Origin of the sequence: Pseudobutyrivibrio sp. ACV-2 (assembly GCF_900107545.1) — a bacterium.
In the GTDB taxonomy this organism is placed as follows: domain Bacteria; phylum Bacillota; class Clostridia; order Lachnospirales; family Lachnospiraceae; genus Pseudobutyrivibrio.
The window spans coordinates 1-115,343 of the sequence record NZ_FNQZ01000003.1 but is presented as its reverse complement, the minus strand read 5'-3'; the positions used below and the strand labels follow the sequence as shown (position 1 = coordinate 115,343).

At 39.7% G+C, this 115,343-nt stretch carries 110 protein-coding genes, 7 tRNA genes and 1 pseudogene (1 of these 118 running past the window's edge); 19 read left to right on the top strand and 99 right to left on the bottom strand.

Features of this window, described 5'->3' with window-relative positions:
• The 22 genes from BLV53_RS05195 to BLV53_RS05090 all read right to left on the bottom strand — a co-directional run.
• Positions 1-102 carry the beginning of a helix-turn-helix domain-containing protein gene (locus BLV53_RS05195; protein WP_090298079.1) on the bottom strand. Its footprint begins 531 nt before the window's first position, so 102 of the gene's 633 nt are visible here — the first part of the coding sequence; the start codon lies at positions 100-102; its stop codon lies off the left edge, out of view.
• A gap of 1 nt (position 103) precedes the next feature.
• A complete protein-coding gene (locus BLV53_RS05190; protein WP_090298076.1) occupies positions 104-760 on the bottom strand; it encodes a DUF3990 domain-containing protein in 657 nt (218 codons plus the stop codon).
• 83 nt (positions 761-843) lie between these two features.
• The gene (locus tag BLV53_RS05185) at positions 844-2,208 is read right to left on the bottom strand and encodes an MATE family efflux transporter (RefSeq protein ID WP_090298073.1); all 1,365 of its coding nucleotides are present in this window, start codon (positions 2,206-2,208) and stop codon (positions 844-846) included.
• A gap of 12 nt (positions 2,209-2,220) precedes the next feature.
• Positions 2,221-3,480, bottom strand: coding sequence for a radical SAM protein (locus BLV53_RS05180; RefSeq protein WP_207646220.1), 1,260 nt, complete (start codon positions 3,478-3,480; stop codon positions 2,221-2,223).
• Between the two features lie 14 nt (positions 3,481-3,494).
• A complete protein-coding gene (locus BLV53_RS05175) occupies positions 3,495-4,265 on the bottom strand; it encodes an ABC transporter ATP-binding protein (protein WP_090298070.1) in 771 nt (256 codons plus the stop codon).
• 12 nt (positions 4,266-4,277) lie between these two features.
• A complete protein-coding gene (locus BLV53_RS05170) occupies positions 4,278-5,060 on the bottom strand; it encodes an ABC transporter permease (protein WP_090298067.1) in 783 nt (260 codons plus the stop codon).
• 8 nt (positions 5,061-5,068) lie between these two features.
• A complete protein-coding gene (locus BLV53_RS05165; protein ID WP_090298065.1) occupies positions 5,069-6,073 on the bottom strand; it encodes an ABC transporter substrate-binding protein in 1,005 nt (334 codons plus the stop codon).
• Positions 6,074-6,221: 148 nt separating this feature from the next.
• Positions 6,222-6,920 (bottom strand): 5'-methylthioadenosine/S-adenosylhomocysteine nucleosidase, encoded by a 699-nt coding sequence (locus BLV53_RS05160; RefSeq protein WP_170830759.1) that lies wholly within the window; start codon positions 6,918-6,920, stop codon positions 6,222-6,224.
• A gap of 36 nt (positions 6,921-6,956) precedes the next feature.
• On the bottom strand, positions 6,957-8,399 hold the full coding sequence (locus BLV53_RS05155; RefSeq protein ID WP_090298059.1) for a nitrogenase component 1: 1,443 nt from the start codon (positions 8,397-8,399) through the stop codon (positions 6,957-6,959).
• Entirely contained in the window at positions 8,400-9,794 is a 1,395-nt protein-coding gene (locus BLV53_RS05150) for a nitrogenase component 1 (RefSeq protein WP_090298056.1), read from the bottom strand.
• A 17-nt stretch (positions 9,795-9,811) separates the two neighbouring features.
• On the bottom strand, positions 9,812-10,687 hold the full coding sequence (locus tag BLV53_RS05145) for a nucleotide-binding protein (protein WP_090298052.1): 876 nt from the start codon (positions 10,685-10,687) through the stop codon (positions 9,812-9,814).
• A gap of 14 nt (positions 10,688-10,701) precedes the next feature.
• A complete protein-coding gene (gene metK / locus BLV53_RS05140; RefSeq protein WP_090298048.1) occupies positions 10,702-11,946 on the bottom strand; it encodes a methionine adenosyltransferase in 1,245 nt (414 codons plus the stop codon).
• A gap of 169 nt (positions 11,947-12,115) precedes the next feature.
• Positions 12,116-12,259 carry a YezD family protein gene (locus BLV53_RS05135; protein ID WP_090298045.1) on the bottom strand — a complete coding sequence of 48 codons (144 nt, stop codon included), beginning with the start codon at positions 12,257-12,259 and terminating at the stop codon, positions 12,116-12,118.
• A 21-nt stretch (positions 12,260-12,280) separates the two neighbouring features.
• Positions 12,281-12,351 (bottom strand) — tRNA-OTHER (locus BLV53_RS05130).
• Between the two features lie 421 nt (positions 12,352-12,772).
• Entirely contained in the window at positions 12,773-13,723 is a 951-nt protein-coding gene (locus BLV53_RS05125) for an L-lactate dehydrogenase (protein ID WP_090298042.1), read from the bottom strand.
• A 127-nt stretch (positions 13,724-13,850) separates the two neighbouring features.
• The gene (locus BLV53_RS05120) at positions 13,851-15,020 is read right to left on the bottom strand and encodes a PP-loop family protein (protein WP_090298040.1); all 1,170 of its coding nucleotides are present in this window, start codon (positions 15,018-15,020) and stop codon (positions 13,851-13,853) included.
• Positions 15,021-15,827 (bottom strand): ATP-dependent sacrificial sulfur transferase LarE, encoded by an 807-nt coding sequence (larE, locus tag BLV53_RS05115; protein ID WP_090298037.1) that lies wholly within the window; start codon positions 15,825-15,827, stop codon positions 15,021-15,023. It lies immediately after the preceding gene.
• Between the two features lie 141 nt (positions 15,828-15,968).
• On the bottom strand, positions 15,969-16,358 hold the full coding sequence (locus BLV53_RS05110; protein WP_090298034.1) for a TFIIB-type zinc ribbon-containing protein: 390 nt from the start codon (positions 16,356-16,358) through the stop codon (positions 15,969-15,971).
• A 112-nt stretch (positions 16,359-16,470) separates the two neighbouring features.
• Positions 16,471-17,625, bottom strand: coding sequence for an acyltransferase family protein (locus BLV53_RS05105; RefSeq protein WP_090298030.1), 1,155 nt, complete (start codon positions 17,623-17,625; stop codon positions 16,471-16,473).
• 293 nt (positions 17,626-17,918) lie between these two features.
• Positions 17,919-19,577 carry a HAMP domain-containing sensor histidine kinase gene (locus BLV53_RS05100; RefSeq protein WP_090298027.1) on the bottom strand — a complete coding sequence of 553 codons (1,659 nt, stop codon included), beginning with the start codon at positions 19,575-19,577 and terminating at the stop codon, positions 17,919-17,921.
• A 15-nt stretch (positions 19,578-19,592) separates the two neighbouring features.
• Positions 19,593-20,267 carry a response regulator transcription factor gene (locus BLV53_RS05095; RefSeq protein WP_090298024.1) on the bottom strand — a complete coding sequence of 225 codons (675 nt, stop codon included), beginning with the start codon at positions 20,265-20,267 and terminating at the stop codon, positions 19,593-19,595.
• 85 nt (positions 20,268-20,352) lie between these two features.
• On the bottom strand, positions 20,353-20,703 hold the full coding sequence (locus tag BLV53_RS05090; protein WP_090298019.1) for a hypothetical protein: 351 nt from the start codon (positions 20,701-20,703) through the stop codon (positions 20,353-20,355).
• A 254-nt stretch (positions 20,704-20,957) separates the two neighbouring features.
• On the opposite strand from BLV53_RS05090, the gene BLV53_RS05085 reads away from it, so the two are divergent.
• Together BLV53_RS05085 and BLV53_RS05080 are read left to right on the top strand one after the other, a co-directional pair.
• Positions 20,958-21,338 carry a response regulator gene (locus tag BLV53_RS05085; RefSeq protein ID WP_090298016.1) on the top strand — a complete coding sequence of 127 codons (381 nt, stop codon included), beginning with the start codon at positions 20,958-20,960 and terminating at the stop codon, positions 21,336-21,338.
• A 3-nt stretch (positions 21,339-21,341) separates the two neighbouring features.
• The gene (locus BLV53_RS05080; protein WP_090298013.1) at positions 21,342-22,223 is read left to right on the top strand and encodes a chemotaxis protein CheX; all 882 of its coding nucleotides are present in this window, start codon (positions 21,342-21,344) and stop codon (positions 22,221-22,223) included.
• A 175-nt stretch (positions 22,224-22,398) separates the two neighbouring features.
• Here the strand turns inward: BLV53_RS05080 and xylB are convergent, their stop codons facing one another.
• Positions 22,399-23,856, bottom strand: a complete 1,458-nt coding sequence (gene xylB, locus BLV53_RS05075; RefSeq protein WP_090298009.1) for a xylulokinase — start codon at positions 23,854-23,856, stop codon at positions 22,399-22,401.
• 141 nt (positions 23,857-23,997) lie between these two features.
• Positions 23,998-25,482 (bottom strand): L-fucose/L-arabinose isomerase family protein, encoded by a 1,485-nt coding sequence (locus BLV53_RS05070; protein ID WP_090298006.1) that lies wholly within the window; start codon positions 25,480-25,482, stop codon positions 23,998-24,000.
• 257 nt (positions 25,483-25,739) lie between these two features.
• Between BLV53_RS05070 and BLV53_RS05065 the strand changes: the two genes are divergently transcribed.
• From BLV53_RS05065 to BLV53_RS05045, 5 genes are all read left to right on the top strand, one after another.
• Positions 25,740-26,681: an ABC transporter ATP-binding protein gene (locus BLV53_RS05065; protein WP_090298003.1), complete on the top strand. Its 942-nt coding sequence runs from the start codon at positions 25,740-25,742 to the stop codon at positions 26,679-26,681.
• On the top strand, positions 26,681-27,826 hold the full coding sequence (locus BLV53_RS05060) for an ABC transporter permease (protein ID WP_090297999.1): 1,146 nt from the start codon (positions 26,681-26,683) through the stop codon (positions 27,824-27,826). Before BLV53_RS05065 ends, BLV53_RS05060 begins: the two co-directional genes overlap by 1 nt.
• Entirely contained in the window at positions 27,813-28,976 is a 1,164-nt protein-coding gene (locus tag BLV53_RS05055) for an ABC transporter permease (protein WP_090297997.1), read from the top strand. The genes BLV53_RS05060 and BLV53_RS05055 overlap by 14 nt, the downstream gene beginning before the upstream one ends.
• Complete coding sequence (locus BLV53_RS05050; RefSeq protein ID WP_090297990.1) at positions 28,966-29,964, top strand: sensor histidine kinase; 999 nt, start codon at positions 28,966-28,968, stop codon at positions 29,962-29,964. The genes BLV53_RS05055 and BLV53_RS05050 overlap by 11 nt, the downstream gene beginning before the upstream one ends.
• A 118-nt stretch (positions 29,965-30,082) precedes the next feature.
• Positions 30,083-30,727 carry a response regulator gene (locus BLV53_RS05045; RefSeq protein WP_090297987.1) on the top strand — a complete coding sequence of 215 codons (645 nt, stop codon included), beginning with the start codon at positions 30,083-30,085 and terminating at the stop codon, positions 30,725-30,727.
• Here the strand turns inward: BLV53_RS05045 and BLV53_RS05040 are convergent, their stop codons facing one another.
• From BLV53_RS05040 to BLV53_RS05025, 4 genes are all read right to left on the bottom strand, one after another.
• Complete coding sequence (locus BLV53_RS05040) at positions 30,728-31,564, bottom strand: AraC family transcriptional regulator (protein WP_090297984.1); 837 nt, start codon at positions 31,562-31,564, stop codon at positions 30,728-30,730.
• Between the two features lie 28 nt (positions 31,565-31,592).
• Positions 31,593-32,339, bottom strand: coding sequence for a GNAT family N-acetyltransferase (locus BLV53_RS05035; RefSeq protein ID WP_090297981.1), 747 nt, complete (start codon positions 32,337-32,339; stop codon positions 31,593-31,595).
• A 2-nt stretch (positions 32,340-32,341) separates the two neighbouring features.
• Positions 32,342-33,046 (bottom strand): zinc metallopeptidase, encoded by a 705-nt coding sequence (locus tag BLV53_RS05030; RefSeq protein ID WP_090297978.1) that lies wholly within the window; start codon positions 33,044-33,046, stop codon positions 32,342-32,344.
• Between the two features lie 136 nt (positions 33,047-33,182).
• Positions 33,183-34,448, bottom strand: coding sequence for a DUF6273 domain-containing protein (locus BLV53_RS05025; RefSeq protein ID WP_090297974.1), 1,266 nt, complete (start codon positions 34,446-34,448; stop codon positions 33,183-33,185).
• Positions 34,449-34,651: 203 nt separating this feature from the next.
• Between BLV53_RS05025 and BLV53_RS05020 the strand changes: the two genes are divergently transcribed.
• Entirely contained in the window at positions 34,652-35,356 is a 705-nt protein-coding gene (locus BLV53_RS05020) for a hypothetical protein (RefSeq protein ID WP_242879035.1), read from the top strand.
• 192 nt (positions 35,357-35,548) lie between these two features.
• On the opposite strand, the gene BLV53_RS05015 is transcribed toward BLV53_RS05020, so the two are convergent.
• The 5 genes from BLV53_RS05015 to BLV53_RS04995 all read right to left on the bottom strand — a co-directional run bounded on the left by BLV53_RS05015 (position 35,549) and on the right by BLV53_RS04995 (position 39,917).
• Positions 35,549-36,046, bottom strand: a complete 498-nt coding sequence (locus tag BLV53_RS05015; protein WP_090297971.1) for a shikimate kinase — start codon at positions 36,044-36,046, stop codon at positions 35,549-35,551.
• Positions 36,043-36,936, bottom strand: a complete 894-nt coding sequence (locus tag BLV53_RS05010) for a hypothetical protein (protein ID WP_090297966.1) — start codon at positions 36,934-36,936, stop codon at positions 36,043-36,045. The genes BLV53_RS05015 and BLV53_RS05010 overlap by 4 nt, the downstream gene beginning before the upstream one ends.
• Entirely contained in the window at positions 36,937-37,929 is a 993-nt protein-coding gene (locus BLV53_RS05005) for a tRNA dihydrouridine synthase (RefSeq protein WP_090297963.1), read from the bottom strand.
• Between the two features lie 193 nt (positions 37,930-38,122).
• On the bottom strand, positions 38,123-38,359 hold the full coding sequence (locus BLV53_RS05000) for a hypothetical protein (protein WP_090297960.1): 237 nt from the start codon (positions 38,357-38,359) through the stop codon (positions 38,123-38,125).
• A 127-nt stretch (positions 38,360-38,486) separates the two neighbouring features.
• Positions 38,487-39,917: a 6-phospho-beta-glucosidase gene (locus tag BLV53_RS04995; protein WP_090298388.1), complete on the bottom strand. Its 1,431-nt coding sequence runs from the start codon at positions 39,915-39,917 to the stop codon at positions 38,487-38,489.
• A 158-nt stretch (positions 39,918-40,075) separates the two neighbouring features.
• Here BLV53_RS04995 and BLV53_RS04990 point away from each other — a divergent pair, with 158 nt between their 5' ends.
• Positions 40,076-40,927 (top strand): AraC family transcriptional regulator, encoded by an 852-nt coding sequence (locus BLV53_RS04990; RefSeq protein WP_090297957.1) that lies wholly within the window; start codon positions 40,076-40,078, stop codon positions 40,925-40,927.
• On the opposite strand, the gene BLV53_RS04985 is transcribed toward BLV53_RS04990, so the two are convergent.
• From BLV53_RS04985 to pyrB, 28 genes are all read right to left on the bottom strand, one after another.
• Positions 40,857-41,840: a metalloregulator ArsR/SmtB family transcription factor gene (locus tag BLV53_RS04985; protein ID WP_090297954.1), complete on the bottom strand. Its 984-nt coding sequence runs from the start codon at positions 41,838-41,840 to the stop codon at positions 40,857-40,859. The two genes, BLV53_RS04990 and BLV53_RS04985, sit on opposite strands and share 71 nt — an antisense overlap.
• An 11-nt stretch (positions 41,841-41,851) precedes the next feature.
• Positions 41,852-42,661, bottom strand: coding sequence for an ABC transporter permease (locus BLV53_RS04980; protein ID WP_090297952.1), 810 nt, complete (start codon positions 42,659-42,661; stop codon positions 41,852-41,854).
• A complete protein-coding gene (locus BLV53_RS04975) occupies positions 42,658-43,647 on the bottom strand; it encodes an ABC transporter ATP-binding protein (protein WP_090297950.1) in 990 nt (329 codons plus the stop codon). Before BLV53_RS04975 ends, BLV53_RS04980 begins: the two co-directional genes overlap by 4 nt.
• A gap of 6 nt (positions 43,648-43,653) precedes the next feature.
• Positions 43,654-44,466, bottom strand: coding sequence for an ABC transporter permease (locus BLV53_RS04970; protein WP_090297947.1), 813 nt, complete (start codon positions 44,464-44,466; stop codon positions 43,654-43,656).
• Positions 44,467-44,644: 178 nt separating this feature from the next.
• Positions 44,645-46,903: a DNA helicase RecQ gene (recQ, locus tag BLV53_RS04965; protein ID WP_090298385.1), complete on the bottom strand. Its 2,259-nt coding sequence runs from the start codon at positions 46,901-46,903 to the stop codon at positions 44,645-44,647.
• A 185-nt stretch (positions 46,904-47,088) separates the two neighbouring features.
• On the bottom strand, positions 47,089-47,400 hold the full coding sequence (locus BLV53_RS04960; RefSeq protein ID WP_090297943.1) for a glutaredoxin-related protein: 312 nt from the start codon (positions 47,398-47,400) through the stop codon (positions 47,089-47,091).
• Between the two features lie 126 nt (positions 47,401-47,526).
• Positions 47,527-47,829 carry a type II toxin-antitoxin system RelE/ParE family toxin gene (locus tag BLV53_RS04955; protein ID WP_090297940.1) on the bottom strand — a complete coding sequence of 101 codons (303 nt, stop codon included), beginning with the start codon at positions 47,827-47,829 and terminating at the stop codon, positions 47,527-47,529.
• Positions 47,822-48,085, bottom strand: coding sequence for a type II toxin-antitoxin system prevent-host-death family antitoxin (locus BLV53_RS04950; protein WP_090297937.1), 264 nt, complete (start codon positions 48,083-48,085; stop codon positions 47,822-47,824). Before BLV53_RS04950 ends, BLV53_RS04955 begins: the two co-directional genes overlap by 8 nt.
• 172 nt (positions 48,086-48,257) lie before the next feature.
• Positions 48,258-48,330: transfer RNA gene (locus BLV53_RS04945), tRNA-Lys, on the bottom strand.
• Between the two features lie 49 nt (positions 48,331-48,379).
• Positions 48,380-48,451 (bottom strand) — tRNA-Gln (locus BLV53_RS04940).
• Between the two features lie 45 nt (positions 48,452-48,496).
• A tRNA-His gene (locus BLV53_RS04935) sits at positions 48,497-48,570 on the bottom strand.
• Positions 48,571-48,598: 28 nt separating this feature from the next.
• Positions 48,599-48,672: transfer RNA gene (locus BLV53_RS04930), tRNA-Arg, on the bottom strand.
• 22 nt (positions 48,673-48,694) lie between these two features.
• Positions 48,695-48,765: transfer RNA gene (locus BLV53_RS04925), tRNA-Gly, on the bottom strand.
• Between the two features lie 16 nt (positions 48,766-48,781).
• A tRNA-Pro gene (locus tag BLV53_RS04920) sits at positions 48,782-48,856 on the bottom strand.
• Between the two features lie 161 nt (positions 48,857-49,017).
• Positions 49,018-49,374, bottom strand: coding sequence for an ArsR/SmtB family transcription factor (locus BLV53_RS04915; protein WP_090297935.1), 357 nt, complete (start codon positions 49,372-49,374; stop codon positions 49,018-49,020).
• 11 nt (positions 49,375-49,385) lie between these two features.
• On the bottom strand, positions 49,386-51,257 hold the full coding sequence (locus tag BLV53_RS04910; protein WP_090297932.1) for a heavy metal translocating P-type ATPase: 1,872 nt from the start codon (positions 51,255-51,257) through the stop codon (positions 49,386-49,388).
• Positions 51,258-51,303: 46 nt separating this feature from the next.
• Positions 51,304-51,522, bottom strand: a complete 219-nt coding sequence (locus BLV53_RS04905) for a cation transporter (protein WP_090297928.1) — start codon at positions 51,520-51,522, stop codon at positions 51,304-51,306.
• A 121-nt stretch (positions 51,523-51,643) separates the two neighbouring features.
• Positions 51,644-52,336 carry a GDSL-type esterase/lipase family protein gene (locus BLV53_RS04900; RefSeq protein WP_170830758.1) on the bottom strand — a complete coding sequence of 231 codons (693 nt, stop codon included), beginning with the start codon at positions 52,334-52,336 and terminating at the stop codon, positions 51,644-51,646.
• A 55-nt stretch (positions 52,337-52,391) separates the two neighbouring features.
• Complete coding sequence (locus tag BLV53_RS04895) at positions 52,392-53,057, bottom strand: thiamine diphosphokinase (RefSeq protein ID WP_090297922.1); 666 nt, start codon at positions 53,055-53,057, stop codon at positions 52,392-52,394.
• Positions 53,054-53,707 carry a ribulose-phosphate 3-epimerase gene (gene rpe / locus BLV53_RS04890; protein WP_090297919.1) on the bottom strand — a complete coding sequence of 218 codons (654 nt, stop codon included), beginning with the start codon at positions 53,705-53,707 and terminating at the stop codon, positions 53,054-53,056. The genes BLV53_RS04895 and rpe overlap by 4 nt, the downstream gene beginning before the upstream one ends.
• 9 nt (positions 53,708-53,716) lie before the next feature.
• On the bottom strand, positions 53,717-54,604 hold the full coding sequence (gene rsgA / locus BLV53_RS04885) for a ribosome small subunit-dependent GTPase A (RefSeq protein WP_090297916.1): 888 nt from the start codon (positions 54,602-54,604) through the stop codon (positions 53,717-53,719).
• A gap of 2 nt (positions 54,605-54,606) precedes the next feature.
• A complete protein-coding gene (gene pknB / locus BLV53_RS04880) occupies positions 54,607-56,475 on the bottom strand; it encodes a Stk1 family PASTA domain-containing Ser/Thr kinase (protein WP_090297913.1) in 1,869 nt (622 codons plus the stop codon).
• Between the two features lie 40 nt (positions 56,476-56,515).
• Positions 56,516-57,235: a Stp1/IreP family PP2C-type Ser/Thr phosphatase gene (locus tag BLV53_RS04875; RefSeq protein ID WP_090297910.1), complete on the bottom strand. Its 720-nt coding sequence runs from the start codon at positions 57,233-57,235 to the stop codon at positions 56,516-56,518.
• Between the two features lie 12 nt (positions 57,236-57,247).
• Positions 57,248-58,309: a dual-specificity RNA methyltransferase RlmN gene (gene rlmN, locus BLV53_RS04870; protein WP_090297907.1), complete on the bottom strand. Its 1,062-nt coding sequence runs from the start codon at positions 58,307-58,309 to the stop codon at positions 57,248-57,250.
• The gene (gene rsmB, locus BLV53_RS04865) at positions 58,288-59,559 is read right to left on the bottom strand and encodes a 16S rRNA (cytosine(967)-C(5))-methyltransferase RsmB (RefSeq protein WP_090297904.1); all 1,272 of its coding nucleotides are present in this window, start codon (positions 59,557-59,559) and stop codon (positions 58,288-58,290) included. Before rsmB ends, rlmN begins: the two co-directional genes overlap by 22 nt.
• Before the next feature lie 22 nt (positions 59,560-59,581).
• Complete coding sequence (fmt, locus tag BLV53_RS04860) at positions 59,582-60,517, bottom strand: methionyl-tRNA formyltransferase (protein ID WP_090297901.1); 936 nt, start codon at positions 60,515-60,517, stop codon at positions 59,582-59,584.
• 100 nt (positions 60,518-60,617) lie between these two features.
• Positions 60,618-61,055 carry an aspartate carbamoyltransferase regulatory subunit gene (locus tag BLV53_RS04855; RefSeq protein ID WP_090297898.1) on the bottom strand — a complete coding sequence of 146 codons (438 nt, stop codon included), beginning with the start codon at positions 61,053-61,055 and terminating at the stop codon, positions 60,618-60,620.
• 12 nt (positions 61,056-61,067) lie between these two features.
• A complete protein-coding gene (pyrB, locus tag BLV53_RS04850; RefSeq protein WP_090297895.1) occupies positions 61,068-61,982 on the bottom strand; it encodes an aspartate carbamoyltransferase in 915 nt (304 codons plus the stop codon).
• Between the two features lie 96 nt (positions 61,983-62,078).
• Between pyrB and priA the strand changes: the two genes are divergently transcribed.
• Entirely contained in the window at positions 62,079-64,310 is a 2,232-nt protein-coding gene (gene priA, locus BLV53_RS04845) for a replication restart helicase PriA (RefSeq protein WP_090297892.1), read from the top strand.
• Between the two features lie 32 nt (positions 64,311-64,342).
• Complete coding sequence (gene def, locus BLV53_RS04840) at positions 64,343-64,843, top strand: peptide deformylase (protein WP_090297889.1); 501 nt, start codon at positions 64,343-64,345, stop codon at positions 64,841-64,843.
• 73 nt (positions 64,844-64,916) lie between these two features.
• Here the strand turns inward: def and BLV53_RS04835 are convergent, their stop codons facing one another.
• From BLV53_RS04835 to araA, 25 genes are all read right to left on the bottom strand, one after another.
• Positions 64,917-66,557 carry a GH25 family lysozyme gene (locus BLV53_RS04835; RefSeq protein WP_090297886.1) on the bottom strand — a complete coding sequence of 547 codons (1,641 nt, stop codon included), beginning with the start codon at positions 66,555-66,557 and terminating at the stop codon, positions 64,917-64,919.
• 131 nt (positions 66,558-66,688) lie between these two features.
• Complete coding sequence (locus tag BLV53_RS04830; RefSeq protein WP_090297883.1) at positions 66,689-66,889, bottom strand: DUF6472 family protein; 201 nt, start codon at positions 66,887-66,889, stop codon at positions 66,689-66,691.
• Positions 66,877-67,053, bottom strand: coding sequence for a hypothetical protein (locus BLV53_RS16980; protein ID WP_170830757.1), 177 nt, complete (start codon positions 67,051-67,053; stop codon positions 66,877-66,879). Before BLV53_RS16980 ends, BLV53_RS04830 begins: the two co-directional genes overlap by 13 nt.
• A 1-nt stretch (position 67,054) precedes the next feature.
• On the bottom strand, positions 67,055-67,549 hold the full coding sequence (locus tag BLV53_RS04825) for a COG2426 family protein (RefSeq protein WP_334292407.1): 495 nt from the start codon (positions 67,547-67,549) through the stop codon (positions 67,055-67,057).
• A 28-nt stretch (positions 67,550-67,577) separates the two neighbouring features.
• Complete coding sequence (locus BLV53_RS04820; RefSeq protein WP_090297880.1) at positions 67,578-68,642, bottom strand: pyridoxal phosphate-dependent aminotransferase; 1,065 nt, start codon at positions 68,640-68,642, stop codon at positions 67,578-67,580.
• Between the two features lie 38 nt (positions 68,643-68,680).
• A complete protein-coding gene (locus BLV53_RS04815) occupies positions 68,681-70,480 on the bottom strand; it encodes a L,D-transpeptidase family protein (protein ID WP_090297878.1) in 1,800 nt (599 codons plus the stop codon).
• Between the two features lie 100 nt (positions 70,481-70,580).
• Complete coding sequence (gene hslO / locus BLV53_RS04810; RefSeq protein WP_090297875.1) at positions 70,581-71,450, bottom strand: Hsp33 family molecular chaperone HslO; 870 nt, start codon at positions 71,448-71,450, stop codon at positions 70,581-70,583.
• A complete protein-coding gene (locus BLV53_RS04805; protein WP_090297872.1) occupies positions 71,450-72,193 on the bottom strand; it encodes a class I SAM-dependent DNA methyltransferase in 744 nt (247 codons plus the stop codon). Before BLV53_RS04805 ends, hslO begins: the two co-directional genes overlap by 1 nt.
• 6 nt (positions 72,194-72,199) lie before the next feature.
• The gene (locus BLV53_RS04800) at positions 72,200-73,243 is read right to left on the bottom strand and encodes a DUF6709 family protein (RefSeq protein ID WP_090297869.1); all 1,044 of its coding nucleotides are present in this window, start codon (positions 73,241-73,243) and stop codon (positions 72,200-72,202) included.
• Positions 73,244-73,275: 32 nt separating this feature from the next.
• Positions 73,276-74,220, bottom strand: coding sequence for an alpha/beta fold hydrolase (locus BLV53_RS04795; protein WP_090297867.1), 945 nt, complete (start codon positions 74,218-74,220; stop codon positions 73,276-73,278).
• Positions 74,221-74,392: 172 nt separating this feature from the next.
• The gene (atpC, locus tag BLV53_RS04790; protein WP_090297864.1) at positions 74,393-74,815 is read right to left on the bottom strand and encodes an ATP synthase F1 subunit epsilon; all 423 of its coding nucleotides are present in this window, start codon (positions 74,813-74,815) and stop codon (positions 74,393-74,395) included.
• Between the two features lie 3 nt (positions 74,816-74,818).
• Positions 74,819-76,216 (bottom strand): F0F1 ATP synthase subunit beta, encoded by a 1,398-nt coding sequence (gene atpD, locus BLV53_RS04785; RefSeq protein WP_090297861.1) that lies wholly within the window; start codon positions 76,214-76,216, stop codon positions 74,819-74,821.
• A 2-nt stretch (positions 76,217-76,218) separates the two neighbouring features.
• The gene (gene atpG / locus BLV53_RS04780) at positions 76,219-77,244 is read right to left on the bottom strand and encodes an ATP synthase F1 subunit gamma (RefSeq protein ID WP_090297858.1); all 1,026 of its coding nucleotides are present in this window, start codon (positions 77,242-77,244) and stop codon (positions 76,219-76,221) included.
• Positions 77,245-77,247: 3 nt separating this feature from the next.
• Complete coding sequence (gene atpA / locus BLV53_RS04775) at positions 77,248-79,266, bottom strand: F0F1 ATP synthase subunit alpha (RefSeq protein ID WP_090297856.1); 2,019 nt, start codon at positions 79,264-79,266, stop codon at positions 77,248-77,250.
• A 2-nt stretch (positions 79,267-79,268) separates the two neighbouring features.
• Complete coding sequence (locus tag BLV53_RS04770) at positions 79,269-79,751, bottom strand: ATP synthase F0 subunit B (RefSeq protein ID WP_090297853.1); 483 nt, start codon at positions 79,749-79,751, stop codon at positions 79,269-79,271.
• A 41-nt stretch (positions 79,752-79,792) separates the two neighbouring features.
• Entirely contained in the window at positions 79,793-80,014 is a 222-nt protein-coding gene (gene atpE, locus BLV53_RS04765; RefSeq protein WP_090297850.1) for an ATP synthase F0 subunit C, read from the bottom strand.
• 165 nt (positions 80,015-80,179) lie between these two features.
• On the bottom strand, positions 80,180-80,866 hold the full coding sequence (locus BLV53_RS04760; RefSeq protein WP_090297847.1) for a F0F1 ATP synthase subunit A: 687 nt from the start codon (positions 80,864-80,866) through the stop codon (positions 80,180-80,182).
• Positions 80,867-81,122: 256 nt separating this feature from the next.
• Positions 81,123-82,421, bottom strand: coding sequence for an amidohydrolase family protein (locus BLV53_RS04755; protein WP_090297844.1), 1,299 nt, complete (start codon positions 82,419-82,421; stop codon positions 81,123-81,125).
• A gap of 219 nt (positions 82,422-82,640) precedes the next feature.
• The gene (locus tag BLV53_RS04750) at positions 82,641-82,907 is read right to left on the bottom strand and encodes a dihydroxyacetone kinase (protein WP_044937250.1); all 267 of its coding nucleotides are present in this window, start codon (positions 82,905-82,907) and stop codon (positions 82,641-82,643) included.
• Between the two features lie 82 nt (positions 82,908-82,989).
• Positions 82,990-85,101, bottom strand: a complete 2,112-nt coding sequence (locus BLV53_RS04745; protein WP_090297840.1) for an amylo-alpha-1,6-glucosidase — start codon at positions 85,099-85,101, stop codon at positions 82,990-82,992.
• Between the two features lie 75 nt (positions 85,102-85,176).
• Positions 85,177-85,719, bottom strand: coding sequence for a glutathione peroxidase (locus tag BLV53_RS04740; protein ID WP_090297837.1), 543 nt, complete (start codon positions 85,717-85,719; stop codon positions 85,177-85,179).
• A gap of 259 nt (positions 85,720-85,978) precedes the next feature.
• Positions 85,979-86,674, bottom strand: coding sequence for an L-ribulose-5-phosphate 4-epimerase (locus BLV53_RS04735; protein WP_090297832.1), 696 nt, complete (start codon positions 86,672-86,674; stop codon positions 85,979-85,981).
• Positions 86,675-86,832: 158 nt separating this feature from the next.
• On the bottom strand, positions 86,833-88,428 hold the full coding sequence (locus BLV53_RS04730; protein WP_090297829.1) for a xylulokinase: 1,596 nt from the start codon (positions 88,426-88,428) through the stop codon (positions 86,833-86,835).
• Between the two features lie 340 nt (positions 88,429-88,768).
• Positions 88,769-89,425: a fructose-6-phosphate aldolase gene (gene fsa, locus BLV53_RS04725; protein WP_090297825.1), complete on the bottom strand. Its 657-nt coding sequence runs from the start codon at positions 89,423-89,425 to the stop codon at positions 88,769-88,771.
• 244 nt (positions 89,426-89,669) lie between these two features.
• On the bottom strand, positions 89,670-91,169 hold the full coding sequence (araA, locus tag BLV53_RS04720; protein ID WP_090297822.1) for an L-arabinose isomerase: 1,500 nt from the start codon (positions 91,167-91,169) through the stop codon (positions 89,670-89,672).
• Positions 91,170-91,375: 206 nt separating this feature from the next.
• Here araA and BLV53_RS04715 point away from each other — a divergent pair, with 206 nt between their 5' ends.
• Positions 91,376-92,443 carry a GntR family transcriptional regulator gene (locus BLV53_RS04715; protein ID WP_090297819.1) on the top strand — a complete coding sequence of 356 codons (1,068 nt, stop codon included), beginning with the start codon at positions 91,376-91,378 and terminating at the stop codon, positions 92,441-92,443.
• A gap of 49 nt (positions 92,444-92,492) precedes the next feature.
• Here the strand turns inward: BLV53_RS04715 and recJ are convergent, their stop codons facing one another.
• The 5 genes from recJ to pta form a co-directional block, all read right to left on the bottom strand.
• Complete coding sequence (recJ, locus tag BLV53_RS04710; RefSeq protein WP_090297816.1) at positions 92,493-94,256, bottom strand: single-stranded-DNA-specific exonuclease RecJ; 1,764 nt, start codon at positions 94,254-94,256, stop codon at positions 92,493-92,495.
• A gap of 52 nt (positions 94,257-94,308) precedes the next feature.
• Complete coding sequence (locus tag BLV53_RS04705) at positions 94,309-96,636, bottom strand: ABC transporter permease (protein ID WP_090297813.1); 2,328 nt, start codon at positions 96,634-96,636, stop codon at positions 94,309-94,311.
• A 9-nt stretch (positions 96,637-96,645) separates the two neighbouring features.
• Positions 96,646-98,097, bottom strand: coding sequence for an efflux RND transporter periplasmic adaptor subunit (locus BLV53_RS04700; RefSeq protein WP_090297810.1), 1,452 nt, complete (start codon positions 98,095-98,097; stop codon positions 96,646-96,648).
• Positions 98,098-98,111: 14 nt separating this feature from the next.
• Positions 98,112-98,816, bottom strand: coding sequence for an ABC transporter ATP-binding protein (locus tag BLV53_RS04695; RefSeq protein WP_090297807.1), 705 nt, complete (start codon positions 98,814-98,816; stop codon positions 98,112-98,114).
• A 222-nt stretch (positions 98,817-99,038) separates the two neighbouring features.
• Complete coding sequence (gene pta, locus BLV53_RS04690) at positions 99,039-100,022, bottom strand: phosphate acetyltransferase (protein WP_090297804.1); 984 nt, start codon at positions 100,020-100,022, stop codon at positions 99,039-99,041.
• 279 nt (positions 100,023-100,301) lie between these two features.
• Between pta and BLV53_RS04680 the strand changes: the two genes are divergently transcribed.
• Complete coding sequence (locus BLV53_RS04680) at positions 100,302-100,478, top strand: DUF4250 domain-containing protein (RefSeq protein ID WP_090297798.1); 177 nt, start codon at positions 100,302-100,304, stop codon at positions 100,476-100,478.
• Positions 100,479-100,480: 2 nt separating this feature from the next.
• Positions 100,481-101,647, top strand: coding sequence for a CapA family protein (locus tag BLV53_RS04675; RefSeq protein WP_090297794.1), 1,167 nt, complete (start codon positions 100,481-100,483; stop codon positions 101,645-101,647).
• A 99-nt stretch (positions 101,648-101,746) separates the two neighbouring features.
• Here BLV53_RS04675 and BLV53_RS04670 read toward each other — a convergent pair whose 3' ends face one another.
• Positions 101,747-101,953, bottom strand: coding sequence for a hypothetical protein (locus tag BLV53_RS04670; protein WP_090297791.1), 207 nt, complete (start codon positions 101,951-101,953; stop codon positions 101,747-101,749).
• A gap of 312 nt (positions 101,954-102,265) precedes the next feature.
• Between BLV53_RS04670 and BLV53_RS04665 the strand changes: the two genes are divergently transcribed.
• Entirely contained in the window at positions 102,266-102,604 is a 339-nt protein-coding gene (locus BLV53_RS04665) for an AAA family ATPase (protein ID WP_207646218.1), read from the top strand.
• A gap of 74 nt (positions 102,605-102,678) precedes the next feature.
• Positions 102,679-104,433: an AAA family ATPase gene (locus BLV53_RS04660; protein ID WP_090297785.1), complete on the top strand. Its 1,755-nt coding sequence runs from the start codon at positions 102,679-102,681 to the stop codon at positions 104,431-104,433.
• Between the two features lie 113 nt (positions 104,434-104,546).
• Here the strand turns inward: BLV53_RS04660 and BLV53_RS17810 are convergent, their stop codons facing one another.
• From BLV53_RS17810 to BLV53_RS04650, 3 genes and pseudogenes are all read right to left on the bottom strand, one after another.
• Positions 104,547-104,882 carry a flagellin gene (locus BLV53_RS17810; protein WP_242879036.1) on the bottom strand — a complete coding sequence of 112 codons (336 nt, stop codon included), beginning with the start codon at positions 104,880-104,882 and terminating at the stop codon, positions 104,547-104,549.
• 978 nt (positions 104,883-105,860) lie between these two features.
• Positions 105,861-106,571 (bottom strand): annotated as a pseudogene (locus tag BLV53_RS17805) (flagellin N-terminal helical domain-containing protein); the annotation flags it as partial.
• A 213-nt stretch (positions 106,572-106,784) separates the two neighbouring features.
• Complete coding sequence (locus BLV53_RS04650; RefSeq protein ID WP_090297779.1) at positions 106,785-107,066, bottom strand: carbon storage regulator; 282 nt, start codon at positions 107,064-107,066, stop codon at positions 106,785-106,787.
• Positions 107,067-107,177: 111 nt separating this feature from the next.
• On the opposite strand from BLV53_RS04650, the gene BLV53_RS04645 reads away from it, so the two are divergent.
• From BLV53_RS04645 to BLV53_RS17800, 3 genes are all read left to right on the top strand, one after another.
• Positions 107,178-107,780, top strand: coding sequence for a tyrosine-type recombinase/integrase (locus BLV53_RS04645; protein ID WP_090297776.1), 603 nt, complete (start codon positions 107,178-107,180; stop codon positions 107,778-107,780).
• Positions 107,781-107,975: 195 nt separating this feature from the next.
• Positions 107,976-108,266 carry a carbon storage regulator gene (locus BLV53_RS04640; protein WP_170830756.1) on the top strand — a complete coding sequence of 97 codons (291 nt, stop codon included), beginning with the start codon at positions 107,976-107,978 and terminating at the stop codon, positions 108,264-108,266.
• A gap of 194 nt (positions 108,267-108,460) precedes the next feature.
• Positions 108,461-110,410: a flagellin N-terminal helical domain-containing protein gene (locus BLV53_RS17800; protein ID WP_278335376.1), complete on the top strand. Its 1,950-nt coding sequence runs from the start codon at positions 108,461-108,463 to the stop codon at positions 110,408-110,410.
• A gap of 195 nt (positions 110,411-110,605) precedes the next feature.
• Here the strand turns inward: BLV53_RS17800 and BLV53_RS04625 are convergent, their stop codons facing one another.
• The 4 genes from BLV53_RS04625 to BLV53_RS04610 all read right to left on the bottom strand — a co-directional run bounded on the left by BLV53_RS04625 (position 110,606) and on the right by BLV53_RS04610 (position 115,237).
• Positions 110,606-111,454, bottom strand: a complete 849-nt coding sequence (locus BLV53_RS04625) for a hypothetical protein (RefSeq protein WP_090297770.1) — start codon at positions 111,452-111,454, stop codon at positions 110,606-110,608.
• A 225-nt stretch (positions 111,455-111,679) separates the two neighbouring features.
• The gene (locus tag BLV53_RS04620) at positions 111,680-112,309 is read right to left on the bottom strand and encodes a histidine phosphatase family protein (protein ID WP_090297767.1); all 630 of its coding nucleotides are present in this window, start codon (positions 112,307-112,309) and stop codon (positions 111,680-111,682) included.
• A gap of 22 nt (positions 112,310-112,331) precedes the next feature.
• Entirely contained in the window at positions 112,332-113,294 is a 963-nt protein-coding gene (locus tag BLV53_RS04615) for an acyltransferase family protein (RefSeq protein ID WP_090297764.1), read from the bottom strand.
• Positions 113,295-113,740: 446 nt separating this feature from the next.
• The gene (locus tag BLV53_RS04610; protein ID WP_090297761.1) at positions 113,741-115,237 is read right to left on the bottom strand and encodes an ISLre2 family transposase; all 1,497 of its coding nucleotides are present in this window, start codon (positions 115,235-115,237) and stop codon (positions 113,741-113,743) included.
• Positions 115,238-115,343 lie beyond the last annotated feature (106 nt).

The window sequence follows — 115,343 nt, the reverse complement described above, 5'->3', positions numbered from 1 at the left end:
GTAATCCAGTTGAAACTTATATACGCTTGCTGCTGTATCAAAAGCATCTGCAAGATTTTCCATAGCATCTGATAGATAGATTTTATTGTAGGGATGTGCCATCTTACATCTCCTCCTGTCTTATCAAATCCAAAATATATACCCCATCTCTATCCATAGCATTAGTGATTATTTCATAATCCGCTCTAGCTTTAGTATCTCTTTGATTCTTTTTTGAATAATACTCGGTATTATCCACTGGCAATGCCTCAATAAAATCCAATTTTGTGAAAGCATTTTTACTTTTGATAAAATACTGAGTCCCTAAATCACCAAGATACATTGCCTTTTCAAGCTGAGCTACGCTTATAGAATTTGATATGAATGCCCTGGCAAATGAAAAATAAGAATCATCAGCCCTATATCCCAACACCACATCATAATCATCTAGAGATATATGATAATGCCGCTTCAGATATTCCATTCCTTCAATGGCAACAGGAGCTTTAGCATTTAAAACTCTATGCTCCAATAGAACTGTAAGCCAATACAAAATACTATAATCATCACTATTAAGATCTAGTACTTTTAGGCCTTTTATATCTAGTTCATAGACGTTTACAAAACCATCTCTTCCTTCATCTACTGCCCATTCCTTTGCAAGTTCAATATATCTGGTGCAATAGAACCCTTTGCCATAGTCGTTATAAGCTTTTCCTAAATTAAATTTAGGCTCAGAGACAATTTTATCTGAGCCATGATATAGAGTAATCTTATTCATTTTTTCTCCTATACTTCTCTGGAAGTATAATCATTATAACTCCTTGGAAGTATAGATTCAATCATTTCCATTCAAACTCATTTTTAGCTCCTTCCTTTAAATATTTTAATTTTTAAAATTGGGTCTCTGGCATTTTGAAACAGCCTAACATATCGCAGGTATCCGATTGCCAACCCAACTGCCCAGCCTATTGGCCAGGCATATGGTATATATCTCAAGCCTAAAAAAAATGCCAACACGTATCCAAATGTAACTCTACAGAATAGATTTAAAGTAAAACTTTCCATAAATCCTTTGACATCAGCAGCGCCTCTGATTACTCCGTTATACACCTGCAATACCCCTTGGATGATTTGAAATAGGCATGTAATTCGTATGTATCTAAGTCCAAAACTAATTGCTTCAATATTGTTTTTATTAGAAATGAACAAAGCGATAATTTTCTCACCAAATCCATATACCAAAACAAGAATAAATATTGAAAAACAGATATCTAATAATATCGCAGCAGAAATCCCCTCCGTTACTCTATCCTTTTTATTGGCGCCTAGATTTTGTGCTGTAAATGTAGTAACTGCATTTCCTATATCCATAACCGGCATAGATACCAGCCCAAAAATCTTTGTTGCTGCAATATAGCCCGCCATAACATTTACCCCATAATGATTTATCAGGGATTGCATCAAAGTAACCCCAATAGCAATTACACTTCTTTGCAGTACGGCAGGAAAACTTTCTCTAATTATTTTGTTTTGTTGTGCTATATCATATTTGTAATCTTCTCTTACTTTAATCTGCCTTAGCAGCTTTGTAATCATTATCGTTCCCCAGGCAAAACAAATAACCTCTGAAATCACAGTAGCAACTGCCGCTCCAAGAATTCCTAGATTTAAATATTTAACTAGGATAATATCCAAAAATACATTTATAAAAGTTGAAACTATAAGAGAATAAAAAGTGGTCCTAGAGTCTCCCAAAGCCTGCGAAATGGCTATGATAATGTTAAATAAAAATAGAAAAATCAACCCACAAAAATAGATACGTAAATAAATATTTGCTTCTTCTATCAGCTCTGCCGGCGTATTTGTTACAGTTAATATCCAGTTGGTAAATATAAGGCCTAATATCGTAAATACGATACCCAGTAAAAACGCTAGGATTACACCAGTTTTTATTCCCTTTTTTACTTGAACGATATCCTTTTTTCCAAATGAAGTTGCAATAACAACATTAGTTCCCATATTTAGACCAACTGCAATATTTATCAGCAGAACAACTGAATTGCTTGCACTGCCAACAGCGGCCATTGCATTGACACCGGCATATCTGCCAACTATATAAATATCTGCCAAATTATATAGCTGCTGGAGCATATTTCCAGCAGCTATATACAGTGAAAACTTGAATAATACTCTATACGTATCTCCCTTTGTCATATCAGTTATCATATTAAGCCCTCACTATACAGCAACAGCCTCCTGAATAAACTCTTCAGCTGTAATGATACGGTTTGTTCCTGTTACAATTTCACTTGTTGGAATGCCCTCGTATAATCGGAACAAATCGTGAGCTACAGAATCACTACCGGCTGTTGCATCTGCAAACTGTTGCCAGGTAAGACCATTATTTCTATAAAGGGCAACTGCCTTCTCGAAAACATCCCAGTGCCACTCTGCATTTGGCGTTCTGTGTCCCTCTAAAGCTGAACCGCAGTTTGGATTCCACTGACTAGGCAGTGCCACAACTCCATGCTCAACCAAAAACTGTAAACCCTCTAATGTATCCTGCTTTGGCTCGATACCTGAAACCATAGTAGAGCGTACATTGAATTTACCAAAAACATCGACCTCATATAAAAGAGCTTTAATCCAGTTTTCTCTTCCACCACAGTACTCTGTCTTTCCTGGGCAGATGACGTCAAACATTTTAGGATTCCATATTTCAATGTTGCTGGCGATTGTTTTAAAACCTGCCTGCTTGTAGTTCTCAAATACGGAAAAGTCAGTTGTTGCTCCAACACAGGCTGTTCCATTAAAGTCCTGTAAGCCTGTAGCTTCCTGGATAGCTTCTGCAACATCGATATAGTATTCAACTTCACGACGTTCCGGAATAAATCCACCACTGACCGTCATCTTGTTAAAGCCTTCCTTGTAGCCTTCGGCAATAGTCTCTCCAATCTGTTTAGGAGTCTTCCATGAAACCTGATCTCGCTCGCCATAGAGTGACTTTGTAGCATTGATATTGCAGAATAAGCAATCCAATCCCTTATCCTTTAAAAAGCATTCATTACTATATGAGACAAACATATGGCCATAACCGTAATCTACCGCTACAGTTTTCATAAGTGTTCCATCAGATGTTTTCTTATCATAGTATTTTGCTCTTTTGGCAAAGCTTACATTATCTAGAACAATGTTTCCCTGATACTCAACAAAAAATCTTCCATCCTCATACTTAAGTGTATATGGACTGCTTTTGTCCCATACAACCCGTATCTGATAGCCACCTTTAGGTGTTATAAAGCAGACTGGGAAATTGTACGAAACATGGGCATGTCTATCAGAAGAAAATAATACATTGACCTGTTCCTTATACTTGGTACCAAGCTCCAGATTTTTGAAAATATCTGGTGGAAAATTAATACCATAAACCTGTAGCTCATTTTTTAACTGAATTTCTGCCAGTAATTCTTTGTCTATTTCAACATTTCTTTCTGCCATTTTATTCTCCTTTTCTAAATTACGTACTCTGCTAATTCCTCTGTTTCTTCAAAAAACTCTGAATAAACTTTTCTTCGTATATAAGCGAAGTCCGTACCTGTTCTATTTCTCTTGCGAGGCAGTTCAACAGGAATCACCTTCTTTACTACACCAGGTTTGCTTGACATGACTACTACTCGATTTCCCATATAAATCGCCTCGTCTATATCATGGGTTACTATGATTAATGTTGTTTTCTTTTTCTCCCAGATTTTCAGGACCTCATTCTGGAGATTTATTTTTGTAAATGCATCAAGTGCTCCAAAGGGTTCATCCAAAAGCAACGCCTTTGGCTCGTTTATAAGTGAACGGGCTATATTTACACGCTGCTGCATACCTCCTGATAGCTGATGGGGTAAAGCTTTCTCAAAACCTGTCAAGCCAACAAGGTCAATGTAATACTTTACCTTTTTCTTTTTCTCTTCCTTTGTTAATTTATCTGTAATACCAAATTCAATATTTTTCTCAACCGTACTCCATGGAAACAGCCTAGGTTCCTGAAAGACAACTCCTATATCTTTCTTTGTTGAACCGTCAACAGTTTTACCATCAATTACGACTTCTCCACCTGTGGCAAAATCGAGTCCAGAAATTATTCTTAGTAGTGTACTTTTGCCACATCCACTGCCGCCTACAATACTAATAATCTCACCATCAGCAATAGATAAATCCACGTCCTTAAGTACTTCAATATTTGAATTTTTTATAGGAAACACTTTTTTTACATTCTTTATTTCTATACCCATAATGTCCTCCTATCATTTAGCATTTGGCACCCAATAAATTGCTTTTTTCTGCAAATTGATTACCAAAAGTTCAATTATCAATCCAAAGATACCCATTGAAAAAACGCCAATAAACAATGTTGCCGGTTGAGCCATCTCGCGACCATATGAAATCAGATAGCCTATACCTGATGAAGCCGCAATCATCTCAGCTGCAACCACACAAGTCCAAGAGCTTGATACGCCTAAACGAAGTCCTGTAAAAATGTATGGCGCTGCAGAGGGAAAAATAATCCTGAACAACACTTCTCTTTTTGATTTGTCAAAAATGGTTCCTACTTCTAACAGCTTTGGATCTGTAGTGGAAAGTCCTGCAATGGTATTTATCAATATTGGCCAAAAGCTTCCAAGTGTTATAACAGCTACCTTTGATGTCTCACCAATTCCCAATGAAAGAATGAATAAAGGAATCAATGCAATTGCAGGTATTGGTCTTAACATTCCAATGAGAGCCACTGTGGACTTTTTTGCTCCGGCAAATAATCCTATGATTGTTCCAGTTGTAATCCCAAGTAGACTACCAATAAAAAATCCTTTAAATACTCTTCCAAAGCTGGAAAGCACATGGTTTAAATACTTTCCACTCAAAATCATTTCCTTCCAGCTTGAAAATAACCTTTGCGGTGTGGGAAATATTGAATTATTTAAAGCACCGGAGTTAGTGCCTATTGCCCATAAAACTACGAGTATTGCAGGTATCCATATTGCTAGTAGAAAAGAACCACTATATTCCTTAAATTTAGAATCTTCCTTCATACTCTCTCCTAACGTAAGCCTGCCTTCTCTAGAAATTCAAAACTAATATAATCGTTAACATCAAAGTCATTTTCAATGAGTCCATACTGAGCTGATTGTGCTTCGCCATCTACTAACGCCTTAATATCTGATTCTGTAAAGTTAACTCTCTGATCAGCTAATTCAAGATTGGTTATTGTAGTCTGCTTATCTGTACCATCTGCCTCATAGACAATATCAGCTGCTTCTTCCGGATTCTCTTCTGCCCATTTAGCGGCCTTATCCCATGCTCTTAAAAGCTTTGCCAACTCCTCAGCATGCTCTTTGCCATAGGCAGTTCTTGCAACACTAATACTTACATAGTCTTTGTAGCCCTCTGCATCTGTAACAATATGAACACCATTTTCTTTTGTAGCTACACTTCTAAAATGAGGCTCGTAAACAACCGCTGCATCAATATCCCCTGCTATAATACTTGTCTCAGCATCTACAACACCTAAGTTGATTACCTCTACATCACTATCTGTAAGACCTACTGAATCCAAATAGATATAAAGTAATGGCTGAGCATTTGAGCCAACTGGAACAGAAACCTTCTTGCCTTTTAAATCCGCAAGTGTTTTAATTCCTGAATCTTCTCTTGCAATTAAACCATGACGTTTATTTGAGGCAGATGTAGTAGAAATAATTTGAATATCAAGCCCGTTTGAAATACCTGAAAATGCAGGTTGATCCCCCATAAAACCTACGTCCAAATCCTCCGATGTAAGAGCCTCGATAATTGGTGGACCATAACTGAATACCTGTGCTTCCACCTTTAAGTCCTCTTCATCATAAAAACCCTTAGCTTTTGCCACATTATTTAAAATATCACCCGGCTGTGCACCTAAACGTACAACATTGTCTCCAGCATCACCTTCGATTTTCGCACCGGACTCAATCACATCTTCCCCATTTTTATTCGCAGTTTCTCCGCATCCCACCATTGAAAGTGCTAAAACTGCTGCCAACATAATCATTATTCTCTTCTTCATAAATTAATCCTCCTGTTTTTTAGAAAATATAAACCCGTAATTATTTGCGACACTGGCTTATCCCCCCACAGGACAATTTCAGATAATTTTTCATATATTTTTCCCTATAAAAAAACTAGAGGCCGTTTATATGCCTCTAGTTTTCTAGTCAGTCATTTTCCAAATAATCAATTATCAATTTTGCTGGCGTCCTTAGTATTGTCTCTCTCAAACTCTTTTCTGACGCCTTTACGTTTTCCTTTTTGCTTAGTAACCCTATAGTTTTCTTATTTGCCATATCAGAAAAACTTCTGATACCAACAAAATCAATTTTTTTAGCAGTTGCAACCTGAGCTACAGCTGCTGTCTCCATATCAAATGCTATAGGATTAAACTCTTTTTTGATAGCTCTCCTTTTTCGTCTTTCATATAAAACGAAATCACCCGTTGCTATTCGTCCAGCTCTGTAAGTTATATTGTTTGCTTTAGCCACCTCTAAAATACCCTCTAAGATATAATCAGGTGTTGATTCTATAACCGGGCTATTTTCAGGTAATAGAGTCTTCATATCAACCTGGACATAATCTGTCCCAATTGCAACAGCACCCCTATCCAAATCATCTGCCAGACCACCTGCCACACCAACATTTACAATCAATTCAGGCTGAACATCATTGATTGCATCAGCGGTCTGAAAAGCTGCATTTACCTTTCCTACCCCCAGTACTCTTACATGCAGGTGAATATCTTTATCAGCATTTATAAATTCCCCTTCATTTTGCTTTTGCCACTGAGGCTTATCTTTTAAATATTCATCGATGTAATCTGTCTCCTGTGGCAATGCGCTAACAACTAATACATTTTTCATTTTCATCCCTTTTTCTAATCACGCTACGTCTATTCGTTAACCATTGCTAACACTAAACTCTTGCTTTCTAATGTATAATCCTTTGTTGCTTCTCACCCTGCTATAGCTATCTTCTTTTTCATACCACTGATTATTACCAGTTTCGTTTTTTAATTCTTTAACCAGTCTATCTCTCTTAGCATTTTCGAACTCTCTATTTACTGTGAAGTAATCTTCTATGATAGTTACAAGTCCTCTAACTCCCACAGTGGTCTTTCCAATGATAAGCTTATCTACAATAGGGTATGATATCTCAACCAAAGGCTTATCTAATTTTGAAGCCACCCTAGTTTCAAGGGCACTGGCAAAAATCACTTCTGGCTTGCTTCCTCGAATGATATCATTGATTTCTTTTTGATCAACAGATTTATATACGTTATTACTGATATGCTTTAGCAGCTCGTCATTTTGGGTCTCATGCTCCTCATCCTTTTTCAGAGCATCTGTAAGAACAGCAGCATTAATCTCAACGCCTAGCTTCTCTGTTAAAAATCCACCTATTCTTATTACCTGTTCCTCATCTCCTACAATGACAGCTTTCTTTGAAAGACCATTTTCAATAATCTCATCTCTCACTCTTCTTAAGAGATTTTTTTCATAGATTTCTTCCCTTTGGATGAATGATAAAAGCTTGTCCTCATCTAGCTGAATTACATCCTTTATAGATGCAACCAATTCCTTAATTCCTTCAACTCCTATAGGCAATGATGGTCTGATTACTCTTGGGATTCCATATTTTTCCTCTAAAAGCTTTGCTGGCTGCTCGCCCCATCTTGAAAATACAATAGATAAAGCTGCATTTTTAGCATTTGATAAATCTTCATAGCTTCCTGTGGCACCAACGATTACATTTGCTTGCAGGCCAACACCTTCGAGAATTCTTGAAATCTCATCGAGATTTCCCTGCCAGTAAGGATCCTTACCGGGAATAATTCCAAATATATTTACAAGCTTTGAATTCTTTTGAGATTCGGATTTTTTAACATTATCAATGGACTTAAGTATGTCTGTTAAAACATGCTCGTAACCGTAATGAGTGCCACCATTAAATCCAGCAATCAATGTATCTACAACTGGCTCTCCCTGTTCCACAATCTCTCTGGTCATGGCATCTACATCATCACCTACCATTGCAGATTCACAGCTGTTTAAGATTACATACAAATCTCCATTAACAACCTTTATAGTATTTTTTATCTGCTCTCTAAGTCTTGATGCACCGCCGAAGATTACATGTCGCTCCTGTGCTGCTGTTCCTGGAACTGAAAAGCCTGAATATTTTGCTGTTCCTGAAGATGCGCCTCCATTTGCAAGATAATTAATTACCCCACAGCCTGCATTTGCATGCACAACTGGAACCACTCCATTTATCTCCTGAACTGTCTGTAAAGCTCCGTGGAGTGCACATCCATTTCGAGGATTTCTTATTACATTTGACATTTAACTTACCTCCTGCTTTACATACCAGTTTCCACTTCTCCGTTTCCAGCTGGCCTTATAAATACTTTCTTCAACATCTGCCTTTTCAACAAATCTTAGAGCTTTTACAATAGCATCATGTAAAACCAAAACTCCTTTGAAACCATAGGTTTCTATTTTATTTGTTGATACTACAGCTGCACCTTCATCAATAGCAAATGAACCGCCTGTATATTCAGTGATATAAAGATCTGTCTCGCTCTTTGAAATAGCGTTTGCTTTTTCAAAATACTGTCCGTTTCCAATTACAACTGTGGTTCCCTTAGAAAGAAAATCAAGTTTACCAATCTGCTTCCTGTTCTCTAAATCAATAAATGGTGAACCTATACCTACAATAGTTCCTCCAAGATACTGAAGGAATCTGGCATATGCAGGTATTCTGCTAAATGAAGCATCTACAAATACCTTTTTATCAGCTAACAAATCCTTTGTAAGGCTCTTTGTAAGTTCCTCTTCTATTTCATCAACATATTTAATAGCCTTATCTTCAATATTTAAAAAGGTTGCCAATTTAAGCAGAAATTTTTTAGTACCTCTAAATCCGATTGGAGCCTCGCTGGCAATGTATGGAACATTAAATACCTCTTCAAGTTCCTTTGCCAAATACTCACCTTCCTCTGGATTTAATACTACTGTAGCTCTCGCCCTTGATGCAGCCTTTATATCTTCTATGGAAGAAAATCTTGGAATAACCTGATAGTTGATATTTAAAGCCTCAAAGCTTTCAGTGACAGCCTCAATGTCCTCTATGCTTTCGGAAAAGGAAATAATATTGATAAAGTCTTCTTTTTCCTCTATAAATTTATCTACCACATATTTTAAAAGGCTATGAGTCACTATATCGTATCCTGTTACAGGTGTTTTTGTCTTAAATCCATCTGTATAGATGCTAATGATTGGAACACCAACCTCATCCTCAAGCTCTAAAATAACTGAATTGATATCGTCATTATTGATGGCAACTACCGGTGTACCGATGATAAAGATAGCCTTTGGATGCTGCTCTTCATTTGCTCGCAGAACAGCTTCTCTAAGCTTATCATCACCACCTAAAATAGTGTCTCTTTCTACAAGATTCGTACTGTACCAGTTATAATTCTCCCCTGCATTTATAAGTCCAATATTTCCACACCCCACAGAACCATTGACTATAATAGCCGCATCCTCAATCTTGGATAACACCTCAAAAGCATTTATAGTCTCATCGATGTGAATCTGGGAAAAAGTCCTGACTCTTTGTTTGATTTCTGCTCCTGATGTCTCATCGATAAGGCCTTCCAAAGTACCATGAAAATGACTGAGGGCACTTAGTCTTTTTTCTCTTGTGAGGGCTTTTCTTTCATCTAAAAAACTCATACTAAATCCTCCACGACTTAAATGGCTTCAGCAACGCCGACTACTCCATTTTCAATATCGTATATACGGTCTCCCCAGCTTCTAGCCCAATCTCTTAAATCTGCTGAACCAAGTGGATTTGGAACTACAAGGTTTTCATTTTCTGCAATATATTTAGCAAGATTTCTATAAATATCAGCCTGAGCACTGTTTGGCTTAGCCTCGATAACTGTCTTTCCGTAAAGCTCTGACTGCTGCACATCGATAGAACGATTTACATAGCCTGCAATGCTTGTGCCTGTCTTTGCTACAAAATCCTCTACGATTTCTCTGTGATAACCAGGCTTCATGCTGTTTGCAATAACACCACCAAGCTTTGCACCACCTGTAGGTGCATATTTGTTGATAGCCTTGAACAGGTTGTTTGCTGCATATAAAGCCATGAAATCAGATGATGAAACTACGTATGCTCTATCTGTAATGCCATCTCTGATTGGAACAGCAAAACCACCGCACACAACGTCGCCAAGTACATCATAAAGTACGTAATCTGGCTTGAACTCTTCGAAAAGATTAAGCTCCTGAAGAAGATTTACAGCTGCATTAATACCACGACCTGCACAGCCTACACCTGGAACTGGACCACCGGATTCGATGCAAAGCACTCCGCCAAAGCCCTTTACTGAAATATCATCCAAGTGAATCTTGTTACCTTCGCGAAGGCTATCAAGAACTGTTGGAAGGTAGTTATTTCCACGAAGTGTATTTGTTGAATCACTCTTTGGATCACATCCAATCTGGATTACTCTGTAGCCAGCCTCTGCAAGGGCTGCACTGATATTTGATGTTGTTGTTGATTTCCCAATTCCGCCTTTACCATATATTGCTATATGTTTTCCAATTTTCTCTGCCATTGTTCTACCCTTCCTTATACTGTCACTGTTTCTTTAGCCTCAGAAATAAACTGAACAGCTAAATCAACTCTAATCTCATCTAAAAAATTTTTTATCTCATCCACCTTATCTAAATGCTCCCAAGGAAGGTCAATGTCTGTCCTGCCGAAGTGTCCATAAGCAGCAGTCTGCTTGTAGATTGGCCTACGTAAATCCAAGGCATCAATGATTGCTGCTGGTCTGAGGTCAAATACTTTTTCAATAATCTGAACAATCTTTTCATCATCTATCACTCCTGTACCAAATGTGTCCACTGCTATTGATACTGGCTTTGCTACGCCAATTGCGTATGCAAGCTCTACTTCAAGTCTCTTTGCTACACCTGCAGCTACAAGGTTCTTTGCTACCCAGCGAGCTGCGTAGGCTGCAGAACGGTCAACCTTTGTTGGATCCTTTCCTGAGAAAGCACCGCCGCCGTGACGACCTGTTCCACCATAGGTATCCACGATGATCTTACGTCCTGTCAGTCCTGCGTCGCCCTGAGGTCCTCCGATAACAAATCTGCCTGTTGGATTTACATAGTAGATTGTATCTTCGTCAAGGAGTTCTGCTGGAATTACCGGCTTGATAACATGCTCGATAATATCAGCTCTTATCTGTTCAAGAGTTACATCCTCTGAATGCTGTGTTGAAATGACAATGGTATGTACTCTTTTTACAGTCTTTCCATCTTCTTCGAATTCCACTGTAACCTGTGATTTTCCATCTGGTCTTAGGTATGGAAGTGTTCCATTCTTTCGAACTTCTGTAAGTCTTCTAGTAAGACGATGAGCAAATGAAATAGCTGGTGGTAAATATTCTTCTGTTTCATCTGTTGCGTATCCAAAGATAATTCCCTGATCACCTGCGCCTGTTCCAAAGTCCTCTGTCGCTCCTTCCTGTTTTGATTCAAATGCTTTATCAACACCAAGTGCTATATCTGCTGACTGCTCATCGATTGATGTAAGCACTGCGATTGAGTCTGCATTGTAGCCGTCTACGTTGTTTACATAACCGATTTCTCTGATTGTTTCCTTTGCTATTTTTGCAATGTCTACATATGCCTTTGTTGTGATTTCTCCAACTACAAGTGCAAGACCGGTTGCTACTGTTGTCTCAGCAGCTACTCTTGAATATGGATCCTGAGCAAGTAGCTCATCAAGGATTGCATCAGAGATTTGATCTGCAATTTTGTCTGGATGTCCTTCTGTTACTGATTCTGATGTGAATAACTTTCCCATATCTTTTTTCTCCTTTTCATTTTCTATATTTTTAAGTGGGGTTATTTTTTTGTGGCCCTTGCTGTTTTAGAAACAAGAGCCTATATAAAAAGAGGTCCAAGACCACAGCAAATGAAACTGTAATCTTGAACCTCTAGTTGTCTAGTCAGTTCATGACTCTTTTTTATTTTTAAACTCTTATTTTTTCACTTTTATCTATTTGGACTATTTTGCCATCCTGAATTATGATGTTTACCGATCCATATTTTATGGTCTCAATAAACTCTTTTATTTTTTCTAACTCATAGTTTGTTACCTTTTTTTCCTGTGCCATTTTTTTCTCCTTTTACTGTACTGGTGCTAGTTGGATTCGAACCAACAACTTCAGCTATGCCTAGCCTATGCCATTCCAGCGGCTATAGCACCTTAACAACTACTTGTGTCTAAAGGTATTTCCTATAAATCAAAAGGACTTAAGCGCCTAGGCCAAAGCCGTAGTCTTAAGTCCTTTTTCTACATAATTCACTTAAGTCTAATCATAGCTTAGGCTTGTATTTATTTTTACTATTACACATGAAGGTACAACAATTAGAAGTCTGACAGCAGACCTTACACATACAGGTATTCATTGTTGCTGAAATAATTGTTGCTTTCATAAATGTGTTCCTTTCTTTTAACTATCTAACTACTAGGTTGATTGGAATTATATATGACGATTATCCTCACGTCAATACATCTGGTTAGTGAATAAAATAAGAGCCAACTATAAATCAAATTTATAGCTGGCTCTGAATGTTTTATTATAGGGTTACTAGATTCTAGACTGAAGCTCTAATAAACGCCGCTTCTATAATACTTCCGAAAGAACTTCCTTAAGTGTGTTTGCTGATGCCTGAAGTGCAACCTTTTCCTCATCATCAAGTCTGATAGGAACTAAGCCCTCAACACCATTTCTACCAACGATGGCTGGCATGCTAAGTGCTACACCATCAATTCCACTTTCAGTATCATGCTGTATACTTGAAATAGGAAGGATGGATTTTTCATCACGGATAATTGCTTCGCAAATTCTTCTAACACTCATTGCAATGCCGTAATATGTTGCACCCTTCTTTTCAATGATTTCATAAGCACTGTTTTTAACATCATCTGCGATGCGCTTCATAGATTTCTCATGCTCGAAATGACCTCTCATCTCACAGAAATCGTTGATTGGAATACCTGAAACATTGGCACTAGACCAGGCAGCTATCTCACTGTCACCGTGCTCTCCGATGATAAATGCATGTACCGAACGGCTATCTACATCTAAGTGCTCGCCAAGAAGGTACTTAAATCTTGCTGTATCCAAAACAGTACCAGAACCGAAAACTCTGTTTTCTGGGAAACCACTGAGCTTTGCAGCTACTGATGTAAGAATATCTACTGGGTTTGCAACGATAAGAAGGATACCTTCCTTGTTGTATTTTGTAATTTCTGGAATGATTGAATTAAAGATGGCTACGTTTTTCTTTACCAAATCAAGTCTTGTCTCACCTGGCTTTTGACCTGCTCCTGCAGTAACAACTACAACTGCTGCATCTTCAGCATCCTTGTAATCTCCAGCATAAATAGTCATAGGCTTTGCAAATGGAAGACCATGACTGATATCAAGCGCCTCACCCTCTGCCTTGTCCTTATTCACATCTATAAGAACCATCTCGGAGAATAATCCACTTTCCATAAGGGCAAATGCTGACGCCGAGCCAACAAATCCACAACCTACAACTGCTACTTTTCTTTCATTTAATTTACTCATGAATTTACCTCCTGTGATATATTTTTTATATCTCTTCGTTTGTTAGTTTACACTAACTATTATACAAAAAAAACTTTCCTCCACAATATGATAGGAGGAAAGTTCTTGCACAATCTTGTATACACATCTACATTTCATCGTAAGTGTCCAGGAAATGATGTCTCACACCATCCTGTTTGTAGGCGATAACTGTAGCGAGGTTTACATTTTCAACACTCTTGAAAATATTTGACTCAACATATGGATTGACCTTTTTAAGCTGAGCAATGAGGTTTCTGGTCTCAAGACGCTTTGAAGCACTGGTGCCATCTACAGAGCAGCTGTCACAGGTTTCTGTGAAATGACATGCACACTGTAAAAAGTGAAGGCCATTATATCTTTGCCATGCAATTATGTCATCCTGACGAACCAGATAAAGTGGTCTTATAAGCTCCATGCCTTCGAAATTGGTTGAGTGAAGCTTTGGCATCATGGTCTGTACCTGTGCTCCGTAAAGCATACCCATAAGGATAGTTTCTATTACATCATCATAGTGGTGACCTAAGGCTATCTTGTTGCAGCCAAGCTCCTTGGCCTTTGAGTAAAGATGGCCACGGCGCATTCTGGCACATAGATAGCATGGATTTTTATCTACAGTATCTACTGCATCAAAAATATCACTTTCATAAATAGTGATTGGTATGCCCATAAGCTTTGCATTGCTTTCAATAAGCTCCCTGTTGACCTTGCTGTAGCCTGGGTCCATAACAAGGAATGTCAGGTCAAAATTAACCTTGCGATGACGTTGAATTTCCTGGAAAAGCTTGGCCATGAGCATGGAGTCCTTGCCACCTGAAATACATACACAGATGTGATCCCCTTCTTTTATAAGCTCATATTCCTTACATGCTTTTGCAAATGGTGAAAACAGCACCTTGTGGAATTTCTTTCTGATGCTTTTTTCTATCTCTGCAGTCTGCTCGCTAAGCTCTTCTGTGCTTTCGGATTTCTGAGCCTCCATTAAAGCTGACAGATAGCTGTTATATCCACCCTTTAGGCTGACAGCATCAAAGCCATTTTCGGAAAGGATTTCTGCATCCTCAAGAGATATCTGACCTCTGGTACAATAAAGTACGATTTTTTTATCCTTGTTAAGACGAGCGACCACGCCCTCTAAATCGGTTTCAAAAAACTCCTGTGTAATGCTGATGGCACCTGGAATCATTCCGTATTTCAGGCTGCCTTCATTTCTGACATCTACAAGTGTGTAGCTTTCTTCTGCCAATTCTGTTAATTCTTTATAACTTATTTCTTTCATTTAAATTCCTTTGAGTGTTTCATTCATGCTACCTGTTCTGTAGCCCTTTAAATCAAGAGACACATAGTCAAAGCCATAGCTCTTGAAATTATCGTATATACGAAGTCTAAGCTCTTCGTCAAGCATTCTGCTAAAATCCTGCGGTTGCAGCTCAATTCTGGCCACATTGTCCCCATGGATTCTCACTCTAAATTGGCTGAAGCCTAAATCCAAAAGGAGCTGTTCCGCCTTGTCCACCATACCAAGCTTTTTCTCGTTAATGGTCTCACCATATGGGAAACGACTTGCAAGACACGCAAAGGATTGCTTTTTAGCAGTAGGAAGTCCAAGCTTTTCTGAGTAGTCTCTGATTTCCTGCTTTGTAAAGCCTATCTCTCTAAGTGGGCTTTTGGCACCAAGCTCTGCTACGGCCTGAAGACCAGGACGGTAATCTCCATTGTCATCAAGATTAGAGCCTTCTGCCACGTGGGCTATGCCCTGCTCCTTTGCAATATCAAATAGCTTTTCAAATAGCTCCCTTTTGCACAGATAGCATCTGTTTGGAGGATTCTGAGAAAAGCCTTCGATTTTTAGCTCCTCTGATTCTACTACAAAATGTCTAACTCCGATAGTCTTGCAATAATCTATTGCCTCATTTAATTCTCTCTTTGGGAATGAGCATGAGGAAGCTGTAACCGCAATAGCCTTATCTCCCAAGGCCTCATGAGCCGCATATAAAAGGAATGTGGAATCTACTCCACTTGAAAACGCAACTGCTACACTTCCTAAATTTTTGAAATAATCTATAAGTTGTTCATATTTGTCCATATTAATCACCTATCTAATCCTATTAACCTATCTATAGACTAGGTCATATTTTACTTACTCATACCTTGGTTTGTCAATAGAATTGTACAAAACCAAAAAGGAAGCCGGATTCCTATCCGACTTCCAAATATTCATAAAATATCAGCTTGTAAACTGGAAAACTATAAAAGCAACTATGGCAAAGGCAAACATACCTATAAACATGTATTTCATCATACCCATAAAGGCCGCATCCATTTTCTTTTGGTGCTCTCTTTCAGCTGCTCTTGCTTCACGCCTTTCCTGTCTACTTTGCTTCATTTGATCACCCACAAAGCTTAAAACATCCTTTAGGGCACCTTTTGTATCAATAGTTACATTGTCGGCATGCTCTATTTTAGCGTGCTGCACATTGTAGTTATTCACTGCCTTTTCTATGATAAATTCCGTGCCGCAAAATGGGCATTTTGCAATATCATTTGCAGTATCTACTTCTACTGTTCCCCCACACTGAGTGCAAAGTGCGGGTACCAGTTTTGCGTTATTTTCCATAAGCTCCCCTCCGCCTATAAATATTTGGGATAGTTACCATTATAGTAGTTACTGTGTAAAATTTGTAGCCTTGAAAACAAAAAAGACCCGAAGGTCTTTTTCATTTTGATAATTATATAGCGTTTTCTATAGCAACTGAATTTCTAATTGGTTGTAGCTCACTTGTAGAGATTTGCTTTGTTTTATGACTGTCAATGTACCAATTTCGTTTAGCCTGATGCAGGATAAATGCAAGCACTAACGAGGTAACAAAGCAAAATGACAGAGCATATAAATTTCCAAGTCTTGAGTCTGTTGACCAATTATTTACATTGGCAAACAAGAATATTACTACCTGATGAATTAAATAAGCTTCAAATGTTATATTTCCAAGCTTCACCAGATTCTTTTTTGCAAAAAGCGTTGAAACATTTCCATATCCAAGCATAAATACGATTAAAACAAAACAGTTAAGTATGATTGGAAGAACAAACAATACTGGGTTAGCTGGGCCCTGATAAGTAATTGTTGCAACACTCATTGCAACTACAGCCAACTCTATTCCAGTGAACAATCTTTTATTAAGCCTGATTGATGGATATCTTTCTCTGATTAGAATAACTATGTTGCCAATAGCCATTCCTGTTACATAAACACCGCCAATAATAAATGGATGAGCTGTAATACCATTTGATTCATCCAGGTGGAAAACTGTAGTTGCTATGACAGCTGCCATCAATGAATACACAATTCCAAGAACTGCAATCAATACGAACTTTCTAATGGCTTTATCCTTTTTCATTATTTTTCTTGAGAATCCGCTGAAAGGAATATTTAGCAAAGACAACCATATTAATGATGCAACATACCAGCTTGCAGCATTGTAAATATATGGTTTTAACAACAATGTCTGACACATAAGCATTGTAGCTATAAACTCAATTCCCTTTATAAATAATTCACGATAACTGTGATTGGCTACCATAAAAGATGGTACTGTGTAAATAACTGCCAAAAGATTTGTTATAAAATATAGGGGGTAAAATTTAATTAACTTCTGTTTGAAGTAATTAAAAATATTTGAAGCGGTTGGCTCTATATCCTCTTTCTGATATAAGGAGTATGATGCCATAACGCCACTCAACAATAAAAAGAAAAACAATCCGAACAATCCACTTAACTGATTACTTGGGTAACCGGGAATCCAAAAAGATGCATGATACACAAACAGCAAAAGAAATGCAACAAACCTTAAAAACTGAATTTGGTTAACTCGATTTAACTTCATTTTTTCCTCACTCTTTCTATTATTCAAAACGTTACATTATATAACTCCTCCCCATCTGAAATCTGTTAGATTTTATAATCTTTTACACAGTTTGTAAACATTTATTTTTTTATTATCAGCATAAATTTAATTTGACAAAATCCAATTAAGCCATAAAATATAAGACTTACGCCCCATATATTTCTAATTGTATTTTTACAGATACAAAAATTACCAAAATTGCTTTAATGTAAAAAAAGCCTGCCAATCACTTTTACTGTAATTGACAAGCTCTACTTTTACTTGAGATTTAATTATTCTTCCTCTGAGAATGGATTAATCAAAATCTCAAACCAGAATGTAGCTCCCTGGCCCTGTACAGAAGAAACTCCGTAGCGGGCACCATGTAACTCTAATACACTTTTTACGATGGAAAGTCCAAGACCTGTTCCCTGTAGTGCCCGTTTATGAGCCGTTTTATCCTTGTAATAGCGATCCCATACGTAAGGAATATCCTCCTGTTTTACACCATCACCTGTGTCCTTGACCTCTATGCGCAGTGTATTGCCATTTACCTTTTGAACTACAGTAACTTTTTTATCCTCGCCAGTATAGTTGATAGCATTGTTTACCAGATTATATAGCACCTGATACATCTTCTGCTCATCCGCAAGGACGTTTACCTCACAATCATAAATAAAGTCAATGGTATAACCCTCAACCTCTCGGAGCTTGTTGTAGCGTTCAAGGACATGGCGGATGCTTTCAGTAATGTTGTATTCCTCGGTCTGGATTGAAATAGTACCAGCCTTAAGCTTTGAAATATCAAGCATATCGTTGACAAGACCGCTTAGTCTTTCTGTCTCATCTATGATAACCTGCACATTTTCAGGAGTATTTTCACCTGGTATATCACGCATTACCTCGGCGTAGCCCTTTATCATAGTAAGAGGTGTGCGTAGATCATGGGATACATTTGCAATAAGCTCCTTTTGGAAACTGTCAGCTTTGCCAAGCTCGGATGCGGCATAATTTAGAGTTTTGGAAAGCTCAGCTACCTCCATATAATCCTTGGAATTAAACTTTACACTGTAATCTCCTGCTGCCAGCTTTTTTGCTTCATCATTAATGCTGATGATTGATTTTGACAGACTTTTTGATAGGGCTACTGCAAGGATAAAAGCTATTACAATTATAATGATAGAAATTATTCCAAGCTGAACCTTAAGGGTTGATACTGTGGCATCTACTGGAGTAAGAACAGAATTAATCATGATGACTTTTTCTGCTCCGCTTACATTGACAATACGAATGTAAATAACGGATTCTGCCAGCTCATTACCAATATTTTGACGGAATAGTTCTTCCTTTTGTTCTGGTGGTATGGTATATGCTATTTTCCCTGGTTTTTCCTCAAGATTTTCTTCAGCCTCTGGCTCTGATTCTGTTGTCTCAGTAGAGCTTGATGTGTCTTCTGAGGCGCTGGCATCATCAGGTGCCGGAGCGCCCTCCGAGTCTGCCCCTGTGGCATCAGCAGACTCATTGCCCGGTGGCTGACTGACTGGGGAATGCTTTCTTTGAAGCTGGCTGCCCTTGAATTCAACTACTGCCTCACCATCATTTTCCAAAGCCTGATTATAAAAGCTGGAAAATAAAAACTGTGGAAGGGAAGACATCTGAGAGTTTGAAATATATTCAGCATTGTAAATAGGTTGCCCCTCGCTATCGGTAATAAAAATTCCCAAGTTACAATTGGCTGCGATTTTTTCTATATCATCTGATGGGTCATCTTCTGTTTCAAGAAGAATTTCTACCTTGTCGAGAACCTGTTCGGTTTCCTGTCGTTTAATTATTTTGTAGAAGTCATTCAAATAGACGATTTGAAAAAACCATAGTACTCCTAAAAGTACTATGGTAAAAATCAAGAATATTGAAAATGTCTTCCACTTTATACTGATAAAGCTGCTTTTCAAAAGAACACCTCCGGCTTATGCTTCAAATCTGTAACCCACTCCACGAAGAGTAATGAGAAGCTTTCTGTATTCGCCGAGGCTGTTTCTCAAAAGCTTGATGTGGGTATCCAGAGTTCTGTCGTCACCATAATAATCATAGCCCCAGACTTCTGTGATGAGCTTTTCACGCTCAAGGGCTATATTTTTATTGCGCACTAAATAGAATAAAAGCTCATACTCCTTTGGTGACATATCGATTCGCTTGCCATCTATGGAAACTGTTCTAGCTGTGAAATTAATCTCTAAGCCTTCATATCTAAAGATATCTGCATCACCTGTGGATTCTGGCTTTGTGCGGCTGGTGACTACCTTGACACGCATCATAAGCTCCTTTGGTGAAAATGGCTTTACAACGTAGTCATCAACACCTGCTTCAAATCCATGAATCCTGTCATACTCCTCGCCCCTGGCTGAAAGCATAATAACAGGAATATCCTTTATCTTTTTTATCTCGCTGCAGGCTGAAAAACCATCAAGCTCTGGCATCATTACATCCATGATAATAACGTCATAGTCGCTGTCTGCCTTGACCTTTTCGATGGCATCCATTCCATCACAGGCCTCAGAAACTGAGTAGCCCTCGAATTCTCCATACTTGCGAATTATAGATCTGATTTTCTCCTCGTCATCCACAACTAAAATCTTTTTCATTAATTAATAACCTCCGAATTGTCTCATTTAGACATTGTTATTTTCACTCATTAATGTGAAGTTTAGGTGATATCTAAAGAAATAATTAATGAATATATGTCTTTTTTGCTTTATGAATGAAAAACGAAAAGATGCCCCATACTACAACAAATGCGATTAAGAATGCGATATTTATTCCTTTAGGGAAATCAAAAACGTGTATGTCATTTACAAGTCCCTGAATTCCAAAAATAACGCAAAATCCTCCGAAAATGCTGCATTTAGGCATAAGATATTTTGAAAGTCCACTTATATCATTGCATCTTGCAAGCTCCTCTTTTGTAATCATCATCGGGTCAACCTCACCGCTCTTGTAGCTTTTGATGCCGGTAAACACAAGGTAGGCCCCTAGTACGCCAATGATTGCATCGAAAATTGCAAAAAAATTCATATCCATTATTATTCCCTCCAAAACTTTGATTAACAGAATAATTATAGCCAAATATAGACTTTATTTCTAGCCGCGATTCAATGGATATAAGTAAAATTCCTCACATTTTAAAATTGATTGAATATTACATACCATTTATGTTATTTTGATGTTATTTCAGATAAATCCATTTGAAAGTTGTATATTGATAATGTATTATTATGATATAAATGACGTAAATATCGATTCCACTTACAAAGTTGGCAGGAGGATTTGACAGTATGGACATTACTAACAAGAAGATTCTAGTGTGTGATGATTCAGTGCTTGCTAGAAAGCAATTGTTGGATGCAGTAAAAGAGATTGCCGAAGGCGGAACCTTTATAGAAGGCAAAAACGGTATTGATGCTGTGGAGTTATATAAATCTGAAAAACCAGATTTAGTTTTTTTGGATATTGTTATGCCTGAAAAAGATGGAACAACTGCCCTTGCTGAAATCAAAGAGTTTGATTCTGAGGCTGTTATTATAATTGTTTCATCTGTTGGTACACAGGATCAATTAAAAAAGGCCATTCAGCTTGGCGCAAAAGATTTTATTCAAAAGCCATTTGAAAAAAATCAAATCAGAGAGATTATTGAACTTCGACTTGGAGGAAAGTAATATATGTATACTCAGTTCCTAGGCAACTATCTGCTACAGAAAGGGCTTGTCACACAAGAACAGCTCTTTGCTGCTATGGCACGCTTGTCTCAATCCCATATCAAGCTCGGTACTATCGCCATCCATGAAGGCCTGATGACAGCCAATGAAGTGGATGAATGCCTTTATGTACAGACCAGAGAAGATAAAAGATTTGGCGAAATTGCTATTGAGCGTGGCTATTTAGAGGCTTCTCAAGTTGATGAGCTTCTTTCAAAACAAACACCAGAATTTCTATTACTGGGACAAAATCTTGTAGATGATGGTGTGTTTACCTATGAAGAGCTGGAGCGAGTTATGTTTGATTACAGAAACGAAGCCGAGCTCTATGATTTAAGTCTAGATGTTGAGAATGAGGAAACAATAGAGGCTATCATTTCTAAGTTCTTTCTTATGGCAGAAATGCCTAGAAATGATATGAACGTTATGTACCTTCAGCTCATGTTCAACAGCTTAATCAGGTTTATAGGTGAGGATTTTTCCCCTCTAACACCTATGGTTATTGATGAATTTCCAATCACATTTGGAGTATCACAAAGTATAAGTAGTGACAGAGAATTTCTTACTCATATAGATTGTGACAGAGAAACAGCTATAGCTTTTGCTTCCAGATATGCAAAAGAAGATTTTAATGAGTTTAATGAATATATAGTGGCAGCCCTGGAGGATTTCTTGAATCTTCACAACGGACTGTTTATGGTAAATGTTTCAAACCTGGCTACAAAGGATTTAAGTTTGAGCCCTCCAGAAATTACTGAAGATGGTATTTTGTGCGGTTCTAACAAGTGTGTGGACTTTCCGGTGGCTTATCCGTTTGGAACAGTGCATTTGATTGTTTGTTTTTAATTAAAAAAAGCTAAATAAAATGAGGTGCCGATAGGTACGACACCTCATCCGCCCTTCGCCAGGGTGGCAGATAACGCTAAAGCATTATCTCTTCCCTTCGCCAGGGTGGCAGATAACGCTAAAGCATTATCTCTTCCCTTCGGGCACCTTCCCCTCAAGGGGAAGGCTTTTTTATTTAGAATAATTCTTTTACTGTTGGGTAAAGCTTTTTGAATTCCTGATATCTTTCTTCGTATTTACGAATTAATTCTGGGTCTGGCTCTACTGTAGTCTTTACCTTTACAAGCTTGTCACAAGCTTCTTCAACTGATGCATACTCTCCGCAACCAACTGCTGCAAGAATAGCTCCACCAAGTCCTGGACCTTCCTCGTTTTCAAGAATATCAAGCTTAAGGTTCATAACTGAAGCAATAATCTGCTGCCATAATGGCGACTTAGCACCACCACCGCAAATCTTTGAACGCTCGATTTTAATTCCCTGTGAACGTGCAACCTCAAGTGAATCACGAAGTCCAAATGCAACACCTTCAAGAACAGCCTGAGTCATATCTTCACGAGTTGTGTCCATTGACATGCCAATGAACATAGCGCGAGCATCTGGGTTGTTGTGTGGGCTACGCTCCCCCATAAGATATGGAAGATAGAATACACGGTTCTCGCCAAGGTTCTTGATGCCGGCCTGCTCTGCTGGATAATCCTTTGTCTTGAGGATTTCATCCATCCACCATTTATTACATGATGCAGCTGAAAGCATACAGCCCATAAGATGATAGCCACCATCTGCATGATCAAATGAGTGAAGCGCATTTGCAGGATCCACTGTAAAGTTTTTGCTAGAGATGAAGATTGTACCTGAAGTACCGATAGAAAGGTTACACTTGCCCTCTCCTACTGTACCTGTACCAACAGCTGCTGCAGCATTGTCGCCAGCACCTGCGATAATCTTAACATCATTTGTAAATCCAAGCTCTGAAGCAACTTCAGGCTTGATATTGCCTACTACCTCATAGCTTTCATAAAGCTTTGGAAGCTGAGCCTCTGAAACGTGGCAGATGTCCATCATTTCCTTGCTCCAGCAACGGTTCTTAACATCTAATAAAAGCATACCGCTGGCATCAGAATAATCTGTACAGAAGCTTCCAGAAAGCTTGTAAGCGATGTAATCCTTTGGAAGCATAATCTTTGCAACCTTGGCCCAAAGCTCTGGCTCATTCTCCTGCATCCAAAGAATCTTTGGAGCTGTGAAACCAGCGAAGGCAATGTTTGCTGTGTAGTCAGAAAGCTTGTCCTTTCCGATTACTGTATTTAAATACTCTGTCTCTTTTCCTGTACGACCATCGTTCCAAAGAATAGCTGGACGAATAACGTTGTCATCAGCATCAAGTGTGACAAGACCGTGCATTTGACCACCGAAGGAAATGCCGGCAACCAAAGTCTTGTCAACCTCTGATGTAAGTTCCTTAATTCCTGCCACAACCTGTGTCCACCAATCCTCTGGCTTCTGCTCAGACCAGCCTGGATGTGGGAAGCTTAAGTCATATTCTTTTGAAACGATTTTCTTGATGTCGCCGTTACCTTCCATAAGTAGAAGCTTAACGGCTGATGTACCAAGATCTACACCTATATAATACATAATACATTCTCCTTTATAAAAAAGCCTTCCCCCTAAGGGGGAAGGGGGACCGCGCTAGCGGTGGATGAGGGGCGCCTATAGTTACAATGCCCTCATCAGTCAGCTGCGCTGACAGCTTCCCCCAGAGGGGGAAGCCTTATATTATCTCCATGGATTCTCTGTAGGGTATCTTACGCCTGCTGGCTGGTTGTATCCGATTTCGTCAACATCAACTCCGATGTACTTAAATACTTCGAAGAGTGCCTTTCCGTAGTGACCGAATGCAACAGCTCCGTGATGTGGGAAGCCCTTCTCGATTAACCAGTGACGATAGAAGCGTCCCATCTCAGGGATTGCAAATACACCGATTGAACCGAATGACTTTGTACGAACATCAAGAACCTCACCCTGTGCAATGTAAGCACGAAGCTTGTTGTCAGCTGTAGACTGGAGTCTGTAGAATGTAATCTCACCTGGAGCGATATCACCTTCAAGTGTTCCGTTTGTAACCTCTACAGGAAGTGCTCTAGCCATGATCTTCTGGTTTCTCATCTCGCAGAATGCAAGCTTTCTAGAGCATGTATTTCCGCAGTGGAATCCCATGAATGTATCCTCAAGTGTGTAATCTGTCTTACCCTTGATTTCCTCGTTGTACATATCCTTTGGTACTGAGTTGTTGATGTCGAGAAGTGTTACAACATCCTCTGATACAACTGTACCGATGAACTCTGAAAGACATCCGTAGATATCAACCTCGCAAGATACAGGGATTCCTTCACCTGTAAGACGAGAGTTTACATAGCAAGGAACGAAACCAAACTGTGTCTGGAATGCAGGCCAGCACTTGCCAGCGATTGCTACGTATTTACGATATCCCTTGTGATCACGAACCCAATCCTTAAGTGTAAGCTCATACTGGGCAAGCTTCTCAAGAACCTCTGGCTTCTTATTTCCAGCGCCAAGTTCCTTTTCCATATCTGCAACAACTTCTGGAATACGGCTGTCACCAGCGTGCTTGTTGAATGCTTCGAAAAGATCAAGCTCTGAGTTCTCCTCGATTTCAACACCAAGGTTGTAAAGCTGCTTGATTGGTGCATTACAAGCAAGGAAGTTCATTGGACGTGGGCCAAAGCTGATAATCTTAAGATCTGAAAGTGCGATTACGGCACGAGCTACCCCCTCGAAATCATGAATCATATCAGCACAATCCTCAGCATCACCTACTGGATACTCTGGGATATAAGCCTTTACATTGCGAAGCTGAAGGTTGTAAGATGCATTAAGCATACCGCAGTAAGCATCTCCTCTACCATCTAATAAGCTGTTACCTGACTCCTCTGCTGCTGCACAGAACATCTTAGGTCCGTCAAAGTGCTTTGCAAGAAGTGTTTCAGAGATTTCTGGACCAAAGTTTCCAAGGTATACACAAAGTGCGTTACATCCAGCCTTCTTGATATCCTCAAGAGCCTGAACCATATGGATTTCGCTCTCTACAATACAAACTGGGCACTCATAAATGTGCTCTGAACCATATTTTTTAGTATAGGCCTCAATAAGTGCCTTTCTTCTATTTACTGATAAGCTTTCTGGAAAGCAGTCACGAGAAACTGCTACTACACCAATTTTTACATTTGGCATGTTTGTCATTTTAATTACCCTCCTTAAAATACCGGCTCCCTTTACTTTTGATAAAGCCTCTAACCGTTTCGTTCGATGATACAATCATAGCAAATCATTCAAAAACTAGACTTTTAAATCTTTACTATGTGATGTCAGATTTTTGACATATGGTATGTGACATTTGTCATGCCATCATATGACTCAATTCACTGTAATGTGACAAATGCATTATGTATTATAATGGCAGATACAAACAAAACAGCTCGCGAAAAAGGAGAAGTAAAATGGGAAATAACGTAGTAGCAATTGATAACTTAGTTAAGCGATATGGTGAGAAGGTTGCAGTAGATCACTTTTCATTGAATATAGAAGACGGAGAAATCTTAGGACTCCTTGGACCAAACGGTTCTGGTAAGACAACAACAATTAATTGTCTTCTTTCTCTTCTTCAGTACGACAAGGGAGACATCAAAATCTTCAATAAGAATATGGCACCAGATGCTTACGATATCAAATCACAGATTGGTGTGGTAATGCAAAACGTAGCAGTCATCGAAACCTTAAATGTATATGAAAATGTTGATTTCTTCTGTGGTCTCTATATCAAAGATAAGAAGTTAAGAAAACAATATGTTGAGGAAGCCTTAGAGTTCACAGGACTTACAGAATACAAAAAGTACAAGCCAAAGAAGCTTTCCGGTGGTCTCCTTAGAAGACTTAACATCGCCTGTGGGATTGCTCACAAGCCAAAACTTATCATCTTCGACGAGCCAACAGTTGCAGTTGATCCTCAGAGCCGAAATGCAATCCTTGAAGGCATCAAGAAGATGAACAGGGACGGCGCAACAATCATCTACACCTCACACTATATGGAAGAGGTTGAGGAGCTTTGCTCAAGAGTAATCATTATGGACCACGGTAAGAACCTTGCCAACGGAACAACAAATGAACTTAAGTCATCCCTTATGAACCGTGAGACAATCCGAGTAAATCTTCCTAATAAATCTGATGAGATTATCAGCGGATTAAAGGAAATCAATCACGTTTATAAGATTAAGGAGGATGGAGATGATCTTATTATTAAATGCGATGGTGGAGATCATAATCTGGTACATGTCCTCAGTTATCTGACAGATAACAACATTCCTTTTGGTCACGTATCAACAGAACTTCCTACATTAAATGATGTATTCCTTGAAATCACAGGAAAGGAGCTCAGAGACTAATGTTCGGACGAATTTTTGTATATAAATTTAAGGAGATAATCCGAAACCGCTATATGGTTGGCTGGAACTTCCTGTTTCCAATCGTACTTGCCACAGTCTTCTATTTGGGATTTGGAAATATGATTAAGGATGACCCGGACAGCTTCCACACCATAGAAGTAGGATACGTAAATACGAATCAGGCGGAATCAAACTTCGAGACGGTTCTTGATGAACTTACAGAAGAAACAGATGGAAATGAAGCTATCCTCTCCCTTCGTAAATACGGTTCAAAGCAGGAAGCTATGGATGCCATGAATTCAGATGAAATATTTGGATTCTACATGGAGGATGGTGAAGAAATCGAAACTATCGTTCCTACCAATGGCTACAACGCCACCGTCATGAACCAGATTGTACGAGAATACGAGAACAAAAAGAATGTGATTGATACGATAGCAAAGGATCATCCAGAGAACATACAGTCAGCCCTGGATATGGTGACAGAAAATCTTGCAATAATAAAGGAACATGATTTTGGAAATAACACATCACCTTATGTGCAGTACTTCTTCGCATTAATTGCAATGTCATCACTTTTCAGTTCATGGATTAGCACAACAATCCTTGAAGGCATCTGTGCAAATATGACTGAGCAGGGAAAACGCTTTGAGTGCTCACCAACAAGCAAGTTGATGGCCATCGTGGCTGGTATCTGCGCAGCAATGATAATGCAGGCAGTCTCAAATGCAGTAGTTGTTATCTATGTACAAAAAATATTAAAGATAAGCTTTGGTGCTCCACTTGTAAACATAATCGCCATAACAACATTGGGAAGTGCTCTTGGTGTATCCTGTGGTGTCCTTATGGGTTCCCTCATAAAGAATTCAAGACTATTAATGGTTGTTCCACTTTGCTTCACAATGACCTGTTCATTCTTCAGTGGCCTTATGTGGCACCAGATTAGACAGCTTATCGAAAGCAAAGCACCTATTCTTAACAGAATTAATCCAGCAGCCCTTTTAGTCGACTGCCTCTACACAAGAGCCACCTACGGCAAAACAGCAATGTACTACCAGGATATAACAATTATGAGCATCATGATTGTAGTCAGCCTTTTCATAAGCGCAATCCTTTTAAGGAGGAGAAAATATGTCAGTCTTTAATGCAATACTAAAATCATTAAAAGCAAATATCACAACAATCATTGTATATTTAACTATCTTTACAGTATTCGGAAATATGCAGGCTAAGGCAACCACAAGCACTCAGGAAAGCGCCTTTGAAGAAGTCACAGTGAAGGTAGCAGTTACTGATAATGATAATTCAAACCTCAGCCAGGCACTGGTTGATTATCTTACAGAAACTCAGGAAGTTGTTGCCCCTGGAACCGATGATCCACAGGTAATGAATGACAATGTGCGTTTCGCAATTTACGATTATGCACTTATTATTCCAGAGGGATTTGAGGAACAGATTAAGTCAGGTGATGTGGAAGACGCTCTTACCTACATCGCCCCTGGAACTACCGCTTCACAGTTCTTACTTACAGAGAAGCTTAATGACTATTTACAGGATGTTGTGGTATATTTAAATAGTGGTTACAGCGAGAATGAGGCTATTTCTCTCACTCACGACCAGATGGTAAAGCTTAGCAATACACAGGCTACAGTCGTTGATAAATCAGAAGAAAATCATCGTTCTTACTACTCAGGAATGTATACCTTCAACGGCTACACACTTATGATGTTACTTTGTGTATGCTGCGCATGCACTCTTACATTCATGAAGAACAGAGATGTAAACAATCGTATTTCCGTTAGTGGAATGCATTTCTTCACCAGAAACGCTGCTTCAATCGCAGCAGTAATCTTCATCGGCTTTGCTATCACTACTGTGGCAATCATAGTAATCAGCCTGATGGGTCTTGAATACGAAAATACGAAATTCATCTTCTACGCAATAGACACCTACACTCTCATGTTTGTAGGACTTGGAATGGCATATTTCATTTGTTCAATCACAGTAAACGAGAGCCTTATAAACATGGTTGCAAATATGTTTGTACTCTCCATGAGTTTCCTCTGCGGAGTATTTGTAGACACCCAGTATTTATCAGCTTCAATTGTAAAGGCAGCACATTTTTTGCCACTCTACTGGTACACCACAGCAATCAAATTTATAAACGATACTCCAATCAACAACATCTGGAGCCGTCAGTTCGCTAGTTACTTATTAATAGAAGTGCTCTTTGCAATGGTATTCTTCGCAGCAGGTCTTATCATCACAAAGAAAAAGGAGCAATATGCTATATGATATAGTCATCCGCTCTCTGGCAGCGGTAGGATTAGGATTAATAATTAATTCAAATGGCATTACAACCACCTCGGTTGTAATGTCTATTTGTGTTTTTTTGCTTCTTGAAATAAGCCTTCTGTTTAATCAAAAAACAGTCTATCTCACTCTGACAGGAATTCCATTTGTTATAACCTTTGTATATATGGTGGCGGTTATAGATGCCAGTCTTCCACTTGTTTTTTCAATCTTTGTCCTGGGAGGATTCACTTTTATATCTACTATTCTTTGGACAAGAATGATGGAATTGCAGGCACAGCTGCACCGCACCCGTGATGACAGCTTTGAATTGGAATCCATTCTAAAGGATAAAAATAAACGTCTTCTCTCTGAACAGGACCAGCAGGTTCACCTTGCCACCCTTGCAGAGCGAAACAGAATTGCCAGAGAGATTCACGACAATGTTGGGCATTTACTATCCAGAGCCATTTTACTCCTTGGTGCCATAACCACAGTTAATAAGGATGAGAAGCTTGCTCCACAGCTTGATATGCTGGCTAATACCCTTGATGAATCCATGGCAAAGATGCGAGCATCAGTCCACGATTTGCACGATGACTCAATTGATTTGAAAAAGAATTTCGATGAAATAATAAGCGAGCTTAGCGCATTTACCGTAAATACAGATTTAGATTTGGATGAAGCACTTCCAACAAATATCAAACTATCACTGATTGGTATTTTAAAGGAGGCTGTTACAAATATAATAAAGCATTCCAATGGAGATACTGTTTCAGTGATTTTCCACCAGAATAACAGTTTCTGCACCCTGTCCATTACAGACAACGGAACTCTCTCTGATGAAGCAAAGACAAGGATATCCACAGAGGGCTACGATGGCATTGGACTTACCAACATCAAGAGCCGCGCCAGGAACCTGGGTGGGGATGCATATGTATATATTAACGATGGTTTCACAGTTTTTTCCAGACTGCCATTAAATAATTAAGCCTTCCCCTTTGAAGGGGAAGGGGGACCGCTTTAGCGGTGAAGAGATAATGCTTTAGCATTATCTACCTCCCCGGCGAGGGGGAAGCTGTCAGCTTTAGCTAACTGATGAGGTGTATATGAAAAAAATATTACTAGTCGATGACGACGAACTTATCACAATGTCCCTTGAGATGATTATCTCAGCGGACGGAGAATTTGAAATAGTAGGAAAGGGATGCAGCGGCCGTGAGGCGGTGTCTCTTTTTGATGAGCTGAATCCAGACCTTCTGCTTATGGATATCCGTATGGCAGACATGAATGGTCTTGAGGCTGCTGAGGAAATCCTAAGCAAACACAAGGATGCCACTATCCTCTTTCTCACCACCTTTTCTGATGACGAATATATTGTAAAAGCCTTGAAGCTAGGCGTGAAGGGATATCTCTTAAAGCAGGATTACAAGTCCCTTCCTGCTGCACTTCATGCCGCTCTGGATGGTCAAAGTGTATTTGGAGGAGCTGTCATAGATAAGCTTCCAAGCCTTATGTCTTCAGGTCAGGAAACTGATGATTTTGATTATCGTAAATACGATATTACAGAAAAAGAATTTGAGGTCATCCAGCTGGTAGCTGAGGGCTTTTCAAATAAAGAAATCTCCCAGAAGCTCTTCCTTTCTGAAGGCACAGTGCGCAACTACCTGTCCACCATCCTAGAAAAGCTTAATCTGAGAGATCGAACCCAGCTTGCTATATTCTATCTCAAGAAATCAGGAGACGTCCATTAATTAGGCGTCTCCTGATTTCTTTCTGTATTCGCTAGGCAATACCCCGTACTTTTCCCTGAAGGCGTTTGAGAATGCCTTGGAATTAGGGAAGCCGTTGCCAAGGGCGATGTCTACTATCTGTCCTCCTGTTTCTTCAAGCTCTCTGACCGCATGCTCTAGTCTGATGCCAAGTAGATAATCCTTGAAATTGATTCCGGCATGCTTCTGGAACATTCTGGACAGGTATGAAGGAGAATAATTGAACTGGTCTGCCATCATCTCTAAAGAAAGAGGCTCAGCATAATGATCCTTCATATATCGGGTGATACTTGAAAGCTTCTTTAATTGTTTATTGCTCTTTAAAATATCCTCATTAACGTTAAACTTTCTGTATTTTGTAACCAAAAGATGAAGTAGCTCGTAGTAGAGGCTAAGCACCTGAAGCTTGTTTGCTTCCTCTCCGTTTGTGTAAATCAGATACATTTCTGTGAGAAGCACAAAAACTCTGTGGTCACTTTCTCTGTCAGCATGTGAGAACCAGATGAACTGATCATCTGTAAAATATTCTGCAAAGGTGTCCTGTGGAATCTGCAATACTACTGTTTTGTTAGGATTTGGCGCAACAATGCTGTGAACCTCGTTACTGTTTACAATAACAAATTCGCCGTTGCTAAGTGGGAATTTTTTGTCATGCAAAGTGAATTCCAGCTTGCCATCCCAAACTGCAAATATCTCTATTGAACGATGCCAGTGCTTGTCCCTTATATAATTTCCATTGGCTCCTTCAAATGAAAACAGCTTGAAAGGAAGCCCCGCATCTGTAATAACTACCTCGTGTTGATAATCTTTTAAATCCATTATTTTCCCCTATTTCATACCCTGGTCTCTATAGGCCAAGGCGATATCTGCAATCCCCATCATCCTGAAAGCAGATAAATTCAAAACCCAATTTTTCTAATAATCTTCTGCTGGCTTTATTGTCAGGATCACATCTTGCTATAAGGCTATTGAGGTCGTATTCCTCTCTGGCTAGCCTGACAATCTCTGAGCAAACCTCATATCCCAGTCCCTGTCCCCATCTATCTGATGCGATACAAAAACCAAGCTCTGCCTGGTTTTCTCCAAGACATGTATCTCTGACTTCGATACCAGCTCTTCCTATCAAATCTTTTGATATTTTATCATAAACAAGCCACATTCCAAACCCATAAAGTTTATATATATACTGGATATAGTTTAGTTCATACTGCTTTTCTTCCTCATATTCGAAAAGCGGTTCCATATATTTTGTCATGCCAGATTTTGAATAAAGCTGAAACAAATCATCCAAATCAGGCATGGAAAATTCCCTGATAAATGTTCTATCAGTTTCTGAAATATCCCATGGAATATCCATGCAGCGTCTATAGATATTTTCAAATACCTCGTCATCTACATCATCTACATCAATAAGAATATGATTGCATTTCAGATTGTGGATATCATCATGCTCAAAGGCTGCTACTGGTTGATTTCTGTTGTTGCACACATCAATAACAGCCTGACTATCAGTGAGGACCAAGGTCCCCTCTGGATAATCAGGCTGTAAATTTTCAGGTTGAACTATTGTAATTATATTATTTAAATAATTCACTATTAATCCCTTCTGCTTCTACCGTTTACAAGAAGAACCAATCTTAATAGCTGAAGAATTGTAGAGAACAATGCTGCCACGTATGTAAGAGCTGCTGCCTTTAAAACCTTGGTAGCTCCTTTGTGCTCATCTCCTTCAAGGATGTTGTCCTGGTCAAGAATCCTCAAAGCTCTAGCACTGGCATCAAACTCTACTGGAAGTGTAATCAGCTGGAATGCCACAACAAAAGTGAAAAGGAAAACGCCAAGCTGTGCAAGTGGTGTGTAACCGATTAGAAGACCAATCAAAATAACAGGCCAGGAAATCCATGAACCAATATTTGCAAGTGGCACTGATGCTGCACGAAGCTTAAGTGGAGCGTAGCCCTCCTGGTGCTGAATAGCATGTCCGCACTCGTGAGCTGCTACACCTATTGCTGCTACACTGGTCTGTCCATAGGTAGCATCTGAAAGACGAAGCACCTTTTCATTTGGTGAATAGTGGTCTGTCAGATTGCCTCTGATGCGCTCAATTCGCACATCATAAATGCCTGCTGCATGAAGAATCTGCTCTGCCACCTGATTTGCTGTATAGCCTCTGTAGTTTCTGATTTTGCTGTATTTATTGAAGGTACCACGCACATTAAGTGATGCAAGTCCACTGATAAGCGCACCAATCAGCACAAGAATTATTGTTGGGTCGTAACCAAAACCATATCCGTAATACATATCTGCCTCCTTAAACCTTTAATCTAAGATATAGTATAATTCTCTTGGCTGTTATTTACTAATAAAATTTTATTAAAAATATCTAAAGAGGGCTTCCCTTAATTTAGGGAAGCCCTTGGCAAATTTTAATGGGTTATTATTTTACATCCACTCTGCAGGACATGGTATAAACCTTTCCATTTGATTTTTTCATTTTGGCTGTAACAACTCCTGTACCCGTTCCTGTGGCAGTTATTTTGCCACTGGAATCTACATTCAGTACACTCGCATCTGATGATTTATAGGTGATTGTGTAATCCTTTTCTGTACTATTCAGGTAATCAAGGTCAATTGCAACCTGAGCCGTAGTTCCCGCAGACATTGAATACTGGGAATCATCTGGGAGAGTTATATTGCCAGTATTTGTACCATTATTAGCATATTTTTTTTCACTGGAGGCAGGAGCTTTTTCTGTCTTAGTTTCTTTCGCGGGTGTCTTGGTGCTGGCTGCTGTAGTTGCCTTGTCAGCATTGGTACTGGCATTTGTGTTTTTTGTTGAATTAGTGTTGTTGGCACCAGCTTTAGTGGCATCGTTTTTAGTGGCATCTGCTGTTTTACCATCAGTTATTTTCGCATCAGTTGAGTCATCAACTACCTCTGGCTCTCCTAACTGTACATACATGGCGGGTCTTATGCCATCGCCCATATAATAATAATTTTTATATAATAGTTTGTCATTATCATTGCAAAACAGTCCAAAAGCTGGATCATCAAATGAATTGGTTCTGAGCGGCCAGATGCCTCTGGTCTCAAATTTTATTTTATCCTTGTACTCAGTGTACTCATCCGAAGACAGGAAAAAAATATAATCAGACGTTGTAGTCTGTGTGTTATAAACATTCATATTGAGAGACTGTTTTGTCTTATTATTTTTAATATAATCACCATCTAAAGACGTATCATGGTAAAAATTCATAAGACTCTTTTGAGCATCAGCTTCACTAAGAGTTGTCTTTTGTATCTTTGCTCTTTCTTCATCATTAAAGCTATTTACATAAAAGATTTCGTTGCACCAGCCACGCCAATAGTTTTCTGACCATCTCACATAACCTGGAGATTTTTTGTTGTCAACATATGACATATTTACTGCCGTTCTATAGGCAGTTACTGAAGTAGTACTCAAGGTTTTTCTGGAAACTACAAACGCAATTTTTGTAGTATCGTCGTATTTTAAAATAGTCCAGTTAAGTATATTTCCATCCAGGTTACCAAAAGCAATATCGTCCCCCTCTGCATAAGTGGCATTTCCTGATTTTTTCTTGGCAGCCTCAGCTTCAAGCGGAGAAAAAACAAGACCTGATAATATTATAAAACCTAAACTAAGAGCTGTTATCTTTTTCAATGATTTTAATATTTTTTTCATAGCTACCCCTCAATTATAAATTATAAATTAAAAATGTGCGCACTAATCCCGTTATCTACACTCCAAAATCTATTTCGGCTACTTTTATTTAAAAGTTTATAGTCACTTTATAATCAATCACATTTATTCAATTTTGGTCATTGTTAATTTAGATTTCACTTGCTATACTGAGATAAGTTTTTTCATTTTTTAAGGAGTTTTACATGACTAAAAAAGATATGTTAAAAATGTTGCACGATGAAGAACCTATCTTGCGTGCAGAAATCACCGCTCTTTATTCTGTTTTGGACCACAAGCTTGGTCTCCATGGTGCCGACGTACCTATCACTTTTGGTATGGATGAAAAGGCACTTGGTTCTTATATGCCTCCTTCTTACGATAACGAGGAGCAGTTCCAGTTTTCACTTTTCTTCATTGGATTTTGTTTGAATGAGCAGCTTTCAAAGACTGATCGCGTAAATCTTTACAAGCACGAATATGCTCATTATATGACCCGTCACATTGTCATCCCTGAGCAGTATAACTGGCAGCCAGGTGTTCATGGCAGTGCATGGAAATATTGTTGTTCACTTATCGGTGCTATTCCTTCAGACTTTTATGTGGAAGGCCAAAGCCTGAAAAAGGTCGACTATGACTCTGTGCTCACCCGCCCAAATGTGGATCACAAGCAGGTTCAGATGCTTGATACTTATCGCACACAGCGTATGTACAAGAATATGGAAAATGCAAAGGTTCGCTATGAGGTTGGAGATACAGTGACTCATCCTAAGTTTGGAGAGGGAACTGTTAAAGAAGTTGAAAAGCAGCCTTCGTCTGTGAGACTTCATATCCTGTTTGGGGATGAGGTGAAGGTGATTGACCAGAAGTGGCTGGTTAAGACTGGATATCAGAGGGCTGGAGATAGGTAGTGGCTAGCCACTAGGATGTTGGCTCGCCAGTTACGCTATATTTTAGGTTTTGGCTCGCCTGTTACGCAAACAAGGATGATATCACTACGCTCGACTAGGAATGTCTCGCTTAAGTGATATCATCCTTGTTTACTACAGGCTATTTTTTCCTTTTTTAATAGCGTAACTGGCTATCTTCAAGCTGAGATTAGGCTATCTCAGGCTTTTGAGTACGGATGTGAGGGTCTCCTCTAGGTTTAAGCCTTGTTCGTCTACGATTAGGTCGGCATATTTTTCGTAGAGAGGGATGCGTTCCTCGTAGAGAGATTTGAGGGTTTGTCCATCCTTTAGGACTACGCCGCGGCCTTTTAGGGAGCCTAGGCGTGAGTCTAGAGTTTCGTAGTCAAGCTTTAGGTACACTACTGTGCCTATCTCCTTTAGATGTTCCATAGCCTCGGCGCCGTATATTACGCTGCCGCCTGTTGCTATTACTGTTTTATCTGTGTTAATGCTTGCATTTACATCATTTTCTATTTTTAAAAAACCATCTACTCCATCCTCTGCAATAATTTCCTTAAGTAAACGGTTTTCTCTTTTTTGAATAAGCAAATCTGCATCTACAAATTCAAATCCAAGCTCCTTTGCAAGGACAACTCCAAGTGTGCTTTTGCCAACGCCTGGCATTCCAATCAGTACTACATTGTTTTTCATAAATCCATTACCTCAATTTCGTCTTGTCTACGTGGTCTTTCTTGTCTTTCGACTCTGTCATGTGACTCTCGTCTACTATGCCTTTGTCTATTATCCTCTCGCTCTATTCTATTTGTCCTTTTGGTTTTGACACAAGTCTTACCCTGCACAATTTTGTAGGCCACAAAATGTGTGATAAACATAGCCACAATTATGAACAGATGAGTGAAGAAAATATTGGTGATAACACCATTATGCTTTAACAGATACTCTGTTGAATAGCCATACAGACACATTATTCCAAGAAAGGTAAGTGCCATAATCATAATTGGAATATTTGCAATTGCTCTTTTAATGCAATGTAAAAAGTCCTTGAAGCTTGCGTCAAAATAAACGAATCGACCTATCATCAAAGTGAGGAAATAAGCTATGAACATATCATAATTATCATCCTCATAGATGAACTTGATGTATGCAAAAATGATAATCATGTAAAGCATTCCGGTAAGTCTGATGGATGCCATGGCATCTTCATCCAGATGCTTTACTCTGAGAACCACATGATCCAAAAATGAATTAACAAGGATTGATATGACCATAAATACCAGAAGTAAATAGTCCTTGTAATCATCCCAAAAGGTTTTAAATGCTCCTTCTGTAACAAATCGGTTGATCAAATAGTAGGCAGCCATGAAGCCAATGATTGAGCCGCCTGAAAATATCAGTTCATAAAACCTTTCTGACAGGTAGTAAAATTCATGCTCCAGCTTCTTATCGGTTTTATTGGTTCCTTTTGCGTAAAGATAAAATACAAAAAATACTATTCCCATTAGAACCATTGCCAAGGCCAAAAATATTATAAAATCCGGCATATGGAAATAGTGCTCCAAATAATAACTTGTTGTGTACACTTATAGTCCTCCTGATGTTAATAATATATTTGCATAATCCTTGTACTCCATGAGCTTATTCGATTTCCTGAGCTTTTTGATTTGTTTTTCCTGATTCGGGAAATTCTTTTGCCAATAAACCCAGAATTCCTTCATTCTGTGTAATACTGGCTTTTCCCCTGACAGCACTGAAATATACTGCTCTAAAAGACTGTTATGAAAATCCTTAAATTTTGCCATATCTATTTTATCAGGCAATGTGCCATTGTTGTACCAAATGGCAAGCTCAGGATTAGAAATCAAGCCGCGTCCAAGCATTACCGCATTTACGATATCATACTTTTCTTCAATACTCAAAATATCTGCTGTAGTATTTAACTCTCCATTGAATACTAAATTAGCCTTTGCATGACTGATGGCATAATCGAAAAATTCCATACGAAGGGGTTCTTTATAAAAATCGGTCTGGATTCTAGGATGAATGGTCAGCTCGTGAACTGGATATTTATTATAAATATCTAATATTTCATAGAATTCCTCAGGCTCAACCTTTCCAAGCCTTGTTTTGATAGATATGGCAGGTGTCTTAGCATTTTTCCTGCTGCATGCCTCATCTAAACCGCTATAGATAGAGTATAAAAATTTATCTAGTTCTTCTGGATAATAAAGAAGACCTGAGCCCTTTTTCTTTGCCACTACTGTTCCACTTGGACATCCTAGATTTAGATTAATTTCACCAAATCCAAGGGATGCTATTTCAGCTGCCGCCCATAATAAATGCTCTGGATTATTGGTCAAAAGCTGAGGCACAGTAAGACTTACATCATTTTTTTCAGAATCAATATCTTTGAACTCTCTGGTGGTAAATTTAAAGGTAGAATTAGGAGAAATGAAAGGTGTATAAACCTTTCCAACACCACCATAATATTTTAAAAATGTATTTCGATATATTGAATCTGTAACACCTTCTAAAGGTGCAAGATATAGGTTTAATCTATTATTGCTTTTATCCATTTTTTTCCTTTGCTACATAGTTTTAATTACTTGTAAAAGATTGTACCACTTTTAATGTATCTAACATTAACAAAAAAGAAGCAATCCTAGCTTCAGAATTGCTTCTTATCAACATATCACTCTTGCTGACTAAAAATGTATAGTCAACAGGAATCTATATAATTATTCCCCTCTTTACTATTTCATAAAAATTTTATACAGCTATCACATATTCTGCCATATAAAAAATATCCTTTGTCTCTGAAAATCTAATTTCTACATCGTTAAGTGTGCCATCCAAAAGTGTTGATGCTATGGTTCCAATATCATGCTTTACTTTTGGATTAAGAGTGATAATATTTCCATCTGTATTAATCAAATACACCTTCCCTTCACATCCGTTTAGTCTTTCAAAAAATCCGTTTTCATCATTAATGTGTTTAATTCTCATTACCTCTAGCTCCCCTAATCGAGATGTTTTGCATCTCTTTTTTATTTCATATACATATTAGTACAACAATTATCACATTTATGTCACACAAAAACGCCTTCCCGAATTTGGGAAGGCGAGTATTTCATCATATCTGTTCACCATTGCTGGCTATAACATTTTTATACCAGTCAAAGGATTTTTTCTTGTATCTGTTTCCTGTGCCTGAGCCATCGTCATTAAGATCCACATAAATAAAGCCATATCGTTTTCTAAGCTCACCTGTTGTGAATGAAACCACATCGATGCAACCCCAAGGTGTGTAGCCTATCAGTTCCACTCCATCCTCTTCCACAGCAAGCTTCATCTGCTTTATGTGGCTGCCTAGGTAATCGATTCTATAGCTGTCATCTATCGTGTTATCATCCTCAAGTTTATCTATTGCACCAATTCCATTTTCCACTATGAAAAGAGGTAATTCGTATCTCTCATAGAGAGTATCAAGAGAGTATCGAAGACCCTCTGGATCAATATTCCAGCCCCATTCAGTTGGAGTCACATATGGATTTGGAACGGTGTTTTCATTTCCAACGATTGCGTCACTATTGGTTTTGTCAGGAGTGGCCTTTACAGCATTTGTCATATAATAAGAAAATCCAATGTAATCAACTGTTCCGTTTTTAAGGATTTCTTCATCCCCAGGCAAGATTTCAGGCATGGTACCTTCTCTCTCCCACTCCTTCTTCACATAGCTAGGATAATGTCCTCGACAATGTACATCCAGATAAAAAAATTTATCATGCATGGACTGTGTGGCGCACAGCACATCATCTGGATTGCAGGAATAAGGATAATATGCGGTAAAGGCACACATACAGCCAATCATAAAGTCTGGATTTATCTCATGTCCCTTTGCCACCACAAGTGCTGATGCAATCAGTTGATTATGAGACACCTGATACAAAAGCTTTTTCTTGTTTTCTGATTTTGAAAAAATGACTCCAGAATTTACCCAGCCAAATATATCACTGTCCACTCGGTACTGATTGTTTATCTCGTTGAAGGTCATCCAGTATTTAACCTTATCCTTGTAGCGATTCATAACTGTGATAGCGTAATTTACAAAAAAGTCCACAAGCCTTCTATCTGCCCAGCCACCATAATTTTTTACCAGTGCATAAGGCATCTCAAAATGGCTAAGGGTCACTACCGGCTCTATTCCATGGGACAAAAGCTCATCAAACAGATCATCATAGAATTTAAGACCTGCCTCATTAGGCTCACTTTCATCTCCATTTGGAAAAATTCTGCTCCATGAAATAGAGGTTCTAAAGCATTTGAACCCAAGCTCTGCAAACAACTTAATATCTTCCTTATAGGTGTGATAAAAATCAATACCCTTATGATTTGGATATTTTTCAGATGCTACTACACCATCTGTAATTTTACGTGGTACTGATACACTACCAGCTGTCAGCACATCAGAAACAGACAGTCCTCTTCCGTTTACGTCATATGCACCTTCTAATTGGTGAGCTGCCACTGCCCCACCCCACAAAAAATTCTTTGGTAATGCCATAGCTATGTCCTTTCTGCAAATATTTGCACTTATGTTCATTTATAGGTTTCCAAATGCATTTTCCTATTTTGCATTCAGGAATCTATATCTATTTGTATATTAGCAAATATGAAGCTTGTGCAATATCAATATCTAACTATTTGTGATATTATTTAACTATGAATGGAAAATATAACACTTCAGAACAAAATAAACAGCTGGTTATAGCTTCCTTTTTGCAGAGGGAAGCTGACGTGCCTCACCACACCTACGACGAGGAGCTGCTGCAATATGAATATCTTAAAAATGGAGATTTACGCTCGATTGAGGAAAGTATAAAGTTCTTTCGCTCAGAGTCTATGGGCAAATTGTCAACTGACCCAGTGAGAAACATAAAATATCTTTTTGTAGCCACCACCACTTTGGCTACACGTTTTGCCATTGAAGGAGGCTTAGAGGCTCAGACTGCCTATAATCTAAGCGATTACTATATAAGACAGATGGATATTTGCGACGATGTGTCTACAATCGAAAAGCTGCACACTGAAATGATTACTGATTTTACAAAAAGACTTGCTGCCATACATTCTGACAGGGCCAAGATAGATGAAATAGGCGCTCCTGCTGCACTCAGCAAGCCTACATACAGAGCTTTAGACTACATCTATTTCAGCCTTCATCAAAAAATCACTCTAAAGGATGTAGCTGAGGCTGCACACCTGTCACCAAACTATTTGAACACTCTTTTCAAAAAAGAAAAGGGCTGCACAATCCAGGAATACATCTGCAGTAAACGGATTGAAGCAGCCCAAAATATGCTATTGTACTCCGATTTCTCAGAATCGGATATCGGTGAATACCTGGCCTTTTCCTCTACCAGCTATTTTATAAAGACCTTCAGGGAAAGGGTCGGCATGACTCCTATGGAGTTTCAGCGGAAATATTTTAGACATGCCCGCTTTACATCAGATACTCATATATCCTATAAGTCAGAAAATCCAAAGCCTGATCTGCCACTGAATAATACATAAAGCTGCCTTTTCTATGTTTGGTAACAAGGCCACCTGCGTTTAACACCTTTAGCTGTTTTGAAACGGCAGCCTCAGATATTCCGAGCTTTTTCGCCAAACTTTGAGTGGTGTCAGCTTTATGCTTTATCATCTTAAGTATCTGCAATCTGGTTCCATCAGCCAGGCCATTATAGAGCTTTACCAGCTCTTCTGGAGGACAGGATTCCACACCCTCAGCATAAAAATGCTTCACCGTCTGAATTGATGAATTGTCATCCATTCCCATAATAAGATGTGGACTCAAAAATACACTGCCAGTCACAAATATCTTTTTTATTTCATCATATTTGAAATGATATTCCTTGTTCTTCACAAAGATTACCTCACGCTCATCCACTTTAAGTCGCTCATGGATATCAGCTAAGGATTTTGCGATTCCGTCTGTTTCCCAGGATTTTAACAGTTTTTTTAATGCTGTGTTCATGAGGGGCTCTAGAATTATTATCTCATTATAAAAATAGGAGTCGTAGAATCTTTTTGACACTCCAATAATCTTTTGTTTTTGAGAAGGAGTGATAGTTGTACCATTATCGCTAAAAACCTTTTTCCATATATCAATAGAGTAGCCCTCTAGGGTTAACAGGGCCTCCTCAACATTCATATCTCTGGTTGGATATGTGTCAAAGGACACAAAATCGATAGGTGCCAGCCACTCATTTGTACATTCTGATAAATCGACTATATCCTCTATTAGTCCTTCGTCCAGCTGCTCCTGCATTCTCTCCCACCAGCGAAGTCTGGCAGTATGATGCATCGGATTGCAGATAACATGCATTGCTGCAAACATTTCAAAAAGAGGAGAAAAAAATATCTCTCCACATAGCGTATAAGTATATGAATCATCAACTCTGTCTATATAAGTTCCAATTTTCATTTATTACCCTATCAAAACAGGACAACATTGCCCGTCTTTCTCATGTGCTTTTCTACAATTCCTATTGTAAACAATGTTGCAGATAAAAGCACTATTATTATTCCAATACAGGCAAACAAAATATTAGATAGGGATGACACACTTGCATCATTTAACATTACCTGTCTTAAAGCCTCAAGCACATAGGTGAGAGGAAAAATGAAGCTGACAATTTTTGCCCAGGCTGGAAAAATCATTATTGGAACCTTTACCCCGGCAAAAATCTCCATTGGCTCCTCTAAAATGGTGAATAAAAAATCCGTATCCCTAGAATACAAAAAACATGCGTTTAAAAATACTCCCCATAAGAGTGCCATTGCAATAAAAATTATAAGGACTATTCCTAATGATATCGTATTTACGTTAATGGAATCTCTATTGCTGATTATGATTAGCATTCCAAAAACCAGCATAACTATCGCACTTTCAAATACTGATGACAGGGCATTTCCCATTAAAACTGCCAGCCTATTTGCGGTGGAAAGATATATGTACTCTAAAGTTCCACTTTGGCGTTCTCTGGAAAAATTCCAGGCTGACTGAACCACTGACCTGAAAAAGCTCATTGCCATATACCCCAACATGAGAAATACTAATATATTTTTTCCATTTATATATGATATCAAAGTTCCATCCACATCAAATGCACTGTAGCTATAGTATGCTGATAAAAAACTAAACAGTGGCCATATGAATAAAGAAATGTATATAGTCCAGTTGTTAAAATAATTTCGATGCTGTTTTACTGCCTCAGCCCACACTACTTTTAGGAAATATTTCATGCCATTTTCTCCTTTTGCATTTCTTTTGAAAGCTTGATTACAGCCTGTTCTAATGATGGCTCCATTTTATGAAGCTCGTTAATGGTAAGCTTCTCATCAAGTGCAAATTCTGCAAGCTTTGAAGAAAGCTCAACCTTTGAAGTAATCAGAGTTTTCCCACCTTCAAAGGATACGTCTGCATCTTTATCCACAAATCCAATATGATTTTTCAGCTTCAGATAGATTCCTTCATCCATTCCTTTTGTTGAAAAGGCATACTGATTTCGCAGGAACACAAAATCCGTCAATTTCCTTTTTGTTCCTTCCACTATCAGCTCTCCATTATTGACCAGATAAATATAATCACATAATTGCTCCACCTCTGACAGATAGTGGGAAGTTAGAAGAATTCCCTTTTCCTGTTTCTTTGCCAGATTCATTATTTCCTCATGAAGCTCCTGAGTCACCACTGCATCAAGGCCGATTGTAGGCTCGTCTAAAAATATGTATTTTGGATCATTAATCATTCCCCTGGCAATCTGCAGCCTCTGCTTCATGCCCTTTGAAAAAGTTTCCACTGGAATATTTGCTTTATCTTCAAGTCCTACAAGCTTTAAAAGTTTTTCTATCCTCTGTTTTAAAATAACATTTTCTATACCATACAGTTGACCGTAGTACCACAGATTTTCATAAGCTGTCAGCCTCCAATATATCATGCGCTCTCCACCGGCAATCATGTTTATTTGCTTTTTTACCTCTGTAGGATGTGCTATGGCATCCAGCCCATCAAAACTATAGCTGCCAGCGGTTGGCTCAATAAGTGTTGTAAGCATCTTTATTGTTGTGGTCTTACCAGCACCATTTATACCAAGAAGACCTACTATTTGACCAGCTTCTATACGCATCGAAATGTCTTTTACTGCTTCTACTTTTTCTCTATGGGATTTAAAAAGTCCATCTCTTCTTTTTACATCATAAGTCTTTTTTAGATTTCTAACCTCAATCATATTTTCCTACCCTTCCATTTTCTCTAACGCTATTCTTTCCGCGTGTTTCATCAGAGGCATTCCCATTGCTATATAGACAGTACCAACTGCTAGCGCCTTGATAGCCAGTTTGACCACCTGCGCTTGAGGCATACCGCCAAGCAATGATGCTCGCATGATTGAAACACAATCTGTAACTGGGATTATGCTGCCTAATACCTTTAGACCAAAAGGCAGATATTCCTTAGGGAATGTGATTCCACAAACTAAAAACATGGCTGTAAACAGGGTGTTTTGTGTAATATAGGTGTTTCTGGTATAAAGCATGACACACCCTAGAATCAGTGATACACCAAAGAAACAATAAAGAGATATCAATACTGCCACAACAAATTCTATTAGGTTAAACTCATGTATCCTAAGTCCGAATACAACTCCTATAATCGCTGCAATTGCAGTCTCTCCGAAAGTGGTTATTGTCTGCAGTAACATATTTCCCAGAAAATATGCCACTCTCCTAAATGGCGCCAGCATCAGACTCTCTAAAGTCCCCTCCCACAGCTCTGTCATCAAAGTTCTACTGACGTTGAGACAGGTACGCACCACAAATAAATACATAAGGCTTCCCACTATAGCATAGCTCATGTAATCGCTGGTTCCAGTTAAGCCAGTAAAGCTATCCGAGAGCTGCCCCCTGAAAAAATAGTGATACATCAGCCATGCCCCAAAGGTGGTATAAAAGGATGTAAGAATACATCCCACCATAAAGCTAATGGGATAAGCCCTAAGCCTTACCTGAAACTCCTTTGTGATGGTAGCTTTCAATACTTTATATTCCATTATTCCCTCCCTTTCTTTGATTAACTATATGGTTAATCAATTTTCATTTTTCAAAAATATATGGGAGTATAAGGATTTGATATGGGTATGTCAAGAAATGAATAAAAAATAGTAATCTAATTAAAAGAAAAATGAGCCCCTAGTCTAAAAAGACCGGAGCTCTATTTTATCAATATTTTTACATGTTAGATTCTATCAGCGTAGCGTAATGCTCCACAATCTCCTTTTGTATAACTTTTGGATACAAAAGAACATTATAGGGATTTCCATTTTTGCTAATTTTTTCTGTGGTAACAATGCCTTTTTCAATACCAAGTGAAGTTTGAGTCTGGATATTTCTGCCATCTATTTTCTTTTCTTCAACATATCCGGCCTGAGCTAAAAATCTAAAAATATCTGTACCATATATTTGCTTTACATTTTCAACAGAAGTAATTCTATTTAATTCCTCTTTGATTTCAGTGACCAGATATAAATCCTTGTACTCGAAATTGCAAGCATCCTCTGGATTAAGATAAAATGGGACTTTTTTAGGCTTTCGTTCTCTTTCCCCTGATATTGTGGTGTCCACGGTATCATTATCATCCATAATGCTAGTAACTTCATCAGGATGTTCATTTATAAATGTTGCAATAGCATCTAAGAAACGACTTCCATATTTTTCATATTTTGCCTCACCTACACCTGATACATTTAGCATAGATACTTTATCATGAGGGCACTTTGCGCTCATATCAATCAGGCTCTTATCGCTAAATACAATATATGGCGGCAAGCCTTCTTCTCTGGCAATGTTAACGCGTAAATTGCGTAGAATGTCAAACAATTCAAAGCCTGCTTTAGTCAGAGAATCCGTACCCTTTCTGCTGCGGCTTGATTTCTTTGAATCCAACTCTCTATCCTTGTAGGTTTTCACGATTATACGGGTCTTGGGATTTCTGAGAGAAGAAATATCACCCATGCGAATCACACTATATTTTTCTGCAGTCTGGGTTAAATAGCCATCTGCAATAAGCTGATTTACTAATAAGCGAAGTTCTGTTTCAGAATGGTGGTTTAATACTCCATATGTTTTGTAATTGGTCACACCAAGCTCTTTTAGCCTGGCCCTATTGGCTCCTATCAAAGTACCTAATAGGATGTTTAATCCATATCTGCCTCTGGTTTCGTAGACACAATTAATGACCTGCTTTGCTTCCGCAGTCATGTCTATTTCCGTAAACTCTCTGTGGCAGTTACCGCAGCTATCACAGGGCTCAGTTTTCTTCTCTCCAAAGTATTCAAGGATATAGTTGCGAAGACAGCCTGATGTTGTACAATATCCTTCCATTAGCTGAAGTCTTCGCATGTCTCGCTGCCTAATGAGTTCAGCATCCTCCAGTGAAACCTCAAAATTTTCCTTTTTCTCAAGCAAAAATCTGTTGATCATCACATCCTGGTTTGAAAATAATAATATGCACTGTGATGGCTCTCCGTCACGACCGGCACGACCAGCTTCCTGATAATAGTTTTCCATACTCTGCGGCATGTTGTAATGAATAACAAATCTGACATTTGATTTATCTATGCCCATACCGAAAGCATTGGTTGCAACAATCACAGGGCATTTATCATATATAAAGTCATTCTGACTGGTTTTTCTGTCTTCGTTACTCATGCCTGCATGATACCTGGCAGCAGGTATGCCTTGATTTACCAGCATTTCATATACAGCATCAACATTTTTCCTGGTAGCACAATATATAATGCCACTTTCCTCTGGATGCTTATTTATGTAATTGAGAATATAATCATTCTTCTTTTTAATAACCTGCACATCAAAATAAAGATTTTCCCGGTCAAATCCTGTAGTTACAAGCTTTGGAGACTGCAATTTAAGAACGCATGAAATGTCATTTTTTACTTCCTCTGTAGCTGTTGCTGTAAAAGCACTTACGATTGGTCTTTTACTAAGAGAGTCAATGAAATCGACAATTTTCAGATAGCTAGGTCTGAAATCCTGCCCCCACTGAGAAATACAATGTGCTTCATCTATGGTTATCATGGAGATATCTATTTTGTTGACAAATTCTATGAAGTCATAGCTTTCTAATCTTTCAGGTGCTACATAGATGATTTTATAAAGTCCATCTATAGCTTTGGCATAGACCTGTCTAATCTGTGAATCGGTCAGTGCAGAATTAATATATCCTGCCTGAATTCCAATATCATTTAGTGCACTCACTTGGTCCTGCATCAATGAAATAAGGGGTGAAATAACTATAGTAATGCCTGATAATAGCATGGCAGGCACCTGATAGCATACCGACTTTCCAGCACCTGTAGGCATTATCGCCAGTACATCCTGCCCCTGCAAAATGGCTTCGATGATATGCTCCTGCCCTGGTTTGAAGGAATCATATCCATAGTATGCTTTTAATACCGCTTTAGCATCCATATTTTCCAATAACTTATACTCCATTCTATCTATAAAACTCTAGTAAAATCACATCATTTCACTAGGACATGTGATAAATAATACAGAAACTTTGTTCGATATTCAATAATAAATTTGCACAAAAAAATGTAGTTGCAAGCGAATTAACTCTCTAACAACTACATCTTTTGATTTTACATTTTATCTTAGCAGCCCTTTTTTCCAGCCTTGTGGTCGTCTATAGAACATGCTGCCGGGCTTCCATACTCCACAAGTCCTGCATCTGCTGGATCAAGGCTGATTCTGCCATCCTCAAATACAAAGCATGGAATACCTATATCGCCTATTTCCTTTGAATGATCAAACTCTGGTCTATTATCTCTCAAATCCATAAACTCATGCATGTAGCGGACATGCTGGCCTATATCTATGTACTGGTACTGATCTTCCTTCCCCTCAATCTGTGGCTGAAGAAAATCACAGTATGGACAAGTGTGTAAACCGTATATTTTTATCATAGTGTCTCCTTACTTTATTTTACTGCGGCGCAATTATGCAGCGCTGTATATCTTAAATTGAATCTTATTTGCGGTACGGATTTGCTGAGGCTTAGAAGGTTCGAAGGCAAGTTGTAGTAAAAAAGGTTAAAGATTTCTCCCTTGATACTGCACAGTCACAACTAGTACTCTCATCTTATCTGCATCAATTCTAAATATAGCAATATAATTATCAACTATTAGTTGTTTATATCCTTTACCTGCATATCTACCGGTAACCCTATCTTGATGAGATTCTGGCAATGTATCGAGTCCAAGTATAGCTTCCTTTATTCTATCAATCTGTCCTTTTGCATTTTCAGGAGACAACTTTTCATAAGCAATATAAGCATATATTTCCTCAATATCCCTATAAGCTCTTGGCATTAATTCCACAGTATACTTAGTCAAAATACTTTTTCTCCAATTCTGCAAATGCTTCCTTTGCATCTACTGTCTTACCTGTTTCAGCAAACTCCTGCTCTGCTTCAAAAATAGCCTGATCTATTCGATTTTCTCTTGCAAACTTCTCGTACAATTCTGCACTCATAACCACAAGATCACTATATCCATTTTTAGTGATAAAAATAGGCTCCTTTTGTCTATGTGCAATTTCTGATATTTCACTTGTATTTCTTAAATCTCGTATAGGCATAATTGTTGGCATAATAACTACCTCCTTATTTAACTTTATTGTAGCATAATTATGCTGCACTGTATATATCTTTACTTAAAATCCTATTTTACTTACATATTGCAGTCTCAACCAGTGACAAATTGTCACCAGTTCGAATACTAGAAAAAGACCTCGAAGCAAAAACTTCAAGGTCTTCATTTGCTGAGGCTGAGGAGGCTCGAACTCCCGACAACCTGATTAAAAGTCAGGTGCTCTACCAACTGAGCTACAACCCCATATTCAGTTTTGAGACAGTCGCCATAAATAAAAGGCATAGACCAGAAACTGGGCTAGCTGGATTCGAACCAGCGAATGCCAGAATCAAAATCTGGTGCCTTACCGCTTGGCGATAGCCCAACAAAGGACTTGGTGCCCTTCTTCAATTAGTTGCTACCGCAACAGGGTGGGTAGAGGGGTTCGAACCCTCGACCTTCGGAACCACAATCCGACGCGCTAACCAGCTGTGCCACACCCACCATACTGATAAAACATAAACCGTATAAATGTGCCAGAAGGGATTCGAACCCCCGACCCACGGCTTAGAAGGCCGTTGCTCTATCCAGCTGAGCTACTGACACATATGTAATTTAGAAATATAAGAGCGGGTGATGGGAATCGAACCCACGTATTCAGCTTGGAAGGCTGATGTTCTACCATTGAACCACACCCGCATATTAAATTTCTAAGTCGGGGTGACAGGATTCGAACCTGCGACCCCCTGGTCCCAAACCAGGTGCTCTAGCCAAACTGAGCCACACCCCGATTTCTTTCGTTCGCTTTATCTCTCTCGCGAACAAAAAGAAGTATATATTAGAACACCACTAATGTCAACAGATTTTTTAAAAATTAATTGTTAGAATTCTGTGTAAAGTTTCTGATATTCCGACAATTAAATTGCACATATCATAACTACCAAAAAAACACTACTCCAGTATATGGCTGAGGCCCTGAGCTATTATGGTAACAACGTGATCATCCGCTAGACTATAGTACATCTGTTTGCCCTCTCTGCGGCTCTTTACCAGCTTGTTAGTGCGAAGGATCTGGAGCTGATGGGAAACAGCAGACTGTGTCATTCCAAGGCTTTCTGAAATATCACATACGCACAATTCAGACTCAAATAGGGCCACAAGAATCCTTACTCTTGTGCTATCGCCGAATACCTTAAATAATTCAGCCAAATCATATAAAGCATCCTCGTCAGGCAAATCATTTAAAACTCTATTTACCAAATCAGTGTGCACGCATTTCTCGTCACAAACTTCAGCATGTTTACTCATTTTGCTACTCCTTACACATTCTTCACACGCAAAGCGCGGATTGCATTTAATACTGCTATTACCATTACTCCTACATCAGCAAAAATGGCATACCACATATTGGCTATACCAATGGCTCCCAAAATAAGGCAGCCCACTTTTATTCCAATTGCGAAATATATATTTTCATATACTATTCGCATACATTTTTTTGCAATGCCTATGGCCTTTGCTATTTTTTTAGGGTCATCATCCATAAGTACAACATCTGCTGCCTCTATGGCGGCATCTGAGCCTAGTGCCCCCATGGCAATGCCTATATCTGCCCTGGAAAGTACAGGAGCGTCATTTATTCCATCACCTACAAATACAAGCTGTTCATTTGCCTGTTTGATGGCCAAAAGCTCCTCAACCTTTGTTACCTTATCAGCAGGTAAAAGCTGTGAAAAAACTGCATCCAGCCCCAAATCATTTGCTACGATATCTGCAACATTTTTGCTATCTCCAGTAAGCATAACAGTCTTTTTGACACCAGACTGCTTTAATGCTTTGATAGCATCCTTTGAAGAAGCTTTCAGCTTATCAGAAATAAGTATATATCCACTATACTTACCATCTATAGCCACGTGAATGACTGTTCCAGGTTCTTGAACAGGACTTATCTGCAAACCAAGCAGATTCATTAGCTTTTCATTACCGACAGCTAAATTATAACCGTTAACTAAAGCTTTTATTCCAGAACCCGCGATTTCTTCCACATCCAAAACACATGACGAATCAATTGGCTTTCCATAAGCTTCTTTCAGGCTTTTTGAAATAGGATGGTTAGAGTACACCTCTGCCATAGCGGTCTTCTCCAACAGTTCTTCCTTTGATATGTTATTTGGAACAATCTTAGTTACTTTAAATACACCTTCTGTGAGTGTGCCGGTTTTATCCATAACTACGTATTTAACCTTTGATAAAAGGTCTAGATAGTTTGAACCTTTTACCAATACTCCAGCCTTGCTGGCACCACCTATTCCTGCAAAGAACGTAAGTGGAATGCTAATTACAAGGGCACATGGACAACTGATAACAAGGAATGTCAAAGCTCTATAAATCCACTGTGTAAAGCGTGGATCTACACCTATAATGAGGCTGACTACTGGTGGAATAATGGCAAGTGCCAAAGCACTGTAGCATACCGCAGGTGTGTAAACTCTGGCAAATCGAGAGATAAAGTTTTCAGGCTTTGATTTCTTTGATGAAGCATTTTCTACCAGATCTAATATCTTTGAGGCTGTAGATTCGCCAAAATCCTTGGTTGTGCGGATTTTAAGCACACCAGACATATTAATGCAGCCTGATATGACTTCATCCCCTATTTGGGCTGTTCTAGGAACACTTTCGCCGGTAAGTGCCGCTGTATCAAGTGTTGCATTACCATCGATAACCACGCCATCGATAGGTATCTTTTCTCCCGGCTGAACTATGATTTCAGTACCAATTTCCACTTCATCAGGATCCACCTGGACAAGCTCACCATTTTCCATGATATTTGCAAAATCAGGTCTTATGTCCATAAGTGCAGATATGTTTTTACGGCTTTTACCTACAGCATATGACTGGAACAATTCACCAATCTGATAAAACAGCATAACCGCTACTCCCTCGGTATATTCTCCAAGTGCCATTGCGCCAATGGTGGCTACAGCCATAAGGAAGTTTTCATCGAAAACCTGCTTGTTTTTAACACCCTTGAATGCCTTTTTTAGAATGTCATACCCTATTACAAAATATGGTATCAAAAACAAAACAAATCTAAGTATGCTATCCTCCTCAAGTGGAAGCAGTAGCAACACCGCCATAAGTGCAGCTGCAATTATTATTCTAATTAAAACCTTTTTTTGCTTTTTATTCATGGTGTGCCTTTCTAACTAGAAAATTAAGTGGTTACGAAATTAATATTTATAAAAATATCTCGCAGTCGTCTTCTACCTTTTTGCAGTTCTTGAGAACTTCTGCCATAACAGACTTTACATCTGCACCTTCCTCGAACTCTACATTCATCTTAAGTGCCATAAAGTTTACAGTAGCATCTGCTACACCTGGAGTATCCTTTGCTGCCTGCTCCATTTTGTTTGCACAGTTTGCGCAATCCACATCAATCTTATATGTCTTTTTCATACGTTCCTCCTTTGGAATTTCCCTAACACTATTATTTGAACATTTGAATATCTGTTCATATGTTGATATAAATATAAACCCGCTGAACAATAAAGTCAACAGGTTTATTTGATATTATTTATTATTTAGTTTTATCAATATCCAGCTTTTTGATTACATCATACACAGCATCTGAAATAACTGAGTATCCTTCTACATTGAAGTGAACACCATCTGTATAAAGGTCTTCCTTGTTTTGCGTGATTGTAAATAAATCTATCACTTCCACACCTGTTTTTTCAGCGACCTTTTCAATAGACGGAGCAAGCTTAAAATACACTACCTTTTCGTTTATGTTGTATTCCATTTCACCTGACTTATTGATAGGAAAACAGTATGGACTTCTCATAAGATAGACCACAGGCTTGCTTGGTAAGTCCTGATAGCTCTTTACTAATGACTCTAAGCCCTTCTCGTAGGAATTCTGATCCCAGTTAAAGCGTTTGGCATCATTAGTTCCAAGCATCAATACTACAACATCTGGTTTAGATTCCAATGAATCTTTATATTCGTCAGAATCAATATATGGCAAATCGCCATTAGGCGAAGCAGTAGCATTGCGCAAGCCAAAATTGGAAACCAGATATGAGGTCCCCAGTCTGGTCTGTAGCTGTGCCGGATAACTGTCGATTTCTTTCGATTTAAGCACGCCACTTCCATATGTAATGCTATCTCCTGCACAAGTCACCCGGATTCTGGTGTCCGCATCACCAAACATTCCGGCCTTGAAAAGAATTGCAAACAAAATAACTATAGCAACAAGTAATACAATCATTTTTCTCTTGTATAATTCTCTTATTATTGAGGTAATTTTCATTATTATTTCCCTTTTAGTCACGAGTCTCCATAACAATAAGGTATCCAGACTCAATGGTAATTTCCGCATAAGAAGAAGTTTTCACTTCATTGCTCACAGTAAGAGTGTCAAACCCCTCTAAGGTTTTGTTTGTAACAGGATATTTAAAACCTGTCATAGTCAAACCTGTAACTGGTCCCATAAATGGAAATACAGATACGTATTTGCCAAATTGAGTCTCTGGCTCTACTACGTAGGTTTCACCCGGAGTTATCATCTCTATATGATTGTGACTGTCCACTATTATAACTGCACGTTCGCATTTTGCACCCATACCCATCAGATGGAAATTGCCTATGGTATGGTCTAATCTGCCACCTGTGCAACCAATCATATAAATTTCATCGCCTGGGTTGGTGACTGAAAATGCATGATTAAGTGCAACCTCTACATCAGTATCATCCTTTATTGGATTAAGCTTAACCATCTCTATTCCTGCAGACTTTGCACGATTTTGTGCAGCATCGTCTACAGAATCAAAGTCCCCGACTAACACCTTGGGAGTGATGCCAAGTGCTTCACATGCCTCATATCCCTTGTCACAGGCTATGATATATAGCGCGTGGTTGTCTATATACTTAATATAGCTTTTTGTAAATTCTTTATCTATTTCCCCTCCAGCTACAATTAAAACTGTCATCTCATCTTCTCCAACAAATTCTTAACATTATTCTGTATATCGCCGTTGAATACAGCAGAACCAGCTACGATAATATTGGCGCCTGCCTCTAAAACATCATCTATTGTATTCTTGTTGATTCCACCATCAACTTCTATATCAAGCTTTAATTTCTTCTCTCTACAGATTAATGAAAGCTCTCTGATTTTGTCAATAGTGTAAGGAATAAGGCTTTGCCCGCCAAAGCCTGGATTGACTGTCATAATGAGAACCATATCCACTTTTTCAAGAACATGGATGATATTTGAAACTGGAGTAGCAGGATTTATGGCAACACCAGCCATTACTCCACAGCTTTTTATTAAATCGATTGTAGCATCCAAATGCTTGCAGGCTTCTGCATGAACTGTGATAATATCTGCTCCTGCCTCTGCAAACTCCTTAACATAGCGCTCAGGGTCAACAATCATAAGATGCACATCTATTAATCTGTCTGTATCTTTCCTTATAGATTTCAACACAGGCAGTCCAAAGCTGATGCTAGGAACAAACATGCCGTCCATTACATCAAAATGGACGTATTGTGCTCCTGCTTCGTCTATAAGACCTAACTGCTCTTTAAGTATACCAAAATCTGCTGATAAAATTGATGGCGCTAAACATCTTTCCATAATACTATCCTACCTATATTTGTTATTTTGTTGTTCAATCATCTCAGAATATATCTGTAGATAGTTTTCATAACGACTGGCTGCTATCTCCCCGGCTTCAACTGCAGCCTTTACACCACAGTCCGGCTCTTTATTATGGGCACAACCTGTAAATCTGCAATTGGCTGCAGGCTCTATAAACTCTGGAAAAAGAGTATATAAATCTACAGCTTCAACCTTTGGTACAAATAGTGATGAAAACCCTGGAGTATCCATTATGTAGGAATCCTCGCCTATGTATAAAAGCTCAGAATGACGGGTGGTATGTTTACCTCGCCCTATCTTTTCTGAAACTTCACCGGTTTCCATGCTTTGACCTTCGGTCAAAAGGTTTACAATGGTGCTTTTCCCAACTCCTGATGGGCCTGCCACTGTAGTAGTTTTGCCCTTTAGGATTGATTTTATCTGATCTATTCCAGCTTCATGTTTGGCACTGGTGAAAATCATTTTATATCCGGCTGGCTCATAAGTGCTTCGCATATTAGAGGTGAAATCCTCATCTGCCAGGTCGTCCTTGTTAAAACAAATAACAATTGGAAGCTGCTGTTCTTCCATCATACATAAAAATCTGTCCAAAAGATTCAGATTTGGTTCAGGGTTTTTAGTAGCAAAAATGAGCAATGCCTGATCTACGTTTGCCACAGCAGGTCTGATGAGCTCAGACTTTCTGGGTAAGATACTAATCACATTGCCCGTTTTCTCATCCTCGGAAATGACATCTATTTCAACATCATCTCCTACAAGAGGTTTTATTTTATCTTTCCGAAAGGCCCCTTTGGCCTTGCATTCGTATACGCCAGACTCTGCTACCTGAACGTAGTAGAATCCAGCGATACCTTTAATTATTTTACCTATCATATTTAGTTTGCTGTTCCCTGAACAGTTTGTGTTGTGCTTTCTGTCTTGTCGTCAAGATTGATTGTAGTACCATCCTCAGTAGTAAAGGTCGGTGTGTATGTAAGCTTTACTGTAAGACTAGAAACCTTAACCTCAGAAATGTTGATAGAGCCATTCTTTGGAATTGTGCCTGACTTGCCAAGCTCTGTAATCTCATATTTGCATTCGCCTTCATAAGGGTTGGCGATGCTGTAGCTATATGTAGTCTCCTTCTTTCCCTTGCTGATGGTAAGAGTGATTGAAGTATTTTTTGCTACCTCCTGACCAGCTGAAATAGACTGGCTGATTACCTTGCCTGAAGCAACATCATCAGAAAACTCCTGGCTTGTGCTTGTAACTACGATGCCCTTTTCATCAAGAAGCTTTGTAGCATCTGCCTGTGAAAGACCGATTACTGAAGGAACAGCTACTGTTTCTTCCTCTTCTGGCTCCTCAGTTGTTTCTGGTGCAGTCTGTGTGTTTGAAGAGCTGTTAGATGAATTATCTGCTGTCTCGCCCTTGCCTGCTACAGTAATTCTAAGTGTATCGTTAAGAGAGAATTCCTTGCCTTCTGCTACTGACTGATTGATGATAGTTCCCTCTGCTTCATCACTGGCTTCCGTTGAAACTACAACATTTTTCTCATTAAGTCCTAAATCTTCAAGCTGACCTAATGCTTCCTCATACTGAGTTCCTACAAGATTTACCATTGTAACTTTTTTAGCGCCAAAGCTAAATACGCCAGCAACATTTCCTAATATCGCTACCAAAATAGCTACAATAGCAATAGCTGCAACGACACCTGAGATTGTGAGAATGCGGTCCATCCTAGACTCATCCTCGTATTCGTCATCATCGTAATCGTCTTCGTAATAATCGTCGTCGTAGTCCTCTTCCTCATCATCGTAATCATCCTCGAAGGTGAGGGCCTCTGCTGCTCTTTTGGTAAGTGACTCTTCCTGCTCTGGTGTAGGCTTTCTCATAACCTGAGTCTTGCCAAGGTCACTTTCAACGATTGTAACAAAATCCTCATTTGGGCTAACAAGAGCCTTCTTTAAGTCTACTAACAAGTCTGAAATTGTGGCATAACGTCTGTCTGCCTTTTTCATTGTGGCTTTAAGAATGATTTTTTCTAGTGAAATAGGAAGTTCTGGAGCATATGCTGAAGGTGCTACCATTTCCTCCTGAAGATGCTGAATAGCAACTGCCACTGTATTATCACCATCGAATGGAACACGGCCTGTAACCATTTCGTACATTACGATACCAAGGGAATAGATATCGCTTTTTCCATCAACGAAACCATTTCTAGCCTGCTCTGGTGATGAATAGTGAACTGAACCCATCACATCGGCATGGATGGTGTTTGAGCTTGCTGCTCTGGCAATACCAAAGTCTGTAACCTTTACTTTGCCCTCTGTTGAAATGATGATATTCTGTGGCTTGATGTCACGATGAATAATCCCCTTTTGATGAGCGGCTTCAATACCACGTCCCACCTGAATGGCGATACTGATGGCTTCTTTAAAATTAAGTTGCCCCTTTTTCTCAATATATGTCTTAAGAGTGATGCCCTCTACGTATTCCATAACGATGAAATACATGCCATTTTCAGAGCCTACGTCGTATATATTAACAATATTTGGGTGCTCAAGACCAGCTGCTGACTGAGCTTCTGTTCTGAATTTAGCAACAAAGGTTGCATCCTCGGAAAATTCCTGCTTTAAAATCTTGATAGCTACTTCACGACCAAGGATATGGTCCTTGGCACGGTACACATCAGACATTCCGCCTGAACCAACTCTGTCAATTATTTCATATCTATCTGCAATAAAAACACCTTGTGTAATCATGTATTCTCCTTTTAAACCTTTAATTATATACTCCGCAAAACTATTCTATAATTATAACTGAGATATTATCTTTCCCGCCGTTACTGTTCGCCAATCTAATCAGTTTTTTAACTCTTGTAATAAGAGTTTCATCTGAGGTGACAATAGAGTATATTTCCCTGTCATCAACCATATTTGTAAGACCGTCAGAACAAAGTAATATCTGCTCGCCACCTTTAAGGGCAACATCGAAATAGTCTGGTGTGACCTTTTTCTCTGCACCGATGGCTCTGGTAATCATGTTTTTACGTTTGTCAGTTCTGGCATCGTACTCATCCAATTCGCCGGTACGAACCAATTCCGCTACAACTGAGTGATCCTTTGTTATTTGCAAAAGCTTTCTGCTGGTGGCTACATATAGTCTGCTGTCTCCAACATTTGCCACGTAAAGATGGCCTTCGATAACCGTGGCAATAACTAAAGTGGTACCCATTCCAGCCTTTCCTGGATCACTTAACGCCTCAATATTTATTATTTGGTTAGCTGATTGAATTGCCTGTTCAAGAAGCTTGATAGGCTCTGATTCTCTAGAATTTAGAACGCTGTTTACAACCGTTTCAACACATTTGGCAGAGGCATAATCTCCTGCAAGTTCTCCGCCCATACCATCCGCAACAATGTAGAGATTAGGAAGATTCCCTACACTGCTGTCGCTAAAATAAACGGTGTCCTGATTGACCTTGCGCCTAATTCCGACATCAGTTATACCGTAACTTATCATTTAAAATTCCCTTTATCTTTCAGATAGTGTATCCATCTTTCGCTTTCTTAATTGTCCACAAGCCCCGTCAATATCGCGGCCCATTTCCCTTCTAATAGTAGCATTATTCACATATTTTTCAATCTTTTTTTGGAATGCATAGGCTCTGTCCATAGATGGGCTGACAAAATCTCGTTCCTTGATTGGATTAACCGGAATGAGATTAACATGACAGTTCAGATGTCCTATAAGCTGACCTAATTCTGCTGCATCCTCGTCTCTGTCATTGACACCTCCCACCAAGGAATACTCAAAGGTAATGCGGCGACCTGTTTTTTTGAAGTAATACTCGCAGGCATCGATAAGCTCATGAATCTCGTATTTATTGGCTATAGGCATAAGCTCTGCACGCTTTTGTTGATTAGGGGCATGTAAAGAAATCGCCAAAGTGATGGTTAAATCCTCTTCTGCAAGCTGCTTGATGCGAGGCACGATGCCACAGGTACTGACTGTAATATTACGCTGTGAAATATTGAGACCATTTTCATCGGAAAGAAGTCTTACAAACTTTACAATATTGTCATAGTTGTCCATTGGCTCACCAGTACCCATGACTACAAGGTTTGATACTCTCTCACCGGTATCTCTTTGGATGGCATAAATCTGACCTAACATTTCTGATGGTGTCAGATTTCTAACCCATCCATCCAAGGTTGAAGCGCAGAAACGACAGCCCATTTTGCAACCAACCTGAGAGCTGATGCATACAGAATTGCCATGCTTGTAGCTCATCCAAACACTTTCCACCATCTGACCATCAAAAAGCTCAAACAGGTATTTTCTGGTCCCATCGATTTTAGAAACCTGCAAATCAATCTGCTTTAATGGATGATAGTTACAGTTTGCTTGAAGCTTTTCCTTTAGGACCTTTGGGATGTTTTTCATTTCATCATAGTTTAATGCTAAATGCTGATGCATCCACTCATAAAGCTGTTTTGCTCTGAATTTAGGCTCCCCCAGCTCTTCTGTAATATAATCTGTAAGCTCTGTTAAATTCAATGACCGAATATCGGTTAATTCTTTTTCATTACACATATAAAAAATCCGTCGTGTTCCTTGTCAGGGAAAAGCTGAGTCATCTTTTCCATTTTAAATTCTGGATGTGATGACAAAAAGTTTTCCACCTGGTTTTCATTTTCATCTTTATTAATAGTGCAGGTGCTGTAGCAAAGAGTTCCGCCTGGTTTTACATAGCGGCTAACTGTATCTAAAATCTGCTGCTGCAACGCTGCAAGTTCCTCTAATGACTCTTTGGCCTGATTGTATTTGATGTCAGGCTTTTTTCTGATAATTCCAAGGCCTGAACATGGCAAATCCGCAATTACTACATCATATGCATTTTCAGCGTCCTGGTCAAATTGGGTTGCATCCCACTTCTCGGCACCGACATTTTCAAGGCCGATTCTTGCGATGTTTTCATTTATCAGGCTGACCTTTGCATCTGTCAAGTCACGTGCCAAAACACTGCCTTCACAGGCAAGCTCGCCGCAGTGAAGTGCCTTTCCACCAGGGGCTGCGCAGACATCTATTATTTTATCTGTGGATTTCACCCCGGCATAATATGGAACCAACTGAGATGAATAATCCTGTACATAAAACAATCCCTGATTGAATTCTGGAATAGCACTCAGTGAATCATATTCTGAAATGTAGCAGGCACTTTCAACTGTATCACATTTACGAACTACAACGCCAGCCTGGCTTAACCTTTCTGCAAGCTCATCTCTAGAAAGCTTTGAAAGATTCACACGTATGCAAAGCTCCTGTGGCTCATAAAAGCCCTTTAGGATTTCTTCTGTCTGTTCCTTGCCGTAGTCTAAGTTCCATTTATCCACAATCCACTGTGGCATTGAATACTTTATCCACTGTTCGTCTATAGTTATATCCGATTTCTTGCGGGAAATGTTACGAAGTACACCATTTATAAACCCAGACAGACCTGAAAATCCACGTTTTTTGGCTAGTTTAACGTATTCATTGCAGGTGGCTGAGTCCGGAACTGCATCCATATAAAAAATCTCATAGACACCCATTCTCATCACAGTGCGAATAAGTGGCTTCATTTTTTTGACTTTTGTTTTTGAAAAACTATCGATAATATAATCTAACTGGATCTTGCGTTCTACAGTACCATTCACAAGACGATTGATAAATGCTCTTTCGTTTTTATCCAGATATGAATATTTATCAAGTACAGCTTTTAAATAAATATGAGAAAACTGCCCATGCTCCAATATCTCTATTAAAGTATCAAGGGCGATTTCTCTGTTGCTGATTCCTGCCATTTAATATCCTCTTAATTAATTATTATTCTTTGCTTAAAGAGAATGTAGCTCCTGTTTCAAGGGCATAGCCTCTTAAGAAATCTCCTGCTGCCATGCGCTTTTTGCCTTCAAGCTGAAGTTCACATACTTCAAGAGCCTGATTGCCACATGCCACTGTGAATCCATTTTTATCTACCGAAATAACAGTGCCCGGCTCACCTGTTTTATCTACCACTACGGCCTTCCATAGTTTGACTTGCTTGCCGTTTAAATATGTAAAAGCTGATGGCCATGGATTTAAGCCCCTGATAAGCCGCTCAATTTCTATGGCAGACTTATTCCAATCAATATTACCCATTTCCTTTTTAATCATGCCCACGTGTGTAGCCTGTGCTTCATCCTGAGGAATTGGAGTGATTTCTCCACGCTCTAGGGCTTCGATAGTTTTTACTGCAAGCTGTCCACCATCGATGGCAAGCTTGTCAAAAAGGCTTCCTCCTGTCTCATCGGCCGCAAGCTCAATTTCTGATTTAAGAAGCATATCGCCATCGTCAAGACCTGGTCCCATGAGCATTGTGGTGTTGCCAGATATTTTTTCACCGTTGATTACTGCCCACTGAATAGGTGCAGCACCCCTGTATTTTGGAAGAAGTGAGCCGTGTACATTTACACAGCCAAGGCGAGGCATATCAAGGATAACCTTTGGTAATATCTGTCCGAAGGCTGCCACTACAAATACATCAGCCTGATACTGCTTTAAATATTCCACCGATTCCTCAGCTCTGATTTTCACTGGCTGATATACCGGGATGTCATGCTCCACTGCGAACTCCTTTACTGGAGTAGGTTGAAGCTTACCGCTACGGCCCTTTGGCTTGTCTGGCTGGCTGACAACAAGAATTACTTCATGGCCTGCCTCATATATAGCCTTTAATGTCTCCACCGCAAAATCCGGTGTACCCATAAATACAACTTTCATCTATAAAATCCTTTCAAAATGCGCACAAAAATAAAACGTCCTAAAACGATACAATTAGTGTACCATTTTAAGACGCTTTTGTACAATTCATATGGAGTTACTATTTCTTACCTGTGTATTTCTCCTCACAATATTTGCAACGGTATACTTCGTTTTCTTCATCTGTGAGAATAAATATCTGGTCAAGCCCCTGCTCTACTGTGCTTATGCATCTAGGATTTTTGCAGGAAATAACATTTTTAATCTCCTTTGGAAGAGCAAGCTGGCGTTTTTCCACAATTGAGTCATCTTTGATAATATTGCAGGTGATATTGTGGTCAATGAAGCCCAATATATCCAAATCCACACTCTCTATCGGACACTCTATTTTAATGATATCCTTGCGCCCCATTTTGTTGGATTTAGCATTCATAATCATGGCAATTGTACAATCACAGCCAAGCTGTGCCAAATGCAAATCATTGTATATGGTCATGGATTCTCCAGCCTTAATGTGGTCAAGTACGAATCCCTGATGAATTCCACTTATATTTAACATTCCTATTTCCTCCTATACCAAATCCAGCAGAGTTAATATCAGAGCCATTCGTATATAAACTCCGTATTTTGCCTGAGTGAAGTACATTGCTCTTGGGTCATCATCCACAGCTACTGAGATTTCGTTGACACGTGGAAGCGGGTGCAGCACCATCATATCTTTTTTAGCAAGACGCATTTTTTCTGGAGTAAGAATAAAGAAGTCCTTTAATCTAATGTAGTCTTCCTCGTTGAAGAAGCGCTCTCTTTGTACTCTGGTCATGTATAGGATATCAAGCTCACCCATGACATTATCTAAAGAATCTACTTCCTCGTATTCGTATCCGTTTTTCTCCAAAACATCTTCCCTGATATATTCTGGCACCCTCAACTCTTCTGGCGAAATAAGGATAAATTTGATACCAGGATAACGAACAAGCGCGTTAATAAGAGAATGAACTGTACGTCCAAACTTTAAATCACCGCAAAGTCCGATGGTAAGGTCTTTGATTTCACCACGCAATGAACGAATGGTAAATAAATCGGTAAGTGTTTGAGTTGGGTGCTGATGACCACCGTCACCGGCGTTAATAACGGGAATAAGAGATCGCTGAGAAGCGACTAATGGAGCGCCTTCCTTTGGATGACGCATAGCGCATATATCTGCGTAAGAAGAAATGACGCGAATAGTATCAGAAACACTTTCGCCTTTTGCTGCTGAGGATGAATCAGCTGAAGAAAAACCAAGTACAGAACCACCAAGATTTAACATGGCAGCCTCAAAGGAAAGTCTTGTTCTTGTACTAGGTTCGTAGAAGCAGGTGGCAAGCTTTTTGCCGTGGCACTTTTCGCTGTAATTCTGCGGATGATTTTTGATATCATCGGCCAGGTCCATAAGCTGCTCCAACTCCTCTCTAGAAAAATCTAGAGGGCTCATTAGATGACGCATAGGTATCCTCCCTGAATATGATTATTACTGTTCAAAATCAATTCATTTTACCATATTGAATACAAAATGAAACCCTTTTATGCTAAAATATTTTTCATGAAATATGCAGATATTATTATCGATATCTCCCATGAGAGATTGGACAAAACATTTGAATATATAGTTCCAGATCAGCTTGAAGGTCAGGTTGCTGAAGGAGTTCAGGTAGTTATTCCCTTCGGTCAGGGCAATCGTGCTATCACTGGATATGTAGTCGGCCTTCATGATAAGCCTGAATTCGATGTCACAAAGCTGAAGCCTATTGCGCGAGTTGTAAAAGATAGTATTGCAATAGAGTCTCAGCTTATTTCTTTGGCTGCATTTATCAAACGAAATTATGGCTCAACGATGAATCAGGCTCTAAAAACTGTCATCCCTATTAAAAAACGTGAAAAGGATAAGTTTAAAAAGGAAATAAGCCTGAACGTATCCGTTGACCAAGCCAGGATTGAGCTTACAGAACTTCTTACTAAAAAGAATCATGCAGTAGGCAAAGAACGCTTACTCAAAGAGCTTTTAGAGATAGATGTTTTAGACTGGGAGCTTGCAACTAAAAAGTTGAATGTTCCATCAACAAACATTCGAGACCTTGAAAAAAGGGGAATTATTAAAATCGAAGAGGTTCGCACCTTTAGAAATCCACATATTAATAAAAATGTTACACCGAAGCACATTATCCTCAATGAAGAACAGGAATCTGCCGCAGAAAAAATAAAGGCAGATATAGATACAGGACGAAAAAAGACATATCTGATTCATGGCGTGACAGGTTCCGGCAAAACAGAGGTCTACATGGATGTAATGGAACATGTTATATCCATGGGACAGCAGGTTATTGTCCTCATCCCTGAAATTGCACTGACATATCAGACGGTAATGAGATTTTACACCAGGTTTGGAGACAAGGTCAGCATATTAAACAGCCGCATGTCACCAGGTGAGCGATTCGATCAGTTTGAACGTGCAAAATCAGGAGATGTGAGCATAATGGTAGGTCCTCGCTCTGCTTTGTTCACACCATTTACAAATCTAGGCCTTATTATAATAGACGAGGAGCATGAACCAAGCTACAAATCCGAGGTAGTTCCACGTTATCATGCCAGAGAAACTGCTGTTTTCAGAGCGCATCTTGCCGGTGCTTCTGTTATATTAGGTTCTGCCACCCCTAGCCTTGAGGCTTACAGCAGGGCTATGGCGGGCAAATACGACCTTATCACTCTAAATAGGCGCGCTAAGGGCCAGGATATGGCAAGTGTTGAAGTAGTAGATTTACGTGAAGAGCTAAAAAGTGGTAATCGCTCAATGCTTAGCCGCAGACTTTTAGAGTTAATGGCTGATCGATTAAATAAAAAGCAACAAATCATGCTGTTTCTTAACAGGCGTGGTCTTATGGGCTTTGTTTCTTGTAGAGCCTGCGGCCATGTGTTAAAATGTCCTCACTGCGATGTGGCACTTCACCTCCACAAGGATGGCACCATGAAATGTCACTACTGTGGATTTACATCTATGGCCACCAAAACCTGCCCTAGCTGCGGCAGCAAATATATCGGCAGCTTCAAAGCTGGAACACAACGTTTGGAGGAAATGGTTAAGCAAGCCTTTCCACAGGCCAGAGTTCTTAGAATGGATGCGGATACCACAAAAGGTAAGGATGGACATGAAGAAATCCTGTCTACATTTGCAGCCCACGAGGCTGACGTGCTTATAGGCACCCAGATGATTGTTAAGGGTCACGATTTTGCAAATGTCACGCTGGTTGGCATTGTTGCAGCAGATATATCATTAAATGAATCTGATTATCATAGCGGCGAACGTACCTTTCAGCTACTTACTCAGGCTGTTGGACGTGCCGGCCGTGGAAGTGAGCCAGGTATCGCTGTCATTCAGACCTATCAGCCTGATAACTACGCTGTAGTCACATCTGCCTCACAGGATTATGTCAGCTTCTATGAGCAGGAAATCGCTTATAGGCGATTATTATCCTACCCACCCTGCTCTCACATTCTTGGCATACAGGTTAGCTCAGCGAATCAAAAAGACGCTATTAACCAGGCGGATATACTTGCTGATTTGATTAAAAGAACTGATAATGAGATTAATATTTTGGGTCCTGAGGATGCCTACATAGGCAAGCTAAAGGATGTTTATCGCAGGGTGATTTATTTGCGGGATACTGATTACAGACGTCTTGTGTACATCAAAGATGTAATCGACAGATTTTTGCTTGAACAAAAGCAATACAGGAACACTATGACATGGTTTGATTTTGATCCAATTAACACTTTATAATATAAGCCCACTGGGTATAGAAAGGAATTATTATGGCATTATTAGAAATTAGAGAATGGGGTAAGGACGATGTACTTTTAAAGGTTTGTAAGCCTGTAAAGACTCTTACTCCTCGTTTAAAGACTCTTATTGAGGATATGTATGATACAATGTATGATGCAGATGGTGTTGGTCTTGCTGCTCCACAGGTTGGAGTTTTAAGACGAATCTGTGTTATCGATGTTGGTGAAGGCCCTGTTACTCTCATCAATCCTGAAGTTCTTGAGACTTCTGGTGAACAGACAGGAAATGAGGGCTGTCTTTCAGTTCCTGGCAAAACAGGTCAGGTTACTAGACCTAATTACGCTAAGGTAAAGGCTCTCAATGAGGATATGGAAGAGATCATCGTAGAAGGTGAAGGCCTTATGGCACGTGCACTTCTCCACGAAATTGACCATCTGGATGGTAAGATATACACAGAGCTTGTTGAAGGACAGCTTTATGATGTGGAAGATTTAATGGAAGAAATTGAAGATGAGGATGAAGAAGCATAGAAATAGATATGTTTCTTAATACTATATTTAATATTTAAAAAGCTCCCTGGCTAATTTGTCAGGGAGCTCTTTTTTATTTTGTAGTTGGTGCTGGTGCAGATGCAATAACAGCACCTGTTTCATCAGTCTGATATAACCATTTACCAATCTGAACTAATTGATTAACAACAAGCTTTCCATCTACGCCGAATAGATACTGAGCTTTGCCAATCTTTACTGTCTGAGCTGTTACAACCTTTCCATCCTTGCCTGCATAATAAATGCCATCTTTTTCCTGAATGAGGCCTGTAACCATAACACCATCAGCGCCGAAGTAGTAAACTCCATCACCAACTGCCTGCATTCCTGTAAGCATCTTGCCATCTGGGCCGAAATCATAAATCTTGCCATTTGCATTAACAAGACCAACCTGCATCTGTCCGATTTCATTGAAGTAATATACTGCTCCATCGATAGCTGCAAGACCTGTTACGCGATGAGCGTCTGTTGGATCCAAATAGTAAGCTCCTGTGGCATCATTCCACCATCCCTTGTAAAGCTTACCATTGTCATTTGGATTGAACATATATGTTAAGTGATTAAGCTCAACCCAACCTGTCTGAAGGAGTCCCTGCTCGTTAAAGTAGTATGTGTCGGTATCAATGCCAGCAAGCCCAATAACCATATGACCATCAGTTGGGTCTAAGTAGCGTGTTCCTACTGCCGGGTCTGTCCACCATCCTGTATAAAGTTTACCATTATCATCTGGGTTAAAGAAGAATGTATTACCACCTAAATCTAGCCAACCTGTCTGAAGCTGCGCAGCATCGTTAAAGTAGTATATTCCCTTGTCGATAGTGTTAAGACCTGTTACTGCATTTGCTGTACCCGGCATAAAGTAATATGAACCAGTTTCATCAGCAAACCAACCTGTAGTAACAATACCTGATGTTGGATCTGTGTGGTATTTAACACCTGCTACATCTACCCAACCGAACTGTCTACGGAAATTGTTAAAGAAAAACAGGTTTCCAGCACCATAATCGCAAAGTCCTACCTGAGGAATGAAGGCTGCATAATCCTTGACCGCCATATTCATATCAACTCTGCCTGCGATACCAGGTACTGCGCCATTTGAAGAATACTGCCAGATAGTCCAACCTGCTATGTCGTTGTGATCAGAATACTGGGCGATCCATTTTTCTGCTACAAGAGCTGATGTAAAGTGTGTCTTGTAGAAATTGCTATAGGTGTAAAGAAGAGGTGTGTAACCAGCCTGAGAAATAATGGTGCAGAATGTATTTGCAATTGCAGTACATGTATTTGCATCAAGTCCCTTTTGTACACTATCCTCAATATCAAATGCTATTGGGAAATTAATGTTGTAAGGAGCTATCCACTGAAGAACAAGATTAGCTTCCTGCGCAGCGGCCTCCACAGTAGTTGCATATGAATAAATATACGCACCTGTACGAATACCTGCTGCCTGTGCTCCAGCTACATTTTTTGCAAAATAAGGGTCGATACCACTTTTTACACTACCAACCTTTAAAAATGCATAGCTAACACCAGACTGTGCAACTGATGTCCAGTTAATGTTACCCTGGTACTTGGATACATCGATACCCTGAATTCCAGCTGCGTTTGCTGAAATTGGCGAAGAAAAAGCCATCACTGTAGCCAAGGCAAGGGCAGTAAATGACTTAAATAAATTACTTAATTTTAATCTTTTCACCGCATTACCCTCCTAAAAAATCTAATTTAATATTATCACATTTTCCTTTTTTTGTTTCTAAATAATTATGAAGATTTTATGTAAAAATCTTTTGTAAAAATAAAAGGCAATAGAACTTTTGCCTACCGCCTTTACATTTGGTGTCGTACCACCTTATATTCATCTCCATTTACAAAATATGGGCATTCGCTGTAATGTCCGGATACTAGTCTTACATAGTCGTCTTCGTCCATATCCATTTCGCAATAATACTGCTCATCTTCCTCGTCCCAGACAAAGTTATTGCAATACTCACAGGCTGTCTGCCCCTTTTTCTTTGCTACATTAGCCATCTTGCAAGACCTCCTAAAAGAACAGCTGCCATTGTGGCCATAAGCATAATGGCATACTGAAACTGCTGATGTGTATGACCCCATTTTGTATTTGAAATAAAAATGTAGATAACCAGGCCTGCCATTATGGCCGCCACGTTAATCAACATACTTGCTGTGTCCATACTAAGCTGTTACTCCTATGAATGCACCAAGACCTAAAGTACAAAGTAATCCGATAATGCAACCTGCTAGTGCTATACCACCTATTACAGCAAGGACTGATGATTTAAAATCCATATCAAGAATTGATGCTGCAAGTGTACCTGTCCATGCTCCTGTGCCAGGAACTGGAATACCTACGAATAAGAGAAGTGCTAAAAAGAGACCACGTCCTGCTTTCTCCTGAAGCTTCTGTCCACCCTTCTCGCCCTTTTCAAGGCAAAAAGTAAAGAACCCACCTATCACCGGCTTATCTTTTCCCCACTCAAGTACTTTACGAGCAAAGAAATAAATGATTGGCATTGGAAGCATGTTACCAATGGCAATTAATACATATGCCAGTAAAAGGTTGAAGTTAGGATCTGCAGCCTTGTATACATAAGCGTATGGAATAGCTCCTCTAAGCTCTACCAAAGGCACCATTGAAACAAAAAATACTGAAATATACTTAAACATTATACAACTCCTTAGTATTAATATATGATAACTAGCGTCCAGCTATAATCTCTTTTACTGACTCTATGAAAGCAGCCATTTCTTCATCAGTTCCGATACTAATACGCAAATAATCAGCAATGCGTGCAGGCTTAGAAAAATGACGAACAAATATGCCGCGCTTCTTAAGCTCTTCAAAAATATAAGTAGCACCCACACTTTCATGTTTTGCAAAAATAAAATTGCTCATGGATTCAGGAAATGTAAAACCAAGTTCTAAAAGCTTTTCCTTTGTCCATTCACGGGTAACTATTACATCTGCTACTCTAGCCTTGAAATAATCATCATCCTGAATAGACGCAACACCAGCCGCAAGTGTGATGGTATCCATAGTGTAGGAATTAAATGAAAATTTACAATCTGAAAGATATTTAATAAGTTCTGCTGAACCTATAGCATAACCAATACGATTGCCTGCCATAGCTCTGGATTTAGAGTATGTACGAACCACAAGAACATTATCGTATTTACGTGTAAGGTCAAGGCAAGACTGTGATCCAAAATCCACATAAGCCTCATCAATAATCACTACACACTCCGGGTGTGCAGCTACAATGTTTTCGAAAAAGCTTACTGGCTCAGCGACACCCGTAGGGGCGTTAGGATTTGGAATAACTATGCCTCCACATGGTGATGTATAATCGCTGGATTTGATTTTAAAATCAGCATCAAGAGGCTTTTGTACATATGGTATTCTGAATAAATCTGCCCAAACATCATAAAATGAATATGTGATATCTGGGAAAAGTACAGGCTTATCAGAATTAAAAAATGTAAGGAAACTCATTGCAAGAACATCATCAGAGCCTACACCTACAAATACATTTGAGGAATCTACACTATGATAATCCGCGATAGCTGATATTAAATCAGCACACCCTGGGTCAGGATACTTGCGAAGGGAATCCATCGAAACAGAAGCTATGGCCTCTGCAACCCTTGGGCTTGGTGGGTATGGATTTTCATTGGTGTTGAGTTTTATCACTCTGCTAAGCTTTGGCTGCTCGCCAGGTGTATAAGGTGTAACACGACGAACTGATTCTTTCCAACTTGACATCTTTATTCTCCTTACGTAAGCCTTATCTACAAGTAACATTATTCCTGTGGGAGAACCACCTCAGGCTGTGCAGTGGCATCTGGTGCAGGTGCAACCTGTTCAGGTGTAACTGCTGGTGCTGCTCCATCTGGACTGATTGTTTCCTCTGTGCCTTCAGTTGAAGGATCAAGCATTGGAGCAAACTGCTGTTTTATAGTTGCAAGTGTTGTCTCTGCATTAACCAAAGTCTGGTAATTTGTAACAAGGGCTTTTTGTTCTTCAGTAAGCCCATTATATTTCTGACGAGCGGCAGCGATTTTTGCTTCAGAAGATAAGCTAACCTCTCCTATATCTGCAATCATATTGATAACATCTATCTGAGGATTACTGATCTTGAAGTTCTCTTCTTCCTCATCTCCAGTGTAGAAAACAAGCACTGGCCATCCTGCCTCTACTATGCCGTATATTTTTTCAGCTGCTGAAAGTGGAAGATTTACGCAACCGTGGCTGCCACCGTTTTTATATAAAGTTCCACCAAACTTTGAACGCCATGTAGCATCGTGAAGTCCTTCGCCCATATTAAATGGCATCCAGAATTTTACATGAGACTCGTAGTTATCGCCTTTAAGTGTCGCATCCTTTTGCTTGTATGCGATTGGGTAAACACCGGTATGTGTTCCATGACCCTTTGACACATTTCCAGATACACAGGCTGTATCAAATACCATTTCGCCGTCTTTGTATACATATACATGTTGAGTTGTAAGATTGACCTCAACGTAGGAATTGCCATAGTCTTTTTCCCCATGACTGGTGCCCTTGTAAATATAAGTGAAATCTCTGGTAACATCCTCTCCAGCCTCAAGATCAGAAATGATTTGATCGATTTCACCCTCGTATGCAATACGCCATCCAAAGGAACCTGCTGGAACAGTGATTTCCTGTCCAGAAGAGGTGGTGAATTCTTTCTTTTTACCATAGGTGTTGTATTTGTCACCCATGGAATTTACATATTCACCGATTGCATCTCTATTGAATGATATATCAAAGGTCTTTTTATCCCAAGTAAACCAGGTAGCCTTTGTGTCTAACGGAATTTCTTCAGTGATGCCTTCGCCTAAATCATAGTGAATGTCTGTATCAAGGTATTTATTAAGCTGGTCCTTTGCTTTTTGAATCTTTTTGTCGTCAGCCTTGACATCTGGCTTGTTATAGCAGGTACCATCTGTAAGATTTATGACAGTCTGGAGATTTTCGACCGCATAGATGATAGCTTCTTCAACGCCCTCTTCATCGATAACGTCGCCATATACCTCATCTACAATTTCGAATTCTTTGCCGTTGAATTGGATGTAAGCATCCTCAGACTCTTTAGTGGATTTCTGATGAGAGAAATCAAGGCTGCTTGCAACTTTTTTGACTTCATTGGCATCGTAAGAGTTACCCGTCTTAGTATAGTATTCTGCTGGAACCAAAAGACGCCCAACCCAGTTGAAGCCTGTCTGGCTGTCAAGCAGTGTCTGCACCTGATCAACCTGATAGTTTACATCTACACCTAAATCAGCTGCGCTTACTTCGTTGACTACGTCGCCATCAGCGTTTTCAAAGGTGATAGTGTATTTATCAGCGTTGGTAAGGATTTTGTCGTAGGTGCTCTGAGCACTCCTAAAAGATGCGCCCACACCATTTACCTTACTGCGGATGTAGAAATGACTTGAAAAGAAAAGGCTGCCTGCTAAATACACAAATAAAACAATGCCCACGCCTATTTCAACCTTGAGCATTGTTTTTTGTTTATTGTAATAGAATCTATTGAATTTGTTTTTCTTATGAGCTTTCTTTAACTTTGACCCACTCATTTTCTTTCCCTCTGAATTATATAATCTTTCCGTGTGATAGTTTACAAGAAAAGCGGGCGTAAAATCAACTAAAGTTTTGCGTCAAACCTTCCTATAATCATTAATTTTTCCTAAAGCTTTTTAGCTCATCAATAGTAAACTCATATGCCTCGTTACAGAACTGGCATTTTACCTCTACTGGCTTGCCATCAGCAATGATGTCATCCATATCTTCTTTACCTAAAGATGCAAGGCTTTTGATAACTCTGTCACGACTGCAGTCGCATTTGTAAGCAGCTGGATAAGTCTCCATTACCTGTAAATCAAGACCTGCTAAAACAGTTTCAAGCATCTGTTCAGGGGTCTTGCCGCTAGAAAGCATGTCGGTAACTGATGGAAGGGTCTTAAGATTCTCCTCGATCTGAGATATGACCTCATCTGATGTAAATGGCATAAGTTGAACTATGAATCCACCAGCACAATTTACCGTGTTATCCTTGTTCATAAGTACGCCTAGACCTACTGTTGAAGGAATCTGTTCAGAAACTGCGTAGTAGTATGTCAAATCCTCTGCAATTTCACCAGTCTGAAGCTCAACAGTCCCTACATAAGGCTCCTTTAAGCCCATATCCTTGATCACTCGAAGAATTCCAAGGTCGATAGCACCGCCTACATCAAGCTTGCCGTTCTTTGGTGGTAAATCGACTACAGCCACATTAGGGAAGCCCTTTACCTCGCCCTTGCTATTGGCTGTAACTGTAATACCTTTCATTGGACCTGAGCCCTGAATCTGAAGAGTAACTAAATCATCCTCTCCTTTGAGCATTACACCCATCATAGAACCAGCAGAAAGCATACGCCCCAATGCTGCTGTTACGATTGGGGATGTATTATGGCGTGTTCTAGCCTCTTCTACCATATCATGGCTTGTGATGGCAAATGCTCTGATTGCGTCATTTGCTGCTGTTGCTCTAACTATATAATCACTCATTATTTTGTTACCTCTCTTGCTATAAAATACAATCTATCACTGTCCTCTTTTGGAGAAGACATAGTAGCTACATCAAGAACATCAAGAAGCTCCAGACCGCTTGCTTCTATGGCACTTATAACTTCATCCTTTGTGAAGGCGTGCTGTAGATGCTCCTCTTCAAATCTATCAAAGGTGCCATCCTCGTTTTCCTCATAGATAGTAAGGAAATAAGCATTGTCTCTGGTTGAAGGGTCGTAATCATTTTCCCAGATAAAGCTTCCTTCCTCACGATTCTCAGCTATTGTTTTAATGCCAAGCTGCTCATAGAAATGCGCTGTTTTAATATCAAAAATGAAGAGTCCCTTTGGATCTAAATAGTTATTAACGAGCTTGCACACCGTCAACAATTCATCTGTATCCCTGAGATAATTGATGCTGTCACAAAGGCTGACTACGGCACCAACTGTTCCGTAAAGCTCAAACTCTCTCATATCCTGACAAAGATAAAGGATTCCAGCGGAATCCTCTCTGGTCATAGCCTCCATCAGCATATCGTAGGAAACATCGATGCCTATCATGTCATAGCCAAGGGACGCAAGTCTCCTTGTGATTTGACCTGTACCACAGCCCAAATCGCAAACGATTTCCATTGGCATATTGTATTTTTCAAATAATGTCTTAATATTTGCAGTCCATGTGTCATAGGGAACATTGTCCATGTATCTGTCGTACACAGCTGCAAAGCTTGAATAAGCTTCCATCTTATACTATACCCTCTTAGATAAAAAGCCACTTATCTTTCTAATAATATCAAAATCGTTTTGTATTTCCTCAACCTTGAGACGATTTTCCTCTGAGAAACCAACAAGAATGTCATGATTAGCCTCAGCCAGGTAGTCCATAATACCATCTATATCACTTTTAATGTTTTTAGGACACTTGATGTAGTGACGCTTTCCAGCAGTGATATATAGTGTATATGTGATAGAAAAGTGATGCCACAAAAATTTGTGCATGGTGGAATATTTGTAAATCCAAATTATAGCATCAATAGGAACAATGGCAACACCATAGCTACTGGTTTCGATGAAATAGTGTTCTGTAATAAACATGTCCTCAGTGGCAAGCTGTGGCAATGTAGCCAATTCTTCCTCTGCCTCAGCCAAAATCTCAGATGGCTTTCCATATGCTCTGGTCTTTTGCACAGGTATTGATAATACAGGAAATGCAATAAATATACAACAAACAATTATAAGAATGATGCTGTATGCTGCAAATAAAATGAAAAATAATTCAAAGGCCTGTGTTGTAATACCTGTAGCATCAGGCTCAGAAATGGTGTAGGAGGATACTGTGGATAATATTCCATCCTCATTCCAGTTCAAATCTCTGGCCAGATTTGTCAGAAGATTTCTGGCAGCCTGAGATTCATATAGGATTTCCCCCTTGATGGTGACCTCATCGATTGTAGGGGCTCCCTGCTCACAGGTATCAGGGGTAAGCAATACTATTACGCACTCTGAATTAAGCATGGTGTAGTAATAATATCCCCTGGTATTATCCAGCCACTTGCTGGTGTAGCCTGTAAAATAAAGATTCTTTAAATCGAATCTGGCATATACTTCCTTGTTGTTGTAAATCTGATACAAGCTAACATCCTCAGCCTTATAAGTCTTTGGAATCAATAGATGCCATATCGGAAATACACCTGAAAGAACCAACAAAAGCAATAAAAATATGATAGGAGCATATAGCCTATTTTTGTAATATGTTTTTATTGACCTTGTAATCAGATGCTCCAGTGAATCCATATCTACTCCGATTAAAATTTTTCGATTAAAAATTATCTATGTGCTTCAAGCCATTGATAGATATCTTCGCAGACCTGCTGTCTATCAAGTTCATGTAATAGCTCGTGTCTATCATCTTTATATAGCTTTAAAATTACGTCTTCAATTCCCGCTTTTTTTAATGCGTTGGCGGCAGCAGTTGTACCTTTTCCAAGATTTCCAACCGGATCAGAATCCCCTGAAATAACAAGAATTGGCAGGTTTTTTCTAATCTTTGAGACACACTCTTCAGAGCAGGCATATTTAGTTGCTTCGCCCAGCGCTTTATAAGCGTTAAGTGTAAATAAAAATGTGCAATATTTATCGTGATAATATTTTTCTACGCTTTTCACATCTTTAGAAAGCCATGATTTACTATAATCCTTGCCATAACAATCAAACTGCTTGTATGGAGCACTATACGTTAAACTCTGAATAAATCTGCTTCGATAATTTCTGCCTTTTAACAGGGAAAGAACAGCTATTGCAACAAGACCTACATTGCAAAAACCTGCAGACTCCTGACCAGTCCCCATAATTATGGCACCACTAAGCTTTTCAAGATATGCAGCCCTTACAGAAAGGAACTTTCTAAGCATATAAGAACCCATGGAATGTCCTAAAATAAAATATTTAATGGAAGGATATGCCTTTCTGGTCATTGAAAAATGTGTGTAGATATCCTCCACCATAAAATCTGATGGATGCTTGCCTGACATAACTCCAAGCTCATCATCATTTGCAACGGAATGTCCGTGGCCTATATGATCGTGACCTACTACTACATAACCTCTCTCTGCCAAAAAAGTGGCAAGCTCATCGTATCTTTCTATGTAATCAACCATACCATGCACCAACTGTAACACGGCTATGGGTTCACACTCTGGAATCCATTTTCTGCAGTGAATCACGGAATGTCCATCCGACGAATTAAAATTATACTCCTCTTGTTTAACCATAACATTACCTCCAAAAACCCCTTAAGTATTACCTATTTTAGAGCATTTAGGGGTGGGTTACAATAATAAAAAAAGGCTTTCAGTTTTTAGAAAGCCTTTAGGTACGGTGCACCTCATCCGGCCTTCGGCCACCTTCCCCTTAAGGGGAAGGCTGTGAGTATTGAAAGCCGTTTTATATTTTATACATATTCTTTGCGCCAGCGCCTTTTAGACGGGCCATAGCGCGAGCCATATTGTTTGTAGAAATCATGTAATCGATACGGCTCTGTTTCTGCTGAAGCTGTTCCTGAGCACGCTCTAATGCTTCCTGCGCGCGGTAGGTATCGATATCCTCTGGACGCTCACATGAGTATGCCACAATCCTTACTGAACCATCTGGCTCGACTGTGACAAGACCATCTGAAACAATAGCCCTACGCCACTCATTGTCCACCTTAAAGCGAATCTCTCCAACTTCTACAATGCCTGTCATAGGCTCGTGATGGTTTAAAATACCAACTTCACCGCCCACACCCGGGACTATAACCATCTCGCATGGACCATCATAAAAAACACCATCACAGGCAATAACTGTAAAATTAAATAATGATGCCATAAGCTACTCCTTTGCAAGAGTCTCAGCCTTTGCCTTAACATCTTCGATAGTACCAACGTTAAAGAAGGCTGCTTCTGGATATTCATCCATATCTCCATTTAAAATAGCCTTGAATCCACGGATTGTTTCCTTTACTGGAACAAACTGTCCCTTAACACCTGTAAAGTTCTCAGCTACTGAGAATGGCTGTGAAAGGAAACGCTGTACCTTACGGGCACGATATACTGTAAGCTTGTCCTCGTCTGAAAGCTCTTCCATACCAAGGATAGCGATGATATCCTGAAGTTCCTTGTACTTCTGAAGAATTTCCTGAACACCACGAGCTGTGTTGTAGTGCTCCTCACCAAGTACATCTGGCTCAAGGATACGTGATGTAGACTCAAGTGGATCTACAGCTGGGTAAATACCCTGCTCAACAATCTTACGTGAAAGAACTGTTGTTGCATCCAAGTGTGAGAATGTAGTTGCTGGAGCTGGGTCAGTTAAGTCGTCCGCTGGCACATATACAGCCTGAACTGATGTGATAGAACCACTTGTAGTTGAAGCAATTCGCTCCTGAAGCTCACCAAGGTCATTTGCAAGTGTAGGCTGATAACCTACAGCAGATGGCATGCGACCAAGAAGAGCTGAGACCTCAGAACCTGCCTGTACAAAACGGAAAATGTTATCAATGAAAAGAAGCACATCCTGATGCATAACATCACGGAAGTATTCAGCCATTGTAAGGCCTGTCTCAGCAACACGCATACGTGCTCCTGGTGGCTCGTTCATCTGACCAAACACTAGGGCTGTCTTGTCAAGAACTCCTGATTCTGACATTTCTGTCCAAAGGTCATTACCTTCACGGGAACGTTCTCCAACACCTGTGAAGATTGAATAACCACCACTTTCTGTGGCGATGTTGTGGATAAGCTCCTGAATAAGAACTGTCTTACCTACACCGGCACCACCGAAAAGTCCGACCTTACCACCTTTAGCGTATGGAGCAAGAAGGTCGATAACCTTGATACCTGTCTCTAACATTTCAACAACAGGGCTTTGATCCTCGAATGTAGGAGGCTCACGGTGAATGCTCCAGTGTTCCTCATTTTCAAGTGTCTCGCCACCATCAAGAGTGTCACCAAGTACATTGAAAAGACGACCAAGTGTCTTCTCTCCAACTGGTACAGTGATGCTCTCTCCTGTTGCAATAACATCCATATCACGGCAAAGTCCCTCAGATGGAGCAAGAAGAATACATCTTACTACTCCGTCACCAATGTGCTGAGAAACTTCCATTACACGCTTTTCATCCCCTACCATAACGTAAAGGGCATCTCTGATGGCAGGTAAGTTATTATCTGTGAATTCTACATCGACTACAGGTCCTGAAACCTGTACGATTTTACCTTTTAATTTCATATCTATCCTTTCACTGCCTTTTTCTTTGCTTTTTTCTTTTTAAGTGCTTTTGCTCCACCGATTACCTCAGTAATCTCCTGAGTAATCTGAGCCTGACGCACTCTGTTGTATTCAATAGATAGCTCACGAAGAATAGCCTGAGCATTGTCTGTTGCTGACTGCATAGCCATCATTCTGGCATTTTCCTCACTGGCCGAGCACTCAACCAAGGCACCATAAATGAAACCTGTAAAGTTGTTGTGAACCAGCTGTTCCAAAACTTCTTTTAAAGATGGATAAAATGGGAACCACTTGTCACCACCCTTAGAAAATGCCTCCATCTCATAACTGTTGATAGAGTGAACATGCTTGATACCAGCCTTCATTTCTGAAGCTGCCTTGCCTGTTCCTTCAACATCATCCTGAATCTCTTTAACCTTTTCCCTGATGAATTTCTGAGTCTTAAGAGGAAGAAGACGTTCTACGCAAGTCTCCTCGGTAACAGAATTAAGCATCTTTGTGTAGATGATATCAATTCTATCAAGCTCACCCTGATTGTATTTTTCAATCATGTACTCAGAGATAACTCTGGCTCTATGCATTGATGGGTTATTAGATGAGAAATGGAAATTTTCATCTACGTTGTAGCCGCCATTCAAAAAGAATGCACGTCCCACCTCACCAACTACATAAAGCATGTATTCATCTTTTGAAAGGTTTGAAATTCTCTCAAGAGTCATTTTGATGGCATTGTGATTGTACGCACCTGCCATGCCTTTATCACCTGTGAAAACAACAAAGCCACGACGCTTCGTTGTCTCCTGCTCATCCTCCACACGATTATCAAAATAAATGTGTCTGATATCAGGGAAATGAACCAGGTTTTCAGCAAGCCCCTGCTGCACAGCTTCAAAGAAAGGCTCTGTAGCCTGAAGCTTTGATTTTGCTTTGCGCAGCTTCATAGAGGACATCATATACATGGCATTTGTAATCTTCATGGTATCCTGAATACTATTTATTCTATTCTGGATTTCCTTTGTGCTTGCCATAGATTACTCCTGATAATTCTTTTTAAACTCAGTTGCAGCATCAACGATGGCAGCCTTAAGGTCATCTGTAAGTTCTTTAGATGTAGAAAGGGAGCCGAAAATGTATGAATGCTCTGCTGCAAAATATTCAAGCATATCTGCTCTGAACTGTTTAATCTTTGAAACCTCAATATCACTGAAGATATGAGCATTTGCTGCAACAAGGATTACAACCTGCTCAGCCATTGTAAATGGCTTATTAAGAGGCTGCTTTAAAAGTTCCATAAGGGCACGTCCATGAGCAAGCTGTCTCTTGGTAGCATCATCAAGATCTGATGCGAACTGTGTGAAGACTTCCATCTCACGGTACTGTGCAAGGTCAATACGAATTGAACCTGCTGCCTTTTTCATAGCCTTTGTCTGAGCTGCACCACCTACACGGGATACAGAAAGACCTACGTTTACGGCTGGTCTTTGGCCAGAGTTAAAGAGCTGTGTCTCAAGGAATATCTGACCATCTGTAATAGAAATAACGTTTGTAGGGATGTATGCAGACAAATCGCCTGCCTGTGTTTCAATAATAGGAAGGGCTGTGATAGATCCGCCGCCTGCCTCCTGTGTAATTCTAGCTGAACGCTCAAGAAGTCTTGAGTGTAAGTAGAATACATCACCTGGGTATGCCTCACGTCCTGGTGAACGCTCAAGCAAAAGTGAAATAGCACGGTATGCAACTGCGTGCTTTGATAAATCATCATAAATGATAAGTACATCCTTGCCTGAGTACATGAAGTATTCTGCAAGGGCTGTACCTGAATATGGTGCAATATACTGTAAAGGAGCTGGATCTGAAGCTGTAGCACTAACGATGATAGTGTAATCCATAGCCTCATGCTCTTTTAAAGTATTAACAAGCTTTGCAATAGTAGATGCCTTCTGTCCGATGGCAACATAAATACAGATTACGTCCTTACCCTTCTGGTTGATGATTGTATCTGTTGCGATAGAAGTCTTACCAGTCTGTCTATCACCGATGATAAGCTCACGCTGTCCACGTCCGATTGGGAACATTGAATCGATTGAAAGAAGACCTGTCTCCATTGGCTGGCTAACAGACTGTCTGTCAACGATAGAAGGTGCTGGACACTCAACTGGACGGAAGCCTGCAGACTCAATCTGTCCTTTACCGTCAAGTGGCTCACCAAGAGCATCAACGATACGTCCAAGGAAGCCTTCACCAACAGGGATACCTGCCATTTTGCCTGTACGGCAAACCTTTGAGCCTTCCTTTACACCTGTGTCACGACCAAAGAGGATAACACCGATTTCGTCGCGACGAATATCCTGAACCATACCATTTACACCACAGTCAAATACAACGATTTCACCGTAGAATGCATGGTCGATACCATCAACATTGGCAATACCATCACCAACCCATGTAACAACACCGACTTCCTTATCCTTTGCCTCAAGCTCAAAGTCCTCGATGCTAGACTTAAGGATAGAAAGGATGCCCTTATCAACTGTGCTGACGCCAACGGCAGCCTTGAGCTTTGCAGAAAGCTGTTCGATACGTCCCTGCTCGCTCCAATCATATTCTTTTGCACCAGCTGTAAGAACGAAACCACTTCCAAGTGATTCATCCTTCTCTAACTGGATGTCTATATATTCATTGTCATATTCTTTTGCTAGGAATTTTCTAATACCAGCAAGCTGCTCCTCGGATGGCTCTGTTACATAACGAAGCTTTGCAGTAGAAACCTTTCCTGCATTGTTTTCGCGAGCCGCCTTATATTCAGCAACTATATCATCAAAAATATCAAAATCACCATTTTCGCAAAGAAGCTTTAAGAAACTGCGAATTTCAAATGGGAAAATCCTATCGATGATTTGGTTTTTCTTGGCAAGTGTGACTGTAGGATCAGAAAGTTCTTCTCCAATTGCAGGCACTGCCTCGATGATAGAAGCTGTTGACTTAATGTATGAGCTTGCATTTCTTAGGCTATATAATTCTCTAACGTAATTATTAGTAGTCTGTGTCAATTTTATTCACCTGCTTTATCTAAAAAATCATCAAACAGTTCGCTGTCAACTGCAGCTCCTGCTTTGCTACCAATTACCTTTGTAGTTGCATCAACAACCATCTCAGCAATTTCCTTCTTTGCACTGGCAATAATCTTCTGTTTCTCGTTATATGCCTCAATAACAGCAGTATCGCGAATTGTCTTAGCATTTTCTTTTGCATCAGAAACAATCTGCTGATACTGTCCATCTGCAGATTTTCTTGCCTCAGCTAAAATCTGCTTCTTCTCCTGCTCTGCAGAAGCTAATTTATCCTCATATTCTTTAGCAAGCTTTGTAGCTTCCTTTTCTTTAACTGTAGCCTTATTAATTACTTCATTAGCCTCTTCCTGACGCTTTTCGATAGTCTTTGCGATAGGTTTGAAGAATAAAATCTTAAATGCAACAGCAAGGATAAGGAGATTTATAACTGTCCAAAGAATATTCCAAAAAGAAATAGTAATCATATGTTAAATACCTATCCTTCTAATCCATTGTTTAGAAAATATTATAATACGAGCATTATCATAAGAGCGATAACGAAACCGTAAATAGCTGTTGCCTCTGCAAGTGCACAACCTAAGATAAGAGACTTCTGAATCTTTCCTTCTGCTTCTGGCTGACGTGCGATACCTTCGCATGCCTTACCTGTAGCGATACCGATACCGATACCTGCGCCGAGACCTGTGATAACTGCGATACCTGCTCCAATTGCAATAAGTGTGTTCATAATTTTTCCTCCTGAAATTAATGAATGAATAATTAAGTCCGCATCGTTCGCTATCAATATTGATATATCTACGCTCAGCTAGGAATGCTTCGCTTAAGATATATCAATATTGACAGCTACAATGCTCATTTAAAATTTATTGTAGTACGAATAATATACGCTAGTTTATTCGATGGCTTCCTTAATATATAAAGAAGTAAGGAATACGAATACGTACGCTTGTAGGATTCCGTCGAACAGATCGAAGTAGATACTGAAGACGGCTGGAATGATTGGTGGAACTACAAGCTTAAGAAGCTCCATAATAACGAACGCACCAAGTACATTTCCGAAAAGTCGCATACACAATGACAATGGTCTTGTGAATACGTCAAGGATGTTGAATGGGGTAACGATTGGTACTGGTTCGATGAACGAATGTAGCCATTTTTTAACACCCTTGTGGTAGATGCCAGCTCCTTCAACGAGAATGATACTCATAACTGCTAGAGCTGCTGTAACATTCAAATCCTTTGTTGGGGATTTAAAACCAAACAGACCAATTACGTCGGATAAAGCAATGTACAAAAGCACTGTAACCAGATATGGTACATAAGCCTTGCCCTCTTCGCCTAACATTCCTCCAACGATGCCTGTAAGTTTTTCGTAGATAAATTCGGCAAATGCCTGTCTTTTACTGATATTTTGGGTTTTAAGTCCTGCTGTCAAAAAAACGGCCAGAAGTATAAGAACAGCCATGACAATCCAGGTAACCACAACCGACTCCAGTACAGGTATCTCTAAACTACCTATATGGATGGTAAAGACAGTCTCGCAATTTAGCTCTTCAACAAGCCTTTCTGCTAAACTCAAGAAAACACCTCCTATCACTTGATTAAGTCTCGGATTTCCAAAAAATAAACTATGGAACTTCCATTTGACATATGCTTCATTTTAGCCTTTTTGCACAAAAATGTAAGATACAAATATTGCAATGTGTATATCCTAGGCCTAACCAATACCGTCTGTTTTCACCATATACCCAAAAAAGTGTCCAGTCAATGCTGGACACTTTTATTTAACAAAAATTTCAATTCTTTTTATTTTAGCTTTTTTATAACGTTTTTCTCTATACTACCATGGACGAGAACATTTTTTTACCCTTTACATACTTATCTTTTATGATAGCATCGGCATCGTTATAACACATTCTCTCGATACGTTCTCTGATAGACATATCACGCATTGTAAACATTTTGCTATCATCAATAACAACTGCATCAAAGTCATAGCCTGGCTTAAAGGTTCCAACCTGACCAAAGTATTTTCCACCACCTGCTGTAGCCAGATAAAATACCTCTTCAAATGTAAGTGGCTTAACAGATTGATCCACCAGACGGTAGTACATCTTTGATGCCTGTAAGGTAATAAGCATAGTTTTTAGCATATTCATTGATGAACCGGCTGCTACATCTGTTCCAAGACCAATATTAACACCTGCGTCTATGAATTTCTTAATAGGTGCAATACCTGATGTAAGATTCATATTTGAATCGGCACAATGTGCGATAAATGCACCGTGCTTTTTCAAAATATCCATTTCCATTTCATCAGAGTGAACACAGTGAGCCATGATTGTAGGACACTCTGGAGTACCCATGGTATCAAAAAGCTCGTAAGCATTGGCATAGCAGCTAGACTGTGGAACAAGTTCCTTCACCCAGGCCACCTCTGAAAGGTTCTCTGATAAGTGCGACTGAATTCTAAGGCCTTTCTCTTTGGAAAGTTGACCCAGCCCCTTCATAAGTTCATCAGAACATGATGGTATGAAGCGGGGTGTCAATATCGGCATGGTATTTTGGAACTTTCCTTTTATTGTATCAAGCCATTTTACAGTAGCTTCAAGAGAAGCTTTTGCATCAGCCTCCTGAAGATGCTCGCCACCATTTCGATCCATGTTGACTTTACCCACATAGGTAATAAGTCCGGTTTCCTCCAGCTGGTTCATGAGCTCTAAGGTTGCTTCATGATGAAGTGTACCAAATACAACTGCACGAGTGGTGAAACAGCGCATTAAATCATATGTAAAAAAGCTGTAGGCCTTGCGAGCATATACTATATCCTGGTATTTTGCTTCCTCAGGGAAGGTGTATGTGTTGAGCCACTCTAAAAGCTCGCAGTCCATACCGATACCACGGAAGGTATACTGAGGCGCATGAACATGTAAATCTGTCATACCCGGAATAATAAGGCGCTCACCATAGTCATACAGTGGAAGGTCCTTGTATTTTTCCGGAAGTTCACTAAAGGCCCCCTGACATATGCCATCAACACATACCAAGTAGCCTCTATAATAAGTAACTATGTTGTTAATTGATTCTGAGAATGCGATACCGCCTCTGAGGACGAAACTGCTGTTATCGCTCATATTATCATCTCCTAATTCTTGGGCTTCAGGGCTAACGGGAAAACCCAGCCATCTATGATTGCCTTCGGCAATGGGCTGGGTTGTTGAGATAGGGTCTCCCCATTTGGCTAGCCTTTTTTCTTTGGATTGCTAGCGGGAAAGCAAGGCCCATGCAAATTGCCTCCGGCAATTGGCCTGCTGTGGGAAACAGGTTCTCCCCTAAAGGGTCCCCCCTATTTCCTATCCCTGTAGTCCTCTTGCCTGTCTATCCATATCTTCAACTACGATATCATAGATTTCACCAAGTGTGCGACAGTACTCAAGTACCTTCCATGGCTCGTTGGTGTGATAGTGGATTTTGATAAGCTCCTCATCTCCTACTGCAAGAAGTGAATCACCTACAAAGTTCTCTGTGATGTAATCGTTAATTGCATCCTCATCAAGATCCTCGCCCTCGATGAGAAGCTGTGTGTCATATCTAAATTCAATTGTTTGCTCTGGTAACATTTTGTTTCCTCCAATATCTTTATTAAACAAGATTACTTTATCATATATTTATTTAAATAGCGAGTCAGTTTTATCTAACCAACTAGACATCCTTTTTCAATAAGGCATAAGCCCTTAGCACTTCACCTACTGACCAGGCCTGTGCGTAGCAGCCGCGCCCAGGGTGTGGGGCATCTCCGTCGAAGATTTCTGAGATGGAGCCTATGCAGTTGTGAACCAGGTGCTGTTTTATTGGCTCAAAAAAGGTTTTTGCCTCTTCCTTTGACTCATCGCTGAAGCCATTTATTTTAAGGAAGCTTTCGATGAATGGACCAAGTAAAAAGCCCCAGGCTGTGCCCTGATGATATGCTCGGTCACGTTTTTCCATGCACCCCTGATATATACCGATGTACTGAGGATCATCTACATCTAGGGAACGAAGGCCCTCTCCAACATATAATCTGTCCTTAACTACGTTTACTACCGCTTTTGCCTTTTGAGCATCAAGCATGGTAAATGGGAGGCTTACTGCAAATATCTGATTTGGTCTAAGAGTGGCATCTTTGAAATCCTCTCCTACTACATCGTAAAGGTATCCACCTTCCTCATACCAGAATTCCTCAACAAAGGCTTCCTTAACCCATTTTGCAAGATCACTGCAACCACCAGCATAGGCAAGATAATTTTCCGGTTTATTGTGTGTGCGCTTTGCGATGCCGCGGGAAATTTCCTCCATAGATTTTAGAGCGTTGTACCAAAGAGCATTTATCTCCACTGGCTTGCCGTGACGAGGTGTAATTACTTCATCACCTATGCGCACATCCATCCATGTGATTTGATCCAGTCCGCCACCTGCTCTCATAAGGGCGTCGTCGTCCATACCTATTGAAAACATTGTACCCTTGCGATATGCACCCATTATCTCCTGAAGGCCAGGGAAGATTTCATTTTCTACGAACTTCCATGCCTCCTCAGTATTTACATATTTAAGATAGTTATAAACAGCGTAAAAATACCAAAGTGAGGCATCTGCTGTATTGTACAATGGTTCCTTGCCATCATCTGGAAACATATTTGGAATGAGACCATTTTTAATATATTTTGAAAATGAAATCAGGATTGATTTGGCATCCTCAAACCTTTTGGTTTCAAGACAAAGTCCTGTGAAGGCAATCATCGTATCTCTGCCCCAGTCAGTAAACCAAGGGTAGCCTGCCATGATTGTCTTTTCACCTGTGGATTTTCTGTCTGTGATAAACTGGTCAGCTGCAACTGTAAGCACTCCAGCCAACTCATCCTCATTATCAAACCCTGACTGCTCAATAAGTTCGTTTACTCTGTTTTTGGCCTTTGTAATTTCTTCGAAGGCTGTCTCCTTTGAAATAGTGGCGATAGCCGGGAAAGCTCCCTTTTTCTTGCCCTCTGTCTGCTTGATGTCGGCTGTGCACACAAAGGTAGCCGTGGAAACGCCACCTTCCGCTACTTCGATAACAAAATCATATGGCTTGATGTGACAATCAAGACCATCTGCATCATTGTCGAGTTCAAACTGAAGCTCCATGTTTTCATCGTAGATGTTGTTACGTTTCACCATCTCACATCCTGCTGAAACCAGTGATACTCTCACATCAGGATTGCTGACAGGGCTATAATAAAAGCCCACATTTCCTGATGCTTCATCTCTAATCTCTTTGAACACCTCAGCTGGAAGCTCAAAACGTAAATCATCAACGGTCATGTGCTCACCATGGTCTCTGTAGTTCATGAGAGGTGTGATAACAACACCTGCTGCTGGGCCGCTATTTTCCAAAGTATACGCAATGACGCACTGGTTCTTTCCATATACTAATGCGATAGTTTTGGTAAGACGCAATCCCCCCGCTTCATATACATATGTGATTGCACCATCGTACTTAAAGGATTTCAGGTGCATATTGCCCTGGTTGTATTCACTTGTGTATGGTCCCTTGTGCTGTGAGGTGGTTAAATCGTATATACGACTTCCGCAAACCAGGCGCTCGTTAGTCTTGGAAAAAACAAGAAACCTATCCACTGGTGGTTTTAAACTGGCAATTAAATAGCCTTGATGGGTACGCATGTGAGCACCAATAATGGTGCTACCTGCATACCCGCCAAGGCCGTTTGTTAAAAGCCACTCCTTACTGAGACTAGCTTTATAATTATTTAAGTTTTCAAATAAAAATTCAAAGTTCATCACACATTCTCCAATCCAATACCTCTGAACAGTAAATCTGTTCAGCAATACTCCCTGAAGAATATTGTACCTATTTTACATAAGTGATGCAACGCACTTTGCTACTTCCTTCATATCTGTTGTAGGCTCAAATCTGGCAACTACATTTCCCTGACGGTCGATGATGAATTTAGTGAAGTTCCACTTGATTTCTGGATTGTTCTTGTAATCCTTGTCGATTGTCTTGAGCATAGCGCTCATGGCAAGTGCCTTAGGTCCCTTACCAAAGCCTTCGAAGCCCTTCTGTGACTTAAGATACTTGAAAAGCTCAATAGCTGTTTCACCGTTTACATCAGCCTTCTTCATCTGAGGGAACTGTGTGTTATAGTTGAGCTGGCAGAACTCATGAATTTCATCATCTGTTCCCGGTGTCTGACCTGCGAACTGATTACAAGGTACATCAATTACCTCAAAGCCCTGATCATGGTGTGCCTCGTAAATTGCCTCGATATCCTTGTAGTGAGGTGTGAAACCACAGCCTGTAGCTGTATTAACAACCATTACTACCTTGCCCTCAAAATCCTTCATTGAAAGCTGCTCGCCGTTTGCCTGCTCTACTGATAAATCATAAAATCCCATTTTTTAACCTCCAAATAATCACAAATTAATTTTCATTTCTACTTCAAAGCCCTTTACACTTGACTTTGTATAAAATAGATTGTGCGCAACCGTTTTGATGTTTAAATTGTACGCAATTCAATTTTGTTTGTCAATAGTTTTTTCAAATTTTATTTTCCACATTATGTTAAATGAAAATAATGGATATTTGGTGAACAAAACAAGCCTTATAAAAAACACCTGCAATAACCTTTTAAAAGGCTACTGCAGGTGTATAGATTTAATTCTGTCCGTAGTATGCGTTGGCTCCATGCTTACGATTGAAGTGCTTATCGCGAATGCAGTCTGGAGCTGGCTCAACCTGTGGGTTGACCTGCTCTGTGAAGAGAGCCATCTTTGCCACCTCTTCAAGAACTACTGCATTGTAAACCGCCTGGTCTGCATCCTTGCCCCAAGTGAATGGGCCGTGATTCTTGCAGATAACGCCAGGTACATATTTTGTATTTATTCCTCTCTCCTCGAAGGTTTCGATGATAACCTTGCCTGTGTTTACTTCATATGCTTCATCAATTTCTTCTGGTGTAAGATTGCGTGTGCATGGAATGGTTCCGCAGAAATAATCAGCATGAGTTGTTCCATACAAAGGAATGTCACGGCCTGCCTGTGCCCATGCTACTGCATAAGTAGAATGAGTATGTACAACACCGCCGATATTCTCATACTTTTTGTAGAGCTCGCAGTGTGTGGCAGTGTCAGAGCTTGGGCGATACTTGCCCTCTACCACTTCACCATCAAGATTTACAAGCACCATATCCTCTGGCTTTAAATCTTCATATTCCACGCCTGATGGCTTGATGGCAAAAATTCCGCTCTCACGGTCAATGCCTGAAACATTTCCCCAAGTGTATGTTACGAGGCCACGCTTTGGAAGCTCCATATTTGCCTCGTAAACCTGCTTTTTTAATTCTTCTAACATCTTTTTTCTCCTAAATAATAAGGCAACCTCCTAGTATTTCATGCTCCCGCAGGCCACCTCCCATACTCTCGCTCCGGTGCAGTAGCTCCTCACTCGGTACAGGGCCCTCCTGCTCGCGCTCGCCAAGGTTGTGTTGTTGCCTTATTCTCTATGCTAAATTAACGCCACTCGGCAACAGCGGCAGCCTCAGCTTTAAGTGCTTTCTTGTATTCTGCAATCCACTCGTCGTAGCCATGAACCATCTCTGGATCTGGCTCCATAGTGGTTGACTCCTGTCCTGCAAATACCTTTTCATCAAGATACTGCTGAAGCTTCATATCCTTGTTCTGGCGGATACAATAGTTTGCAAGTACTGCCATGCCCCATGCACCACCTTCACCAGCTGTAGCCATAACTGTGATAGGAGCATTTAAAGCTGCTGCAAGTACAGACTGTCCTACACCCTTAGTCTTGAAGAAACCACCGTGACCTGTGATAGATTTGATAGGCACATGCTCTTCCTTAAGGAGGATATCGTTACCAATCTTAAGTACGCCGAGGGCTCCGTAAAGATTTGAGCGCATGAAGTTGGCAAGGGTAAATTTAGCATCTGGCTGTCTTACAACCATAGGACGTCCTTCATTTACTCCAACAACAGGCTCACCACCGAAATAGTTATATGAAAGAACACCACCGCAGTTTACATCCTCTGTAAGTGCCTTGCGGTAAAGAGTTCCGTAAATATCATTCATTGAAATATCCATGCCAAAGGCTTCTGCAAATTCCTTGAAGATGCCAATCCATGAATTAAGATCTGATGTACAGTTGTTGCAGTGAACCATGGCAACGGCCTCACCTGTAGGTGTGGTAACCATATCAATTTCCTCGTATGGCTTTGAAAGTGCCTTGTCCAAAACAACCATAGAGAATACTGATGTACCAGCAGAAACATTACCTGTTCCAACAGATACAGCGTTTGTAGCAACCATACCTGTACCTGCATCACCTTCTGGTGGAGCAAGTGGGCAGCCTGGCTCAAGCTCTCCTGTTGGATCAAGAAGCTTTGCACCTTCAGCTGTAAGTGTACCTGCATCCTCTCCTGCAACAAGTACCTGTGGCATTAAATCCTCTACCTTTGTAGTAATGCCATGTGCTGCTGCAAGGTTGTTGAATTTATCAAGCATAATCTTGTCGTACTGGCATGTCTTTGAATCAATTGGGAACATACCAGAAGCTTCACCAACACCTGCCACCTTTTTGCCTGTCATCTTAAAGTGAACATAGCAGGCAAGTGTCATGAAATATGCTACATTTTTAACATGTGGCTCTTTATTCAAAATGCACTGATAATAATGCGAGATGCTCCAGCGCTGAGGCATGTTGAAATTGAGTTCTTTGCTAAGCTCAGCAGCTGCCTCACCTGTGATTGTGTTTCTCCAGGTTCTAAATGGCACGAGCAAATTATCATCCTTATCAAATGCAAGATAGCCGTGCATCATAGCTGAAAAACCGATTGCACCGATTTTTGTAAGCTTTACATCATATTTGCTATAAACATCGCTCTTAAGCTTTGCATAGCAATCCTGAACACCTTCCCAAACCTCTTCAAGTGGGTAGGTCCAGATTCCATTATCCAAATGGTTCTCCCACTCATGGTCCCCCTGAGCGAGCACCTTATTATCCTCGTCCACAAGAACAGCCTTGATACGTGTAGAACCAAATTCAATACCAAGAGCAGTAGTCTTGCCCTCAGCAATAATCTCGTTAATATTCATACGCAAAATCCCCCGTCGTAAATCCCATTAAAACATGTAGGTATGTGTATAGTATAAATAGCTGGTAAGCTTCAAATATTATGTATCCTAAGCGAAGCATCCCTAGCTGAGCGTGGATACATAATGTTTGTAGCCGTAACCAGCGAGCCCTAAACTGCAGATAGCTGGTAGGCTTCAAGCTAAGTCACCGTAACGATAGCTGGTAGGCTTCAAATATTATGTGTCTTAAGCGAAGCATTCTAAGCTGAGCGTAGACACATAATGTTTGTAGCCGTAACCAGCGAGCCACAACTCACATTATGCTTGTAGCCGTAACCAGCGAGCCATAGCCTAAATTATCCTACTCTCCAAATACTGCGATGTAGTCCTTCTGGAACTTCTCGATACCAGCAGTTGTAAGTGGATGGTTAATCATTGTTTCGATTACGCTATAAGGAACTGTAGCAATATCAGCACCTGCAAGAGCACAGTCTGTAACATGGATAGGGTTACGAACTGAAGCTGCGATGATTTCTGTCTCATATCCATAGATGTCAAAGATTTCAGCGATGTCACGGATAAGGTCGATACCAGCCATGTTGATGTCATCAAGTCTTCCAAGGAATGGAGATACATATGTTGCACCTGCATTAGCAGCAAGGATAGCCTGGTTTGCTGAGAAGATAAGTGTTACGTTTGTCTTGATGCCTTCAGATGAAAGAACCTTTACAGCCTTAAGTCCTTCTGCAGTCATAGGAATCTTAACGATCATGTTTGGATGCATAGCAGCGATTTCGCGGCCTTCCTTGATCATACCTTCAGCGTCAACTGTTGTTGCCTTAACCTCACCTGAGATAGGACCATCAACGATTGAAGCGATTTCCTTAAGGATTTCTTCCTGGCTACGTCCACCCTCTTTTGCGATAAGTGATGGGTTTGTTGTAACGCCGCAGATTACTCCAAGGTCGTTTGCTTTCTTAATGTCTTCAATTTTTCCTGTGTCTACAAATAACTTCATTTTTTCTTTTCTCCTTTTTCTAGCCTACGCAAGCGAACTTTAGTCTATGAGTCTCCTCGTGTAATACTAGCTATTTCAATATCGTTTTCACTATATTCATTGAAATAGCAAGTATTACATCTTCGGAGACATTTAAGATATATGACGCTTGCTAGATATTATAACTTTCTTAAATACAACAACCATTTTAAATATACGCTGGTGTATCCACAATCAAAAATCTTACGCTTTAGTAGCAGAATTTTTACTTTCTGTATACGAGGTTGCCAAGGGCAAGGTCACGCTTGAAGTCGCGGATGCGTGTGTCTTTGTCGATGTATACGGCTTCGATTCCCATTGCTGCTGCCCAGTCACCCATCTGCTCTGCTGTAAGGTCGTAGGTGAAAGCTGTGTGGTGTGCACCACCTGCAAGGAGCCATGCTTCTGTACCTGTGTAGAAGTCTGGCTGTGGCTCCCAGAAGTTGATAGCTGTAGGAAGCTTTGGAAGTGGCTTTTCTACTCTCTTGCAATCAACATCCTGAATGATGAGACGGAAGCGGTCACCTAAATCGATAAGTGATGTAGCAATACCCTTGCCTGTCTTTGACTGGAATACAAGACGAGCTGGATCCTCGCGGTCGCCCATTGAAAGTGGCTGAACCTTAATCTGGATTGGACCATCTGAGATAGTTGGGCAAATCTCAAGCATGTGAGCCTGAATGATACCTTCCTTGCCCTTTACAAGGTTGTATGTGTAATCCTCAAGCATTGAAGTACCCTTTGCATCCTTCATACCTGTGGTCATAATCTTCATTAAGCGAACCATAGCGGCAACCTTCCAGTCACCTTCAGCACCGAAGCCATAGCCCTTTTCCATAAGGCGCTGAATAGCAAGACCTGGGAGCTGCTTTAATCCACCTAAATCTCCAAAGTGTGTTACGATAGCCTGATAATTTTTCTCTTCAAGGAATCTCTCAAAGCCAAGCTCAATCTGTGCCTGAACAGCTACATGCTTCTTGAATTCTTCTGGATCTCTGCCCTCAAGGCAAATATCATATTTCTCATAGTACTCATCAACAAGCGCATTTACATCTGACTGAGATACTGCATCAACAGATTTTACGATTTCATTTACTGGATATGCATCTACTTCCCAACCAAACTTAAGCTGAGCCTCAACCTTGTCGCCTTCTGTAACTGCAACGTTACGCATGTTGTCTGCAACTCTCATAACACGGATGTGGCTTGACTCTACAACGCCGATTGCTGTGCGCATCCATGATGCAAGCTTGTCCTGCACCTCTGGGTCCTGCCAATATCCAACGATAATCTTTCTCTCGATGCCCATACGTGTAAGAATGTGGGCATATTCTCTATCACCATGTGCTGCCTGATTCTCGTTCATGAAATCCATATCCATTGTTTCGTATGGAATCTCACGATTGTACTGTGTGTGGAGATGGCAAAGTGGCTTTCTGTACTCCTGATGTCCTAAAATCCATGACTTTGCTGGTGAGAAGGTGTGCATCCATGTGATAACACCTGCACATGTTGGATCGTTGTTTGCCTCGTTAAATGTACGTCTGATTACTTCGTTTGTAATCATTGTAGGCTTCCACACTACTTCGAATGGAAGTCTGCCTGATTTGTTCAGGCATTCTACAATTTCCTGTGAATGAGCTGCTACATGTGATAAGCACTCATCACCATACAGGTCCTGTGAACCAGTACAGAACCAAAATTTGTAGTTAAGCTGTGTCTTCATAAAATACCTCCCTGACTTTCTAACAAAAGGAAATAGCTTGTCTGTATTGCTATTTCTCAAATCCCTTAAGAAAAGAATACAACTTGTACATGGTATCACTCAAGTTGTATATTTATTTAATTATTTGTTGAATTTATGGGATTTACGACTATGTACAAGTCACATTTAGAGTGTACAAGTTGATGTCAATCTGATACTATAAATACATGATTAACAATAAATATGAAATGATAATTAAAGATATTAAAAAAGCCATTAACACAGGCAAGTATCCGGTGGACACTAAAATTCCATCTGAAAATCAGCTGGCTGCCGAATACAAGGTCAGTCGTCAGACTGTTAGAAAAGCCCTTCGTGCCCTTGAACAGGAAGGTGAGCTGTATGCCAGACACGGCAGTGGTACATTTGTGTCCAAGCGCATCATAAAAAGAGGAAACAGCAAAAATATCGCCGTGGTTTCCACCTACATGTCTGACTACATTTTCCCTATGGTAATTCAGGGTATCAATCAGGTTCTCTCCGACAAAGGCTACAGCATCCTTTTAAAAACCACCAACAATTCCCGCAAGGGGGAAGCCTGGTGCATGGAGGAATTGCTTTCAAAAAATATAGACGGAATGATTATCGAGCCAAGCCAGAGTGCCATCAGCTGCCAGCATCAGGTGCTCTATGACCAGATGGATTCACTGGGAATACCATACGTTTTCATTCAGGGCTGTTACGAGGCAATGATGGACAGACCATACGTGATGCTTGACGATGTGGAGGGTGGCCGATTAATCACTAATCATCTGATAGAACTAGGTCATAAAAGAATTGCCGGAATTTTTAAAGCTGATGATAATCAGGGGATTTTACGACACAAGGGCTATGTGAAGGCTCTTCAGGAGGCTGGCATTCCATATGACCCCGACTTAGTCATATGGTTCCACACCAAAGATAAAAAAATGAAGCCTATGGAGGGAATTCTTCGCCTGATAGAATACGGCCATCCCTTCCATGCAGTTGTTTGCTACAACGACGAAATAGCCGCAGATATTATTAAAGGTCTAACCAATATTGGAAGAAACGTCCCACATGACATTTCAGTTACAGGTTTCGACAACTCGCTTTTAGCTAGCAGCAGAGGAATCACTACTATAGCGCACCCTCAAGAGGAGCTGGGAAAGATAGCCGCATCAACTCTCACAGGACTTATAGATGGCACTATCAGCCGTAAGGACGCTCACGTGTTGTTAAAACCAGAGTTGGTGGAAAGAAAAACAACCCTTTAAAAAAGAATGACCCCCAAAATTAATGGGAGTCACTGCTATAGTATTCACACTAGCAAAAGTCCTCTATCATAATCTGAATACTTCTATTGCCACGAAATTCATTGATGGAAGGCTCATAAACAATACTCATAGTTACGCCAGTATTCTGACCAGCACAAAGATTGTTCCAGGCAGAAGCGCCGAATTTTTCTGTAACCAGTGTCTCGAACTCCTCCACCTTTCTGAACAGCATGGCTGTCATCTGACCATTTCCTGTGCCTACAGCCAAACGAAGGTACTGTCCTTCTTTTCCTATGTGGGTAGCACTAAGGATAGGTACATTTTTAAGAGCAAAAAGTGGTTTTGTGTTACCTGTACCAAATGGAGCCAGCAAATCAAGACTGTCCACAAGTTCTTCGGTAATATAAGAAAGAGGCATATCACAATCCAACTTGATTATTTCCTGCATATCCTCTTCAGTAAGGGTGCAACGCTCATTTAGTCTGCGACGAAGCTCATCTATTTTTTCAGTAGGAAGAGATACTCCAGCAGCCATGGGATGCCCACCAAATTTGGTAAACACATCTTTTACCCCTGTCAATTCCTCAAACATGTTATAAGCAGGAATTGATCTACCGCTTCCCTTTGCCCCATCCTCAGCATCAGTAATCACAAGCACCGGTCTGCTGTAGCTTTCACGAATTCTGCCTGCAACAATACCAGCCAGTGATTCATGAAGCTCAGGGATGTAGACCACAAGTACTCTATCGTTTTTCAAATCGCTGTTTTCAATAAGCTCTTTGGCTTTGTCGATGCCTATTTGAGTCATATTTTTACGCTGGGCATTAAGCTCAACAAGTTCATTGGCTGTAGCTAAAGCTTTGGCCTGATCTGTCTCCATCAAAAGCTCGATAGCGCGGGTGGCTGTATCAAGTCGTCCGCTGGCATTTAAGCATGGACCTATAATAAAGCCCAAATGATAACAGCTCAGCAGCTTACCCTTAAGCTCTGTACGGGCAAGCAAAGCGTTTAATCCAATATTGTCTGAGGCTTCAATTGCTTTTATTCCATGATAAACTGTGGCGCGATTTTCCCCCTTTAGCTCCATAACATCACAGACGGTGGCAATGCTGGCAAACTGAAGGAAAACATCTGATGCTTCCTTCTCAAGACCGAGGAATTCATAGAGCACCTCTGTCAACTTCCAGGCCACCTGGGCTCCGCAGATTCCCTTGAAAGGATAGTCACAGTCATCACGCTTTGGGTCCACCACTGCATCAGCGTTTGGAAGCTTTTGAAGCTTAGTCACTCCATCCTCTGCCATTTCAAAAGGCACCTCATGATGATCTGTCACCACAAAGGTCATCCCCAAGCTCTTTGCCAAATCAATAGCTGGTGCTGCAGCAATTCCGTTATCGCAAGTAATTATGAAGCTAACACCATCATCATAAGCCTGCTGCACCATATCAGGGTTGATGCCATAGCCATCCACCATTCTATGGGGTACGGCATAATCCACATCACCGCCAGCCTCTCTGATGGCTGTAGTCAAAATATAAGTGGACATGATTCCGTCCACATCATAGTCACCCACCACGCGAATCTTCACACCATCATCGATGGCCTCCATTAGAAGCTCGCAGGCATTATCCATATCAGCAAAAAGATGCGGATTCGGGAAATTATCCAAGGTAGGATGAAGGTATTCCTCCATCTCCTCACAAGTGCTGAGACCTCGGTTGACCATCAGTCTGACTATGACTGGATCCACCTTAAGGCGCGCACTGAGTCCCGCGTAATCCGCAGCTTTGCGTTGTAATATCCATTTGCTCATTAAATTATTCTCCTGAGTGTTTTGTGTTTATATTTTAATTATTTTACCAGAATTATTCCACCCCTTTCAGAGCCTCCACCATATCGATGTCCTTTATCTTTGAGGTAACATAGAGATTAACCACGTAGGACACCAGTAATGTTCCAACTACAGCTGCAAGATATGGCATTATACCAGGTTGGATAATAGTGTCAGAATCCTCTGCATAAAGCGAGTCCGCCAATTCATAGAGCACAATCAGACCAAATGGAATTCCAAGAATCGCCCCCAAAATGGATATCGTCAGATTCTGCTGCATCAAAATAATCTGTATGGTCTTTGTCTGGAATCCTAAAACCTTCATAGTTGCAATCTCTCTTATCTTTTCTGAGTATGAAAGAATTCCAAGGTTGTAAAGTACTACCAGCCCCATAACAACTGCTATGATAGAAATAACTCCAGAGATTGCATAACTAACTTGGTTTGAAACCTCCAAACTTCGTCTCAACTGTTCTGCAGTGTTTACAGACAAAACCTGAGAATCCTTATCATGAAGATTCAATGGAACAGTCATATTCGTATATACGATATTAGGTCGAAAATCACCCTGCATTTTTTCCCATGCAGTTCTGCTCATCAACACTCCCTGCTCCTCAGCTTGACGAGCCAAACCTTTGATTGTCACTGTATATAGTTTTGTATCATTAGGGACTCTGAAGCTAACAGTATCCCCCACAGCTACACCTAAGTAATCTGCTGCTTTTGTAGTAAAAAGTGCTCCATCATTAGGAATATCTATAAATTCCAGGTCCTCATTTTGAACTCTACAAAGATTTCCACTATCAATAATAGAAACATACTTTGTGGCATCTGCATTCTTCGACCATACAGTTACGTAAACTTTCTGTGCCTGCTGCCCTTTATATTTACATGCATAATCATAAACTGTATCTGCACCTACATCATCAGCAAAAGCAATCTGGTACTTTGCCGGTATTGTAGTCCCATACATCCAGTCTACCTGCTTTTTTACTGTCTCCCCGAAGCCGAATGCTGTGAAAATCAGCATGGATGTAACCATTATTCCAAAAACACTTGTTAGCGTTCTTAGCTTGTTGCGCTCAATGTCTCTAATATTCCACTTTGTACTAAAACTGATAATTTGCCAGAATACTGTCCCTTCAAAGATGCTTTTCCCGCCCATCTTCGGTGCTTCAGGCTTTAGAATAACAGCTGCATTTTCAGCAAGAATCTTTCTGGTACAGCTATATGTCGCAAAAGCACATAGTATAATGGCAATTCCTATCATTACTAAGGTCTTATACGAAAGCTGCAAGCTTGCATAAGGATCTTCATAATAATACATATGAGTATCATATAAAAATGTTCCTAAAGTGTATCTGCCAACTATGGCACCACTTATTCCTCCCAAGCCTGCTATTACCACTGAATAGGACAGATAGTGAAAAGTGATTTTCTTTTTTGAAAATCCAAGAGCCTTCATAGTTCCTATCTGAATGCGCTGCTTGCTAGTAAGCCTTGTCATCGTTGATACAATACCAAGCAAGGCTACTATCATGAAAATCAGAGGAAATACTATTCCCAATGCCGAATTATCATTTATAGAGGTTATAAACCATTTATAAACTTCAGTTTCAGTCTTAGTTCTAACAATCAGTTCCTGATTATCGAGTCTGTCCAAAATCTTCTGGCGCATTCCAGACATATATGATTTCTCTTTTGCTGTGAGAGAATATCCCTGACCATTAACCTCTTTCAAATCAATATTCAGTCCAGAGTAAATATAAGGGTCTCCTGGTTTTTGAGAAATATCCATATATACAAAGCCATGGGTTCCATACTCCGGCTCTGAGTATGAATTGTTAGGAACGTAGTATGCCATTTCCGGAGAATAAATCAATCCCTTTATCTCCTGTCTCTGAATAGTCCTCTCGCTATCTATGGTAATGAAGTCCCCCACGTTGAGCCCCATAGGTTCTGCAAATCTCGCTTCTAACCAGGCGCCTGCTGCACCAGGCTTATATTCTTCTCCTGCCACATATAAAAATCGTGATACATCATTACTGCTTATGTAATTTACAAGCAGCGGTCTTTCCTTATCTAGGGAAATCTTTCCCTCTGCCTGATATACTCCATCCACAGCTACAATCTCATCCATATCAGAGAGCATAGTGATTTGACCATTATTAAAAAGGTCACCCTGCACCTCTAAATCCTTGAAATTATAATCGATATAATAGTTCGAGGCAGACAAAAGAATTCCTGTATCATTCGCATCAAATCCCGCAGATACAAGCAGTGCAAAGAAGGTCATTATGAAAATTGCTACAAACTGAGTAGCATTTTGTTTTAAGTCTCTAAATACTTTTCTTAAAAGCATAGACTACACCTATTTTGTAGAAACACGCATTCCTATATCATCATCTGTAAGCGGTGAGGTGATTACCTGCTCCCCCTCAGAGACTCCATCTAAAATCTGAACATTATTCTTTCCCTTAACCCCAATGGTTACGTATCGTTTTTCAACCACGCCATCATTGATAAGGTAGACATAGTCTCCTTCATCATCTGAATACAAAGACAAAGCTGCTATCGATAGCGTGTCTTTTACGTTATTGGTCTCTATTTCTACCGTAGCCTCAAGACCAATAGTTGGTTTTTGCCCCTTATCGAGCTCAACAGTTACCTCTACCTTTGGCTTGCCTGACGCATCGGTGGTTGCCACTGGAGCGATAGCTGACACCTTGCCTGTATACTTATTATTGCCAATTGTTGCTGTCGCAGCCTGGCCTAACTCAATGCTTCCTATATCAAATCTGGATATCATGACCTTAGCTTTCAGGCCTGTGCTCGGTTGAAGCCTAAAGAGTGGCGTACCCTCAGCAACCACTGCGCCGGGATCAACCATTCTCTCAACGATGGTTCCTTCGTAGCCAGAAACCACTCCTGCTGTAGCCTTGTTTAAGGCGCGCTTAGCCTGCTCCTCCGAAAGTTCTGCAAGCTCCACTAAATCTGAATACTGCCTTAACTGAGCCTCAGGGACAATCGCCTGCTCTGCTATTGCTTTATCCTGAACATTCTGATTATAAAATCGGTCAATCAAATCAAGCTGCCTGCCAATGGTCAAATACAAGCCATACTCCTCTGTGTTCATGGACTCAATTGGTGTTGCCAAATAATTTTTTCTATTATTTTCAATCTGCCCCTGCAAATCGTTAACTCTACCTCTGGCATCACTTGTATCTCCACCAGCACTTGCTACCGCCTGATAGTTTGCCTCAGCTACCTGCATCTGTGCTGAAAGGTTTGTGAGATTTGCCTCGATTTCCTTTAACTTATTTTGGTTGGATAAGTCCTTGGAATACCTTGTGATATCCAGCCCATCACGGTTTTCCATAAGGCCTACCATGATGCCAAGATTAGCCTCTCCCTCTACTGATGCTTTTTCAAGCATTTTCTTGTACTGATTATTTTTCGCCACTGCTGCATTATAGCCATCACTCTGAGAAGCCTTATTAACAGAAGCCTGCTTTACATCATCCTCAAAGGTAGTTAAATCGAACTGGGCAAGAATGTCACCTGTTTTTACCTGCTGATTTACAGCAAATGAAATCTCGGATAGTCTTCCTGTCACTGGAGAATAAACCGTAACCTCATCATCACCTGCTATGTGCCCTGTTTCACTGACAATGGACTTGATGTCAGCCTTTTCCGCTTGCTGTACCTCCACTGTTTCAGGTGAAAAATAGTAAAGCCCGCCAAGTATCAAAGCCACCACTACAACTATGGCTGCAATCAGCTTGCCCTTTCCCTTTGCAATGTTTTTATAATTTTTTTTCATACGAAGCGGCCTCCTTACCAAGCTATTTCATCAGCGGTCTTTGGATTTTCATTTATTACAATATCTGTCACCGTTCCATTCTTGACTAGTATTACCTTGTCCGCCAAATCAGCAAATGCATTGTTATGGGTAACCATGACAACCGTGATATGCTCCTTGCGGCTTTGCTTCTGAAGAAGCTCCATCACTTCTTTTCCCGTTTTGGTATCAAGAGCACCCGTCGGCTCATCGCAAAGTAATAGTCTGGGACGTTTTGCGACAGCCCTTGCAATGGAAACTCGCTGCTGCTGACCACCAGACATCTGGGGCGGAAAATTGTTTGCCACTCGTTCTAAATCTACCAGCCTCAATGCTTCCATTGGATCCATGATATCTATTCCCAATTCCTCCATAAGAGCCACATTTTCAAGTGCTGTAAGAGTGGGAATCAAATTATAAAACTGAAAGATAATCCCTACCTCCACAGCCCGAAATTTACCAAGCTCATAATCGTTCAGTGCTGTTACTTCCTTTTCACCAAAGGTAATAGTGCCTGATGTGGCAGAGTCCAAACCGCCAAGCATATTAAGAAGAGTACTCTTTCCAGCCCCGGAAGGACCCAAGATTACAACCAGCTCCCCTTCATCTATAGTCAAATTCACATCGTGTAGCGCCTCATACTCCACATCTCCTGTGCGATATATTTTTCCTACGTTTTCAAATTTGATTAAAGGCTTCATATTTTGCTCCATATGTACACAACAATCCTCGCCTATACTTTAATGAGCAATGATGAAATATCTGTTATAAAAGTTTGAAAAGAAGACAAAAATCCCCATCCATAAACTGGATGGGGATAAAATGTACGGAAAAAACACAGCCATTATAATTGGGCTTCGCCCAATGGGGCTGGTTTGTGGCAGCGGGGCAACTCCCATAAATGGGGCCCTCCCCTCTGCATTTTATGCTAATGCAGCTGTTATTATAGCCATTGAATAAACTTCCTGTGCGTTGCAACCTCTTGAAAGGTCGTTGATTGGTGCATTAAGTCCAAGAAGGATAGGACCGTAAGCATCAAACTGTCCAAGACGCTGAGCAATCTTGTAACCGATGTTACCTGCGTTGATGTCTGGGAAGATAAATGTATTTGCATGACCAGCTACTGTAGAATCTGGGCACTTTGTCTTTGCAACACGTGGAGATACAGCTGCATCAAACTGAAGCTCGCCCTCGATGTCAAGGTTAGGATACTTTTCCTTAGCCTTTGCTGTAGCTTCGCGCATCTTGTCAACATCCTCGCCCTTTCCTGAGCCAAGTGTTGAGTATGAAAGCATAGCAATCTTAGGATCTACACCAAAGATTTTAGCGCACTCTGCTGTCTCACCTGCGATTTCAGCAAGCTCATCAGCGTTTGGCTTGATATTGATAGCGCAGTCACCCATAGCAAGGACTTCTCTATCACCTGTAGCTGAGTTACGAACCATGATGAAGCATGAAGATACGATGCTGTTGCCTGGCTTTGTCTTGATAACCTGAAGTGCTGGACGAACAGTATCTGCTGTAGAGTATGTAGCACCGCCAAGAAGTGCATCAGCAACGCCCATCTTTACAAGCATTGTACCGAAGTAGTTTGCTGCAGAGCATGTAGCCTTTGCCTGCTCCATTGTAACGCCCTTTGACTTTCTGAGTTCGCAGAAAAGCTCGCACATTTCATCAAATCTGTCATAGTTTGCTGGGTCAATGATAACAGCGCCACGGATGTTAAAACCAGCATCCTCTGCTGCTGCCTTGATTTCCTCTTCGTTACCAATAAGAATAGGCTGAAGGAAGTCTGAACCTAAAAGACGGCTAGATGCCTCAATGATACGTGGGTCTGTACCCTCTGTAAAAACGATTTTCTTTGGATCCTTTTTAAGGATGTCGATTAATGCTCCAAATCCTGCCATTTTAATTTCCTCTTTTCTTTCTCTAATAAATATTCAAACCTCCCTGGCTAGGTACCTAAAGAGGTGTTAGTTTTTTGAAACCACTTGATATGATACTACTTTTTTATGAAAAAACAGTGGATTTGATTAATGTTCTTAATTTTGTACTTTTTTGTATTTTTGTTAAAATTTTATCAAATATGCTTTTTAATGAGAGAATTTATGATATACTCCTATGTTTATATAAGATGAACTGTGTTAAAATAACTTGGTTAATATTATTTTTGAGGTAGTAATACAATGAAATTCCCAAAGGACCCCGTAATGCTGCTTTCCGCTGTGAATACCGCATTACGCGATTATTATAGTAGTTTTGATGCTTTAGTGGAGGATAATGAAATAGATGGTGATGAGATAATCGCAAAGCTTGCATCAATCGATTATCACTATGATCCATCTATGAATAAATTCAGATAATTATGAAAAGATTCTTTGCAGCTTTATTAAAAACCTTTTTAATTCTCGTTCTTATATTGGCAGGATGCTGGTACGCCTTCGGGGTGGATGGCCCATTTTCAGACAAGGGTCAGGAAATACTAGCAAAAATCCGCGGTGATGAAACTATTGAGGTGACAGAGATCAATCCTGAAGAAGATGTATTATTAGAAGAGACTCAGGAGGAAATGACTGAGGTAGAGCCTGAAATAACCGCAGAAGATTTAACCACAAAGATTGTTTTCACTGGAGATGTGGAGCTCAGTGAATATGTCCAGTCCAACTACTCTTCAAAGGGAGCTGATGGTGTATGTTCACCTGAAGTTCAAAGTCTCTTGAGGGATGCCACATTTACAATGATAAACAACGAGTTTTGCTTTTCAGAGCGTGGTCAAAAGGCTCCGGACAAACAATACACTTTCAGGGTAAATCCTTCCTATGTAAGTCTTTTCAATGACCTTGGTGTAGACATTGCAGGCCTTGCCAACAACCATGTGTTGGACTATGGAAAGGATGCTCTGACTGATACCTTTACCACACTTTCAAATGCAGGCATTGAATATACAGGTGCTGGCAACAGCGTAGATGAGGCTGCCAAACTGATAATTAAAACAGATGCCAAAGGCCGTAAATACGGATTCCTAGCAGCAAGCCATGTAATTCCAGTGGCAAGCTGGAATGTAGAGTCCTCTCAGCCTGGCGAATTCTGCTTCTATGATGAAACCAGATTGCTAGAAGCCATACAAGCTGCTGACAGCCAGGTGGATTATCTGTTTGTCATGGTGCACTGGGGCGTGGAACACACCACCGAGCTCACGGACTATCAGACAAATGACGGACACAAATTTATAGATGCCGGCGCAGATGCAGTTATCGGAATGCACAGCCACTGTCTCCAGCCAGTGGAAATGTACAATGGCAAACCAATTTTTTACAGCTTAGGCAATTTTATATTCAATCAAAACATCAAACATGGTGGCGGCGGTGCTGTTGAAGTCACCCTAGATGAAAATGACAATGTCACCTACCGCATCATCCCTATCACTGCAACCGGCGCTAACACAAGCATCGATGATTCAGGCTATTCCTATGTAGAAAGCATCTCGACTAATGTAGCTGTAGGCAGCGATGGTACGATTTCTGCAAAATAAATTTAATACATTTCTTAAACAATAAATCCCCCATTAATGCCAATGTCATTAATGGGGGATGATTTTATTTAAGCATATTGCTAAACTTTGAGAATATCTTTATAGCATTGCCTTGAACTTATCATAGTCTGCTTTTGGAACATCCAATGCTTCCATGGCTTGCTCCACTGTGAGATTTAAATTGTTCATGAGCTTTTTGATATTTTCTAATTTTTCTTCAGTACGGCCTTCTATACGACCTTCTATACGACCTTCTTCGCGCATATCATCAGCAAAGACTTTTTCATCGAATTCAGTTAATACCATACCGCTCACCTCCGCTTTATGCTTCTCCAAAGAATGCCTACGGCAAAAATATAATTATAGTAATAACATCAGATTGTCTATCTATATTTATATAATCCCTAATTTATAGTAAAAAAGGTAACAATTCATACAAAGTGTTACCGTCTTTACTAGAAATCAGGAGTCATTGCTCCAAGTGATTTATTTTGAGGTGTCAAAAGAACTTTTTTTATTGTGAAGTATTAATTTTGATTACGAAAAAATTGATGTCTCCATTACTATTTCATATAATTAAATGTAGCGACCACTTGTAATTAGAAAGAGATTGAAAACATGAAACTCCCAGTTGGAATACAATCATTTGAAAAGATACGTGAAGATGATTTCTGTTACGTAGACAAAACAAAATATATTTATGATTTGGCGCAGAATAATGTTCCATATTTTTTGAGTCGCCCACGTCGCTTTGGAAAAAGTTTATTGCTTTCAACGATGAAGGCCTATTTTGAAGGGAAGCAGGAATTATTTAAGGGGTTAGCTATCGAAGATTTAGAAACAAATAACAAGAGCCCTTGGACGAAATATCCCGTAATATATTTTGATTTTAATGGTCAAAATTATAGTGAAAAAGGGAATCTTGAAAGAATATTAAAGGAATATTGCATAGAGTAAAAGTCTTACCTGGTTCATTTCAAATTTGTAAAAGACTCCTATTCAATTAAATTAAAGTACAGAGGAATATAGGCATGAAGAAAATCGGCATTGGATATGAAAACTATAAAAGGTTAATAGATGATAATTGCTATTATGTTGATAAAACATTGCTTATTAAGGATGTGATTGAAGTTGGGGGAATGGTTACACTTTTTACCAGACCTAGGCGTTTTGGAAAGACACTGGCTCTTTCTATGCTTCAAACTTTTTTTGAGGATGAAAGAGATAGAGCTGGAAATAAGGTAGATAACAGCAGATATTTTGAAGGGAAAAAGATTTTACTTAATGGCTCAGATAATGTTATTTCAAAAATGGGTCAGCATCCTGTCATTAGGCTTTCTCTTAAGTCTGGGAAGCAGAATGATTTTGCCGCAGCATTTCTCAAAATTCGAGATGAGATTATAAGTGAATTTGAGCGCCATAGCTACATAAAACAGTTTATGGGGGATGATACAAGCAGCATTGAAGAATATGAGGAATATGAATTCGGTAGAAATATATGGCTTCAAAAAGAGAAAACATTCCATACAGATGATGAGCGAAAGGCCGCTATTCGCAACGAAGTAGCAAAATACGCCACTTCTCTAAAATTGCTTTCTGTTAATTTGCAAAAGTATTTAGGAAAAACGGTTGTAATACTACTTGATGAATACGACGTGCCTCTGGAAAATGCATATCAATTTGGATTTTATGACGAAATGATAGGCTTTATCAGGTCGCTTTTTGAATCGGCGCTCAAGACAAATGATGCCCTTGATTTCTCTGTGGTTACAGGTTGCCTGAGAATAAGTAAAGAAAGCATTTTTACTGGTCTGAATAATCTACAGGTGAATTCTATCAATAGCCTTGACTTTGGTGAGTATTTTGGATTCACCCAGGAAGAGACAGAAGAAATGCTGAAAGAATATGTACTTTCAAACAATGTGGATATTCTAAAAGACTGGTATGATGGATATTTATTTGGCAAGACTGAAGTCTATAATCCATGGAGTGTAATAAATTATGTAAGAGACCATGTTTTAGACGAGACTGCATTCCCTGTTCCGTATTGGTCAAATACCTCGTCAAATTCCATAATTAAAGAAATGATTGATGATGCAGATGACAATGTAAGGGCGGAACTTGACACACTGATTTCTGGTGGAACCATAGAAAAGCCTATTCATGAAGATATCACTTATGGTGATATTCATGAAAATGAAGACAATCTGTGGAACTTCCTGTATTTTACCGGCTATATGAAAAAGGTTTCTGAAAGATTTGAAAATGAAACCATATTCATCACCATGAAGATACCAAATAAAGAAATAGGATATGTCTATAAAAATCAACTGCGTCAGTGGTTTGATAAGAGTATCAAGGGATTAGACTATTCTCCTCTTTATGAAGCTATCAAAGATAAAAATTGTACTGAAATAGAGGAATTTATCAGTAGCCTACTTTCAAAGAGCATAAGCTATTTTGATAGTGAAGAAAGTTTTTATCATGGGTTCTTTTTGTCTCTTTTGTATGGCTTACCAAACTACTCTGCAAGGTCTAATAGGGAAGAAGGCGATGGCAGACCTGATATTGTTCTTTATCCGAACAAGCCAAAAGATCCAGCGTATATTTTTGAATTGAAGGCTTGCAAAAAGTTTAATGAAATGGATGGATGCTTACAAGAGGCTCTAGACCAGATTGCTACTCAAAAATATCAGGATGGCATTCTAGAAGATGGCTACATTGGTTCTGTAAATTACGGAATATGCTTCTGCAAGAAAAGCTGTATTGTAGGTATATTAGAGTAGTTTCTTTAAAAATTTAATCTGATAAAATAGCTAAAGGGGCTCCCGCGAGGGAGCCCCTGATGTGTTATTTGAAGCCACAATCAAAGTAGCTAGGTCATACTCTTGTTATAGAATTATCCAAGAATTGAAAGTACGCCCTGTGTTGACTGGTTAGCCTGAGCAAGCATTGACTGACCTGCCTGAGCAAGAATGTTGTTCTTGCTGTAGTTAACCATCTCTTCAGCCATATCTGTATCACGGATACGAGATTCAGCAGCTGTAGAGTTCTCAACTACGTTGTCAACGTTAGCGATTGTGTGCTCTAATCTATTCTGAACAGCACCGAGTGCAGATCTCTGCTGAGAAACCTTTGCAACAGCGTCAGCGATGGCATCGATTGCGTATGTAGCAGCATTACCAGTATCATCCTTTAAATTGATGCCCTTGATGCCAAGAGATGCAGCGCTCATAGAGTGAACATCTACATTAATCTTGTTTGTCATGTCAGCATCTGCGCCAACGTGAAGGTTGAATGAAAGCTTGTCTGCGTATGTAACAGTACCCTGCTTAATGTCAAATGTACCATCGTTGTTGTTTGTAACTTTAGCTTCTGTATCAGCTCCAATTGAAGATGCTTTCTGAAGCTCTTCAGCCATAAGGGTGTAAGCTCTTTGTGCAGAAATCTTATCTTCGTCGCCTGCATCAACGCCAGCTACAGTAAATGTTTTGCCAGTTATATCGTTTCCATCCTTATCTTTAAGAGTAACCTGCTGGCCTTCCTCAAGAAGTTGAACGATATGCTCTCTTGTAAGAACCTGTGGAGACTGACCCTCATCCTCTGTTGCTGAATTCTGGGCAACCTTGTATGTTGTACTATTAGAACCATCAATATTAGAGATTGTTACCTGACTGTTAGCTTCGAGTGCACCAATTTCTTTAGCTACATCTGAAAGCTTTGTAGGTGTAAAGTCAGTATCAACAGCTGTTAGAGTCTCACCCTTAGTTGTGATAGAGTCACCGGCACTAATTGTTTTTGATGAGTCTCCTAAAGCAGCACCTTTGAGATTATCCATATCAATTTTGCCCTTATTAGCATCGCCAGAAGCGTTACTACCTAATTTCCATGCTGAAACATCACCATCATTAAGATTCCTTGTAATATTAAAAGTGTCTAATCCGTTTTTATCCTGAGCTGTCTTAAGTTTAAGTGTTGCACCCTCTTTAGCGATAGAGCCTAGGGTCTTCATATTACCACCAGCTTCGAAACTAGCAGTATCCTGGAACTCATCCTTCTTATACCAGCCTGTTGTAACGGTTGTAGTATTAGCTTTTCCATTGGCAATTGTGTTTGTACCGTCAGCCTTTACATAGTATTCATAGACAGTACCATCTTTTGCAATAATCTGATCGCCCAGTGATGCTGTGTATTGATTGTCACCAGTACCTGTATTCGTAAGTGTAGAAATCTTTACATTATTTGTAAGGGTATATTCCTTACCAGAAATTGTTACGCTATCACCGACATTTGCTACGGTAGATCCTAATTTGCTGGCGAGTTTATAGCTATCCTCTGTCTTACCAGAGCCAATCTTGTACTCTGCGCCACCAATAGATACGCTATCGCCATCTTTAAGCTTCTCTTTAAGAGAGAACTTTGTAACTCCGTTGCCCTTGTCAACTAAATTACCGTTGAGACCTGCATCATGAGCGTTTACAGCCTTAGTAACCTTTGTGCCATCAGCATTACCTTTAAGTAGGTATGTCTCGTTGAACTTTGTTGTCTCTGCAACACGGTCGATTTCTGTAGTAAGCTGTTCTATCTCATCCTGGATTGACTGACGGTCAGTCTCACTGTTTGTACCATTAGCTGCCTGAACTGCAAGCTCATTCATACGCTGAAGCATTGAGTGCACTTCTGTGAGGGCACCTTCAGCTGTCTGCACTGCAGATACACCATCCTGAGCATTTGTAGATGCCTGATCAAGACCTCTAATCTGCTTACGCATTTTTTCTGAAATTGAAAGACCAGCTGCGTCGTCAGCGGCACGATTGATTCTGAAACCTGATGAAAGTTTCTCAGTAGATTTAGCCTGAGCGCTAGATGTGATACCGAGCATTCTAGATGCGTTATGAGCCTGTAAATTGTGTTGTACTACCATAAAATTTTTCCTCCTTGAAATAAATATGGTGACGATACGTATTCAATAGATGTGAATCGTATCTATGAGATGTCCATCCTTGGACTCTCTTTCGACTATTAAATTGTTATCTGTGATTCAAGTTTTTAAACTGAATCTATATAATAAGTCACCTCGTTAGCCTAGGATTGAAATGACATTATTAACATTAATTTCAAGAAGAGAAGCTTTTTGTTAATGCTGTAATTCTAGTTCCAGCTTCTTCTTTTTTATTAATTCCTTGTGCTTGTTTAACTGGCGTTCCTCTTTGTAGATGCGTCCAATTTTTTCTTTGGCACTGTTGGAAAGCTTTGCTTGTGGGATATAGGTGTCATCCTTTTGTTCGCGGGCTATTTTGATGCATTTTGGAGCATCTATCAGCACTTTAATGTGACTGCCATCTGTACCTGCGAATATTACCTTAACATCTGAGCCAATATTGATGGATTGACCCTCTCTGAGTGTTAAACTAAGCATATTTTCTACCTCCTTGTAGCAAAATCAGAATCCATTCTTTTGTATAACAATTCATACAAATTGTTACCTAGTGGTAGGATTCATATGTAATATCAAGAGGGAGGAATAGATATGTCAGTAACAGAACCAATTAGAAATTCTGGAGAATTGAGGGATTTCATGAATTTTTACAAGGAGGAGCATTGTAATCCGAGAAATTATTGCTTGATAGTAACGGGCCTAAACACAGCTTTACGCATTAGCGACATTCTTAACATAACCTGGGACGAGGTGTATGATTTCGAGCTTGATTGCTGTAAAACCCATCTGAAATTGACTGAAATGAAAACTAAGAAAATACAGAACATTGTAATCAATGAGGAATTAAAGTGGGCTCTCAAGCTATTAAAGGAAAGCAGCGATAATGTCGCCCCATCCCAGTATTTGTTTCATTCTAAGGATGATTGTTTTAAACCAATATCGAGAATTCAGGCTTATAGAATTATAAGAAAGGCGGCCCAAATGACCATCTCCAATCATACCCATATAGGTTGTCACTCATTACGAAAGACCTTTGGCTACTTCGCATACAAAAACGGGGCTAACCCAATACTTTTAATGAGTATCTTCAATCATTCATCATTTGAGATCACCAAACGCTACATTGGGATTACCCAGGATGAAAAGGATAGCGTGTACCTTAATCTGAATTTTAAATATGAACAATCTGTGTAATCAATTGACTTTATTCAAAAACGTTATAGAATGAAAACAACTTAGAGAAATGACTGCTAAAAATAATTTTAAAAAATATTATTTTAGGGGTTAAGTTTTTCAAAGGGCATCCGATATAGGAAGTACAAGGTAACAATTTGTATGAATTGTTACTCCAAAGAATGGATTCTAATTATACTACGAGGAGGTAGAAAAATGCTTAGTTTAACACTCAAAGAAGGTCAATCTATCAATATCGGTTCTGACGTCAAAGTAATGTTTGCAGGTGCAGAAGCAGGACGCATCAAAGTCCTTATAGATGCACCAAAAAATATCCAAATTGCAAGAGAACAAAAGGATGATTCTTATGTCCCGCACCAGAAAATCTCTGATAGTGCAAAGAAAAAGATTGGAAGAATCTATAAAGAGGAACGCCAGTTAAACAAGCACAAAGAATTAATTAAAAAAAATGGAACTAGGACTTCAACGAAGAACTGGACCTTTTGAAATTTATGATAGTAATGTCATTTCAATCCTAGGCCAATGAGGTGACTTATTATATTGATTCAGTTTCAAAAAAACTGAATCGCAAGAAAAATTTAATATGCAAAAGAGTGTCCAAGGATGGACATCTCATAGATACGATTCATAAATCTTGAATCTGTATCATCACCATATTTATTTCAAGGAGGAAAAATTTTATGGTAGTACAACACAACATGCAAGCAGCTAATGCATCTAGAATGCTCGGTATCACATCTAGCGCTCAGGCTAAGTCTACTGAGAAACTCTCATCAGGTTTCAGAATTAACCGCGCAGCTGATGACGCAGCTGGCCTTTCAATTTCAGAAAAAATGCGTAAACAGATAAGGGGGCTTGATCAAGCATCTACAAATGCTCAGGACGGTGTATCTGCAGTGCAGACAGCTGAAGGTGCACTCACAGAAGTGCACTCAATGCTTCAGCGTATGAATGAGTTGGCAGTTCAAGCATCAAACGGTACAAACAGTGAAACTGACAGAAGCTCAATCCAAGATGAAATATCTCAGCTTACAACTGAAATCGATCGTGTAGCTGAAACTACAAAGTTCAATGAGACTTACCTTCTTAGAGGTGATGCAAATGGCACAAAAGTTACAAGGGCTGTCAATGCACATGATGCGGGTCTCGATGGAACACTTACAGCTAATGGAAATGGCACATCTACATTCACACTCAAGAAAGCACTTGAGGATGGCGATAAAGTCACTATTGCTGGAAAGAATTACACTATTGGATCTAAAGAGACTTCTACTGATGGATTCCAGAAGCTTGCTACTTTAAATACAAAGGTCGCTTCAGTAGGCGATTCTGTATCATGGGTTGATGCAAATGGAAAGACTCAAACCAAGACTTTAGTAGCTAAAGCTACGAATGCAACAGGTCTTTATGCAACCGGCTCTAAGATAAATATTGATGGTAAGGAATACGCCATAGATACTGCAACTGAATTAACTACAGGTAAGCTAAAAGCTAATGACGCACAAAAGCTAGTTAGTGAAGCTCTTGCAGATGGAAAAAAAGCAACGCTTATACAGATTGGTTCTGCTGCAGCTGGTATATATAAAGCTAATGAAGAGGTCAATGTCGATATTGTATCCGGACTTGATACAAATGAAAAATCATCTATGGGATTTACTGCAACCACTGCCGGTACTATTACTGTAGCAGAATTAGGCACAGCCTTAAAGGGTAGTGCACTCGCCGCAGGTGACAAAGTTACTCTATCAGGCGAAGAAATCACAGCTACAACAAGTGATCCTGCAAATATGGATACAATTAAAGAAATTGTTAAAGCTCTCAAGCCTGAGCAAACTGATCCTGCTGTAGCAGCTGACACAATCGAAATAGGAGGCAAAGCATTTACAATATCAGATAAAACAGATATCGGTGCAAATAAACTCACTATTGATGATGCTCTTGCATTACTTAATGACAGAGATGAAGTAAAAATCACAGCTAACTCTGCCGAAGCTAAAAGTGCTATGCTCGTTGCAAGTCTTACATCAGGAACAACATACACAGCAGTTGAGAAGAAAGCAATCAGTGACGACGAGGATGTCCTCTCAGTCAAAGATGCTTACAAGATGATGGCTGAAGAGCTTACAAAGGCTTCTTCAATCGGTGCTGACGATAAGGCTGTTGTTACAAGCAACAACTCAGGCAGCTTCGAAATCAAACAGGGTACTGTAGAGTATGTTGACAAACTCAACTTTAACCTTCATGTTGGAGCTGATGCTGATATGACAAACAAGATTAATGTAGACATCGCTTCAATGTCAGCAGCTAGTCTTGGTGTTAAAGGATTAAATGTAAGTGATGATACCGGCATGTCAGCTACATACGCAATCGATGCCATTGCCGATGCTGTTGCAAAGGTATCTGCTCAGAGATCAGCACTTGGTGCTGTTCAGAACAGATTAGAGCACACAATCGCTAACGTTGATAACGTAGTTGAGAACTCTACAGCTGCTGAATCACGTATCCGTGATACAGACATGGCTGATGAGATGGTTAGTTTCAGCAAGAACAACATTCTTGCTCAGGCAGGTCAGTCAATGCTTGCTCAGGCTAACCAGTCAACACAGGGCGTACTTTCAATACTTGGATAATTTCATAACAAGAGTATGACCTAGTCACTTTGATTGTGGCTTCAAATAACACATTAGGGGCTCCCTCGCGGGAGCCCCTGTACTATTTTCCCTTTGTACTAAAAACATTGGGTTTACACGTAAAAAGTCCCCATTAATCACAATGTAATTAACAGGGACTTTTATTAAGCATTTTTATAAACTTTGAGAATACCTTTATAGCATTGCTTTGAACTTATCATAGTCTTCTTTTGGAACATCTAAAACTTCCATAGCTTTTTCTGCTGTGAGACTCAATTTATTCATGAGTTTTTTGATATTTTCTAATTTTTCTTCTGTACGGGCTTCTTCGCGCGTATCATCAACAAAGACTTTTTCATCAAATTCAGTTAATACCATACCACTCACCTCCGCTTTATGCTTCTCCAAAAAATCCTTTAAAATGCCATCTTTAATACAGGAATCAACAGCTAAGTCTACAGCTTTTTCTATATCGTAATCAAATGAATTTATCCTGATTCTGTTGATTAGCTCCATGTACTCCCTAAGGGGCTTACATTTCTCTAACAGCCGCTCATTTTTGCCTTTGTTAAGATTGTACCCTGTAGCAGTCCACTCAAAATCTCCACTTTTATCTTCATTTATAAAAGCATCAGACAGCCTTAGCTTTTCAATTGGCGGTCTGTCTTCTAATCCATTATAGAAAACTATGTACCTTGGAGTGGGGATTTTCTTTAGGCCCCTGGAATATACATTTATGCCATGAGACTTTATATACTGCTCATAAAGCATCCCAAAATACATCAATCCTCTGACCGGCATGTTTGGATTAAAGCTGCTTTGTTGTTCCCACACAGACAAAAAACTGTCAAATAAAAATGAGACATCATTCTTCATTCGGATGTAAATTACATCCTCGATTGTTGTAAGTTCAAGCTCACTTGCGTCTTCATAGTTACTTCCATTTAGTGCATTGTAAAGTTGAAGAATATTCTCCTTCATCTCCTCTGTACCAAACAGTAATCTAAACAATCTATCTTTGTATTCTCTATTAACTTTTGTCATTTCTACTCCTTTAATTATATCATGAATCGGAAATTCGGAAACAAAAAAACAAAAAAACTTTCCATCAGAATTGTTATAGAAATGAACAAGTATGAATGCCTACGGCCAGAGTATAATACCATTAATATTATGTCGTTGTCTAGTTGAAGTTATTAACAAAGAGCTTCGCGGAATGTATCACGAAGCTCAAAAAATCTGTTGATTTTGTGAAACTAAAAAATATTTTTACCAGTTTTTCTCGAACCCCTCAGAGATGAATCGATAATCATCTGCTGTACCATCGGTAGTTATAAACAATTCTGCTATGGCACAGTTGTTGAAATCCACATCCCAATAGGCTGAGCGTGGAGTATTTTTGATGTATTCAAAAATAGCGTGGCTGAGGGCGCCGTGGCTTACTAAAAGCAGAGTGTCATCTTCCTCTAGAGTGCCGTTAGCTATCATGGAGCGCACCTTTTCAATGATTGATTTAGCACGAGCCAGGACTTCGTCATAGCTTTCACCACCTACTGGAGGCTGATAGGTCTCAGGTTGATCAAAGCAATCCACCAAAAACTGAGGATTTTCCTCATTCATGTTTTTCTGCTCATAGACTCCAAAGCTCATCTCTATAAGGTTTTGCTCTGTCTCGATGGCTTCCATAGGAATACCTGTGGCAAGACTTCCGGTTTCTATTGCTCTTTCAAGTGGACTGGAAAGGATTTTAGTTACATGTATTCCAAGTTCTTCTAAAAGCTTTTTAGTTTCTCTGGCTTGGGTTCTGCCCCTTTCATTAAGTGGGATGTCAGAGCTCCCCTGTAATCTTTTTTGTACGTTAAGGTCCGTTTGACCATGTCTTAATAATAATACTCTCAAATTATTGCCTCTTTAAAATGAATTATGCTGATACATGAGAATTAGCTTTTGTTAAAAATCTACTTCTCATTCTTTTAACACCACTCTGCAATAATACACTAAATCCAACTGATGCTGCAAACGAACATACCATGATTAAAATATTATGTGTAAAGATTTTGTTGAATAACACCATAAACATCTGATGTGTTAAAAATATTTCCCATGTATATTGTCCCAGGAAATAAAATATGGAAGATGTCACATTAACTTTCATCATAAGAAGAACGACAACAATACATGCCAAAAATGAATATATGGTAACCGAAACATTAAAATACATGTAATTAATACCCATGTACATAAATGGTACGCAAGCAATGCACAGACCAATCATTGCAACAGTGTATATCTTTTTATTTTTCATAATTTCAACAAGCTGATCTTTGTATATAGCAAAAGCAGCTCCCAGGGCAAATGTAAGTACATCATCATACCACCATTCACCAAGGCCTATTAATATACAAGCTACAAAATACAAAATATTTACAGCAGTGATAAATAATAATCTTTTAGTGTTTGTTTTAAAAAATATGAATGCCAAATCTGATGCAAGTAAAAAAATTAGAATAGCATTTATAAAATTACTTTGAAAAAATCCAAGAATCGTTACTGGAAGATACAGGCGCCATGCCCTTTTTTGCCATACTTTTTTCAGGTCAATTGAGGCTGATTTTGAATATCCTAAGAATGTTGCATATCCTGAAATAAAGAAAAACACGCATATACATACCTGACCAATTCGATATGCAAGCTCAATTGTATCTACATTTGGCACAATATGTGAGTAGTGATGAAAAAACACAATCATTATCATAATACCTTTGATTGTAGTGGTTTGCCTGATGTTAAAGAATTCTTCCTGTTGATTGCCTTCATATTTATTCATGAAAGCCTTAATTACTAACAATGGAAATAAAACTATAGCTATAAACGTTGATGCCATAAAAAACCATCCTTTTCAAATAGAATCCTGCAAGATTAAATCTAAAAGCATAGACGATTATACTTTTTTATAGTATCAACTTCAATATAATACTCTTATTTGGCAGCGTAAATTTGTACTCGGAAAACACAGAAAAGACTATCCCTGTGCATTTGTGATAAGAATTAGATTTGAGATTATCTTACTCTTTTTCTCTTTTAAAAGGAAGCCCTGCTCCGCAGGCCGCTGATTAATGCTCAATGCCTAACTTTCTTGTACAACAAATAATCCTTCGGTTGCTTGTTGATATTTTATCTGCCTTGAAATGCGTGTCAAGGACTATGCCTTCGGTGCAAAGCATCCTTGACACCCATTTCTTGGCAGATACACTGTAATCAAGCAAATGAAAGATTAGGTCCGTGCGTAGCACTTTATTCAAGGCAACACCGTAAGGTGTTGTTTCCTTTTTACAGTTTTCCATGTAGATAAAATGTTAATCGTTTTGAACTTTGTATGGATAAACTTGAACTCATAGTCTGTGCATATTTTCCATACTCTTTTTGAAGTTTAGTTCTATTTGTTCTCTCTGATGCTAAAATAGCAGTCGCACTTAGAACAACTTCTTCAGCTCCTGCAGCTAAAGGAACATCTTCCTTTTGATATTTCGCAAGCTCAAGCATATCTCCGCCATTCAATTTATATTCTCTGAGCCTTGCCATCTGGTTTGCACCAACTGTGCTCCACCCAAGAGCTTGTGTGCTCATCCTTCTGGATAACGCATGATAAACATGGCCTTCAGTTGAACTTCCTACAACTCCTTCTTTTTTCTTTAATCTAAGTTTTGCTGCTGTCCAGTTGGAAGTCATGTACTTGGCTGCATCATCAATCTTTTTATGAGTCTTTTCTGATGTTGTGCATCCTTTTAGCTTTTCAACGACTTTGAAAAAATCTTCCTTTGTTTGATTTCTAATGCATGAATAAATCTCATTTCTTGCATCATCTTGAGTGTCCTTAGTGTGAGCTATCATTTTGAACACATACTTAGATAAGTGAAATTCATCTAAAACAAATGTGGTATCAGCTAACCCTCTATATCCTGTCTTTATCCATTGGCCACCATCTGAATTAATATAAATCTTCTTTATCTTATCGACATCATATGTTACATCTATATATTCAAAAACCTCTTTCCACATATCTTTACTAGACTGGTCATAGCCCCTCAAGAAGTAGTGTGTATTTATAAGTTTATTGCGGTCACTCTTTGGTGCTTCTGGCTCTATACCTTCATACACGTAAATCATTTTTGTCATAGCACCATTATTCTTTCTGCCATTCTCATTTACTTCTATGTCACCTCGAGCCTCATGAAACTGCAAATGATAATGATCTTCGTCAGCATCAATGTAAAGATAATCGACTGTCTTTTTCGTTTCTGGAATCTGAAAGCTTCTTGGAAACTGTGTCTTATGAAGAAGATTCTTTACCGTCTGCTTCGTAATCCCTTCAGGTGCACATTCAACACCTGCTTTTTGATATGATGTATCAACCGCCTCTTCGTAGATTTTTGACACTACATCCTCAGTCATTGATTGATTTTCCTCTAACTTTAGGAATTTATCTAACAAGTAACATTGGAGTTCTTTTCCATCGTCAGTCAATTCTGTTTTTGATGTATACAAAGTCTTTGTAAAAACAATTTCGCCTAATGTTGTAGTTAAACTTTTCTTATCTGCAGAACGCTCAACATACCACTGTCGCTTCCTCTCAGGAAGTTCCTTTATTAGCAAATCCATCTCTGAAATAAAGCATTCAAGGACCTTCCTTCCTAGTTTATCAGTCTCATTTTTCGTAGCTAAAGCAAGGTCTCCAACACAATGATGCTCATCTTTATAAAAATTTATCCTAACATCAATGATTTTAGGGATGAAAACCTCGTAAAAATAGCTTATAATTTCTTCCATAAAAGAACATCCTCCCTTGTTTTGTTTTTTCGCAAAAATAACTTTATCACAAAGAAGGATGTTCTTTTTTATTTATTCAATTTTCCGAGTGAAATTTTACTCTAGC

Excerpts from the sequence above, each read along its gene's own strand:
- BLV53_RS04875 (WP_090297910.1), bottom strand. The coding sequence starts at position 57,235 with ATGATAAGTTACGGTATAACTGATGTCGGAATTAGGCGCAAGGTCAAT.
- BLV53_RS05180 (WP_207646220.1), bottom strand. The coding sequence starts at position 3,480 with ATGGCAGAAAGAAATGTTGAAATAGACAAAGAATTACTGGCAGAAATT.
- BLV53_RS04985 (WP_090297954.1), bottom strand. The coding sequence starts at position 41,840 with ATGAAAATTGGAACTTATATAGACAGAGTTGATGATTCATATACTTAT.
- BLV53_RS04650 (WP_090297779.1), bottom strand. The coding sequence starts at position 107,066 with ATGCTTAGTTTAACACTCAGAGAGGGTCAATCCATCAATATTGGCTCA.
- BLV53_RS05005 (WP_090297963.1), bottom strand. The coding sequence starts at position 37,929 with ATGGATAAAAGCAATAATAGATTAAACCTATATCTTGCACCTTTAGAA.
- BLV53_RS04625 (WP_090297770.1), bottom strand. The coding sequence starts at position 111,454 with ATGACAAAAGTTAATAGAGAATACAAAGATAGATTGTTTAGATTACTG.
- BLV53_RS04770 (WP_090297853.1), bottom strand. The coding sequence starts at position 79,751 with ATGATTACTATTTCTTTTTGGAATATTCTTTGGACAGTTATAAATCTC.
- fsa (WP_090297825.1), bottom strand. The coding sequence starts at position 89,425 with ATGAAGTTATTTGTAGACACAGGAAAAATTGAAGACATTAAGAAAGCA.
- BLV53_RS05175 (WP_090298070.1), bottom strand. The coding sequence starts at position 4,265 with ATGGGTATAGAAATAAAGAATGTAAAAAAAGTGTTTCCTATAAAAAAT.
- BLV53_RS05055 (WP_090297997.1), top strand. The coding sequence starts at position 27,813 with ATGTCAGTCTTTAATGCAATACTAAAATCATTAAAAGCAAATATCACA.
- BLV53_RS04675 (WP_090297794.1), top strand. The coding sequence starts at position 100,481 with ATGAAAAGATTCTTTGCAGCTTTATTAAAAACCTTTTTAATTCTCGTT.
- BLV53_RS05120 (WP_090298040.1), bottom strand. The coding sequence starts at position 15,020 with ATGAAAGAAATAAGTTATAAAGAATTAACAGAATTGGCAGAAGAAAGC.
- rlmN (WP_090297907.1), bottom strand. The coding sequence starts at position 58,309 with ATGTGTAATGAAAAAGAATTAACCGATATTCGGTCATTGAATTTAACA.
- BLV53_RS05020 (WP_242879035.1), top strand. The coding sequence starts at position 34,652 with ATGACTAAAAAAGATATGTTAAAAATGTTGCACGATGAAGAACCTATC.
- BLV53_RS04715 (WP_090297819.1), top strand. The coding sequence starts at position 91,376 with ATGATTAACAATAAATATGAAATGATAATTAAAGATATTAAAAAAGCC.
- BLV53_RS04975 (WP_090297950.1), bottom strand. The coding sequence starts at position 43,647 with ATGATTGAGGTTAGAAATCTAAAAAAGACTTATGATGTAAAAAGAAGA.
- BLV53_RS05030 (WP_090297978.1), bottom strand. The coding sequence starts at position 33,046 with ATGTATTACGGATATGGTTTTGGTTACGACCCAACAATAATTCTTGTG.
- BLV53_RS05145 (WP_090298052.1), bottom strand. The coding sequence starts at position 10,687 with ATGGCAGAGAAAATTGGAAAACATATAGCAATATATGGTAAAGGCGGA.
- BLV53_RS04900 (WP_170830758.1), bottom strand. The coding sequence starts at position 52,336 with ATGATTGTATTACTTGTTGCTATAGTTATTTTGTTTGCAATTCTTTTC.
- BLV53_RS05105 (WP_090298030.1), bottom strand. The coding sequence starts at position 17,625 with ATGAAGTTAAATCGAGTTAACCAAATTCAGTTTTTAAGGTTTGTTGCA.
- BLV53_RS04680 (WP_090297798.1), top strand. The coding sequence starts at position 100,302 with ATGAAATTCCCAAAGGACCCCGTAATGCTGCTTTCCGCTGTGAATACC.
- BLV53_RS04990 (WP_090297957.1), top strand. The coding sequence starts at position 40,076 with ATGAATGGAAAATATAACACTTCAGAACAAAATAAACAGCTGGTTATA.
- atpD (WP_090297861.1), bottom strand. The coding sequence starts at position 76,216 with ATGAAATTAAAAGGTAAAATCGTACAGGTTTCAGGACCTGTAGTCGAT.
- BLV53_RS05080 (WP_090298013.1), top strand. The coding sequence starts at position 21,342 with ATGTATACTCAGTTCCTAGGCAACTATCTGCTACAGAAAGGGCTTGTC.
- araA (WP_090297822.1), bottom strand. The coding sequence starts at position 91,169 with ATGAAGACACAGCTTAACTACAAATTTTGGTTCTGTACTGGTTCACAG.
- BLV53_RS05135 (WP_090298045.1), bottom strand. The coding sequence starts at position 12,259 with ATGGCACAGGAAAAAAAGGTAACAAACTATGAGTTAGAAAAAATAAAA.
- BLV53_RS04700 (WP_090297810.1), bottom strand. The coding sequence starts at position 98,097 with ATGAAAAAAAATTATAAAAACATTGCAAAGGGAAAGGGCAAGCTGATT.
- BLV53_RS04895 (WP_090297922.1), bottom strand. The coding sequence starts at position 53,057 with ATGACAGTTTTAATTGTAGCTGGAGGGGAAATAGATAAAGAATTTACA.
- BLV53_RS04640 (WP_170830756.1), top strand. The coding sequence starts at position 107,976 with ATGCTTAGTTTAACACTCAAAGAAGGTCAATCTATCAATATCGGTTCT.
- BLV53_RS04670 (WP_090297791.1), bottom strand. The coding sequence starts at position 101,953 with ATGGTATTAACTGAATTCGATGAAAAAGTCTTTGCTGATGATATGCGC.
- BLV53_RS05070 (WP_090298006.1), bottom strand. The coding sequence starts at position 25,482 with ATGACAAACATGCCAAATGTAAAAATTGGTGTAGTAGCAGTTTCTCGT.
- metK (WP_090298048.1), bottom strand. The coding sequence starts at position 11,946 with ATGGGAAAGTTATTCACATCAGAATCAGTAACAGAAGGACATCCAGAC.
- BLV53_RS04750 (WP_044937250.1), bottom strand. The coding sequence starts at position 82,907 with ATGTTACCAGAGCAAACAATTGAATTTAGATATGACACACAGCTTCTC.
- rpe (WP_090297919.1), bottom strand. The coding sequence starts at position 53,707 with ATGGAAAGATGTTTAGCGCCATCAATTTTATCAGCAGATTTTGGTATA.
- BLV53_RS05065 (WP_090298003.1), top strand. The coding sequence starts at position 25,740 with ATGGGAAATAACGTAGTAGCAATTGATAACTTAGTTAAGCGATATGGT.
- BLV53_RS05090 (WP_090298019.1), bottom strand. The coding sequence starts at position 20,703 with ATGGATATGAATTTTTTTGCAATTTTCGATGCAATCATTGGCGTACTA.
- atpE (WP_090297850.1), bottom strand. The coding sequence starts at position 80,014 with ATGAACACACTTATTGCAATTGGAGCAGGTATCGCAGTTATCACAGGT.
- BLV53_RS05085 (WP_090298016.1), top strand. The coding sequence starts at position 20,958 with ATGGACATTACTAACAAGAAGATTCTAGTGTGTGATGATTCAGTGCTT.
- BLV53_RS05160 (WP_170830759.1), bottom strand. The coding sequence starts at position 6,920 with ATGAAAAATGTATTAGTTGTTAGCGCATTGCCACAGGAGACAGATTAC.
- BLV53_RS05060 (WP_090297999.1), top strand. The coding sequence starts at position 26,681 with ATGTTCGGACGAATTTTTGTATATAAATTTAAGGAGATAATCCGAAAC.
- BLV53_RS04735 (WP_090297832.1), bottom strand. The coding sequence starts at position 86,674 with ATGTTAGAAGAATTAAAAAAGCAGGTTTACGAGGCAAATATGGAGCTT.
- pyrB (WP_090297895.1), bottom strand. The coding sequence starts at position 61,982 with ATGCGTCATCTAATGAGCCCTCTAGATTTTTCTAGAGAGGAGTTGGAG.
- BLV53_RS04615 (WP_090297764.1), bottom strand. The coding sequence starts at position 113,294 with ATGGCATCAACGTTTATAGCTATAGTTTTATTTCCATTGTTAGTAATT.
- BLV53_RS04855 (WP_090297898.1), bottom strand. The coding sequence starts at position 61,055 with ATGTTAAATATAAGTGGAATTCATCAGGGATTCGTACTTGACCACATT.
- BLV53_RS05050 (WP_090297990.1), top strand. The coding sequence starts at position 28,966 with ATGCTATATGATATAGTCATCCGCTCTCTGGCAGCGGTAGGATTAGGA.
- BLV53_RS04695 (WP_090297807.1), bottom strand. The coding sequence starts at position 98,816 with ATGAAGCCTTTAATCAAATTTGAAAACGTAGGAAAAATATATCGCACA.
- BLV53_RS05190 (WP_090298076.1), bottom strand. The coding sequence starts at position 760 with ATGAATAAGATTACTCTATATCATGGCTCAGATAAAATTGTCTCTGAG.
- priA (WP_090297892.1), top strand. The coding sequence starts at position 62,079 with ATGAAATATGCAGATATTATTATCGATATCTCCCATGAGAGATTGGAC.
- recQ (WP_090298385.1), bottom strand. The coding sequence starts at position 46,903 with ATGGATGCTAAAGCGGTATTAAAAGCATACTATGGATATGATTCCTTC.
- BLV53_RS05095 (WP_090298024.1), bottom strand. The coding sequence starts at position 20,267 with ATGAAAAAGATTTTAGTTGTGGATGACGAGGAGAAAATCAGATCTATA.
- pknB (WP_090297913.1), bottom strand. The coding sequence starts at position 56,475 with ATGATTACACAAGGTGTTTTTATTGCAGATAGATATGAAATAATTGAC.
- BLV53_RS04980 (WP_090297952.1), bottom strand. The coding sequence starts at position 42,661 with ATGAAATATTTCCTAAAAGTAGTGTGGGCTGAGGCAGTAAAACAGCAT.
- BLV53_RS05040 (WP_090297984.1), bottom strand. The coding sequence starts at position 31,564 with ATGGATTTAAAAGATTATCAACACGAGGTAGTTATTACAGATGCGGGG.
- BLV53_RS04915 (WP_090297935.1), bottom strand. The coding sequence starts at position 49,374 with ATGAGTAAACATGCTGAAGTTTGTGACGAGAAATGCGTGCACACTGAT.
- BLV53_RS04665 (WP_207646218.1), top strand. The coding sequence starts at position 102,266 with ATGAAACTCCCAGTTGGAATACAATCATTTGAAAAGATACGTGAAGAT.
- BLV53_RS05185 (WP_090298073.1), bottom strand. The coding sequence starts at position 2,208 with ATGATAACTGATATGACAAAGGGAGATACGTATAGAGTATTATTCAAG.
- BLV53_RS04730 (WP_090297829.1), bottom strand. The coding sequence starts at position 88,428 with ATGAATATTAACGAGATTATTGCTGAGGGCAAGACTACTGCTCTTGGT.
- pta (WP_090297804.1), bottom strand. The coding sequence starts at position 100,022 with ATGGCAGGATTTGGAGCATTAATCGACATCCTTAAAAAGGATCCAAAG.
- BLV53_RS05110 (WP_090298034.1), bottom strand. The coding sequence starts at position 16,358 with ATGGAAAATAACGCAAAACTGGTACCCGCACTTTGCACTCAGTGTGGG.
- BLV53_RS05170 (WP_090298067.1), bottom strand. The coding sequence starts at position 5,060 with ATGAAGGAAGATTCTAAATTTAAGGAATATAGTGGTTCTTTTCTACTA.
- BLV53_RS04995 (WP_090298388.1), bottom strand. The coding sequence starts at position 39,917 with ATGGCATTACCAAAGAATTTTTTGTGGGGTGGGGCAGTGGCAGCTCAC.
- BLV53_RS04960 (WP_090297943.1), bottom strand. The coding sequence starts at position 47,400 with ATGATAAAAATATACGGTTTACACACTTGTCCATACTGTGATTTTCTT.
- fmt (WP_090297901.1), bottom strand. The coding sequence starts at position 60,517 with ATGAAAGTTGTATTTATGGGTACACCGGATTTTGCGGTGGAGACATTA.
- xylB (WP_090298009.1), bottom strand. The coding sequence starts at position 23,856 with ATGTATTATATAGGTGTAGATCTTGGTACATCAGCCGTTAAGCTTCTA.
- BLV53_RS05150 (WP_090298056.1), bottom strand. The coding sequence starts at position 9,794 with ATGAGTTTTTTAGATGAAAGAAAAGCCCTCACAAGAGAAAAAAGACTA.
- recJ (WP_090297816.1), bottom strand. The coding sequence starts at position 94,256 with ATGAGCAAATGGATATTACAACGCAAAGCTGCGGATTACGCGGGACTC.
- BLV53_RS05000 (WP_090297960.1), bottom strand. The coding sequence starts at position 38,359 with ATGAGAATTAAACACATTAATGATGAAAACGGATTTTTTGAAAGACTA.
- BLV53_RS17810 (WP_242879036.1), bottom strand. The coding sequence starts at position 104,882 with ATGAGCGCTGCATCTCTTGGCATCAAGGGCATCAATTTAAAGGATGAT.
- BLV53_RS04805 (WP_090297872.1), bottom strand. The coding sequence starts at position 72,193 with ATGGAAGCTTATTCAAGCTTTGCAGCTGTGTACGACAGATACATGGAC.
- BLV53_RS04755 (WP_090297844.1), bottom strand. The coding sequence starts at position 82,421 with ATGAGCGATAACAGCAGTTTCGTCCTCAGAGGCGGTATCGCATTCTCA.
- BLV53_RS05165 (WP_090298065.1), bottom strand. The coding sequence starts at position 6,073 with ATGAAGAAGAGAATAATGATTATGTTGGCAGCAGTTTTAGCACTTTCA.
- BLV53_RS17800 (WP_278335376.1), top strand. The coding sequence starts at position 108,461 with ATGGTAGTACAACACAACATGCAAGCAGCTAATGCATCTAGAATGCTC.
- BLV53_RS04705 (WP_090297813.1), bottom strand. The coding sequence starts at position 96,636 with ATGCTTTTAAGAAAAGTATTTAGAGACTTAAAACAAAATGCTACTCAG.
- larE (WP_090298037.1), bottom strand. The coding sequence starts at position 15,827 with ATGGACAAATATGAACAACTTATAGATTATTTCAAAAATTTAGGAAGT.
- BLV53_RS05125 (WP_090298042.1), bottom strand. The coding sequence starts at position 13,723 with ATGAGTAAATTAAATGAAAGAAAAGTAGCAGTTGTAGGTTGTGGATTT.
- BLV53_RS04830 (WP_090297883.1), bottom strand. The coding sequence starts at position 66,889 with ATGGCTAATGTAGCAAAGAAAAAGGGGCAGACAGCCTGTGAGTATTGC.
- BLV53_RS04800 (WP_090297869.1), bottom strand. The coding sequence starts at position 73,243 with ATGGATTCACTGGAGCATCTGATTACAAGGTCAATAAAAACATATTAC.
- BLV53_RS05025 (WP_090297974.1), bottom strand. The coding sequence starts at position 34,448 with ATGAAAAAAATATTAAAATCATTGAAAAAGATAACAGCTCTTAGTTTA.
- rsmB (WP_090297904.1), bottom strand. The coding sequence starts at position 59,559 with ATGGCAGGAATCAGCAACAGAGAAATCGCCCTTGATACTTTAATAGAG.
- BLV53_RS16980 (WP_170830757.1), bottom strand. The coding sequence starts at position 67,053 with ATGGACACAGCAAGTATGTTGATTAACGTGGCGGCCATAATGGCAGGC.
- BLV53_RS04815 (WP_090297878.1), bottom strand. The coding sequence starts at position 70,480 with ATGAGTGGGTCAAAGTTAAAGAAAGCTCATAAGAAAAACAAATTCAAT.
- BLV53_RS05045 (WP_090297987.1), top strand. The coding sequence starts at position 30,083 with ATGAAAAAAATATTACTAGTCGATGACGACGAACTTATCACAATGTCC.
- BLV53_RS04740 (WP_090297837.1), bottom strand. The coding sequence starts at position 85,719 with ATGGGATTTTATGATTTATCAGTAGAGCAGGCAAACGGCGAGCAGCTT.
- BLV53_RS04610 (WP_090297761.1), bottom strand. The coding sequence starts at position 115,237 with ATGGAAGAAATTATAAGCTATTTTTACGAGGTTTTCATCCCTAAAATC.
- atpG (WP_090297858.1), bottom strand. The coding sequence starts at position 77,244 with ATGGCAAGCACAAAGGAAATCCAGAATAGAATAAATAGTATTCAGGAT.
- rsgA (WP_090297916.1), bottom strand. The coding sequence starts at position 54,604 with ATGATAGGTAAAATAATTAAAGGTATCGCTGGATTCTACTACGTTCAG.
- BLV53_RS04970 (WP_090297947.1), bottom strand. The coding sequence starts at position 44,466 with ATGGAATATAAAGTATTGAAAGCTACCATCACAAAGGAGTTTCAGGTA.
- BLV53_RS04950 (WP_090297937.1), bottom strand. The coding sequence starts at position 48,085 with ATGCCAACAATTATGCCTATACGAGATTTAAGAAATACAAGTGAAATA.
- BLV53_RS04820 (WP_090297880.1), bottom strand. The coding sequence starts at position 68,642 with ATGTCAAGTTGGAAAGAATCAGTTCGTCGTGTTACACCTTATACACCT.
- BLV53_RS05155 (WP_090298059.1), bottom strand. The coding sequence starts at position 8,399 with ATGTCAAATGTAATAAGAAATCCTCGAAATGGATGTGCACTCCACGGA.
- BLV53_RS04795 (WP_090297867.1), bottom strand. The coding sequence starts at position 74,220 with ATGGTTAAACAAGAGGAGTATAATTTTAATTCGTCGGATGGACATTCC.
- hslO (WP_090297875.1), bottom strand. The coding sequence starts at position 71,450 with ATGAGTGATTATATAGTTAGAGCAACAGCAGCAAATGACGCAATCAGA.
- BLV53_RS04905 (WP_090297928.1), bottom strand. The coding sequence starts at position 51,522 with ATGAAAAAGACATATAAGATTGATGTGGATTGCGCAAACTGTGCAAAC.
- BLV53_RS04660 (WP_090297785.1), top strand. The coding sequence starts at position 102,679 with ATGAAGAAAATCGGCATTGGATATGAAAACTATAAAAGGTTAATAGAT.
- atpC (WP_090297864.1), bottom strand. The coding sequence starts at position 74,815 with ATGGCATCATTATTTAATTTTACAGTTATTGCCTGTGATGGTGTTTTT.
- BLV53_RS04910 (WP_090297932.1), bottom strand. The coding sequence starts at position 51,257 with ATGAATAAAAAGCAAAAAAAGGTTTTAATTAGAATAATAATTGCAGCT.
- def (WP_090297889.1), top strand. The coding sequence starts at position 64,343 with ATGGCATTATTAGAAATTAGAGAATGGGGTAAGGACGATGTACTTTTA.
- BLV53_RS05015 (WP_090297971.1), bottom strand. The coding sequence starts at position 36,046 with ATGAAAAACAATGTAGTACTGATTGGAATGCCAGGCGTTGGCAAAAGC.
- BLV53_RS04745 (WP_090297840.1), bottom strand. The coding sequence starts at position 85,101 with ATGAACTTTGAATTTTTATTTGAAAACTTAAATAATTATAAAGCTAGT.
- BLV53_RS04645 (WP_090297776.1), top strand. The coding sequence starts at position 107,178 with ATGTCAGTAACAGAACCAATTAGAAATTCTGGAGAATTGAGGGATTTC.